This window comes from Bradyrhizobium sp. P3_C3, assembly GCF_056402655.1.
Genome location: NZ_JBFUGY010000009.1, coordinates 115,343 through 213,187, shown reverse-complemented (window position 1 = coordinate 213,187; position 97,845 = coordinate 115,343). Strand labels below are relative to the sequence as shown.

The 97,845-nt window shown below is 63.1% G+C and carries 99 protein-coding genes (1 of these 99 running past the window's edge); 50 read left to right on the top strand and 49 right to left on the bottom strand.

From position 1 onward, the window contains the following. The first annotated feature begins 181 nt into the window (after window positions 1–181). The gene (locus AC1DW2_RS13340) at window positions 182–622 is read left to right on the top strand and encodes a DUF1489 family protein (protein ID WP_028155001.1); all 441 of its coding nucleotides are present in this window, start codon (window positions 182–184) and stop codon (window positions 620–622) included. A 9-nt stretch (window positions 623–631) separates the two neighbouring features. On the opposite strand, the gene AC1DW2_RS13335 is transcribed toward AC1DW2_RS13340, so the two are convergent. Further along, window positions 632–1,381 carry a COG3904 family protein gene (locus tag AC1DW2_RS13335; protein ID WP_084795098.1) on the bottom strand — a complete coding sequence of 250 codons (750 nt, stop codon included), beginning with the start codon at window positions 1,379–1,381 and terminating at the stop codon, window positions 632–634. 76 nt (window positions 1,382–1,457) lie between these two features. Then, window positions 1,458–2,309 (bottom strand): pantoate--beta-alanine ligase, encoded by an 852-nt coding sequence (gene panC, locus AC1DW2_RS13330; RefSeq protein WP_354099976.1) that lies wholly within the window; start codon window positions 2,307–2,309, stop codon window positions 1,458–1,460. A gap of 280 nt (window positions 2,310–2,589) precedes the next feature. Here panC and AC1DW2_RS13325 point away from each other — a divergent pair, with 280 nt between their 5' ends. The 4 genes from AC1DW2_RS13325 to AC1DW2_RS13310 all read left to right on the top strand — a co-directional run bounded on the left by AC1DW2_RS13325 (window position 2,590) and on the right by AC1DW2_RS13310 (window position 6,390). Then, entirely contained in the window at window positions 2,590–3,513 is a 924-nt protein-coding gene (locus tag AC1DW2_RS13325; RefSeq protein WP_063982760.1) for a division plane positioning ATPase MipZ, read from the top strand. A gap of 342 nt (window positions 3,514–3,855) precedes the next feature. Next, complete coding sequence (locus AC1DW2_RS13320; protein WP_071913021.1) at window positions 3,856–4,716, top strand: alpha/beta fold hydrolase; 861 nt, start codon at window positions 3,856–3,858, stop codon at window positions 4,714–4,716. Between the two features lie 145 nt (window positions 4,717–4,861). Beyond that, a complete protein-coding gene (locus AC1DW2_RS13315; RefSeq protein ID WP_477006265.1) occupies window positions 4,862–5,605 on the top strand; it encodes a vWA domain-containing protein in 744 nt (247 codons plus the stop codon). 59 nt (window positions 5,606–5,664) lie between these two features. Then, complete coding sequence (locus AC1DW2_RS13310) at window positions 5,665–6,390, top strand: DnaJ domain-containing protein (protein ID WP_477006264.1); 726 nt, start codon at window positions 5,665–5,667, stop codon at window positions 6,388–6,390. Window positions 6,391–6,608: 218 nt separating this feature from the next. Here the strand turns inward: AC1DW2_RS13310 and AC1DW2_RS13305 are convergent, their stop codons facing one another. Next, window positions 6,609–8,450 (bottom strand): serine hydrolase, encoded by a 1,842-nt coding sequence (locus tag AC1DW2_RS13305; RefSeq protein ID WP_477006263.1) that lies wholly within the window; start codon window positions 8,448–8,450, stop codon window positions 6,609–6,611. Between the two features lie 389 nt (window positions 8,451–8,839). Here AC1DW2_RS13305 and AC1DW2_RS13300 point away from each other — a divergent pair, with 389 nt between their 5' ends. Continuing rightward, window positions 8,840–9,178, top strand: a complete 339-nt coding sequence (locus AC1DW2_RS13300; protein WP_014494653.1) for a phasin family protein — start codon at window positions 8,840–8,842, stop codon at window positions 9,176–9,178. A 146-nt stretch (window positions 9,179–9,324) separates the two neighbouring features. Here AC1DW2_RS13300 and AC1DW2_RS13295 read toward each other — a convergent pair whose 3' ends face one another. Further along, complete coding sequence (locus AC1DW2_RS13295; protein ID WP_477006262.1) at window positions 9,325–9,564, bottom strand: hypothetical protein; 240 nt, start codon at window positions 9,562–9,564, stop codon at window positions 9,325–9,327. A 468-nt stretch (window positions 9,565–10,032) separates the two neighbouring features. Here AC1DW2_RS13295 and clpS point away from each other — a divergent pair, with 468 nt between their 5' ends. Together clpS and clpA are read left to right on the top strand one after the other, a co-directional pair. Beyond that, complete coding sequence (gene clpS, locus AC1DW2_RS13290) at window positions 10,033–10,365, top strand: ATP-dependent Clp protease adapter ClpS (protein WP_014494655.1); 333 nt, start codon at window positions 10,033–10,035, stop codon at window positions 10,363–10,365. A 291-nt stretch (window positions 10,366–10,656) separates the two neighbouring features. Continuing rightward, on the top strand, window positions 10,657–13,071 hold the full coding sequence (clpA, locus tag AC1DW2_RS13285) for an ATP-dependent Clp protease ATP-binding subunit ClpA (RefSeq protein WP_208087306.1): 2,415 nt from the start codon (window positions 10,657–10,659) through the stop codon (window positions 13,069–13,071). A gap of 71 nt (window positions 13,072–13,142) precedes the next feature. Here the strand turns inward: clpA and AC1DW2_RS13280 are convergent, their stop codons facing one another. From AC1DW2_RS13280 to AC1DW2_RS13260, 5 genes are all read right to left on the bottom strand, one after another. Then, window positions 13,143–13,601 carry a PEGA domain-containing protein gene (locus tag AC1DW2_RS13280; protein ID WP_092193127.1) on the bottom strand — a complete coding sequence of 153 codons (459 nt, stop codon included), beginning with the start codon at window positions 13,599–13,601 and terminating at the stop codon, window positions 13,143–13,145. 122 nt (window positions 13,602–13,723) lie between these two features. After that, complete coding sequence (locus tag AC1DW2_RS13275) at window positions 13,724–15,145, bottom strand: MFS transporter (RefSeq protein WP_477006261.1); 1,422 nt, start codon at window positions 15,143–15,145, stop codon at window positions 13,724–13,726. Window positions 15,146–15,328: 183 nt separating this feature from the next. Continuing rightward, complete coding sequence (locus tag AC1DW2_RS13270) at window positions 15,329–16,354, bottom strand: aldo/keto reductase (RefSeq protein ID WP_071913034.1); 1,026 nt, start codon at window positions 16,352–16,354, stop codon at window positions 15,329–15,331. A 116-nt stretch (window positions 16,355–16,470) separates the two neighbouring features. After that, window positions 16,471–16,707: a hypothetical protein gene (locus tag AC1DW2_RS13265; RefSeq protein ID WP_354095843.1), complete on the bottom strand. Its 237-nt coding sequence runs from the start codon at window positions 16,705–16,707 to the stop codon at window positions 16,471–16,473. Between the two features lie 99 nt (window positions 16,708–16,806). Further along, on the bottom strand, window positions 16,807–17,763 hold the full coding sequence (locus tag AC1DW2_RS13260; protein WP_071913039.1) for an AraC-like ligand-binding domain-containing protein: 957 nt from the start codon (window positions 17,761–17,763) through the stop codon (window positions 16,807–16,809). 196 nt (window positions 17,764–17,959) lie between these two features. Between AC1DW2_RS13260 and AC1DW2_RS13255 the strand changes: the two genes are divergently transcribed. Together AC1DW2_RS13255 and AC1DW2_RS13250 are read left to right on the top strand one after the other, a co-directional pair. Beyond that, the gene (locus AC1DW2_RS13255; protein ID WP_063982771.1) at window positions 17,960–18,976 is read left to right on the top strand and encodes a carbon-nitrogen hydrolase family protein; all 1,017 of its coding nucleotides are present in this window, start codon (window positions 17,960–17,962) and stop codon (window positions 18,974–18,976) included. Between the two features lie 28 nt (window positions 18,977–19,004). After that, the gene (locus AC1DW2_RS13250) at window positions 19,005–20,045 is read left to right on the top strand and encodes a phenylacetaldoxime dehydratase family protein (RefSeq protein WP_354095841.1); all 1,041 of its coding nucleotides are present in this window, start codon (window positions 19,005–19,007) and stop codon (window positions 20,043–20,045) included. A 61-nt stretch (window positions 20,046–20,106) separates the two neighbouring features. On the opposite strand, the gene AC1DW2_RS13245 is transcribed toward AC1DW2_RS13250, so the two are convergent. Beyond that, window positions 20,107–20,745 carry an HAD family hydrolase gene (locus tag AC1DW2_RS13245; RefSeq protein WP_354095840.1) on the bottom strand — a complete coding sequence of 213 codons (639 nt, stop codon included), beginning with the start codon at window positions 20,743–20,745 and terminating at the stop codon, window positions 20,107–20,109. 292 nt (window positions 20,746–21,037) lie between these two features. Here AC1DW2_RS13245 and AC1DW2_RS13240 point away from each other — a divergent pair, with 292 nt between their 5' ends. The 5 genes from AC1DW2_RS13240 to AC1DW2_RS13220 all read left to right on the top strand — a co-directional run bounded on the left by AC1DW2_RS13240 (window position 21,038) and on the right by AC1DW2_RS13220 (window position 25,803). Continuing rightward, entirely contained in the window at window positions 21,038–21,232 is a 195-nt protein-coding gene (locus tag AC1DW2_RS13240) for a hypothetical protein (RefSeq protein ID WP_063982774.1), read from the top strand. A gap of 413 nt (window positions 21,233–21,645) precedes the next feature. Further along, window positions 21,646–23,931, top strand: a complete 2,286-nt coding sequence (locus AC1DW2_RS13235; protein WP_477006260.1) for a glycosyltransferase family 4 protein — start codon at window positions 21,646–21,648, stop codon at window positions 23,929–23,931. A 34-nt stretch (window positions 23,932–23,965) separates the two neighbouring features. After that, window positions 23,966–25,264: a glycoside hydrolase family 130 protein gene (locus tag AC1DW2_RS13230; RefSeq protein ID WP_085405552.1), complete on the top strand. Its 1,299-nt coding sequence runs from the start codon at window positions 23,966–23,968 to the stop codon at window positions 25,262–25,264. A gap of 59 nt (window positions 25,265–25,323) precedes the next feature. Further along, on the top strand, window positions 25,324–25,566 hold the full coding sequence (locus tag AC1DW2_RS13225; protein ID WP_063982778.1) for a hypothetical protein: 243 nt from the start codon (window positions 25,324–25,326) through the stop codon (window positions 25,564–25,566). 42 nt (window positions 25,567–25,608) lie between these two features. Then, complete coding sequence (locus AC1DW2_RS13220; protein ID WP_063982779.1) at window positions 25,609–25,803, top strand: hypothetical protein; 195 nt, start codon at window positions 25,609–25,611, stop codon at window positions 25,801–25,803. A gap of 82 nt (window positions 25,804–25,885) precedes the next feature. Here the strand turns inward: AC1DW2_RS13220 and AC1DW2_RS13215 are convergent, their stop codons facing one another. Continuing rightward, window positions 25,886–26,902, bottom strand: a complete 1,017-nt coding sequence (locus AC1DW2_RS13215) for a TRAP transporter substrate-binding protein (RefSeq protein ID WP_354095929.1) — start codon at window positions 26,900–26,902, stop codon at window positions 25,886–25,888. 39 nt (window positions 26,903–26,941) lie between these two features. Here AC1DW2_RS13215 and AC1DW2_RS13210 point away from each other — a divergent pair, with 39 nt between their 5' ends. The 4 genes from AC1DW2_RS13210 to tsaA all read left to right on the top strand — a co-directional run bounded on the left by AC1DW2_RS13210 (window position 26,942) and on the right by tsaA (window position 29,683). After that, complete coding sequence (locus AC1DW2_RS13210) at window positions 26,942–27,964, top strand: lytic transglycosylase domain-containing protein (RefSeq protein WP_244623456.1); 1,023 nt, start codon at window positions 26,942–26,944, stop codon at window positions 27,962–27,964. Window positions 27,965–28,072: 108 nt separating this feature from the next. Then, complete coding sequence (locus tag AC1DW2_RS13205) at window positions 28,073–28,813, top strand: AzlC family ABC transporter permease (RefSeq protein ID WP_063982781.1); 741 nt, start codon at window positions 28,073–28,075, stop codon at window positions 28,811–28,813. Further along, a complete protein-coding gene (locus tag AC1DW2_RS13200) occupies window positions 28,810–29,160 on the top strand; it encodes an AzlD domain-containing protein (protein WP_063982782.1) in 351 nt (116 codons plus the stop codon). Before AC1DW2_RS13205 ends, AC1DW2_RS13200 begins: the two co-directional genes overlap by 4 nt. A gap of 31 nt (window positions 29,161–29,191) precedes the next feature. Continuing rightward, window positions 29,192–29,683 carry a tRNA (N6-threonylcarbamoyladenosine(37)-N6)-methyltransferase TrmO gene (gene tsaA / locus AC1DW2_RS13195; RefSeq protein ID WP_014494668.1) on the top strand — a complete coding sequence of 164 codons (492 nt, stop codon included), beginning with the start codon at window positions 29,192–29,194 and terminating at the stop codon, window positions 29,681–29,683. A 90-nt stretch (window positions 29,684–29,773) separates the two neighbouring features. On the opposite strand, the gene AC1DW2_RS13190 is transcribed toward tsaA, so the two are convergent. Genes AC1DW2_RS13190 through AC1DW2_RS13175 form a run of 4 tightly spaced genes read right to left on the bottom strand, consistent with a single transcriptional unit; the run spans window position 29,774 to window position 32,781 of the window. After that, window positions 29,774–30,202, bottom strand: coding sequence for an HIT domain-containing protein (locus AC1DW2_RS13190; RefSeq protein ID WP_063982784.1), 429 nt, complete (start codon window positions 30,200–30,202; stop codon window positions 29,774–29,776). Between the two features lie 51 nt (window positions 30,203–30,253). Next, a complete protein-coding gene (locus AC1DW2_RS13185) occupies window positions 30,254–31,495 on the bottom strand; it encodes a GNAT family N-acetyltransferase (RefSeq protein WP_354095837.1) in 1,242 nt (413 codons plus the stop codon). A 55-nt stretch (window positions 31,496–31,550) separates the two neighbouring features. Then, a complete protein-coding gene (locus tag AC1DW2_RS13180) occupies window positions 31,551–32,297 on the bottom strand; it encodes a glycerophosphodiester phosphodiesterase (protein WP_354095836.1) in 747 nt (248 codons plus the stop codon). Between the two features lie 16 nt (window positions 32,298–32,313). Beyond that, the gene (locus AC1DW2_RS13175; RefSeq protein ID WP_014494672.1) at window positions 32,314–32,781 is read right to left on the bottom strand and encodes a RidA family protein; all 468 of its coding nucleotides are present in this window, start codon (window positions 32,779–32,781) and stop codon (window positions 32,314–32,316) included. 232 nt (window positions 32,782–33,013) lie between these two features. On the opposite strand from AC1DW2_RS13175, the gene AC1DW2_RS13170 reads away from it, so the two are divergent. Together AC1DW2_RS13170 and AC1DW2_RS13165 are read left to right on the top strand one after the other, a co-directional pair. Beyond that, a complete protein-coding gene (locus AC1DW2_RS13170) occupies window positions 33,014–33,859 on the top strand; it encodes a cell envelope integrity EipB family protein (RefSeq protein WP_247341615.1) in 846 nt (281 codons plus the stop codon). A 72-nt stretch (window positions 33,860–33,931) separates the two neighbouring features. Then, entirely contained in the window at window positions 33,932–34,333 is a 402-nt protein-coding gene (locus AC1DW2_RS13165) for a RidA family protein (protein ID WP_014494674.1), read from the top strand. 88 nt (window positions 34,334–34,421) lie between these two features. On the opposite strand, the gene AC1DW2_RS13160 is transcribed toward AC1DW2_RS13165, so the two are convergent. Then, window positions 34,422–34,823 carry an ACT domain-containing protein gene (locus AC1DW2_RS13160; RefSeq protein ID WP_354095834.1) on the bottom strand — a complete coding sequence of 134 codons (402 nt, stop codon included), beginning with the start codon at window positions 34,821–34,823 and terminating at the stop codon, window positions 34,422–34,424. A 202-nt stretch (window positions 34,824–35,025) separates the two neighbouring features. On the opposite strand from AC1DW2_RS13160, the gene AC1DW2_RS13155 reads away from it, so the two are divergent. Further along, window positions 35,026–35,181: a hypothetical protein gene (locus AC1DW2_RS13155; protein ID WP_166097113.1), complete on the top strand. Its 156-nt coding sequence runs from the start codon at window positions 35,026–35,028 to the stop codon at window positions 35,179–35,181. Between the two features lie 16 nt (window positions 35,182–35,197). Here the strand turns inward: AC1DW2_RS13155 and AC1DW2_RS13150 are convergent, their stop codons facing one another. Further along, the gene (locus tag AC1DW2_RS13150) at window positions 35,198–36,490 is read right to left on the bottom strand and encodes a DNA polymerase IV (protein ID WP_354095833.1); all 1,293 of its coding nucleotides are present in this window, start codon (window positions 36,488–36,490) and stop codon (window positions 35,198–35,200) included. After that, window positions 36,487–36,798 (bottom strand): DUF3572 domain-containing protein, encoded by a 312-nt coding sequence (locus AC1DW2_RS13145; protein WP_354095832.1) that lies wholly within the window; start codon window positions 36,796–36,798, stop codon window positions 36,487–36,489. Before AC1DW2_RS13145 ends, AC1DW2_RS13150 begins: the two co-directional genes overlap by 4 nt. 228 nt (window positions 36,799–37,026) lie before the next feature. Here AC1DW2_RS13145 and AC1DW2_RS13140 point away from each other — a divergent pair, with 228 nt between their 5' ends. Both AC1DW2_RS13140 and AC1DW2_RS13135 read left to right on the top strand, forming a co-directional pair. Beyond that, entirely contained in the window at window positions 37,027–37,392 is a 366-nt protein-coding gene (locus tag AC1DW2_RS13140; protein ID WP_008566616.1) for a response regulator, read from the top strand. Window positions 37,393–37,406: 14 nt separating this feature from the next. Continuing rightward, window positions 37,407–38,780 carry a PleD family two-component system response regulator gene (locus AC1DW2_RS13135; protein WP_028150565.1) on the top strand — a complete coding sequence of 458 codons (1,374 nt, stop codon included), beginning with the start codon at window positions 37,407–37,409 and terminating at the stop codon, window positions 38,778–38,780. Between the two features lie 338 nt (window positions 38,781–39,118). Here the strand turns inward: AC1DW2_RS13135 and AC1DW2_RS13130 are convergent, their stop codons facing one another. Next, window positions 39,119–39,727, bottom strand: coding sequence for a TetR/AcrR family transcriptional regulator (locus tag AC1DW2_RS13130; protein WP_477006259.1), 609 nt, complete (start codon window positions 39,725–39,727; stop codon window positions 39,119–39,121). A gap of 129 nt (window positions 39,728–39,856) precedes the next feature. Between AC1DW2_RS13130 and AC1DW2_RS13125 the strand changes: the two genes are divergently transcribed. Further along, on the top strand, window positions 39,857–41,095 hold the full coding sequence (locus tag AC1DW2_RS13125; protein ID WP_247315994.1) for an MFS transporter: 1,239 nt from the start codon (window positions 39,857–39,859) through the stop codon (window positions 41,093–41,095). On the opposite strand, the gene AC1DW2_RS13120 is transcribed toward AC1DW2_RS13125, so the two are convergent. After that, window positions 41,028–41,693, bottom strand: coding sequence for a hypothetical protein (locus AC1DW2_RS13120; protein ID WP_477006258.1), 666 nt, complete (start codon window positions 41,691–41,693; stop codon window positions 41,028–41,030). The two genes, AC1DW2_RS13125 and AC1DW2_RS13120, sit on opposite strands and share 68 nt — an antisense overlap. 815 nt (window positions 41,694–42,508) lie before the next feature. On the opposite strand from AC1DW2_RS13120, the gene AC1DW2_RS13115 reads away from it, so the two are divergent. Next, window positions 42,509–42,865 carry a hypothetical protein gene (locus tag AC1DW2_RS13115; protein ID WP_223154002.1) on the top strand — a complete coding sequence of 119 codons (357 nt, stop codon included), beginning with the start codon at window positions 42,509–42,511 and terminating at the stop codon, window positions 42,863–42,865. 41 nt (window positions 42,866–42,906) lie between these two features. Here AC1DW2_RS13115 and AC1DW2_RS13110 read toward each other — a convergent pair whose 3' ends face one another. Next, window positions 42,907–44,037: a L,D-transpeptidase family protein gene (locus AC1DW2_RS13110; protein WP_477006257.1), complete on the bottom strand. Its 1,131-nt coding sequence runs from the start codon at window positions 44,035–44,037 to the stop codon at window positions 42,907–42,909. Window positions 44,038–44,232: 195 nt separating this feature from the next. Continuing rightward, the gene (locus tag AC1DW2_RS13105) at window positions 44,233–44,502 is read right to left on the bottom strand and encodes a hypothetical protein (RefSeq protein WP_477006256.1); all 270 of its coding nucleotides are present in this window, start codon (window positions 44,500–44,502) and stop codon (window positions 44,233–44,235) included. Between the two features lie 267 nt (window positions 44,503–44,769). Here AC1DW2_RS13105 and AC1DW2_RS13100 point away from each other — a divergent pair, with 267 nt between their 5' ends. After that, window positions 44,770–45,999 carry a cupin domain-containing protein gene (locus tag AC1DW2_RS13100; RefSeq protein WP_477006255.1) on the top strand — a complete coding sequence of 410 codons (1,230 nt, stop codon included), beginning with the start codon at window positions 44,770–44,772 and terminating at the stop codon, window positions 45,997–45,999. A 208-nt stretch (window positions 46,000–46,207) separates the two neighbouring features. Here AC1DW2_RS13100 and AC1DW2_RS13095 read toward each other — a convergent pair whose 3' ends face one another. The 3 genes from AC1DW2_RS13095 to pdxR form a co-directional block, all read right to left on the bottom strand. Continuing rightward, window positions 46,208–46,528, bottom strand: a complete 321-nt coding sequence (locus AC1DW2_RS13095; RefSeq protein WP_477006254.1) for a DMT family transporter — start codon at window positions 46,526–46,528, stop codon at window positions 46,208–46,210. A 106-nt stretch (window positions 46,529–46,634) separates the two neighbouring features. Continuing rightward, window positions 46,635–47,090, bottom strand: a complete 456-nt coding sequence (locus AC1DW2_RS13090; protein WP_477006253.1) for a carboxymuconolactone decarboxylase family protein — start codon at window positions 47,088–47,090, stop codon at window positions 46,635–46,637. A gap of 127 nt (window positions 47,091–47,217) precedes the next feature. After that, the gene (pdxR, locus tag AC1DW2_RS13085; RefSeq protein WP_477006252.1) at window positions 47,218–48,639 is read right to left on the bottom strand and encodes a MocR-like pyridoxine biosynthesis transcription factor PdxR; all 1,422 of its coding nucleotides are present in this window, start codon (window positions 48,637–48,639) and stop codon (window positions 47,218–47,220) included. Window positions 48,640–48,842: 203 nt separating this feature from the next. Between pdxR and AC1DW2_RS13080 the strand changes: the two genes are divergently transcribed. Next, window positions 48,843–49,493 carry an FMN-dependent NADH-azoreductase gene (locus AC1DW2_RS13080; protein WP_477006251.1) on the top strand — a complete coding sequence of 217 codons (651 nt, stop codon included), beginning with the start codon at window positions 48,843–48,845 and terminating at the stop codon, window positions 49,491–49,493. A gap of 223 nt (window positions 49,494–49,716) precedes the next feature. On the opposite strand, the gene AC1DW2_RS13075 is transcribed toward AC1DW2_RS13080, so the two are convergent. Further along, on the bottom strand, window positions 49,717–52,584 hold the full coding sequence (locus tag AC1DW2_RS13075; RefSeq protein ID WP_477006250.1) for an ATP-binding protein: 2,868 nt from the start codon (window positions 52,582–52,584) through the stop codon (window positions 49,717–49,719). 317 nt (window positions 52,585–52,901) lie between these two features. Here AC1DW2_RS13075 and AC1DW2_RS13070 point away from each other — a divergent pair, with 317 nt between their 5' ends. Then, complete coding sequence (locus AC1DW2_RS13070) at window positions 52,902–53,789, top strand: haloalkane dehalogenase (protein WP_477006249.1); 888 nt, start codon at window positions 52,902–52,904, stop codon at window positions 53,787–53,789. Between the two features lie 162 nt (window positions 53,790–53,951). Here the strand turns inward: AC1DW2_RS13070 and AC1DW2_RS13065 are convergent, their stop codons facing one another. Further along, window positions 53,952–54,710, bottom strand: coding sequence for a ThuA domain-containing protein (locus AC1DW2_RS13065; protein ID WP_477006248.1), 759 nt, complete (start codon window positions 54,708–54,710; stop codon window positions 53,952–53,954). Window positions 54,711–54,955: 245 nt separating this feature from the next. On the opposite strand from AC1DW2_RS13065, the gene AC1DW2_RS13060 reads away from it, so the two are divergent. After that, window positions 54,956–55,378 carry a DUF805 domain-containing protein gene (locus AC1DW2_RS13060; RefSeq protein ID WP_477006247.1) on the top strand — a complete coding sequence of 141 codons (423 nt, stop codon included), beginning with the start codon at window positions 54,956–54,958 and terminating at the stop codon, window positions 55,376–55,378. A 187-nt stretch (window positions 55,379–55,565) separates the two neighbouring features. On the opposite strand, the gene AC1DW2_RS13055 is transcribed toward AC1DW2_RS13060, so the two are convergent. The 4 genes from AC1DW2_RS13055 to AC1DW2_RS13040 form a co-directional block, all read right to left on the bottom strand. Then, on the bottom strand, window positions 55,566–56,645 hold the full coding sequence (locus AC1DW2_RS13055; protein WP_477006270.1) for an NAD(P)H-dependent flavin oxidoreductase: 1,080 nt from the start codon (window positions 56,643–56,645) through the stop codon (window positions 55,566–55,568). Window positions 56,646–56,655: 10 nt separating this feature from the next. Next, window positions 56,656–57,369, bottom strand: coding sequence for an SDR family NAD(P)-dependent oxidoreductase (locus AC1DW2_RS13050; RefSeq protein WP_477006269.1), 714 nt, complete (start codon window positions 57,367–57,369; stop codon window positions 56,656–56,658). A 137-nt stretch (window positions 57,370–57,506) separates the two neighbouring features. Next, window positions 57,507–58,445 carry a helix-turn-helix domain-containing protein gene (locus tag AC1DW2_RS13045; RefSeq protein WP_477006246.1) on the bottom strand — a complete coding sequence of 313 codons (939 nt, stop codon included), beginning with the start codon at window positions 58,443–58,445 and terminating at the stop codon, window positions 57,507–57,509. Window positions 58,446–58,646: 201 nt separating this feature from the next. Continuing rightward, entirely contained in the window at window positions 58,647–59,456 is an 810-nt protein-coding gene (locus tag AC1DW2_RS13040; protein WP_477006245.1) for a LytTR family DNA-binding domain-containing protein, read from the bottom strand. A gap of 120 nt (window positions 59,457–59,576) precedes the next feature. On the opposite strand from AC1DW2_RS13040, the gene AC1DW2_RS13035 reads away from it, so the two are divergent. From AC1DW2_RS13035 to AC1DW2_RS13025, 3 genes are all read left to right on the top strand, one after another. Further along, window positions 59,577–60,548: an alpha/beta hydrolase family protein gene (locus tag AC1DW2_RS13035; RefSeq protein WP_477006244.1), complete on the top strand. Its 972-nt coding sequence runs from the start codon at window positions 59,577–59,579 to the stop codon at window positions 60,546–60,548. A 165-nt stretch (window positions 60,549–60,713) separates the two neighbouring features. Next, window positions 60,714–61,082: a hypothetical protein gene (locus AC1DW2_RS13030; RefSeq protein WP_201266186.1), complete on the top strand. Its 369-nt coding sequence runs from the start codon at window positions 60,714–60,716 to the stop codon at window positions 61,080–61,082. 27 nt (window positions 61,083–61,109) lie between these two features. After that, window positions 61,110–61,676: a hypothetical protein gene (locus AC1DW2_RS13025; RefSeq protein ID WP_063984233.1), complete on the top strand. Its 567-nt coding sequence runs from the start codon at window positions 61,110–61,112 to the stop codon at window positions 61,674–61,676. A 404-nt stretch (window positions 61,677–62,080) separates the two neighbouring features. On the opposite strand, the gene AC1DW2_RS13020 is transcribed toward AC1DW2_RS13025, so the two are convergent. Further along, the gene (locus tag AC1DW2_RS13020) at window positions 62,081–62,494 is read right to left on the bottom strand and encodes a hypothetical protein (RefSeq protein WP_477006243.1); all 414 of its coding nucleotides are present in this window, start codon (window positions 62,492–62,494) and stop codon (window positions 62,081–62,083) included. Window positions 62,495–62,991: 497 nt separating this feature from the next. Here AC1DW2_RS13020 and AC1DW2_RS13015 point away from each other — a divergent pair, with 497 nt between their 5' ends. Then, a complete protein-coding gene (locus AC1DW2_RS13015) occupies window positions 62,992–64,746 on the top strand; it encodes an arylsulfatase (protein WP_477006242.1) in 1,755 nt (584 codons plus the stop codon). 211 nt (window positions 64,747–64,957) lie between these two features. Here AC1DW2_RS13015 and AC1DW2_RS13010 read toward each other — a convergent pair whose 3' ends face one another. The 6 genes from AC1DW2_RS13010 to AC1DW2_RS12985 form a co-directional block, all read right to left on the bottom strand. After that, a complete protein-coding gene (locus AC1DW2_RS13010; RefSeq protein ID WP_477006241.1) occupies window positions 64,958–66,748 on the bottom strand; it encodes a tetratricopeptide repeat protein in 1,791 nt (596 codons plus the stop codon). A gap of 286 nt (window positions 66,749–67,034) precedes the next feature. Next, entirely contained in the window at window positions 67,035–67,364 is a 330-nt protein-coding gene (locus tag AC1DW2_RS13005; protein WP_085401706.1) for a GcrA family cell cycle regulator, read from the bottom strand. An 82-nt stretch (window positions 67,365–67,446) separates the two neighbouring features. After that, window positions 67,447–68,088, bottom strand: coding sequence for a glutathione S-transferase family protein (locus tag AC1DW2_RS13000; RefSeq protein ID WP_477006240.1), 642 nt, complete (start codon window positions 68,086–68,088; stop codon window positions 67,447–67,449). A 151-nt stretch (window positions 68,089–68,239) separates the two neighbouring features. Further along, window positions 68,240–68,419 (bottom strand): hypothetical protein, encoded by a 180-nt coding sequence (locus AC1DW2_RS12995; RefSeq protein WP_477006239.1) that lies wholly within the window; start codon window positions 68,417–68,419, stop codon window positions 68,240–68,242. Between the two features lie 152 nt (window positions 68,420–68,571). Then, window positions 68,572–68,877 carry a hypothetical protein gene (locus AC1DW2_RS12990; RefSeq protein WP_071917568.1) on the bottom strand — a complete coding sequence of 102 codons (306 nt, stop codon included), beginning with the start codon at window positions 68,875–68,877 and terminating at the stop codon, window positions 68,572–68,574. A gap of 144 nt (window positions 68,878–69,021) precedes the next feature. Beyond that, window positions 69,022–69,237, bottom strand: a complete 216-nt coding sequence (locus tag AC1DW2_RS12985) for a dodecin family protein (protein ID WP_063986511.1) — start codon at window positions 69,235–69,237, stop codon at window positions 69,022–69,024. A gap of 272 nt (window positions 69,238–69,509) precedes the next feature. On the opposite strand from AC1DW2_RS12985, the gene AC1DW2_RS12980 reads away from it, so the two are divergent. Beyond that, window positions 69,510–69,902: a cupin domain-containing protein gene (locus tag AC1DW2_RS12980; protein WP_477006238.1), complete on the top strand. Its 393-nt coding sequence runs from the start codon at window positions 69,510–69,512 to the stop codon at window positions 69,900–69,902. Window positions 69,903–70,788: 886 nt separating this feature from the next. Here AC1DW2_RS12980 and AC1DW2_RS12975 read toward each other — a convergent pair. The 5 genes from AC1DW2_RS12975 to AC1DW2_RS12955 all read right to left on the bottom strand — a co-directional run bounded on the left by AC1DW2_RS12975 (window position 70,789) and on the right by AC1DW2_RS12955 (window position 75,223). Further along, window positions 70,789–71,496: a hypothetical protein gene (locus AC1DW2_RS12975; RefSeq protein WP_477006237.1), complete on the bottom strand. Its 708-nt coding sequence runs from the start codon at window positions 71,494–71,496 to the stop codon at window positions 70,789–70,791. Beyond that, window positions 71,493–71,930, bottom strand: coding sequence for an acyl-CoA thioesterase (locus AC1DW2_RS12970; RefSeq protein ID WP_477006236.1), 438 nt, complete (start codon window positions 71,928–71,930; stop codon window positions 71,493–71,495). Before AC1DW2_RS12970 ends, AC1DW2_RS12975 begins: the two co-directional genes overlap by 4 nt. Then, window positions 71,930–72,838 carry a fumarylacetoacetate hydrolase family protein gene (locus AC1DW2_RS12965; RefSeq protein ID WP_477006235.1) on the bottom strand — a complete coding sequence of 303 codons (909 nt, stop codon included), beginning with the start codon at window positions 72,836–72,838 and terminating at the stop codon, window positions 71,930–71,932. The genes AC1DW2_RS12970 and AC1DW2_RS12965 overlap by 1 nt, the downstream gene beginning before the upstream one ends. Window positions 72,839–72,879: 41 nt before the next feature. After that, on the bottom strand, window positions 72,880–73,986 hold the full coding sequence (locus tag AC1DW2_RS12960; protein WP_477006234.1) for a cupin domain-containing protein: 1,107 nt from the start codon (window positions 73,984–73,986) through the stop codon (window positions 72,880–72,882). Window positions 73,987–74,209: 223 nt separating this feature from the next. Next, on the bottom strand, window positions 74,210–75,223 hold the full coding sequence (locus AC1DW2_RS12955; protein ID WP_477006233.1) for a carbon-nitrogen hydrolase family protein: 1,014 nt from the start codon (window positions 75,221–75,223) through the stop codon (window positions 74,210–74,212). A gap of 127 nt (window positions 75,224–75,350) precedes the next feature. Here AC1DW2_RS12955 and AC1DW2_RS12950 point away from each other — a divergent pair, with 127 nt between their 5' ends. The 4 genes from AC1DW2_RS12950 to AC1DW2_RS12935 all read left to right on the top strand — a co-directional run bounded on the left by AC1DW2_RS12950 (window position 75,351) and on the right by AC1DW2_RS12935 (window position 80,204). Then, window positions 75,351–77,510 carry a thiamine pyrophosphate-dependent enzyme gene (locus AC1DW2_RS12950; RefSeq protein ID WP_477006232.1) on the top strand — a complete coding sequence of 720 codons (2,160 nt, stop codon included), beginning with the start codon at window positions 75,351–75,353 and terminating at the stop codon, window positions 77,508–77,510. Next, window positions 77,507–79,072: an indolepyruvate oxidoreductase subunit beta family protein gene (locus AC1DW2_RS12945; protein WP_477006231.1), complete on the top strand. Its 1,566-nt coding sequence runs from the start codon at window positions 77,507–77,509 to the stop codon at window positions 79,070–79,072. Before AC1DW2_RS12950 ends, AC1DW2_RS12945 begins: the two co-directional genes overlap by 4 nt. Before the next feature lie 155 nt (window positions 79,073–79,227). Next, window positions 79,228–79,722, top strand: coding sequence for a MarR family winged helix-turn-helix transcriptional regulator (locus AC1DW2_RS12940; protein ID WP_477006230.1), 495 nt, complete (start codon window positions 79,228–79,230; stop codon window positions 79,720–79,722). Beyond that, a complete protein-coding gene (locus tag AC1DW2_RS12935) occupies window positions 79,722–80,204 on the top strand; it encodes a MarR family winged helix-turn-helix transcriptional regulator (RefSeq protein WP_014496304.1) in 483 nt (160 codons plus the stop codon). Before AC1DW2_RS12940 ends, AC1DW2_RS12935 begins: the two co-directional genes overlap by 1 nt. A gap of 80 nt (window positions 80,205–80,284) precedes the next feature. Here AC1DW2_RS12935 and AC1DW2_RS12930 read toward each other — a convergent pair whose 3' ends face one another. The 5 genes from AC1DW2_RS12930 to AC1DW2_RS12910 are packed head-to-tail and all read right to left on the bottom strand — an operon-like array spanning window position 80,285 to window position 85,421. Next, the gene (locus AC1DW2_RS12930; RefSeq protein WP_477006229.1) at window positions 80,285–81,013 is read right to left on the bottom strand and encodes an SDR family NAD(P)-dependent oxidoreductase; all 729 of its coding nucleotides are present in this window, start codon (window positions 81,011–81,013) and stop codon (window positions 80,285–80,287) included. A 2-nt stretch (window positions 81,014–81,015) separates the two neighbouring features. After that, the gene (locus tag AC1DW2_RS12925) at window positions 81,016–82,632 is read right to left on the bottom strand and encodes an ATP-dependent acyl-CoA ligase (protein ID WP_477006228.1); all 1,617 of its coding nucleotides are present in this window, start codon (window positions 82,630–82,632) and stop codon (window positions 81,016–81,018) included. A gap of 7 nt (window positions 82,633–82,639) precedes the next feature. Further along, complete coding sequence (locus AC1DW2_RS12920) at window positions 82,640–83,116, bottom strand: aromatic-ring-hydroxylating dioxygenase subunit beta (protein WP_477006227.1); 477 nt, start codon at window positions 83,114–83,116, stop codon at window positions 82,640–82,642. Further along, on the bottom strand, window positions 83,113–84,453 hold the full coding sequence (locus tag AC1DW2_RS12915; protein ID WP_477006226.1) for an aromatic ring-hydroxylating dioxygenase subunit alpha: 1,341 nt from the start codon (window positions 84,451–84,453) through the stop codon (window positions 83,113–83,115). Before AC1DW2_RS12915 ends, AC1DW2_RS12920 begins: the two co-directional genes overlap by 4 nt. A gap of 17 nt (window positions 84,454–84,470) precedes the next feature. Beyond that, entirely contained in the window at window positions 84,471–85,421 is a 951-nt protein-coding gene (locus tag AC1DW2_RS12910; protein WP_477006225.1) for a PDR/VanB family oxidoreductase, read from the bottom strand. Window positions 85,422–85,873: 452 nt separating this feature from the next. On the opposite strand from AC1DW2_RS12910, the gene AC1DW2_RS12905 reads away from it, so the two are divergent. Further along, on the top strand, window positions 85,874–86,797 hold the full coding sequence (locus AC1DW2_RS12905) for a catalase (protein WP_477006224.1): 924 nt from the start codon (window positions 85,874–85,876) through the stop codon (window positions 86,795–86,797). Window positions 86,798–86,805: 8 nt separating this feature from the next. On the opposite strand, the gene AC1DW2_RS12900 is transcribed toward AC1DW2_RS12905, so the two are convergent. Then, complete coding sequence (locus tag AC1DW2_RS12900) at window positions 86,806–87,735, bottom strand: helix-turn-helix domain-containing protein (protein WP_477006223.1); 930 nt, start codon at window positions 87,733–87,735, stop codon at window positions 86,806–86,808. Window positions 87,736–88,104: 369 nt separating this feature from the next. Between AC1DW2_RS12900 and AC1DW2_RS12895 the strand changes: the two genes are divergently transcribed. The 10 genes from AC1DW2_RS12895 to AC1DW2_RS12850 all read left to right on the top strand — a co-directional run. After that, window positions 88,105–89,058 (top strand): helix-turn-helix domain-containing protein, encoded by a 954-nt coding sequence (locus AC1DW2_RS12895; protein ID WP_477006222.1) that lies wholly within the window; start codon window positions 88,105–88,107, stop codon window positions 89,056–89,058. A 52-nt stretch (window positions 89,059–89,110) separates the two neighbouring features. Then, window positions 89,111–90,061, top strand: coding sequence for a helix-turn-helix transcriptional regulator (locus AC1DW2_RS12890; protein ID WP_477006221.1), 951 nt, complete (start codon window positions 89,111–89,113; stop codon window positions 90,059–90,061). Window positions 90,062–90,162: 101 nt separating this feature from the next. After that, a complete protein-coding gene (locus AC1DW2_RS12885; RefSeq protein WP_477006220.1) occupies window positions 90,163–90,456 on the top strand; it encodes a hypothetical protein in 294 nt (97 codons plus the stop codon). Window positions 90,457–90,572: 116 nt separating this feature from the next. Beyond that, window positions 90,573–91,778 carry an NAD(P)/FAD-dependent oxidoreductase gene (locus tag AC1DW2_RS12880; RefSeq protein WP_477006219.1) on the top strand — a complete coding sequence of 402 codons (1,206 nt, stop codon included), beginning with the start codon at window positions 90,573–90,575 and terminating at the stop codon, window positions 91,776–91,778. Window positions 91,779–91,857: 79 nt separating this feature from the next. Continuing rightward, the gene (locus AC1DW2_RS12875) at window positions 91,858–92,655 is read left to right on the top strand and encodes an acetoacetate decarboxylase (RefSeq protein ID WP_477006268.1); all 798 of its coding nucleotides are present in this window, start codon (window positions 91,858–91,860) and stop codon (window positions 92,653–92,655) included. Window positions 92,656–92,688: 33 nt separating this feature from the next. Continuing rightward, complete coding sequence (locus AC1DW2_RS12870; protein ID WP_477006218.1) at window positions 92,689–93,864, top strand: DUF3734 domain-containing protein; 1,176 nt, start codon at window positions 92,689–92,691, stop codon at window positions 93,862–93,864. Between the two features lie 32 nt (window positions 93,865–93,896). Beyond that, window positions 93,897–95,045 carry an HlyD family secretion protein gene (locus AC1DW2_RS12865; protein ID WP_477006217.1) on the top strand — a complete coding sequence of 383 codons (1,149 nt, stop codon included), beginning with the start codon at window positions 93,897–93,899 and terminating at the stop codon, window positions 95,043–95,045. An 83-nt stretch (window positions 95,046–95,128) separates the two neighbouring features. Then, complete coding sequence (locus AC1DW2_RS12860) at window positions 95,129–96,748, top strand: MDR family MFS transporter (protein WP_477006216.1); 1,620 nt, start codon at window positions 95,129–95,131, stop codon at window positions 96,746–96,748. A 34-nt stretch (window positions 96,749–96,782) separates the two neighbouring features. Then, complete coding sequence (locus tag AC1DW2_RS12855) at window positions 96,783–97,565, top strand: 3-hydroxybutyrate dehydrogenase (RefSeq protein WP_477006215.1); 783 nt, start codon at window positions 96,783–96,785, stop codon at window positions 97,563–97,565. A 52-nt stretch (window positions 97,566–97,617) separates the two neighbouring features. After that, window positions 97,618–97,845, top strand: the beginning of a protein-coding gene (locus AC1DW2_RS12850; RefSeq protein WP_084795221.1) for a YoaK family protein. It continues 504 nt past the right edge of the window; the window shows 228 of its 732 coding nt (coding positions 1–228); its start codon is at window positions 97,618–97,620; the stop codon falls past the right edge of the window.

Genomic DNA, 97,845 nt, shown 5'->3' with positions numbered 1-97,845 from the left:
GCGCAGGCTGCTGCTCCTGCGGCGCCGGCTGCGAAGAAGCCGCCGGCGCCGAAGGCCGCGCGTGCGCCGGCCGCAGCACCGGTTCCGCTCGCCCCGCCGGCCCCAGCCGCGGCTCCTGCGGCTGCGGATAACGAATAGTTCGGCATTCCAAATGCGTGGCGGCCCGGCTAATGCTGGGGCCATGCCGCTACATCTGATCAAGCTCGCCGTCGGCTGCGACTCCGTCAAGGAATTGAAGGGGTGGGTCGCCGAACGGATGCAGACCGCCAAGAAGAAGGGTCTGCCGCAACATCACATCCACATCACCCGCATGGTGCCCAAGCGCGACGCCGAGATCCTGGCGGGCGGATCGCTCTACTGGGTGATCAAGGGCGAGATCGCCGCGCGTGAAAAGATCATCGGCATCGAGCCGTTCCGCGACAAGGACGGCATCGGCCGTTGCCGGATCGTGATGCAGCCGAAGGTGATCTCGGTATCGCCGCGGCCGATGCGGCCGTTCCAGGGCTGGCGCTACCTCAGCGACGATTCCGTGCCGCCCGATCTCGGCAAGTCGGCCGCGGGCTCGATCGCGGCGATGCCGGAGCCGATGCGACGCGAGCTGCGCGATCTCGGACTGCTCTGACGCGGCCGCTCATGGCGGCGTGACGATGTGCAGCCGCGCCCAGTCGGAGGACGGCATCACGACCGGACGTCCGCCTTCGCCGATGGCGTCGATGATGTCGACCAGCTCGGGCTCGACGCCCATCTCGTGCAGGTACTTGCGATACTGCTCGCCAAAGATCGCCGTCAGGCTCTCGCGCTGTTCGGGCGCCACGTTGGGCGCGCGGCGATTGCGGATGGAGCGGCCGGCCAGCACCACCGTCGCACCTTGCGGGAGGCTGCGATGCACCCCGCCGGCGAGCATGAGGACGCACGCGAAATCGCACGCCGGATCCGGCAAGGATACCTTGGCGTCGAGCGGCCCGCCCGGGCGCTTCAGCGCAAAACAATCCGCCTCCGGTTTGCCGGCGCAGGCCTCGACCTCGGTCGCGCCGGCGGTGGCATCCAGGCCGCGGTCGCGCAGGATGCGGCCCATGCTGACCGCAACATTGAGGTTGGAGCCGCCCCGGCTATGGATGACGAGCGGCAGCTTGTGTCCCGCCTGGCGATCGAGAATTGCGATCAGCCGCTTGTAGCTGTCCCATTGCACCGTGCCCTCGGCGGCGATCCAGTCGGAGCAGCCCGGTCCGCAGGCCCCGGCGGCGCCATGGGCGACGTAGAAGATCATCGCATCCGGCGGCGACCCGTAGAGGCCGATCGGCGGGCGCTGTTGTGCCTGGGCGGCAGTCGCGGCGACAAGCGCCAGCACGCCGTTCACGATCATCGTGCGGATGAATGACATGCCCCTGCCGGTCGGCTCGTTTCCTCGCCCCGATCATCCATCCGGGCGAGGCAACGCGCAAGATCGACCCTGGCGGTTACACCGCGATATTGTCGATCAGCCGGGTCGTGCCGAGCTTGGCCGCCACCAGGATCCGCAACGGGCCGTCCTTGCGCGAGGTGACCTGCGCCAGCGTCTCGGCATGGCGCGCCTCGAAATAGTCGAGCGCAAAGCCGGCCGCCGTGATCATCCCGGCGCCGCGCGCCATCGCGGATGCGATCGCTTCGCCGGCGCGGATGCGCCCGGCGCTGTCCTTCATGGCGCGGTACAACGTGGTCGCGGTCTGCCGCTCCTCCGGCGAGAGATAGACGTTGCGCGAAGACATCGCGAGCCCGTCGCGCTCGCGCACGGTGCGGGAGCCGGTCACCTTGACGCCGAGGTCGAGGTCGCGCGCCATCTGCGTCACCACCCGCAGTTGCTGAAAGTCCTTCTCGCCGAAGATTGCGACATCCGGCCGGCATTGCGTGAACAGCTTGCCGACGACGGTGGCGACGCCGCCGAAGAAGTGCGGCCTGAAGCGGTCCTCGAGGCCGGCCAGCGCCGGCCCCTCCGGCACGATGCGGGTCGCAAAGCCGTCCGGATACATCGCCTCGGCGCCGGGGTGCCAGACGATGTCGACGTCCTCGGCGGCGAGCTTGGCGAGATCGGACTTCCAGGTGCGCGGATAGGCACCAAAGTCCTCGGTCGGCGCGAACTGGGTCGGGTTGACGAAGATCGACACCACGACGCGACTCGCGCGCCGCCTGGCGAGGCGCACCAGCGACACATGTCCGTCATGGAGCGCCCCCATGGTCGGGACCAGCGCGATCGTGGCCTTTCGCTTGCGAAGATTGTCGACGGCGCGTCGCAAGGCGGGGACCGTGCGGGCGATCAAGGGGCTTCGTGACATCAGGACTCGACGGGGTTGGGAATGGGAAGCGGGCGCGTCCCGGCGCCCGGCCGGCTAACCTTAACAAGCGCCGATCGTGGACGCCATGCATTCGGATGCGGCACAGCATCCCGCGCGAGGCCGCGCACGATGTCGCGACATGGCTGAATCACAAGCGAGAGATGGTGCCGTGATTCATTTCGAACACGGCGCGCTGCGATTTGCATTTACTGTCACGCATTTCACTTGACCGCAGACGCGGCCAACTCGAAGATATTCATCAGGGGTGTTGAGGATCGCTATGCTTGTGCAGGCTAGCCAAGGCCAATCCGGCTCGGCGCATGTCGTCGTGCTCGGCAACGAAAAAGGCGGCTCCGGCAAGTCGACCACCGCCCTGCACATCGCGGTCGCGCTGCTGAAGGCCGGCCAGCGCGTCGCCACGATCGACCTCGACTGCCGTCAGCAGAGCTTTACCCGCTACATCGGCAACCGTTCCGCCTGGGCGCGCCGCACCGGCCTCGGCCTCGAGCTGCCGGTGCATCGCTGCATCAAGCTCGGCGAGACCATGCAGATCGCCGAGAACGAGAATTCCGAGTTCCAGCAGTTCATGGAGGCGGTCTCGGCGGTCGAAAGCAATTTCGACTTCATCGTCATCGATACGCCGGGCACCGACAGCTATCTGATGCGCTTGGCGCACTCGATGGCCGACACGCTGGTCACGCCGATCAACGACAGCTTCCTCGATTTCGACGTGCTCGGCACCGTCGATCCCGCCAACTACGCAGTGACGGGCGAGAGCCACTATGCCGAGATGGTGCGGGATGTCAGGCGCAAGCGGCGCCAGCTCGACGGCTCCAGCACCGATTGGATCGTCGTGCGCAACCGCCTGTCGATGCTCGGCTCCCGCAACAAGCAGCTCGTCGCCGAGGGCCTCAAGGATTTGTCGCTACGGCTCGGCTTCCGCTACGTCGACGGCTTCGCCGAGCGCGTCGTCTATCGCGAATTTTTTCCGCGCGGCCTGACCGCGCTCGATGAGATCGACGAGGCCACGCTCGGCATGCGGCCCAACCTTGGCCATCTCACCGCGCGGGAAGAGGTGACGGGCCTGCTCCGCCAGCTCAAGCTGCCGCTCGACGAACGCGGCCGCCGCCGTGCGGCAAATCGCGCCGAGTGGTTCAGCCAGGTCGACAAGCCGCTCGAGGTCCACGACATCCTCGGCGCCTGAGGTGGCGGTATATCGCTACTTCCAGCCGATTGAAGCTGCCGGTTCCCGCCGGAACTGAGTGCGGACTTCGCGGTTTCACCCTGTGTTTACCGTGAAATTGAAGCCAATCGAGACCGGTTGCGTCGGATGGTAGCCTGCACCTGACGTAGCCGCCTGAGAACGGGATGCCCAAGAAACGCGTGCGCCGCACAATGAAAGGGCTGAAGGTTCACAATATTTAAGCTTCCTGTCACGCGGCTGTGACATATATTAGGGAATAGGCGACCAGGGGCCGAAGAGCCCCGGAAGAACACGATTTTCAACAGGGATTCAGGCCGCAAGAGCCTGAGGCTGAGGACGAAAATGAAGCGTGGAATTGCCGTTCTGGTTTCGGTTAGTGCCCTCTTTGGCGTCGCCTATGTCACGGCGAGCAAGTGGGCCATCAAGCACGAGACCGTCACCTTCTACGACGCCTCGCGCGACAACCGTCCCGTGCCTGTCGATATCGCGGTCCGCCGCGACAAGGAAATGCAGGCCAATGCCGGCATGATCACGCTGCCGGTTGCCGTGATCAATCACGGCAACACCGTCAAGAATACCGAGTACGGCTTCCTCGCCAACATCTTCGCGGCGCGCGGCTATATGGTCGTAAGCCCGCAGCATGATTTGCCGACCGATCCTCCCATGGTGACGAAGCCCGGTGAGCTCTATGTCGGCCGGCTGCCGCAGATCCTGCGCGGCGTTGCCAACATCCATCTCGCCATGCAGGAGATGAAGAAGGTTCAGCCCAACGCCGATTACGACAGGGTGACGATGGTCGGCCACTCCATGGGCGGCGACATCACGATGTATTTCGCCAAGCAGTATCCCGATGAGGTCAAGAAGGTCGTCACGCTCGACAATCTGCGCGTGCCCTTCGTCACTGCCGGCAAGTTCAAGATCCTTTCGTTCCGTTCGCAGGATCCGCAGTTCAAGACCGACGCGGGTGTCATCCCGACCGATGAGGAATGCGAGAAGGCCGGCATCCAGGTCGTGAAGACCGAATTCCAGCACAACGACATGCGCGACACCGGTCCGGATGCGGCGAAGAACTCGATCCAGAGCATGCTCGACAAGTTCCTGAGCGACGGCGACAGCGCCGTCGCGCCCGTCGATACGCGCTCGGCCCCGCCCAATATCCTGGAGCCTGGTCCGGTCGCTCTGATGGCGCCTGCCAAGAGCTGACACCGACACAGGCTGACACCGACACCGCTCCGATCGTCTGCACGACCTGCAAAGCCTCCGCCGGCATCCGCCAGCGGAGGCTTTGCACATTGACCGGGCCGCAGGCGCTATCCACATTAGCCGCTCACGCAAGAAGCGAGCAGGGATGCCCGGCGAACCCGTCAAACCGCGTGGCCGTGATGCCGTATCGAGCCAAACCGGCGGCACGCTGCCTCAAGCCAGCACCGCGGAGGACATCGCCGCGTTCGTCGCCAAGGCGCGTGCGCTGTCGCCGCATGCCCCCGGCGCGAAGGGGCGGCTGATTTTCGCGCTGGATGCGACGATGAGCCGGCAGCCGACCTGGGACATGGCCTGCGCGCTCCAGGCGGACATGTTCCGCGAGGCCGCAGCGATCGGCAGCCTCGACATCCGGCTTGTCTATTATCGCGGCTTGAACGAGTGTCGCGCCACGGGCTGGATCTCCGACAGCGCCAGGCTGGCGACGCTGATGAGCAAGATCGACTGTCGCGGCGGCGACACCCAGATCGGCAAGGTGCTGAGCGACGTGCGGCGCGAGGCGGTCGCTTCGGGCGTGCGTGCGGTCGTCTTCGTCGGCGATGCCATGGAGGAGAAGGTCGACGAGCTCTGCGCAAAAGCCGGCGAGCTCGGCATGCTCAAGGTGCCCGTGTTCGTGTTTCAGGAAGGCGCCGACGCCGTGGCCGAGCAGGCCTTTCGCGAGATCGCGCGGCTGACCGGAGGGGCCTGGTGCCGGTTCGATCCCGGCGCGGCGGCGCAGCTTCGCGAGCTGCTGCGCGCGGCCGCGGCTTATGCCGCCGGCGGCCGCGAGGCGCTGTTGAAACTCGCCAAGAGTGCGAGCGGTGCGGCCAAGCTGATCGGGCAGATGAAGTAGCGGCCCGCGTCGGAGACGGACGCCATGCATTTTGCCGTGAGGGCGACTATATTCCGGCCATGACCCTGATCGCCGGCGCCATCGCCGTTATCACGCTTTATCTGCTGCTCCAGATGTTCCGCTCCGCCAATCCGGCGGTGCTGGCGCGCACCATCAAGTTCGGTGGCGGCGTGGTGGCGCTCGCGGTCGCAGCGTTCACTGGCCTGCGGGGCGAGCTGGCGGTGGCGATCCCGCTCGGGATTTTCGGCGCCGGGCTCCTGGGCTGGACGCCGCTGGCCAATGCCGGCTTCGGCAATATCGGCGGGCTGTTCGGCGGTGGCGCAACGCGGCCGGCCGGACAGGCCTCGCGCGTACGCTCGCAATTCCTGGACATGCGGCTCGACCACGATTCGGGGCAGCTCGCCGGCCAGATCGTCGCCGGTCCTCACGCCGGGCGCGATCTCCAGGAGTTCGATCTCGCTGGCCTGCTGGCGATGGCTCCGGCGTTCGACGCCGAGAGCGTGGCCCTACTTGAAAGCTATCTGGACCGCCGGTTTCCCGCTTGGCGTCAGAACGCGGAGGGCGATGCGGCAGGGCGGCAACGCCGCACGGCGCCGAGCGGCAAAATGACGGCGGAGGAAGCCTATCAGATCCTTGGCCTGCAGCCGGGCGCGGGGCGCGACGACATCAGCCGGGCGCACAAGTCCCTGATGAAGAAACTCCATCCCGACCAAGGGGGCTCGACGTATCTCGCTGCCCGTGTGAACGAGGCCAAGGATACTCTGCTTCGCACGCATAACGGCTAACTCCGGCACTACGCTACAAACGCCCGTACCGCGTAAGCTCCGCTTGCTCTGTCTGCCGTCGCCCCGATGCCCGCCTTTGTCGGCGTGGTCGATCCCTTGAGTAAAGTTTTAACCGTAAATCCTTGACGAGAGGTTGTCGCGGAACTGGCATCGCCGCATCCCCCAAACAAAAATGCCCGCGCAAGGCGCGGGCATTTTGATTGGAGCGGTACGACAGATCAGTTGCGGACGGTGATGCAGGAGATGTCGGCGCGCTTCAGGGCGCGGCAGACGGCTTCGGCCTGGTCCCGCTCGAGCCCGGCGAAACGGGCCCGGTAAAGCTTGCGATTGTCCTTGGCGAGGACCGGCTCGGTGAACGGGTCGGCCTTGCTGAGCAGGCCGCGAGCAGAGCTGCGGGCGGCGTCGATGCGCTGCTGGGCTTCGTTCTCGCTCTCGAGTGCGCCGACCTGGACGATCCAGCCGCTATGGGTGACGACCGGCTTGGTGGTGGCGCTCAGCTGGATCGGCTGCGGCACAGGATCGGCCGAAGCGAGCTTCGCAGCAGCCGGAGCGGGCGCGGCGGCCGGCAGCACGCCGAGGATGCCGTTGCCGGTGCCGAAGCCCGCCGGCTGACGGGGCATCTCGGTGCGGGCGAGCTCGGCCTTCGGCGCTTCGGGCTGGCTCGCCATCTCGGGCTTGTTGATGAGATCGGCGCGGGCGACGACGGCGCCGGAGGTCTCCGCGACGTCGGAGCGGGCCGCAATCGTGCTCGTGACCTGCGGTGCGACCTGAGCCGGGGCGGCGGAGGCGACCTTCACGGTGCCGGCCTTGACCTGAACAGTCTTCACCCGGACCGGCTTCATCGGCTCGGACGAGCCGGGGATGATGGAGAGCGGCTGGCTGGAGATCACGCCATTGGTGAGCGGCGCGGGCTCGATCCTGGATTCAGTCGGCCGAACCTCGGGCTTGCCGGTGTCCGGCCTGGCTTGAGCCGGCGGCATCGCGGCGGTCGCTGCCGCCAGCGCTGAGAGGCGCGAGGCGAGGCGCTGAGGGGCCGTTTCGGGGGCAGGGGCGGCCGCGGCCTGCTGGACCTGCGGAGCGGGGCGGGCCGGGGTCTCCGATGCATCGGCGACGTCGGTATTGGCATCTGCGCCGTTGCGCTCGGTGACAGCGACGACGGTGTGGGTGGTGGCGCCCTTCTCGAGGTTCTCCGCGAGCAGGTTGCGCATGGTGGCGTCGCGCGAGCCGCCGCTGCGGCCGCCGAGCACCACGCCGATCAGGTGGCGGTTGCCGCGACGCATCGAGGTCACGAGGTTGAAGCCGGAGGCGCGGGTGTAGCCGGTCTTGATGCCGTCCACGCCCTCGACGCTGCCGAGCAGGTGGTTGTGGTTGCGGATCGACTGTCCGCGCCAATTGAACGTCGAGGTCGCGAAATAGCGATAGTAGCGCGGGAAGCGCTCCTGGATGGCGCGGCCGAGCGTGGCCTGGTCGCGCGCGGTCGTGACCTGCTCGTCGTTGGGAAGGCCGTTGGCGTTGCGGTAGACCGTCTTGGACATGCCGAGCGAGCGCGCCTTGCGCGTCATCATCTGGGCGAAGTCGTCCTCGTCGCCGCCGATCGCTTCCGCGATCACGACGGCCGCATCGTTGGCGGAGCGGGTGACGAGGCCCTTGATCGCGTCCTCGACGCGGATGGTCTGGCCGGCACGCAGGTTCAGCTTGGTCGGATCCTGATCGGCGGCGTGCTGCGAAACCGGCATCTCGGTGTCGAGCTTCATCCTGCCGGACTCGAGGCGCTCGAACAGCAGATAGAGCGTCATGATCTTGGTGAGCGAGGCGGGGTGGCGGATTCCGTCTGGGCTCGTTGCCTGGAGCACGGAGCCGGAATTGCCGTCGACGATGATCGATGCGAATTTCGGGCTGGAGCTGTCGGACACATCGCGCTGCACCCGGTGGTGCGCGTAATTGCGCCGGTGACGCCGTGCCTCGGCAGCATCGGTGAAGATGACTACGGCGGTGACCGTAAGAAGCCCGAAAACGCCAACCCGCGCCAAGCGCGAGGAAGACAAGTTTTTACGAAGCATGAAACCCCGTCCCCGTTTCTGACTTGATCACCGGCCCGTGAGGCGAAATTGTGCCCACTCGACCCGGGATCATTACCTGCTCAGGCTGTCTCTCCGCTGGTGTTCGCTGCGGGAAACGTTGGGCCTGAGCCGCTGTTCTGGCTAAGGTGATGTTCTCGAACGGCTTTTGACCGTTCGCGGAAGCTGAACACGTCCAGGGAATCAGGGTAGGGGTCCGCGGTTTCCAAAAGCTTAAGGAACCATTGCAGGGAACCCCGGGAATCTCAGCGATTTGCATCCAATTTTGTGCGTCGCACAAGATTCTTGACTTTTTTGTGCGTTGCACTATTTTTGGGCGGAGTCAGGGAGCCGGGGCTTCCGGACCAGAGCCAGGGAAAAAGGATTCCGAAATGTTCAAGGTTGAAGACTTTCAGAGCTACGGGAAAGAGCAGTTCGAGCAGTGCGTTGCTTCCGCGACCTCGATGCAGCATGGCCTCCAGGCGATCGCCAGCGCGTATGGCGACTACACCAAGAAGTCGTTTGAAGACACCAAGTCCTTCGTCGAGAAGCTTTCCGGCGTGAAGTCGCTGGACAAGGCCGTGGAAGCGCAGACTGACTTCGCCCGTTCCAGCTACGAGACCTTCGTTGCGGAATCGCAGAAGATCGCCGGCCTCTACAGCGACCTCGCCAAGCAGGCGTTCAAACCGGTCGAGACCATCGTTTCGAAGTTCACCCCGGCTGCCAACTAACGTCCTCTGGAACTCCTGGAATCGAAAAGCCCGGCTGGTTCAGCCGGGTTTTTTTGTTGTCGCGACAGAGATCAGGTTCAGCGCGCCACGCGCAGCTTCGACAGCGACATACCGACGTCAACCCCACACGGTCTGACTCGCCGACATCACCGGACAGAACGCGTCGATGCCGCTCGTGCAATGCTCGCCGCCTTGGCGTCGTCGCGCAGGTTCTTTCGTCGCGTGTCGATCTGCGAGGCATTGCTGTACCACCAGCGATTCTGCGCATCGAGACCGCCGGCGAGGAGCACGAGCCCACTGAGCTGATCGACCAGGTTCTTCGCGGCCGTCTGCATCGTCGACATCTTGCCGTCCTGGGCCATCGAGCCGGCCTTGTCGAGCAGCATGGCGACGCGCATGCGCACCAGGGGCCACGCGATTGAACGGCAGCTCGATTGGACCGTAGAAAACCGGAGGTTTCCCGCGAAATCGCCGCTGCCGCTTAACGGCCGGATTCCTGGTGAAGATGTTCTAAACGGTGCCGGCCGAAACTTTTGTCAAATCGGTCCGGATTGACTAACCTTGGTCAGGATCGCCGGACCGGGAATCGGGACTGCCTCGACCATTTTGGCCGGACCGTTGCACGCTTGCGGCGAGCCGGGGGCGGGCCCATATTCCCTACAATCGAGCCGGGCTTGACCGGACCGGTTGGAAGCGGTGATCCAACAAGGCGGCGCGCCCGTGCAAAGCTCCGAAGGGCGGGGCCGCGCGGCTGACCGTCACTCGCTTCCGTGGGGAATTTGAACGCCTGAGCCATGCCGCACCTGACTTTCAGACTAGACCTGTCCGCGCAAGCCGCTGCCCACGCTCCTCGTATGAGCAATGACGAGAACCGTTCGGGCGGACCGACGGGGCCGAATACGTCTGTCATCACCAAGGTCAAGCCGAAGACCAAACGGCCGAACCTGTATCGTGTGCTGATCCTGAACGACGACTACACGCCGATGGAATTCGTCGTCCATGTGCTGGAGAAGTTCTTCCAGAAGGACATCGAGGCCGCGACCAAGATCATGCTGCATGTCCATCATCACGGCATCGGCGAGTGCGGCGTATTCACCTACGAGATCGCCGAGACCAAGGTGACGCAGGTGATGGACTTCGCCCGCAAGCACCAGCATCCGCTGCAATGCGTGATGGAAAAGAAATAACTGCGCGTTCACATCCAGAGTTATTTAGATCGGTTCTGGTTGCGCGGTATGTGACGGCAGCACATCCTGCTGCGTGATCCCGCGAAAATCAGCGGCGTCAATCCTGCCCAAATGGGTAGTTCTGCCCAAATCGGAACGGGTTTTGCATCGAGCGTGCCGTGGGCGCGTAATGCCCATTTGAGTCGCGGAACCGGTCTTTCGCCGCGGTCTTGTATAACTATATGTGACAAAGGTTGTTGTTGCCTGACCGGGCGATGGCGATCATGATGGTGGGGGCCATAGAGGACGCGAATGCCGACTTTTTCCCAAAGCCTTGAACAATCCCTGCATCGTGCGCTGGCGATCGCAAACGAGCGTCATCACCAATACGCGACGCTCGAGCATCTCTTGCTCTCCCTGATCGACGATTCCGATGCAGCCGCCGTCATGCGCGCCTGTAGCGTCGATCTCGACAAGCTCCGCACGAGCCTCGTCAATTACCTTGAAACCGAATTCGAGAATCTGGTGACGGATGGCGCCGACGACGCCAAGCCGACCGCCGGTTTCCAGCGCGTGATCCAGCGCGCGGTGATCCATGTGCAGTCGTCCGGTCGCGAAGAGGTGACCGGCGCCAACGTGCTGATCGCGATCTTCGCCGAGCGCGAGAGCCATGCCGCGTACTTCCTGCAGGAGCAGGACATGACGCGCTATGACGCCGTCAACTACATCAGCCACGGCATCGCCAAGCGGCCGGGCGTCTCCGAGGCGCGGCCGGTGCGCGGCGTCGACGAAGAGACCGAGGCAAAGGGTACCGAGGACGCCAAGAAGAAGGGCGAAGCGCTCGATACCTATTGCGTCAACCTCAACAAGAAGGCGCGCGACGGCAAGATCGATCCGGTGATCGGACGCAATTCCGAGATCAACCGCGCGATCCAGGTGCTGTGCCGCCGGCAGAAGAACAATCCGCTGTTCGTGGGCGAGGCCGGTGTCGGCAAGACCGCGATCGCGGAGGGCCTCGCCAAGCGCATCGTCGACAGCGAGGTGCCGGAGGTTCTTGCGGCTGCGACCGTGTTCTCGCTCGACATGGGCACGCTGCTTGCGGGCACGCGCTATCGCGGCGACTTCGAGGAGCGCCTGAAGCAGGTGCTGAAGGAGCTCGAAGCGCATCCCAACGCCATCCTGTTCATCGACGAGATCCACACCGTGATCGGTGCGGGCGCGACGTCGGGCGGGGCGATGGATGCGTCGAACCTGCTCAAGCCGGCGCTTGCCTCGGGCACGATCCGCTGCATGGGCTCGACCACCTACAAGGAATACCGCCAGCACTTCGAGAAGGACCGCGCGCTGGTGCGGCGCTTCCAGAAGATCGACATCAACGAGCCGACGGTCGAGGACGCGATCGCGATCCTCAAGGGTCTCAAGCCTTACTTCGAGGACTACCATCGGCTGAAGTACACCAATGAGGCGATCGAGGCCGCGGTGCAGCTCTCCTCGCGCTACATCCACGACCGCAAGCTGCCCGACAAGGCGATCGACGTGATCGACGAGTCAGGCGCGGCGCAGATGCTGGTGGCCGAGAACAAGCGCAAGAAGACCATCGGCATCAAGGAGATCGAGACCACGATCGCGTCGATGGCGCGGATCCCGCCGAAGAGCGTGTCGAAGGACGATGCCGAGGTGCTCAAGCATCTCGAGCAGACCCTGAAGCGCACCGTGTTCGGCCAGGACAAGGCGATCGAGTCGCTCGCCGCTTCGATCAAGCTGGCGCGTGCCGGCCTGCGCGAGCCGGAGAAGCCGATCGGCTGCTATTTGTTCTCGGGTCCGACCGGCGTCGGCAAGACCGAAGTCGCGAAGCAGCTGGCGGCGTCGCTCGGCGTCGAGCTGTTGCGCTTCGACATGTCCGAATACATGGAGCGGCACACCGTGTCGCGCCTGATCGGCGCACCTCCCGGCTATGTCGGCTTCGACCAGGGCGGCCTGCTCACCGACGGCGTCGACCAGCATCCGCATTGCGTCGTTCTGCTCGACGAAATCGAGAAGGCGCATCCCGACCTCTACAACGTGCTGCTCCAGATCATGGATCACGGCCGGCTCACCGACCACAACGGCAAGCAGGTCAACTTCCGCAACGTGATCCTGATCATGACCACGAATGCGGGTGCTTCGGATCTCGCCAAGCAGGCGTTCGGCTTCACCCGCTCGAAGCGAGAAGGCGACGACCACGAGGCGATCAACCGGCAGTTCGCGCCGGAATTCCGCAACCGTCTCGATGCCATCGTCTCGTTCGGCCATCTCAGCGTCGAGGTGATCGGCACGGTCGTGGAGAAGTTCGTGCTTCAGCTCGAGGCTCAGCTCGGCGATCGCGACGTCACGATCGAACTGTCCGAGCCCGCCAAGACCTGGCTGGTCCAGCATGGTTACGACGAGCAGATGGGCGCACGGCCCATGGCCCGCGTCATCCAGGAGCACATCAAGAAGCCGCTGGCTGACGAGGTGCTGTTCGGCAAGCTCAAGGGTGGCGGCCACGTCCGCGTCGTCCTGGTCAAGGACGAGGCCGACGAGACCAAGGACAAGATCGGGTTCGAGTTCCTCGACGGTCCGATCACGCCGAAGCAGGAGAAGCTGCCCGGCGCCCGCAAGCGTCCGCCGGGCAAGTCCAAGCCGGGCGGTGGTGGCTCCGGCGGCTCGAAGGGGCCGACCTCGAAGGGCCCGCTGGTCAAGGCTTGATTGCGAGCGATATGAATTGAAAAGGCCGGCTGAAAAGCCGGCCTTTTTGTTTGCGTGGCGGTCGCGAGGCGCTAGGTGCCGGTGTCAGGCGCAGGCGCCGCCGGCGGCCGCGGCTTCTTCGGCGCGGGTGGCCGTGCGCGGGCAGGGGCTGACGGCTGCATGGTCACGATGACAGGATTCGGCTTGTGATCGGTTGCCGCCCCGGTGGCAGCATCGACGCCCATGCCGACGACACCTCCGAGCAAAAGATTTCCCGCGAAGCCGGCGGCCCCGGAGGTCGGTATGTCCCGGCTGAGCGGCACGATCTGCGGTTCATAGCCTTCCTTCTGGAAGGTGATCGAAATGTCGGCATTCCGCTTGACGACCACGGAGCACGGCGTCGTGCAGGTGGTCGGAACTTCCATACCGCTGACGACGGCTTCCACGCCCGACGGTGTCGATGAGATGCTGATATTTTCGGTCGTGCCCCGCGTGACAGACGCGCAGCCGCCCAGCATGACGCTGAGCGCCACAATTCCAAATGAACGCATGAAATGCCCCTTATTCCCCGCGTCAATGAAGCGCAACCGGAGCGGGAGGGCAATACGTCATTGGTCCAGATAGTTAAGCCACGCACAAGTTGCGCGCGAGAGCAGCAGAACCTGGACGTGAGCTATTCGCCGCGCAGGCGCTGGTCGTCCTGCACCCGGACGTGCTCGGCGCCGCGCGCGCCCGCGGGCGACAGCCGCAGCATGCTCAGCACGGCACCGCACAGCGCAAATCCGACGCCGACAAGGAGCGCGATCCTGGTTCCCTCGGTCGGATAGCGGCCGAGCAGCAGCGCCACCAGCGCCGCGCCGGTGGTCTGGCCGAGCAGGCGCGCCGTGCCCAGCATGCCGCTGGCGCCGCCGGCGCGCTCGCGCGGGGCGGCCGCGATCATGGTGCGGTTGTTGGGTGTCTGGAACAGGCCGAAGCCGGCCCCCGCCAGCGCCATCCGCCAGATCACGTCGACCGGTGTCGGGCTTGCAGGCAGGAAGGCGAGTGCGCCGAGGCCGCAGGCAAACAGCGTGAGCCCGATGCCGCCGAGCAGGCCGGCCGGATAATGCTCGACCAGGCGGCCGGCGAGCGGGGCTGCGAACGCCACCGCGATCGGCCATGGCGTGATCAGGAGCCCCATATGCACCGCCGAATAGCCGAAGCGGCTCTGGAGGTAGAAGGGGATCGCGACGAAGGCCAGCATCTGTCCGCAGAACGAGGCGATCGAGGTCGCAATCGACAGCGCGAACACCGGGATGCGCAACAGGTCGACCGGCAGCAGCGGCGAGGTCATGTGGGTTTCGCGGTAGATCAGCAGCGCGCCTGCGACGATTGCGATGGCGAATTGAACGAGACAGGTGATGGCGGCTTCGCCATGACCGACGCTGTCGACGGCCGCGATGCCGACGCCGAAGGTGATCGCGGATAGTCCTGCGCTCTGCCAGTCGAAGGAACGGCTGGCGGGTTTTGTGTGCGGCAGGCTGCGCAGGCCGAGCACCAGCGTCACCGCACCCAGCGGGACGTTGATGGCGAACAGCCAGGGCCAGGTTCCGACCGCCAGGATGCCCGCGGCGAGCGTCGGGCCGACCGCGGCCGAGAAGGCGACGACGAGCGCGTTGATCCCGATGCCGCGGCCGAGCTGGCTGCGCGGGTAGGTGAAGCGCACCAATGCCGCGTTGACGCTCATGATGCCGGCGGCGCCAAAACCCTGGATGATGCGCGCGATCGTCAGCAGCGGTAGCGTATGCGCCAGCGCGCAGAAGGCAGATGCGAGCGTGAACAGTACGAGCCCCGCCAGATAGACGCGGCGATAGCCGACGATCTCGCCGAGCGACGCCAGCGGCAAGAGCGAGATCGTGATCGCGAGCTGGTAGCCATTGACGATCCAGATCGAGAAGGCCGGGCTCGCATCGAGGTCGGCTGCGATCGTCGGCAGCGCCACGTTGGCGATGGCGCTGTCGACGACCGCCATGATGATGCCGAGCGCAATCGTCAGCACCGCCTGGTTGCGCTGCGGCTGCGGCAGGCCATCGGCATGCTCGATCGGGGCAGACGACATGATGGAGGCGCGCCTGATTGGAGCCGTGATTCATCCCCGGATTAGGAAATTGCAGGATGGATCGCAACCCGGCAGGACCCGGACGGTTCCTGCGCCGGAAGCAGGCCTTCCGGCGCAGGAAAACGGGTCGGGACCGCTTTCGCGAGGGCTCGGGGAGCCGAGCGATCGGGCAGTTGGCCGTCTCTACACCGCCGGCGGATTGCGGTCGGTGAAGGTGGTGCGCTGGTGCCAGTAGGGATAGGGCAAGGTCACCTTGCTCGCGGCATCGAGCTTTGCGATCTGGTCCTTGGTCAACGTCCAGCCGACCGCGCCGAGATTTTCGCGCAGCTGCGTCTCGTTGCGCGCGCCGATGATCAGCGTCGAGACCGTCGGACGCTGGAGCAGCCAGTTCAGCGCGATCTGAGAGACGCTCTTGCCCGTCTCCTTGGCGACCTCGTCGATCGCCTCGACGACGCGATAGACGTGCTCATCGGGCACGGGTGGGCCGAAATCGGCGGTCTTGGGCAGGCGACTGACCTCGGGCTTCGGCTGGCCGCGGCGGATTTTTCCGGTGAGGCGTCCCCATCCGAGCGGTGACCAGACCACGGCGCCCAGCCCTTGGTCGAGACCGAGCGGCATCAGCTCCCATTCGTAGTCGCGCCCGATCAGTGAATAGTAGGTCTGGTTGGCGACATAGCGTGGGAAGCCATGCTTGTCGGCAACCGAGAGCGACTTCATCAGGTGCCAGCCCGAAAAGTTGGAGACGCCGACATAGCGGATCTTGCCGGCGCGCACGAGCACGTCGAGAGTCGCAAGCACCTCTTCAGGCGGGGTGAAGGCGTCGAAGCCGTGAAGCTGGAACAGGTCGATGTAATCGGTGCCGAGCCGGCTCAGCGAACCGTCGATGGCCGCGAGCAGATGCTGCCGTGACGAGCCGATGTCGTTGGGCCCATCGCCGAAGCGGAAGGTGGCCTTGGTCGAGATCAGAACCTTGTCGCGGCGGCCCTTGACGGCCTCGCCGAGGACGCGCTCGGATTCGCCGAGCGAATAGACGTTGGCGGTGTCGAACATCGACACCCCGGCATCGAGGCAGATATCCAGAAGGCGCCGCGCCTCGGCCGCGTCCGTCGTGCCCCATGCAGCAAGGCGGCCGACGCCGCCGAAGGTGCCCGTTCCCAGGCTCAAAGCGGGCACCATGAGGCCGGATCGGCCCAAGCGTCGGTATTCCATCGATATGCTCCTCGGCTGGCCGCTGGTTGATCGGTGCGGCCTTGGGGTGCGATGGTAATGCAAGCCCGGGCCGCGTCCTATCACGCGCTCACATACCGGCCTTGCTCGGGAATGGCCTAGTCGTGCAGGCGCATGTCATCGAATGCTGCATCGGCAACGCGTGCGCCGGGCGACTTCACCGATGACTGAACCTCGACCCTGGTTGCGGGCGAGGGGAAGCAGGCGGCTTCGCCGTCACGCGCCTGCCGCGGCAGCAGCGTCAGGCCCCAGCCCACCAGGACCAGCACCGCGAGCCGGATCGCGATCACACCCAGCAACAGCTCCGATCCGCTTATGGTGGCGTGAGTCCTCATGCACGCCAGCCTGATGCGCGCAGCCGGACAAGGCAATCTGGAATTGACGAGCCTTGCCTTCGCCTGCAGCGAAGGCTCAAGGTGATAGCTGGCTGGATGTCAGTGCCGCAACTGGCTCTGCCTGAAGTCGCGCGGCGACATTCCGAAATGCTCGCGGAAAACGCGGCCGAAATGCGAGAGGTCGTTGAAGCCCCAGGCGAAGGCGATCTCGCTGACATGGCGATGGGCCAGCACGGGCGAGGCGAGGTCACGCCGGCATTGGGCGAGACGCTCGGCAAGCACATGGCGCTGGAACGAGGTATCCTCGTCGGCGAGGAGATCGTTCACATAGCGCGGCGAGATGCCGAGTGCAGCCGCGGCCTCCGACAGCGAGAGGTCGGGATCCGCTAGGTGAGTGCGGATGTGGGCCTTCAAGCGATAGAGCAGGGCGGAGCGATGGGTGGAGGACGGCAGCGATGTCTTGCCAAGCCGTTCGCTCAGCGCCATCGCGAGCAGATCGACGGCCTGCTCTGACAACGCCGCAGCGTTGTCCGGGGCAAGTCGGTCCGCGCTCTGGCAAAGCCTGAAGATGAAATCATAGGCGAGCCGTTCGAGCGGCACATCGGCGCCGAACGACATCGCGGTGAGCGTCTCGGTGGCGCCGAGCCGGCGCTGCAGCATTTCGCGCGGCACCTTGAAGATCGTTTGCGTGAAGGCGTGGTTGAACTTCAGCTCATAGGGACGCGTCGTGTCGTAGAGCGCGAACTCGCCGGGATGGATCACGGTCTCGCGGCCGTCCTGCACCACGCCTCCGTCGCCGCGATTGCCGAGCGCAACCAGGACAAAATCCTGATCCGAACGCGCGATGCGGGACGGCGTCCGGAACACGTGCTGGCGGTCGGAGCAGACCTCGGAGCACACGGCCTTGCCGAGCGGGGCCTGCGTGACCGAGCCGCGAAAGGCGCTGCCGAGGTCGGACTTGCAGTCGAGCCCGACGAAGACGTCGCAGACGATGTCCTGCCACAGCGCCAGCCGCCGGTAGCCGGGGCTGCCGTCTGTCGTGAACTGGATTGGCATCGGCAAGCCTCCCTGTCACATCCAGCAAAACCGCATGTTGGCGCAGATCCAGCCAGACCGAAGGCAAGTCCCGTACCCGTCGGGGATCCCGGCCAGTCGAGTTTTTGTTCCACTGCGGTCGAGCGCCCGGCCGGGTGGCTTGGCCAAATAGACTGCATCGGACGTGGCTTCCGATCAACCGGCAATGGAGGCGGGAATGGGCATCGAACATCCGAAATACAAGGTCGCGGTGGTGCAGGCGGCGCCCGCCTGGCTGGATCTCGACGCCTCGATCGACAAGTCGATCGCGCTGATCGGGGACGCCGCCGAGAAGGGCGCCAAGCTGATCGCCTTTCCAGAGGCCTTCATCCCCGGCTACCCCTGGCATATCTGGATGGACTCGCCGGCCTGGGCGATCGGCCGCGGCTTCGTGCAGCGCTACTTCGACAACTCGCTGTCCTATGACAGTCCCCAGGCCGAGCGGCTGCGCGACGCCGTACGCAAGGCAAAGCTCACCGCCGTGCTCGGCCTGTCCGAGCGCGACGGCGGCAGTCTCTATCTGGCGCAATGGCTGATCGGGCCTGACGGCGAGACCATCGCAAAGCGCCGCAAGCTGCGGCCGACCCATGCCGAGCGCACGGTCTATGGCGAGGGTGACGGCAGCGATCTCGCCGTGCACGCAAGATCGGACATCGGCCGCATCGGCGCATTGTGCTGCTGGGAGCATCTCCAGCCACTGTCGAAATACGCGATGTACGCCCAGAACGAGCAGGTGCATGTCGCGGCCTGGCCGAGCTTCTCGCTCTACGATCCCTTTGCGCCGGCACTCGGCGCCGAGGTCAACAATGCCGCCTCGCGCGTCTATGCGGTGGAAGGCTCCTGCTTCGTGCTCGCGCCATGCGCGACGGTCTCGCAGGCCATGATCGACGAGCTCTGCGACCGGCCCGACAAGAACGCGCTACTGCATGTCGGCGGCGGATTCGCCGCGATCTACGGTCCCGACGGCAGCCAGATCGGCGACAAGCTGGCGCCGGACCAGGAAGGGCTGCTGATTGCCGAGATCGATCTCGGTGCCATCGGGGTTGCCAAGAACGCTGCCGATCCTGCCGGGCATTATTCGCGGCCCGACGTGACGCGGCTCCTGCTCAACAAGAAGCGATACCAGCGCGTCGAGCAGTTCGCGCTGCCGGTCGACACCATTGAGCCCACGGATATCGCGGCGGCGGCGAGCTGATCGCCGGGATCAAGGGGAGGGTACGATCATGGAATCCGCAATTCCTCTGCATCTCGAGACCCAGCGCACGCGCCACAAGCGCGTGCCGGACGATTACCAGCCGCCATATCCGTCGTTCGTGGCGCGCTACAAGCCCGCCGTGAGCCGCGTCGTGATGGCCTATTTCGGTGTGCAGTATCGCGACGCGGCGCCGTCGGCTGCGACGGCGGCACTCGCCGAGATCGCGGCGCGGTTTGCTGCCGAGGGCGGGCCTTCGCATTGGGACCGCGCCCGCTACGTCGATCGCGCCGGTTATGAGACCGCCGTGTCGGTTGCCTATTGGGACGACATCGCGCGCTTCGACGCATGGTTCGCGCCGGCACGCGAGGCGTGGACTGTGAAGGCGCGCGAGGGCATTGGCACCTTCATCGAGGTGCTGCGTCCCACGGTCGCCCGGCACGAGACGCTGTTCTCCTCGCTCGACCGGCCCGAGGGCGTGGCCGCAATCGCCGACGGCATGAGCGGCGAGGTGCAGGAGCACGCCTATTGGGGCGGCATGCGCGATCGCATTCCGCTGTCGCAGACCGATCCGATGACGCCGGGCGGCGCGCCGGAATTGATCCGCGACGGCGCGCGGCTGCAGGTTAAGGCGCACGACAATCTCTGCCTGATCCGCTCCGGGCAGGACTGGAGCGATACGGAGGCATCGGAACGAAAGCTCTACCTCGACGACGTCGAGCCGGTGCTACGCGAGGGCATGGATTTCCTGCGCGACGACGGGCTAGCCATCGGATGCTACGCCAACCGTTACATGCAGGTGCTTTCGGCCGACGGCAAAGTGAGCGAAAAGTCCTACGGCCAGAGCTGGTGGAAGAGCCTTGCCGCACTGGAGCGCTGGGCGGAGTCACATCCGACCCACGTCAAGATATTCGGCGCGGCGATGAAATACCTGTCGACGCTCGGGCCGTCGGCAAAGCTACGGCTCTATCACGAGGTCACGGTGGCCGCCGCGGACGAGCAGCTCTTCGAATATCTGAACTGCCATTCGAAGACCGGCATGCTGGCGGCGGTCGAGACCGTCAGCGCGTAAGACTCGTTGTTTTGAGCATGATCTTGTCGGAAAACCGCTGCGCACTTTTCCGGATCATGCTCTAGGCTGCGCAGTGACCGAGCAGTTCGGGATGCGCGGCGCAGATGTGATGTGCGCCGGCATCCCGCAGCTCGGCCTCGCTGCCATAACCATAGAGCACGCCGATCGCGGTCATGCCGTTGGTGCGGGCGCCGATCACGTCGTGGCTGCGGTCGCCGATCATGATCGCGCTGCCGGGATCGACCTTGGTTTCGTCGAGCGCATAGCGCAGCAGGTCGCGCTTGTCGACACGCGTGCCGTCGAGCTCGGAGCCGAACACGCGCTCGAAATACGGTTTCAGGCCGAAATGATCGACGATGCGGATGGCGTAGACCGCGGGCTTGCTGGTGGCGACGAACATGCGCTGGCCGGTTGCGGCGATCGTCGTCAGCGTGTCGATGATGCCGGCATAGGCCTCGTTCTCGAACAGGCCGATATCGGCAAATCGCTCGCGATAAAGCAGTAGCGCGCGGTCGGCGAGCTCGTCGCTTCCGGTGAGCTTCTTCAGGCTGGCGTGCAGGGGCGGCCCGATGCACCAGGTCAGCTCGTCCTCGCTCGGCACTGCAAGGTCGAGCCGCTCCAGCGCGTATTGGATCGAGCGCGTGATCCCGGGCTTCGGGTTGGTCAGCGTACCGTCGAGATCGAAGAAGATTGTAGCCATGCCAGCCGTGCCCGTGTTGATACCGCCGTTGTTTGACCTAACCGACGCCGCTGCTCAAGGCAACGCCGCCGCGTCGCGCGACGTTTTAAAGCTCGCTATTAGCAGGGCATAAGCGTAAAGTCCTGCGATCACCGCCCTTCCCATGGCATCCATCGGTGACTGAGGGTCACTAGCGCTCCCGCCGAACGAGGAGGAGCGCCCATGCCTCGCTTTAATCTGGCCGACTGGATCGTGCCGCCGATGATCGTCCCGCTGTTTCTGTTGCTCCTGGTGGCCGCCGCGGCTTTTCTGCATGGATAGGACGCCGCTCCAATATCTGGTGAGCGGACGCGATCAAAGCGGCTATGTCAGCCTGGCCCGCACCACGACGGCCGCCGCTCTGAAGAAGGCGAGGGAGCTGTTGCAGGAAGGCTATGTCGACGTGCGGATATGCACGCCGCAGGGCCGGGTTCTGCTGTCTGACGAGTTCGACCAGTTCGAGGCATGAGGAGCGCAGGGGCGTCAAACGGCGCGCCCGGATCCTCCGCGAGGAACGATACCCGTATGAAAATCCTTATTGTCGCATTGGCGCTTGGCACATTCGTGCAAAGTGCAGTCGCCAGAGAGCCGGACTGCCGCGCGATCGAAAGCACGAGCGGCCGGCTCGCCTGTTACGACGCCGCGTTTCCGCCGAGAGCGAAGCAACCCACTGCTGCCGAACAAGACGCCGCGCGGGCTGCCTACAAGGACCCCTTCATTGCGGAAGAGGCCAGAACCGCAGCGAAGCTGAAGAATATCTGTCGCGGCTGTTGAGGTTTGCAATCAAGCAGCGCGTGGCAGAGGTGACGGACGACAGAATTCGCCGGCGCGTCCGCCCGCCGTGCACGCTCCGACATCAAGCGAAATCATAGAGGTGCCGACATGACGCCGCTCCGCCGTATCGCCGTGATCGGCAACTCGCTGCCTCGACGATGCGGAATTGCGACCTATACGACCGACCTGAAGAACGCGATATCGATTTCGCGCCAGGATCTGGAGACCTGCATCGTGGCAATGACCGATCGCGGTCAAGCCTATGATTATCCTCCGGCGGTCGCGTTCCAGATCAAGGACGGCAATATCGAAGACTACATGCGGGCCGCGGATTTCCTCAATGCCGGCCGGTTCGATGCCGTGTGTTTGCAGCACGAGTTCGGGATTTTCGGTGGTGAGGCCGGGGCCCATATCCTCGTGCTGTTGTCCCGCCTTGCCATGCCGGTGGTGACGACGTTCCATACCGTGCTCGCCGATCCGACATCTGCGCAGCGGACGGTCATGGAGCGCATCGTCGAGGCGTCGTCGAAGGTCGTGGTGATGGCCAATAAGGGCCGCGAACTGCTGCGCGACGTCTACCGGGTGGCCGATGACAAGATCGAGGTCATCGCCCACGGCATTCCGGACGTCGCCTTCGTCGAGCCCGATGCAGCGAAGGCCAAGCTTGGATTTGAGCAAAAATCGGTCATCCTGACATTCGGCCTGTTGTCACCGAACAAGGGCATCGAAATCATGATCGACGCCATGCCGTCGATTCTGAAGCGCTGCGCGAATGCGGTGTATGTCGTGCTTGGCGCAACGCACCCCAACCTGGTCCGAAACCAGGGCGAGGCCTATCGCGAGAGCCTGATGGCGCGGGTGCGCGAACTCGGAATTGACGACCACGTGGTGTTCTTCGACCGGTTCGCGGATCTCGCCACGCTGCTCGAATTCATCTCGATGTGCGACGTCTATGTCACGCCCTATCTCAACGAGGCCCAGATGACCTCGGGAACCCTGGCCTACAGCTTCGGATTGGGGAAGCCGGTCGTCTCGACGCCTTACTGGCACGCCCGCGAGCTGCTTGCCGACGGGTGCGGCGTGCTGGTGCCTTTCAGCGACGCCGCGGCGATCGGCAACGAGATCGCAGGCCTGCTGACCGACGACGCCCGCCGGCAGGCGATGTCGCGGCGCGCCTATGCGGCGAGCCGGATGATGACATGGGAACGGGTGGCCGAGCGCTACGTGTCCGTCTTCGAGAATGTACGGCAAGGCCATCGGCTTAAACTCTTCGCGTGCTCGGACATGAATGTGCCGGAGCCACGTAGCCCCGCATCGCCCGATATGCAGATCGGCCATTTCCTGTCGATGTGCGATGATGTCGGCCTGTTCCAGCATGCGGTCCATTCGGTGCCGGATCGCGCGCACGGCTATTGCGTCGACGACAATGCCCGAGCGCTGCTGCTGGCCTGCGCCCTCAATGGTCCAGGCGAACAGCCGCTGTCCGAAATTCTAACGAGCCGGTTTGCGGCATTCGTGCAGCACGCCTGGAATCCCGACACCGGGCAATTTCGCAACTTCATGGGGTTCAATCGAACCTGGCTTGAGGACAGAGGGTCGGAAGACAGTCACGGGCGGACGCTATGGGCTTTGGGCGAGGCTGCACGCAGAGACGCGAGCCCGGCCCGGCGCCTGTGGGCCGCTGCCTTGTTCGCCCAGGCATTGTCGATCGCGGCGAGCTTTCGTTCGCCCCGCGCATGGGCATTCATGCTGCTGGGCTTGGACGCCTATTGCGCTGTGGCTCCGGACGATCTCCACGCCAGGGACGTCCGGCATTCCCTTGCCGGCAGGTTGATGGCGTGTCTGGCGTCGGTCGAGACGTCGGACTGGGTGTGGTTCGAGGAAGGGCTGGCCTACGACAACGCGCGGCTGCCGCAGGCGTTGATCCTCACAGGCATGGCGACGCAGGCGCCCCAATATCTCGATGCCGGATTGAGGTCTCTGCGCTGGCTCATGACGCAGCAGACGACCGCGGCAGGGCATTTCCGGCCGGTCGGCACCGCCGGCTTCGGCGAGCGGCGGCAACATCCCCGTGCATTTGATCAGCAGCCCGTGGAGGCAACGGCAACGATCGCCGCCTGCCTAGCCGCGTGGCGTGCCGACGGCGATGCCGAATGGAAAGCCATGGCAACTCGGGCCTTCGCCTGGTTCCTGGGCAGCAACGATCTCTCAGTGGCGCTGGTCGATCCGCTCACTGGCAGTTGCCGGGATGGTTTGCACGCTGATCGCGCCAACGAAAACCGCGGGGGCGAGTCCGTTGTTTGCTATCTCCTCGGGCTTGCTGAGATGCGCCAGCTTGCGCGCGTCAACCCGAGCTTGACGAGGCCCACAGCCTTGCGCGCCGTGAGCGCCTGAACTTCATCTTTTCATTCAGCACGCCGAGGATACCGTGTCACAAGCTTCTTTCCTGAACCGGCAGGGGCTTAATCTGCGCCCCGATCCAGCGCGGGTCATCGTGCGGCCCTTCAAGCCGGCAACCGAACCCCGCGACCTGAACCCGACCGACAAGATGCGTGCAAATCATATCGTCGACCGGGTTCTTGCGCTCAGTTCGGAGGCCGTTGCAGTTCAGCTTGCGGATGTGCTCGACAATTTCCAGGGGCGACATCGTAACCTCCTGGAGCGGTTCGAGACCCGAGCGGATGAAATGGAGGACGCTTTCGCCACGCATGGCGTCTTCTCGAAGACGCAGCGCCAGCTGATTGGTGCCTATTTTCTCAGTGAGTATTCGTTCGAAGCCTCTGCCTTGTTCAACCCCAGCATCGTCCCGCACCCCGATCAATCGGGAGCACCGAACGGAGGTTCGCGATTCATCGTCAGCCTCCGGGCCATCGGCGAGGGGCATGTGTCGTCACTGACGTTTCGAACCGGAACGATTGCGGCTGACGGAAGCCTGGCCGTCGATCCGACGGCGCGCCTTGCCTCGGTCCCCCGGATCAGCCATCGCGTATCCGGATCGGACGGCGACCGCGTGGAATTGGTGTTCAGGCCCGAGGAAGACCTCAGCGAGCGGGTCATCTTTCCCGTGACCGAATCCCAATCTAACGGCATCGAGGATGCGCGCTTCGTCAAATTCAACGACGGTGATCGGGCGATCTACTACGCGACCTATACAGCCTATAGCGGACGTGCGATCCGGTCTGAATTGATCGAGACCAGCGACTTCATGTCGTTTCGGCTAACGCCTTTGCGGGGGGCTGCAGCACACAACAAGGGCATGGCGCTGTTCCCACGCAAGATCGACGGCCGCTATGCCATGATCGCGCGACAGGACAATGAGAACCTGTATCTGGTCTATTCGGACGACCTCTACACATGGGAGGGCGGCCGGGTGCTTTTGAAACCGCAATTTCCCTGGGAGTTCGTCCAGATCGGCAATTGCGGGGCACCCATCGAACTTGACGAAGGTTGGCTGCTGCTGACGCACGGTGTCGGCCCGATCCGGAAATACTCGATCGGAGCGGCTCTGCTCGACAAGCGCGACCCGTCCAGGGTGCTGGCTCGCTCGGCCGAGCCGCTGCTGCGGCCTGAACCGTCCGAACGCGAAGGGTATGTCCCCAACGTCGTCTATACCTGCGGTGCGATGAGGCACAATGATCAGATCATCCTGCCATATGCCGTGTCGGACACCTTCTCAAGCTTTGCAACGATCAGGATTTCCGCGCTCATCGAAGCGATGCGAGGCTGAGCGCGGTTGTCGCGGTCGTTGACGACAACTCCGTGTGTCAACAGGTCAGAGGTGCCGTCATGGTCCGCGAAACAACCTACGTGGTGCAGGCGTTCAACGCCGGCAAGGGTGGAAATCTGAAGGCCGACTCTCCCATCGTCTGCAAGTCGGAAAGCGGCGCGCTGCGTACGGCGGAGAGATTGGCCTTGAGCAAACTCGGCGTCGTCGCGTTCTCGTCCAGCGGCGATCCCGAAATGGGTGACTATGACGATGAGCCTACGGTGTTCTTCCGAAAGGGCGAGCTTCCGGCTGGTTTCGACTGAGGCCCTGATCGTGGTCGAGCAGATATTGGCGGAGAGGCACAGATGAACGAGCGACTGGACATATTGAAGAAGGCCCGCGATCGAATGATCGAGGACAGGGACACGCATGCGAAGGTGCTGGCCGCTCCTTTTGATCGCGACAATGCCGAGCGAGCACGGAACAAGTTTGTCGAGCTTCAAACGCTGATCGATGCCCTGGACCGCGCAATCAGCGCAGAAAAGCCGGCCTCGGCATAGGACCGAAGCGAGTGAAGGGCGGGACTGGCGGACGTTTCAAGACAGCACCGCAGTCGCATGCYGGCGGCCGCCACGGCTCGCTCTATTGCTGTCTTGCCCATTCGACGATCGCCGCGGCATCGGCGCCTGCCTGCGTCTCCCAGGTGGCGATAGCAGGCGTTGCCGCTTTCCGGAGCGCGGCGACGAGGGATGCCGGCGCCGGCTCGGCGATGCGGACGCCGTTGTCGCGCATGCGCGCATAGTTTTCGATGGTGCGATGGGTCAATAGCGCGAATTGGCTTTGCTCGGTCTCGGCCGCCGCGGCCAGCACCTCGCGCTGCATCGGCTCGGACAGTTCGGCAAATGCGTCGCTGCGGACGAAGGCGATCGAGACCGGCATCGCGTAGTTGATCGCTGTAAAGTAGGGCAGGAAGTCCCAGAGCTTGCGTCCCGCGCCGCCGTCGCCGGAGGTGAGGAACGCATTCAGCCGGTGTTCCCTGAGGCCAGCGAGTGCCGCGTCCATAGGCAGGAACTGTGCATTCGCGCCGGCTGCGCGCATGACCTCGCCGGAGTTGGCGTCGTAGGCCCGCAAATTCAGTTTCGGCAGGGCGTCGGCGCCTTCCAGCGCATGGTCCGACCAGAGGCCCGTGGCCGGCCAGATCGTGACATAGAGCAGCTTCAGGCCGCGCGCCGCGAGCGCCTTCTCGTAGAGCGGGCGCGCCCGCAGATTGGTGGCGCGGGCGAGGTCGACGGACTGCACCAGAAAGGGCAGGGTGGACAATCCGAGCACCGGGTCGAGGCCCGAAAGCGCGCCCGCGAAGGCGTCGCCGCCGGCGATGCGACCATCCAGCGCGGCGCGCGGCATTTCGCCCGAGTTGATCTTGAGCTCGTTGTCGAAAGCGCTAGCTACGGTCACGAAACCGTTTGTGCGCGCCGCGACGCGATCGGCGAAACTGGTGAGCCCGATCCCGGAAATGTTGTTTTGCGGGTATTCCGTGGTCATCCGCCAGTTGACTTGCGCCATGGCCGGCGCGGCGGACAGGACGAGGGCTAGGAGGACGAGGATCGCGCGGATCCCTGGGGCAGGGCAGCGCATTGGGAGAAGCGGGTCAAACAGCATATATTGGCAACTCGTCGAACCATGGCACGATGCCACAACATGGCAGATCATCTTGTTGCATGCCGCGCCGGAGCGCGCCACAGCGCTGCTTGGGCACGGCTGACGCGAATTGCATCACTCATCATCGCCGCACTGCTCGTCTCGGCGACACGGGTGGTGGCGTGGGACAGCTCGCCCGCGAAGACCAATATCGCCGTCCCCAGCGTCGAGGAGCTTGCGATGCCACCGGCGAATCCGGCCACTGCGCGCGAGAGCGATACGCGGGAATCGATCTGCCTGATCGTCGAGGCCGCCGCACGGGATGCCAATCTGCCGCTGGAATTCTTCGCCCGCGTGATCTGGCAGGAAAGCCGATTCCAGGCCGATGCCGTGGGACCCATGACGCGCAGCGGCGAGCATGCGCAGGGGATCGCGCAGTTCATGCCGGGCACTGCGAGCGAGCGCGGGCTGCTCAATCCCTTCAACCCGGTGCAGGCGCTGCCGAAGTCGGCGGAGTTCTTGAACGAGCTGCGCAACCAGTTCGGCAATCTCGGTCTTGCGGCTGCTGCCTACAACGCCGGGCCGCGCCGGGTGCAGGAATGGCTCGCCGGCACCGGCGGCATGCCGGAGCAGACCCGCAACTACGTCTATGCCATCACCGGCACGAGCGTTGACGCGTGGGCCAAGGCGGGAGCGACCGGCAAGGGACCGCCGAGTTCGCCGCCGACGAGCTGCCGCGATCTCATGGCGCTTCTGAAGCGCGCGCCAAATGCCTTTGTGGCCGAGCTCGAACAGCATGTCGAGCTCGCCGCCGCAAAGGTCTGGGGCGTACAGCTCGCTGCCGGTTTCGACCGCAACAGGGCGCTCGCGATGTATTCCCGCGCCGTCACGCGGCTGACCGCGGTGATCGGCGAGCGCGATCCGAGCCTGCTAAGCTCGGTGATGCGCAGCCGCGGTACGCGCGCGTTCTACCAGGTGCGCATCGGCGCGGACACGCGCAGCGAGGCGGATGATCTGTGCAACCGTATCCGCAAGGCCGGCGGTGCCTGCTTCGTGCTGAAGAACCGGGGTGTGAACGGGTAGGCGCGTCTGCCCACGCGCGCATGCCAGCCCCGCCGCGCGCTTCCTTGACGCCAGCCACAGCATTGCCCGTTATGCGGGCACGATTCCGCAATCCGGCCAAAGACTCCCGTGGCGCTTCCTCCGCTCGATTCCCCTCAATGGCAAAGTTCCTGGCGCGCGTTTGCGTGGGGACTGCGTTCGATCACGCAGACGATCCTCACGCTTGTCCTGTTCGCGACCTATCTCGGCATCGGCGCCCTCGCTCATGACACCCATTTCAGCCTGCTCTGGGCGCTCTGCTCGACGCTGTTCGTCTGGGCGGGCCCCGCGCAGATCATTCTGATCACCACGCTCGGCTCCGGCGCGACCATCATCCAATCGGCGATCGCGGTCACCGTCAGCGCGATCCGGCTGTTTCCGATGGTGGTCTCGGTGCTGCCCCTGATGCGCACGCCGACGACCAAGCGGCGCGAGCTGTTCTTCGCCGCGCATCTTACGGCGGTGACACTGTGGGTCGAATGCCATCGCTTCCTGCCGCAGGTGCCGCGCGAGCGGCGCATCGCCTTCGTCAACGGACTTGGTTTTGGTCTGGTCTCCGTGTGTCTCACCGCCAACACGGTCGGCTATTTCCTTGCCGCCAACCTGACGCAGACGCTCGGCGCCGCGATCCTGATGCTGACGCCGCTGTCGTTCCTGTTCTCGACCGCGCGCAACAGTCGCGAGGTCGCCGACGTCGTCGCGCTGACGCTCGGGGTTCTGCTCTATCCGCTGGCCGCGAAGATGAACTCCGGGCTCGACATTCTCGTCAGCGGTTTGGTGGCCGGCACGATCGCTTATGGCGTGCATTGGTGGCGGGAGGTGCGCGCATGAGCTTTGCGCAGCTCATCGGCGACTGGCACGCACTCGTCGTGCTGTTCGTTGCGGGCGTTGTTCCCAACCAGATATGGCGCATGCTGGGCCTGTGGTTCGGCGGCGGCATCGACGAGGGCTCGGAGCTGCTGGTCTGGGTGAGGGCGGTCGCCACCGCCATCCTGGCCGGCGTCATCGCCCAGATCGTGGTGGAGCCGCCGGGGGCGCTCGCCAGCGTGCCGGACGTCTTGCGCTATGGCGCGGTCGGCGCAGGCCTCGTCGCCTTCCTGCTGACCCGCCGCTCGATCTTCGCAGGCGTGGTGACAGGCGAAGTCTTCATGCTGGCCGGAAAGTGGTGGTTAGGCTAAAACCACCGGCGAACAGCAAGGAACGGGAAATATGGTTCGCGAAAACGAGCTCCGCGAGGGCGAGGTCGCCATCGAGCTGCCGTCGACGGAGGATGCCGGCCTCGTCTTCATCGGCCGCATCCGCACGCCCTGGACCTCGCGGATGGAGACGCCGCGACAGGGGCGTCAGGACGGCCCGGTGTGCCGGCTCGAGATCTTCGAGCCGTTCGTGCCGGCCATCAAGGGCGTCGATTTCTACAGCAATCTCGAGGTGCTCTACTGGCTCGACAAGTCGCGCCGCGACATCGTCCTGCAAAGCCCGAAGAACAACGAGAAGACCCGCGGCACGTTTTCGCTGCGCTCACCGGTCCGGCCCAACCCGATCGGCACCTCGATCGTCAAGCTCGTCGGCATCGAGGGCAATGCCATTCTGGTGCGCGGGCTCGACTGCATCGACAACACGCCGCTGATCGACATCAAGCCAGATCGTTGCGAATTCACGCCGCTGGCCGCCCCGCAGGCAGGGGATTTTCAGACGGAGTGAGGGGCGGCGATCGTAGCCCGCATGGAGCGAAGCGGAATGCGGGGAGGTCCCGGATTACGCTTCGCTCCATCCGGGCTACAGGGCTGATATCTATCCCGCCTTCAGCGCCGCGATCAGCTTGGCCGCGTTCTCTTCCAGGACCTTGACGTCTTCCTTGCGGCTGGCGGGCGGCAGCATGGCCACGCCGTCGTGGCGCGGCATCACGTGCATGTGGAGATGAAACACCACCTGGCCGCCGGCGGGCTCGTTGAACTGCTGCACGGTGATGCCGTCGGCCTCGAACGCCTTCATCGCAGCGGCCGCGATCTTGTGCGCGCCGCGGGCGACGTGGGCATAGTCATCAGGCTTGATGTCGAGGATGTTGCGGGCAGGGGCCTTCGGGATCACCAGCGTATGGCCCGATACCCGTGGCATGATGTCGAGGAAGGCAAACACATGCTCGTCCTCATAGACCTTGTGGCAGGAAAACTCGCCGCGCAGGATCTTCGCGAAGATGTTGTTGGGGTCGTAGGCGGTCATGGCGGCGGCTCCTCGAATTTTGCGCTTACTGTCATCAGCCGTGGCAAACCGTCAAGGCGCCTCGTCGACGCCTTTGCGGAACGGGCCGAGCTCGGCCAGCTCCCGTCCGGCCTCGGCGACATAGGCGCGCTCGCGCTTGAGGTAATCGTCGATGGCGCGGCGCAGGCCGGGATCGGCGATGAAGTGGGCGGAATGGGTCGTCCGCGGCAGGTAGCCGCGCGCGATCTTGTGCTCGCCCTGCGCGCCGGCCTCGACGTTGTCGAGGCCGTGTTTGATCGCGAAATCGATCGCCTGATAGTAGCAAACCTCGAAATGCAGGAACGGATGATGCTCGACCGCGCCCCAGTTGCGGCCGAACAGCGTATCCGAGCCGATGAAGTTGATCGCGCCCGCGATCCAGCGGCCGTTGCGGCGGGCCATCACCAGCAGCACGTCCTGGCTCATGGTCTCGCCGATCAGCGAGAAGAATTCGCGCGTGAGATAAGGCCGGCCCCATTTGCGCGACCCGGTCTCCATGTAGAATTCGAAGAAGGCGTCCCAGGCATCCTCGGTGATGTCGCTGCCGGTGAGCCAGTGGATGGTGATGCCGCCGGCAAGCGCATCGCGCCGCTCGCGCTTGATCGATTTGCGGTGGCGCGAATTGAGCGTGGTGAGGAAATCGTCGAAGGTCGCAAATCCCTCGTTGCGCCAGTGGAACTGCTGATCGGTGCGCTGGAGGAATCCGTGCCGGGCGAGCCGTTTCCACTCCGCCTCACGCGCGAAGGTCACGTGCACCGAGGAGGCCTTGCTGACGCCGCACAGCGCCACCAGCCCGCTTGCAAGCGCTTCAGCGATGCGCTCGTGATCGACGCCGTCGCGGACCAGCAGCCGGGGCCCTGTGGCCGGGGTGAAGGGAACCGAGACCTGGAGCTTCGGATAGTACCGTCCACCGGCGCGCTCATAGGCGTCCGCCCAGCCTCGGTCGAAGACGTATTCGCCTTGGGAATGCGATTTCAGATAGCAGGGCACGACCCCGGCGACGCGGCCATCGACCTTGGCCACCAGATGCCGCGGCCCCCAGCCGGTGCGGATGGTTGCTGAACCCGATTTCTCAATTGCGGATAAAAACGCGTGCGAGACGAAAGGGTTATAGGCGGGTTTTGAGAGGCCGAGGGAATCGCCTGGAAGCCCGGATGAAGTTCCCGCGCCATGCCCGTTGCAAGCCTTGTCGGGATTGGCACAGGCGTCCCAATCCTCGGCAGATACCTCGCCAATCGAGGGTACAGCCTCGAGTGTGATTTCAGATGATGCCATCGTGCCCAAGATCGTGCATTGCAGCAGCGACTTCAAGAGTGAGGAACATCAAGCCCTACGGGACGAACCCCTCAAAGATCATCTGATCCGCATATTGTCCGACCCGCGTCCGCTGCTCCGGGGTGCGCACGGTCCAGCCGAGCAGGGCGCAGCCGAGGACGTTGCGGGCGATCCAGGGGGCGGGGGCCGGCAGGTGGTCGACCTTGAAGGCGACGAAATGCGGCTGGGTCTGAAAGCCGTGGCGCAGGTACAGCATGCTGTCGCGCTGTGCCTGCGTCAGCTTCGCCCAATACTCGTCCTCGTAGGTCCGCTGCGCAACGATGCCGCGCGGGCGGGACGGCAACAGCTCACGCAGCGCTAGCACCTGGTCGGGATCGAACGACATGCCGACGGCGGGCCCTTGATAGGACGCCAGCACCTCGGCCAGCCGCTTCACCAGCTTGCGGTCGCCGCCAAAATGGCTCTTCACCTCGATCACCAGCGGCACGCGGCCAGCGACCATGGCGCAGAGGTCGGACAGCGACATCATCCGCTCGTCCGTGTCCTTGAACTTGACCGCCTTCAGCTCGGCCGCGGTCTTCTCGACCACCTCGCCGGCGGCCTCGGTGAGACGGCCGAGAGCGTGGTCATGGTGCACCATGGCCTCGCCGTCGGCGGAGAGCTGGATGTCGACCTCGATCGAGAAATTGCCTGCGATCGCAGCCTGCACCGCCCCCGGCATGTTCTCGACGACACCGCGGGAAATGTCATGCAGGCCGCGATGGGCGACCGGCCGGGCTGTCAGCCAATCAGGAGCGCGCAACGCCGTCAGCTCCGTGTCAGGCGACCTCGAACACGCCTTCAACCTCGACCGCCGCGTCCGCGGGCAGCGAGGCGACGCCGACGGTGGTGCGGGCGTGGCGGCCCTTGTCACCGAAAGCGGCTACCATCAGGTCGGAGGCGCCGTTGAGCACCTTCGGCCCGTCCAGGAAGTCGGGTGCCGAGTTGATGAAGCCGCCGAGGCGCACCACGCGCACGACCTTGTCGAGGTCGCCAAGCGCCGCCTTGACCTGGGCCAGCAGGTTGACGGCGCAGCCGCGCGCCGCCGCGGCACCGTCCTCGATCGAAACGCCGGCACCGAGCTTGCCCTTGGCGATCAGCTTGCCGGCGGGGTCGAAACAGACCTGGCCGGAGACGAACAGCAGGTTACCGGTGCGCACGAACGGCACGTAATTGGCGACAGGGGTAGGGGCCTCGTGCAGCTTGATGCCCTGTTCCGCCAGTTTCTGCTCGACCGTGCCCGCCATGTTCGACCTCGTTGTCCAAATTTCATCCGCCCGGCTGCGTCCATTTGGAGGCCGGGCGCGCCCTGTTTCGCCCATCGTGCCGTCACATGCAAGCAACCGGAGCGACTGCATTTTGTTGTGGCCAGGCAGCAGGTTCAAGGCGGGGCCGCAACTTTACGTGAAACGGCCTCAGTTGCGACGCAATGGAACGGTCATTAAAATGTCGAATCTGCGCTTTCCCCAGGGATGACACATGGTGCACCTTTTCCGGACTTCGCTCGGTGTGATGGCGCTCGCGGCGGCTGCTTTCGGCGCAGGCGGTGGAGCGCAGGCGGCCAGCGGTCCGTTCCTTGCGCACCAAGCGCTCTATGACCTCAGCCTCGTCAAATCGCGCTCCAATTCGATCAACAGCGCGCGCGGCCGCATCCTCTACAATTTCACGGGGAGTTCGTGCGAGGGCTACACCTCCGAATTCCGCCAGGTCTCCGAGCTCGACAGCGGCGAGGGCAAGATCACGCTGAGCGACCTCCGCTCGAACTCCTGGGAGGACGCCGCGGGAAAAAGCTACCGCTTCAAGATCGAGACGCGGATGAACGAGGCCGATGCCGGCCGGGTCGACGGTTCGGCCGAGCGCGACGGCGACCACATCAACGTCAAGCTGAAGCTGCCGGCGCCGAAGAGCTTCACCCTCGACGGCAAGATCGTGTTCCCGACCGAGCAGATCCAGCGCATCATTGCCGCCGCCAAGGATGGCAAGTCGCTGCTCGAGCTGTCGGTGTATGACGGCTCCGACGACGGCCAGAAGGTCTACAACACGCTGACCGTGATCGGTCAGCCGATTCCCGCCGACCGCACTGCTTCGCCCGATGCATCGACCACGGACGAGCACATGAAGTCGCTCAAGCGCTGGCCGGTTACCGTCAGCTATTTCGACCGCGAGTCCCAGCAGAAGGAAGGCGAGCAGACGCCGGTCTACGCGATGGCGTTCGAGCTCTACGAAAACGGCGTTTCGCGCCAGCTCGTGCTCGATTACAACGATTTCGTGATTTCCGGTGCGATGGGCAAGTTCGACGCGAAGGACAGCAAGCCCTGCAATTGAGGGGCGAGGCTAGCCCTCCGCTCGCTCTCCAGCTACGCTCCCTCCCAACCACAAACCCGGGAGGCAAGCACCATGCCCAAGCTCGACCATCTCCGCCCCAGCGGCCTGCATCACAATCCGGCCTATTCCCACGTCGTGACCGCTTCAGGTGCGCGCACCATCTACATCTCCGGCCAGGTGTCGGTGGACGAGGAAGGGCGGATCGTCGGCGAGGGCGATATTGCCGCGCAGACGACGCAGGTGATGCAGAATCTCGGCCATGCGCTGAAAGCGGCCGGTGCGACCTACGCCAACATCGTCAAGATCACGACCTTCGTCGTGAACTACAAGCCGGAGCTGCGCCCGATCATCGGCAAGGCCCGCTCGGCCTTCTTCGAGGGCATGGAGCCGCCGGCCAGCACCCTCGTCGGCGTCTCCGCGCTCGCCGCGCCGGAATGGCTGATCGAGATCGAGGCGGTGGCGGTCGCGGATTGAAATGACCGTGGGATGGGTAGAGCGAAGCGAAACCCATCACCTTGTTGCGCGGGAAGAGCTCGATGGGTTTCGCTTCGCTCTACCCATCCTACTTTGCTGCGGACATAGCTCGCAAAACAGCCATCGCTTCATCGGTCCCGTCAGCAGGTACGAAAAGATGATCGTGGTGGAAGGCCGACACCGCATTCACGCTGATGCCGGCTTCGGCCAGGCGGGCCGTGACCGCAGCCAGAAAGCCCACCGCGTCGAGTGCGGAGTGAACCGTCAGGGTGATCAGGCGCGAGGCGAACGCGTAGCGTAAGCCTGACGCCTCGGCTTCTTCGCGCAGGATCACCAGCGTGGTTCCTTCCTGCTCGCGGAACGTCAGCAGCGGGTTGACCGCTGCGGGAACGGGCTCGCTGGGTGGGATCGTGCAAAACACGAAGATGCCGTCCAGCAGTTCCGGCTTCATGTTTCTCAACAGCGCGTCGAGGTCGCGTTCGCCTGTCACGATGGTCAGCCTCTCAGCGCGTTCGGATGCGTACAGCCCTTGCGAAACCCATCAACGCCGGAACCTGACAGGGGCCTCGCCAACATACCTTTGTATATCCCTTCCAATCCTTCTCATACGCTGACCTTACGCTGGTACAATTGAGCGACGGCCGGAGATTCTTACAATTTGAGTCTACTCGGGTCACTGCGAGGAAGCTCAAATGAACGTCATGATTGGAAAGCTCAACGGCCTGTGGCACCTCATCGTCGGGTCTTGTCAGATCCGAACGCCGTTTCTGGCGAGTCAGGATCGGCAGTTGGTCATTCAGTATGCCCGGCGTGTCTATCCGGGTGCACGGATCTTCGAACGCGACTGAATTGAGCAGGACTCGATCACTCCTGCTGTCCTGTTTCAGGGCCATCATACGCGATGCCGCGAATGACGGCGGAGTTGCCGAACTTCTTGCGCAGGCTGTCCACCGCGCGCTCGGCATGCGCAGCACGGCGGTCAAGCATATCGGTGTCGTCGGCGGGCGAGCCTTCGCGCAGCGCGCTGACGCCGGCGCCCATCAGACGGAACGCGGTGCCGTCGATCTCCTTCGCCAGCATCTCGCGGCAGATCGAGAAGATCTTGGCGGCAAGCTGCGTCGGGCCTGCGATCGATTGCGAGCGGGTGCGCTGGCGGAAATCGGCAGTCTTCAGTTTCAGCGTCACGGTAGAGCCGGCAAGCTCGCTGCTCTTCAGCCGCGACGACGTCTTCTCGCAGAGCCGCCACAGGATCTTCTCCAGCGTCGCGAAATCGCGGATGTCGGTCTCGAAGGTGGTTTCGCTCGAAATCGTCTTGGCGCCCCGATCGGGCTCGACGCGGCGGTCGTCGATGCCACGGGCAAGCCGCCACAGCCTGCGGCCGTCGCTCGGAAACTGCCGCATCATCTCGATCTCGTCGGCCTTTTGCAGGTCGGCGATGATGCGGAAGCCGCGCTGCACCAGGCGCTCCTGCGTGGCCGGGCCGACGCCGAAGATGAAGCCGACCGGCTTCTCCGCCAACATCAAACGTGCTTCCTCCTGATCGAGCGCGGCAAAGCCGCGCGGCTTGTCGAGGTCGGAGGCGATCTTGGCCAGAAACTTGTTGCAGGAGAGGCCGACCGAGACGGAGATGCCGATGTCGCGCTCGATGTTGCGCGCGAACCGCGCCAGCACCTTGGCCGGAACCATGCCGTGCACCCGTTCGGTGCCGGAGAGATCGAGAAAGGCCTCGTCGATCGAGAGCGGCTCGATCAGCGGCGTCAGCGCCTGCATGGCCTGGCGCACCTCGCGGCCGACACGGACGTACTTGGCCATGTCGGGCGGGATCACGGTCGCATGCGGGCAGGCCTCGAGCGCCCTATACATCGGCATGGCCGAGCGGACGCCATAGGTCCGCGCGATGTAGCAGGCGGCCGACACCACGCCGCGCTTGCCCCCGCCGATGATGACGGGCTTGTCGGCGATGTCAGGATTGTCGCGCTTTTCGACCGTCGCATAGAAGGCGTCGCAGTCGATATGGGCGATGGTCAGGCCTGCGAGCGCGCGGTGGCGGACGAGGCGAGGGGAACCGCAGGCGGAGCAGCGCCGCACGCCCATATCCAGATCGGCCAGACAATCCCGGCAGAAGCAGCGGGGTCCGGCCGTATCAGGGACGGTCACGGCACGTCGCGCTCCCAGGAGGGGTCGCCGAGCGCGTCGCCCAGCACCTGCCGCGCCGCAGCAACGTTGGTCGGATGCAGCTCCGCGGTCGAGGCAAAGGCCTTTACGGTGGCGTCATCGCGCATCACGAAATCGAGTACGCTGAGGAGGAAATTCGGGTCCGAGGCGGCATTGCGCAGGGTCTCAGGACCGACGCCTGTCTCAGCCAGGAACAGGCCAAGCCGCTCCGGATCGGCGGCCACGAAGGAGAGCGCCTGAATCGCAACGATTTCAGCGACTTCGCGAGGGTTGTGAACAGGCTTTTTCAAGGGTTCGGTTTGCCTTTCCGTTAACTTTCGGTGTCTACTTTGAAACCATCATGCCCGAGTCTCAAGACCGCCGACAAGCAACCGGAAACCACATCGCAGAAAGTCGGCCCTCGGGTTTAACGAAACTCAAGCGAATCTGAGGCTAGTTTGAATCCAGTTTTCGAAGCGCCGGCGAGCGGCGCCTGAGGCGTCACATGTATAGGGCTTCGTGCCAATCAGGAGGGCGGGATGGCTAAGACCGTCCTGATCGTGGAAGACAACGAGCTCAACATGAAGCTCTTCCGCGACCTGTTGGAGGCACACGGTTACCAGACCTCCGGCACCAGCAACGGCTACGAGGCGCTCGACCTCGTTCGCAAGATGCGACCCGACCTCGTGCTGATGGATATCCAATTGCCGCAGGTCTCGGGCCTCGAGGTCACGCGGTGGATCAAGGACGATCCGGAGCTGCGCGCCATTCCCGTCGTCGCGGTCACGGCGTTCGCGATGAAGGGCGACGAAGAGCGCATCCGCGAGGGCGGCTGCGAGGCCTATTTGTCCAAGCCGATCTCGGTCGGCAAATTCATTGAGACGGTCCGGCGTTTTATCGGATAGGAAGTGAGTTCAAAGTGTCCGCGCGTATCCTGGTTGTCGATGACGTTCCCGCCAACGTCAAACTCCTCGAAGCTCGCCTGTCCGCCGAATATTTCGACGTGATGACCGCCTCGAACGGCACCGAAGCGCTGGCGCTGGCCAGCCGCGCCGAATGCGACATCATCCTGCTCGACGTGATGATGCCCGACATGGACGGCTTTGAAGTCTGCCGCCGTCTCAAGACCGATCCGGCGACGCACCACATCCCCGTCGTGATGGTCACCGCGCTCGACAGTCCCGCCGACCGCAATCGCGGGCTGGAAGCCGGCGCCGATGATTTCCTCACAAAACCCGTCTCCGACGTCGTGCTGATCGCGCGCGTGCGCTCGCTGACGCGGCTCAAGATGATGACCGATGAGCTGCGGATGCGCGCCATCACCTCGCTCGAGATCGGCATGCAGGCGCCCGAGCGCAGCGCCGTGGCCGACACCGGCAGGGGCGGCCGCATTCTGCTGGTCGACGACCGTCAGTCCTCCTATGAGCGGCTGGCGACGATCCTCGCCGCGGAGCACACCATCGACGTCGAGCCGAACCCGACCGAAGCGCTGTTCCACGCCGCCGAGGGCAATTACGACCTGCTGATCGTCTCGCTCGACCTCAACAATTTCGACGGGCTGCGGCTGTGTAGCCAGGCGCGCTCGCTGGAGCGCACGCGCCACGTGCCGATCCTGGCGATCGCGGACCCCGAGAACTCGACGCGGCTGCTCCGCGGCCTCGAGATCGGCGTCAACGACTACCTGCTGCGCCCGATCGACAAGACCGAGCTGCTGGCGCGCGCCCGCACGCAGATCCGCCGCCGCCGCTACACCGATCATTTGCGCGACAACGTGCAGAACTCGATCGAGATGGCGATCACCGACGCGCTCACCGGCCTGCACAATCGCCGCTACATGGAGAGCCATCTGGCGACGCTCGCTGACCAAGCCTCGACCCGCGGCAAGCCCCTGGCGCTGATGATTCTGGACATCGACTATTTCAAGTCGATCAACGACAATTACGGCCACGACGCCGGCGACGACGTGCTGCGCGAGTTCGCGGTACGCGTGCGCAAGTCGATCCGCGGCATCGACCTGGCCTGCCGCTACGGCGGCGAGGAGTTCGTCATCGTGATGCCGGAGACCGATCTGCACGTCGCCGGCATGGTCGCCGAGCGCCTGCGCCGCTCGATCGCGGGCGAGCCGTTCGCCGTCCACAAGGGCACCAAGCGCATCGAGGTCACGATCTCGATCGGGCTTACCACGCTGGAGCAGAAGGGCGAGGCGGTCGCCGACGTCCTCAAGCGCGCCGACACCGCGCTCTACCGCGCCAAGCACGACGGCCGCAATCGCGTGGTGTCGCAGGCGGCGTGAGGCTGCCTGCGCATAAAAATGCGAAAACAACCCCATGCACAGTAGCCGGCGCTAGCCGGATCAATGGCTTATGCCGGTAGCTAGGCGGGCCTATGCCGATTGCCCGGGCGTTTGACACGTCGGGCAAAACAGGAGCATTTTGATAGGATCGGGCAGGGCGCGGTTGTTGCGCGAAGTCCTCTCCCCAAACTCCGCTGTTCCACAAGCTCCGCTGTCATTCCCTGCGAAAGCGGGGAATCCAGTACGCCGCGGCCTCTCGGTTCAAATCACAACCGCCTCTGGAATACTGGATCACCCGCTTTCGCGGGTGATGACACCGAACGATACGGCCATGCTGATTAGTGCGGCGTGCGCTTGCTATGCGTCACGGCCGGCTTCTCATCACCCCCCACATCCACCCCCGCATTCCGCAGCAGCACCTTCGCCGCTTCCTTTGCCGCGCGGGCCATCGCGGGGTCGTCGCGCACGAGGTCCTGCGCGATCGAGCCATCGACCAGGAGCACGAGCTGGGTGGCGAGCGCATCCGCCTCCGTGACGCCGAGCTCATTGAGCCGCTCGCGAAACCAGACGCGGCGGCTTTCCTTGAAGGCGATTGCGATCTTCTTCACGGCGCGGTCCTTTGGGCCGAGCTCGGCGACCGCATTGACGAACGGGCAGCCGCGAAAATCCTTGGCCGCAAAGCGCCGCTCCAGCGAATCGAAGGTGCCAAGAATCTGCTCGGCCGGGGGCTTGTCGGAGGGGCGCGGCTTGACGAAGCGGCGCTCCAGATAGGCCGCGATCAGCGCGTCCTTGGAGGGGAAGTGGTTGTAGAGCGTGCGCTTGGAGATCCCGATCTCGGCCGCGATGGTGTCGACGCCGATGGCGCGAATGCCTTGCAGATAGAACAGCTTGTCGGCGGTTTCGAGGATCCGCTCCTTCATCGTCTGTGGTGTGGGCAGGGGAGCCATGCGGCAGCGTGCGTCCTGTTCGCTTGACAGCGTGCACCTTTCATAGCCTAAGTACACAGGTCTGTGTAACTAAAAACATCGAGAATTGCAGACGCCGGCGCGCGCGTCGCGCCGACGAGGGAGAAAAATATGCCCCTTTTGCAGGTTCTGCGTCCGACATTACCCATCCTGATCGGCGCCTCGATCATGCTGACGCTGAGCATGGGGCTGCGGCAGAGCCTCGGCATCTTCATGCAGCCGCTGACGCACGACATCCACATTTCGATCTCGGATTTCACGCTGGCGCTGGCCGTGCAGAACCTCGCCTGGGGCTTTCTCCAGCCACTCGCCGGCGCGCTGACCGTGCGCTACGGCTTCCGCCCGATCATGATCGTGGGCGCGCTGATGTACATCGCGGGCCTCATCCTGATGGCGACCGCGAACGGGCTCGTCAGCATCATGATCGGCGCCGGCGTGCTGATCGGCACCTCGCTCGCCTGCACCGCGGCGGCGATCGCGATGTCGGTGGCCGCGCGCGCTGTGCCCGAGACCGTCCGCTCCACCGTGCTCGGCATCGTCTCCGGCGCGGGCTCGCTCGGCGCGCTGCTGTCTGCGCCGATCGGGCAGTTGCTCAACGAAGGATTTGGCTGGCGCGTCGGGCTCGCCGGTTTCGTGATCATGTCGGTGCTGATGATCCCTGCGGCCTGGTATGCCGGCCGCATCGACGCGATTCCGCTGCCGAAGCCTGCCGCCGACGACATCGGGGATGCCACCGCCGCGACGGCAGCGAAGACGGCGTTCGGCAACGCGTCCTTCGTCGTGATGACCTGCGCCTATCTCGTCTGCGGCATGCAGCTCGTGTTTCTCACCACGCATCTGCCGTCCTATCTGGCGATCTGCGGCCTCGATCCGATGCTGAGCGCGCAGACGCTCGGCATGATCGGCGGCTTCAACGTGCTGGGCTCGCTGTTCTTCGGCTGGGCCGGCCAGCGCTGGAACAAGCTGGCGCTGCTGGGCGGCATCTACATCCTGCGCTCGCTCGCGCTTGCCTGGTACTTCACGCTGCCGGCGACGTCGTTCTCGACGCTGCTGTTCGGCGCGATCATGGGCTTCCTCTGGATGGGCGTCGGCCCGCTGGTCGCCGGCGCGGTCGCCGAGATGTTCGGCCTGCGCTGGCAGGCGATGATCCAGGGCCTCGCCTTCATGAGCCACCAGATCGGCAGCTTCCTCGGCGCCTACGGAGGAGGGGTGCTCTACGACACGCTCGGCTCCTACACCATGGCCTGGCGCATCGGCGTGGCGCTGGGCCTGGCCGGCGGCATCATCCAGGTCGCGTTCGCGCTGATCCGGCCGTCGCAGCCGCCGTCGCCGGTGCTGCGGACGGCGTAGCGGGGCGGTGCTCGCGAACGTCAGAGGGAGCTTGCAGGGGACGCCGTGCTGTTTCGTCGTGATGGCAGCGTGTGACCCGAAGCTTGGCGCGCGGACGAACTTTTCTCCGGCTGTGACGTTGCAACAATTCATGATCCTGCAGGCGGATGGCGCGTCGTCGCGTGCGCCATCCGCTCCTCCACATGGGCCCTAAGCTTTCAGGTCCGTGATCCGCATAATCGCGTACCACATTCCCGTCGTTGTACGCCTGTTCTTTTGTTTCCTTGTTGCAGGTCCAGACAAAATTCTTCTTGCCCGTAAAGGTCTTTCCGTCCTGCTCAAGCCGAAGCTCCCCTTCGGTGATATGGCAGATCATGGCATTCATCATCGGGGGCCCCATGGTCTTCGCCCCCGGCTGCATGATGACATCGCGCATTGAGACGGTCTTAAAACCTGGGATCAGGGATGGTGTCTCGCCTTCATATTCACGCACCACGACACCTGGCCAAGGCGTCATATCCTTGTAGCCTGTGGTTTGAGCGGCGGCTGGCCTGACCATGGCAGCCGAGGCCGCTGCCAACGCGATTCCCAGTGCGGACCTTCGATCGATCTTGCTCATCGCTTTCTCCCGACGTTACCGAACGAGCCGCCGCATAAGCAGCGCGCAAAGTTCGTGGTGAACGGTGGTCGAAACCGAAAAAAGAACGGCTTCTAAGAGAGCGTGCTTGCCGATGGCACCAGTGCTGCTCGTTTGCCCAGACGGTGATTTCGGCACATCCCACTTTAAGGGCAACGACATTCTACGTCACCTGACGAGTCTGGGGAACATGTGAAACGAAGTCTCTGCCTGGCCCACGGGAAGGTCCGGATTTGGCCCCAAGCGGTCGACCCGGCATGTCCGCTAGATGTCCGCTCCTTGGGGCTGAAGCAGACTTGATATGCTCAGCCCGAGTTCTTCGGGGGGGGGGACCCGAAGCGGACGTGCGTCGTGGTCGCCGCGATATCCGCCTACTGTGCCGACATCGAAATTAATAGCGGGTTGACGATCGGAGCAGGCGGATTTGTCATCTCGGACGGAGATACTGCTGCGTCGTTGAGATTGCGGACCGGGCGCTGCGATGCGGAGGGCGTGCTTAGGGCCAAACTCAACTTCTTCAGCATGCGCCGGAACTCGTGATCATACGACGCGTCGACATCGCGCATCGTTGAAAACGATGTGACGAAATATTCCTTTAATTGGTCGATCGATTCTCCATCTCCAGAGAGAATACAAGCACTGTTGGCCTTTCATATCCGGTGGTGAGTGAGCAAGCTTAAACTCTGCGGTACCGGGGCGGCGATGTGTGTGGCCCTGGAGTGGCTACTACGGGCCCAAGTTTGGCGTGCCTTGACGTGTTCGGCGTGTGGGACTTCCACTGCGGGATTAGGAGTAAGATGAACAATCACCTTCGGCATGCAGCGCTTGCTGTATTCACTGTCATGCTGCCGATCTTTACAATCGGTCACGCTCGCGCCCACGATTATCAGCACCCCGAGTTGAACAGCTGGTATGAGAGCTTGCACAGTGGCAAAGGGCCTTGCTGCGATGGCAGTGATGCGAAGCGCGTTGATGACGCCGATTGGGAAACTAAGGACGGTCACTATCGCGTACGCCTTGATGGCGAGTGGGTTGATGTTCCGAACGAAGCTGTCGTGGATGGACCGAACCGCGCTGGCCGTACGATGGTCTGGCCTTACTACCTAGATGGTCATCCGAAGCCGCGCTGCTTCATGCCGGGAAGCATGGGCTGATAGCGAGCGCGGGGATGCAAGCCTGAAGTAGACCGGGCGCTCTAGCACCCGTCGTCTCCTTCCACGACGGTCGACAGGAAGCTGGAACGAGCCAGATCACATGCAATCGGTTTCGAGAACGAGGTGCCAAACCATCTACTCGTCAACGAACCATCGTTGGTGACCCAGGGGATTGGCGGCAGTTGCGGCAGATAAGATGCATACGGCATCACTTTCGCAAGCGTCACTCTGACCAGATACTTTGCAAGAAAMGCCTCGTTCATTCCGCCGTCCAGTCCGCTATAGATCGGGGCTGCCGGCACGTYGTCATTGAGCAATCGCGCGAATTCGAGTTCGTCGGTACGTTGCTTCTCAAGCGCCCGCCGCGCAATTTTGGAATCCACRACAAACGCGGGGCATTTATCGGTGGGACTGAACACGAGAGGATACGGCGAATTTGGTGGAGCTTGCGCATYGAACACATAGCGTCGATTGCACACGTCCACCTTAGGTTCGAGATGCGTCGTCTCGAAGTGATCGTTGCCGACTTTGAGCATTTTCCAGAAGGAGAGGTTCGGGCTATTTCGATGCTGCGCCAGGTTTGCCGGCGTSAGGCGGAATGGATAAGCCTGGACYTGAAAGGACGGTCGGCCGCCGAGGGAGTCCCGCGCTAGCGAATAGATCTCGCTTATCTGTTCGTCGGTCATGGCATAGCAACCGCTCGATGAGCAGTCGCCATGGATCATGAGTAAGCTGCCGTCGCGATTGTTTGCCTTGTCGAAGCTGTTGGGAAAGCCGACGTTGATCGCGAGATGGTAATCGGAGTTGGGATTCATCAGCTCGGGAGTAATCGTATAGAACCCCTCTGGAGCCTGACGGTCACCCTCCTTCAGTTTCGGCCCGAGATCCCCCGACCACCGACAGATCGGGTACACCTTGAGGATTTTGAAGAGGCCGGTGGTGTCCTGTTTCCAGACTTCGAGCTCCGCCTCTTGCTTGAAGACGCGCACAAGGATAGGCGAGTATTTTGGCATCTTCTTTTGTCGGAGCAGCGAGAGCAACTCGGGTGGTAGCTCCTGTGTAGCCTTGGCCGGCAAGCGGTTGCTGTTTTCGCCAAGGCAGGTGGCCGGCGACAACACCGCGAAAAACGCTGCAGTCAGCACAAGCGCACGGAGTGCCGTGGCGCCGATCATGACCTTACCTCGGGCGTGGAATCTGCTCATTTGGGTAGCGTGTAGTCAGTGGGTTCGTAAGGCAAGCCCAGATGGACGCAGCCACCGGAGAAGTTCGAGCTTATCGTTGGCCTTGGGGATGCAAAGACGCTCGGTCTCGTCGTCCGCTTCTGGCCCATAGCTGACCTGCCCGATCGGTTCAGCCGAGGACTTCTTTTAACCCAAAGCTGACCTCAAGCAGTTCCGGAGACAATTAGGCAAAAAGCCCGCATTGGTTATGACAGCATTCTTGGCGGCGCTCGCGACATCGGCCAAGTCGGAGTTCATCAATGTGCCGACGGAGTGATCGCCACCGATAGCCAAGACCGGCATCGGCAATTTTCCGGTCTTTGCGAACAGCGTTTTGTTGTCCTCGCCGTCCTTAGTGAAGTCAGCAAACTGTCCGCTAAAGGCATCGTGGATGGCACCCGCATGAGCATAGAGCACCGCATCGTGATCCCGGGTCTTTCGTCGATCGCAGCGGGGGTATGGGTTCACGGCCTGGTTCGAAAACCGATACGGCTATCGAAGCATCGAGGCGGACAGTGCCAATGTTAGCGCTCGCCCTGCCGGAAGCCGCTGGAACTCGTGCTAACGAGAAATATCGAAGTGTACTGCTTTGATAGTGTGAACCGCTTCCAACGGACGACGCTCGGAGACGTCAGGCGCAGGTGTCGTGCGCAGAAGTAGCCTGGAATCATGGGAGAACCGCGCATGGATTCCATTTCTCGTCGCCATATGTTGGCAGCGACTGCTACCGGAGGTCTTCTAACGAGCGTTGGGCTGGCGCACGCGCAAACCGCGGGCGGCGCGATTCCTCAGCCACAGCGACCGGGTCACGGCGGCACCGATCCCGGTCCGCGCAATCTCATGCGGGATCAGCAGAACCCGGATCTGCTGGTACCGCCGTCGACCGATCATGGCACCTTGCCGAACCTGCGCTTCTCGTTCTCGGACGCCCATATGCGGCTTGAGCCGGGCGGCTGGACCCGCCAGGTCACGCAGCGTGAGCTGGGCATTGCCAAGTCCATGGCCGGCGTGAATATGCGCCTGAACGCGGGCGGTGTGCGTGAGCTGCATTGGCATAAGGCGTCAGAATGGGCCTACATGCTCTATGGCAAGGCTCGCGTGACGGCGGTCGATTCCGAGGGGCGCTATTTCGTCGATGACGTCGGCGTCGGAGATCTCTGGTTCTTCCCGGGCGGAACCCCGCACTCGATCCAGGGCCTCGGCCCCGACGGCTGCGAATTTCTTCTCGTGTTCGACGATGGCGATTTCGACGAAGACAACACCTTCCTGCTCAACGACTGGTTCAAGCGCATACCGACCGATGTGCTGGGCAAGAATTTCGGAGTTCCTGCCTCGCTGTTCGGCCACACCCCCGATGAAAGCGAGCGCTATATTTTCCTGGCTCCGTTGCCGGGGCCGCTCGGATCGGAAGCCATATCGGGCGCAAAGGCGTCGGAGACGAGCTACACGTGGCGGATGATGGAGCAGGTGCCCATCAAGACGAAGGGCGGAACGGTGCGGATCACTGATTCCCGTTTGTTTCCAATCAGCACCACGACCGCAGCGGCCTTGGTTGAACTCGAACCTGGCGGATTGCGCGAGGTGCACTGGCACCCTAACGGAGACGAGTGGCTCTACGTCATCGAGGGACAGGCGCGCATGGGTGTGTTTGCCGGCCAGGGGCAGGCGCGCACATTTGATCTGCTGGCCGGCGACGTTGGTTACGTCCCGGTGGCGATGGGCCACTATCTCGAGAATACCGGCTCGACCAACTTTCGATTTCTCGAGACGTTCAAGAGTGACCGCTTTATCGATTTCTCGCTCGATACCTGGATGGCGGCAACACCGCCGGGACTGGTGCAAGCCCATCTCAAACTCGATCCGAAGGTGATGAGCGCGCTGCGCACGAACAAGGCTCTGGTCGTGCCGGAATAACCGCCCAAGTCGGAGTGAATCGCGGCACACTCGTCCGGCGCCCGGTGGGCAGGCCGCTGGCGGACCGCCGGCAAGATCGCCCTCTCCGGCTGCAGAAGGAGAACGCCATGAATGTTCTGACCTGGGCCGCCCTGCGTTGGTGGTCGCCGGATCCGCCTTAGCATCAAACGGTCAGGCCGAAACGGGCACCCGAGCGTCAGTGGCATCCTCAGTTTGCAGAGACAAGCTTTAGTCCAATCACGCCGGCCACAATCAAAGCAATGCAAAGTATCCGCGCAGGCGACGCAGAGTCGCCCAGCACTGCGATACCCAGAACGGCGGTACCCGCGGCACCGATACCGGTCCAGACCGCGTACCCCGTTCCTACGGGAAGTGTGCGGAGCGCCAGCGAGAGAAGAAAGACACTTGAAAAACCGGTGACAGCCGTAAACAGCGCGGGTATCAGAAGCGTGAAGCCTGCGGACCACTTCATACCGAAGGCGAATCCGATCTCGAGAAGGCCGGCGGAGGCCAATATCATCCATGCCATGTGGGTCAATCCATTCGCTGGTCACCGGGCGTTACGGCCGGGCCGCTTGTGAGGGGCTGGACGCGCATGGAGGATTCCATGCGCGACATGCTTGCTGATGGGCGCCTCAAGCCTTACTGGCGGCAGCGGGAATCGTGCGGAACGAAATTCCCAATCGATTGAACGCGCTCATCAAGCCGATGGCATAGGTGAGGTCAGCGAGTTCCTTGTCGCTGAATTCGCCGGCGGCGGCCTCGTAGTCGGCATCGGGAACGCCGGTTTCGGCCACCCTCGTCACGGTTTCGGTCCAGGCCAGCGCAGAGCGTTCGCGCTCACTAAAGACTTCCCCCGCGTCTCGCCACACAGGCACCAGCACGAGCTTGTCCGCGGCGACACCAGACTTGAGCAGGTCGCGGGAGTGCATATCGATGCAGTAGGCACAGCCATTGATCTGCGAAACCCGCAGATACACGAGATCGACAAGTTGCTTTGAAAGGCCGCTTTTTTGAAGATAGACGTAGACCCCTCCAAAAGCCTTGAAGCCTTCCGGTGAAGCCTTGGCGTAATCGATGCGCTTGTTCATGATTGAATCCTCATCTGGTTGAAGGATTCCATCGTTTCGCATCTTGGCCTATTCAAGAAGGTCCATGATAGGCGTTTGTAGCTGGGCCATGATTTCCATAATCCAGCAGGTCACGCTCGAACTTCAGTCACATCAATCCCAAAATGCGCCGTCCGAAATTTTCGGCCGTGCGCCGCGAGGCGATATTCGTGAAGTTCAAAAGAAGGGCGGAAGCCCCATCATTGCGCCTCGTCCAATCCGTAAGTGCCTCCGCGTACAGGCCTTGTTCCCGCATGCTCGCAGCGAGCCGGCGATCTGAACGGTTGCCTCGCAGACGCAAGATCAGGTGCATGCCCCCCGGCTGTAAATCTATTCGCACATTTTTTCCCAGCACGCTTTCCAGCCCCGCCGCGGTTGCCGCGCGGCGCTCGGCATAGAGCCTCCGCATCCGCTGGATATGGCGCGCAAAATGTCCTTCGGCGATGAATGAAGTGACGATGGTTTGCGTAAGCCCCGGAGAGCCAGTTGAGAGGCTTTCGGTGACCTCCTCAAACCGCTCGACCTGCGCTTCCGGCACGACGAGATAGGCCAGCCGCATGCCTGGAAAAAGTACCTTGCTGAAGGTACCCGCATAGAGCACCCGCCCGTCACGATCGAGGCTTTTCAATGCAGGGAGGGGGCGGCTGACATAGCGGTATTCGCCATCGTAGTCGTCTTCGATGATCCATGCCTTGTTTCGCGCGGCCCAGTCCAACAGCGCCAGACGCCGAGGTAACGACAGGGACATGCAGAGCGGGCTCTGATGCGCAGGCGTGACCACCGCTGCGCGCGCCCGGGACGCGAGCTTGATGGCATCAGAAACGACCATGCCTTCCGCATCGACCGGCACCGAGATGCCTTCGATATGCATATATTCGAAAATTTCTCGCGTGGGCGGATATCCCGGGTCTTCGAGCCAGACGCGATCACCCGCCTTCAGCAGGGCATGACCGATTAGCTCCACGGTTTGGCGGTATCCCGAGGTCACGAACACCTGAGATGGGGAGCAGTTTATCCCACGCGAAACCTGGAGATATCTCGCGATTTCAGCACGCAGCGAAGGCAAGCCGGACACAGGGGGATGGATCATATCGGAAGGCTGCATGGCCCGCGCACTGCGCGCGCCAAGGCGTGCCCAGATCTTCCGGGGAAACGCATCCAGGGCGGGCAAACCCATCTGGAATGGCAGGATGGAATCCGGACGAAAACTGACTGCATCCATCCGGGGATCCGCTCGCGGCGTCGTGTTCGCAATGGATATTCGCGGCGTAAGGTCTGGGCTTACAATGGTTCCTGCCTGCCCGCGCGCCTCGACATACCCTTCAGCGGCCAGCAAGGAATAAGCCGTGTCGATGGTACCTCTGGCCAGCCCCAATTCCTTGGTCAACGCCCGTGCCGACKGAATGCGGTCACCAGGCTTCAACATTCCAGTGGCGATAGCGTCGCGAAACCGATCGTAAATCTGCCGGTAGAACGGTGCTGCCGCCTTCGGATCGAGCGGCGGGAGCTTTCGGGGATTCGCGGCAGGCATGGCCCGATCCGATCTTTCGATGAACGAAAAACCCACTATGCCATAACGGTTCGGATTGGTCTCCACTCCTCGCACGCTGCAGCGGTCAAGCCTGCGCCGGCAAATCATGGACCAGTCGCAAAGCTTATTCATGGTCCTTGGATGCAGGCCGAAATTGCTCTTTGCTGATGATCAGAGTTCGGACAGCAGAGATTGGAAAGCAGATGACGAAAATACTGCATTTGACTTGCAGCCCCCGCGGGCAAGCCTCGGAGAGTTACAGGCTATCTCAGAAAATCGTCGGCTACTTGCTGGATAGCGAGCCGACGGCAACCGTCATAATCCGACCGATCAGCGGCGTCCCCGATATCGATGAAAGCTACGCAACTGCTCTTGGCGCGACCGAGCGATCGTACCTGGAAATGTTTGTCGAGGGTTCCATGTCCCGGTCCGAAGAACTGATCCAGGAACTGGAGAGCGCGGACTTCGTCGTCATCGCAACTCCGATGCATAACTTCACCGTGCCTGCCGCTCTCAAAGCTTGGATAGATCACGTCGTTCGAGTCCGTCGAACGTTCGACGTGACTGCCCAAGGAAAACTGGGGGCGTTGCGCGACCGCCCGGTTTTTGTCGCAGTGTCCTCGGGCGGAAGATTTTCCGGCGATCGCGCGCATCAGCCCGATTTTCTCACGCCGTATCTAAAAGCTATCCTCGCTACCATCGGGCTGCATGATTTGACGTTCTTCTCCGTTGAAGGATCGGCCCTTGGTCCTGATGCATTGGTCGCAGCCCGAACCAAGGCGGATCAGGCAATGCAGAGGTTCTTCCTCCGTTTCGCGCGCCATTCAACGGGGGTGTTTCAGCAAGCAGTATGAACGGGCAACGGCCTTCCCGCGTTCAGTTCGGCCACCGATACGTCCGTTCCTGGTCCTGAGCAGACGCTGCCGCTTCGCGCAGAAGCTGGGGACGCCTGCACCTCGCGGGATTCCCTACCAGCGAGACCAGTACAGCGCCCGGGAAGCTGAGGTACTTGCCTCCTCAATTGCGCAAGAAAAACTTCCCCCAAACATCAGAGCCTCGCTAAGAACGGAGATTGGCTTAACTGAGATCACGCAAGAGACCTCTTGCTCGCCTAAGGTCGGCGGTGTTGAGACCTTCGGTAAACCGGTCGTAAATCGGTTGCAGCAGCGCCTTCGCGTCAGCCGGTCGGCCCCGATCGCGAAACAACTGTCCCAAGCTTGTGGCGGCGCGTAGTTCCCAGGACAGAGCGCCCTGCAGGCTCGCCCACTTCATCGCCTGGTAAAACTGATCCTCGGCCGTTGCCGCAGCGCCGGGCGCACCTTGCAACAGCAGCAGTTCGCCCTTGATGCGCAGCAGCTCGGCGATGCTCAAGCGTTCTTCGGTCTCCTCTGCGCGCGCGATCGCATCGTGTACCACCGAAAGTCCTTCGCCCACTTGCCCGACGCGCCCCAAGCCTTCCGCCATCTCACCAACGAACAGGAAATAGCGATGCGATGCGTTGACTTCGTCGCCGAGTTCGTCGATGCCTGACCGCAGCAGCGGCAATCCGCCGGCGGTATCTCCGCGCTTGATCGCAAGCAGTCCTTGATGGCTGCGGGCAAAGGCAACATAGCGCATCAGCGAATGCCTGGTCGAAAGGTCGATCAGCCTTGCCACGTAATGGTCTGCGACATCCATATGGCCGCTCCACAGCGCGATCGGGCATGCTGCGTTGGCGACGATGTAGCACACCGAGTTGACGTGTCTGCTGGCAGATGCCTCATGCAGGTATGTTTCGGTGACGTGCATTGCGCGATCCGGAAATCCCTGCAGCCATAGGGTCCGGCCCAGAAAGGCGCCGGCGGTCACCCGCTGGTTGCTCCGGAAACGGCTGATCCGCGACTTTTGGACTGGAGGAACATAGTGCGCGAGCATGCGTTCGAGGTGATACCGCGCGCTCGCTTGATCGCCGAGGCATTGCTGCGAGATGCCGATCAATCGCTCACCGATCAGCCGATCGTTGGAATTCGACCGGCTTGCCGCAAGGGCGCTGAATCGTTGCGCGGCGGTCAAGGAGGCGCGAAGGCGGCCGGCAACCCGGTGAAAGAACCACAAGCCTAACAGCGACCGCAATTGGTGCTCGACATCGTCAAGCCTCTCTGCAAGCTCCAGCGCCTTTGTCCAGGCTTCGCCGAGCGCGGGAATTTTCGCGTCGGTGACAAATATCAGGGTCGTACCGAGCGCGGTATACAGCTTCATCTCGAGGCGCGCGTCGCCATTGACGGCAGCCCCAAGGGCGCCGATCGCCCGCTCCACGCGGCCGCGGCATTCCTCCAGCAACGACGAGTGGACGCATAGGGGTACTGCGGCCGCGGTCAGCCCCGCGCCAATCTGCACGTCACCGCTGGGTGAAAAGGCCCAGCCCAGCGCCGCGCGCAGGTTGTCGATGTGCCGTCCGTAGTCGCCCATCCAGTCGACCGTGGGGCGCATCTCCAGCTCCGCTTCAGCCCGCTCGAACAAGTCCCGGTAATATTCGGCATGGCGGCGCGCGAGCCGTTCCCGTTCCCCGCTCTCGCCGAGCTTTTCGAGGGCATACGTATGGGTCGTATCCAATAAGCGGTAGCGCGCCGTGGTGGCATCGATTTCCGCCACAACCAGCGACTTCGAAACCAGGCTGGAAATTCCATCGACCACGTCCGGCAAAGCGATCCCGGCGCCCGTTACCACCGCGCAGATCGCCTCCAGGTCGATGGCGCCGGCGAAGACCGCGAGCCGGCGGAGGAGCACCAGCTCAGGCTCAGTCAGTAGCTCGTAGCTCCAATCGAAGGTCGCCCGCAGAGTTTGGTGCCGCGGCAGCGCCGTCCGCCCTCCGGTCAGCAATTGAAAGCGATCGTCAAGGTGAGCGGCGAGTTCTTCGACACCGAGTGCCGTGACACGTGCCGCCGCCATTTCAATCGCGAGCGGTATGCCATCAAGACGCCGGCAGATCGCCGCGATCGTCTTTGCCTGATAGCCATCCAGAACCGCCCCTGCCTCGGTTGCTCGTGCACGTTCGATGAATAGTCTGACGGCGCCGTATTCCAGGAGATCGTCCGCGTCCTCCGTCGGAATCGAGAGCGGCTGCACCCAGTAGACCTGCTCCCCCTCGGCCCGGAGCGGCTCGCGGCTGGTTGCGATGATCTGAGCCGAGGATCCGGCTCGCAGCACGCCCTCAGCCATCCTCGCCGCGGCGTCGATCACATGCTCGCAGGTGTCCAACACCACCAACAAGCGCCGCGCTGCCAGTGCCAGCGCCACGCGCTGCGTCGAAATTTCACCTCCGCCGAACTTGAGTCCGATCGCGGCAGCGAGCGCTATGGGAACCAGACTGGGATCAGCGAGCGGCGAGAACTCGGCCAGCCACACGCCCTCTGGGAAATGCGGCAGCAGTTCACGGGCGACCGCGAGCGCGAGCCGTGTCTTGCCGATGCCCCCCGCCCCGGTCAGGGTGACGAGCCGGCCGGCACGAACAAGCTTCGAGATTTCCTCGACCTCGGCGGTGCGGCCGATCAACGCTGAAACCGGCTGCGGCAGGTTGGTCGACGCTAATGGCTGCGCCGACGCACTTTCCTTGAGGTAGAGTGGATGTCCCGGTCCGGTTGCTGGCCGCATGGTCCAGATGCCGCGCAGGTGATAGCCGCGGCCGGACACCGTCTGCAACAACTCGCGATCTGCGCCGAGCGCCTTGCGAATGGCGGATATATGAATCTGGAGCGTGTTTTCTTCGACCGTCGCAACCGGCCACACCCGATCTATAAGATCGCGCTTGGTGACAAGCTCGCCGCCCGACTGAACCAGAATCTCCAGAATCTCGAATGCACGGTTCCCGATCGGAACGGAAACACCTCGGGACCGCAGCTCACGCTGGGTAAGATCGATCTCCCACCCGTTCGACTCATAGACGGCTCGTAGGCCTTGCTCGGCCATCACGGCCTGCCCCGTCGGTTGAGTAATCCTAAGAAAATCTCAGCATCAGATCAGGGAACCGCTCCAGGAAAGCAGCTTAAACGTTGATCTGGGCAGTGGGCAAGCGCCGTCGAACTATCCGCTTAACGCGCGGCATATCAATGGCTTGATACCCAGTATCTGCTTGGGTGATCTTCTGAGCAAGATTAGCAAAGCAGCATCAATGGCGGGCAAGCGATTGATGCAAGGCCCTACTAAGATCACTCTCGAGCCCAGCGGCGCGCTGTTGCGCAGGCTTCGCGGTGTCGCTGCGCCCAAATGTAAACGGGAGAGCGAACATGATCTCTGCGGCATTTCCCTATAAGAAGCAGCGGCGGCAGGTCCTCGGCCGTGAGATGGCGTATGTGGAGGTGGGAAAGGGCGACCCCATCGTACTGCTGCACGGCAATCCCACTTCGTCGTATCTCTGGCGCAATGTGTTGCCGCACCTGAAGCCGCTGGGTCGCTGCATCGCCCCCGACCTGATCGGCATGGGCGATTCCGACAAGCTGCCTGACAGCGGTCCCAACTCGTATCGCTTCGTGGAGCACCGCCGCTATCTCGATGCCCTGCTCGAGTCCCTGGACGTGCGCGAACGGGTCACCCTCGTCATCCATGACTGGGGTTCGGCGCTCGGCTTCGACTGGGCCAACCGCCACCGCGAGGCCGTGAAGGGTATCGCGTACATGGAGGCGATCATGGGGCCGCAATACTGGGACCACTGGGACAAGTTCGAAATGCGTCACGCCTTGCAGGGGCTGCGTTCCGAGAAAGGCGAGGAAATGGTCTTGCGAGACAATTTCTTCATCGAGAAGATTCTGCCGGGAGCCATCCTTCGCAAGATGTCCGACGAGGATATGGCGGAGTACCGACGGCCGTTCGCCGAGCCCGGCGAGGGCCGGCGTCCGACGCTGACGTGGCCAAGGCAAATCCCCATCGAGGGCGAGCCCGCCGACGTGACTGCGATCGTGACCGCCTACGCTGACTGGCTTAAGACGAGCCATATACCCAAGTTGTTCCTGAGGGCGGAGCCCGGTGGGATCCTCGCCCATGGCCCGGTTCTCGATTTGGCCCGCAGCCTCCCGGCACAGACCGAGGTGACGATCTCGGGACTCCATTTTGTCCAGGAAGATTCGCCGGACGAGATCGGACGGGCCGTCGCCGGCTGGATGGAGGCGTTGGGCTGACGGCGGCCATGCAGGGCTGCGATGTCAGGATCATCAAGGCTCACTCTGAGTTCTTCGCATTTTGACCCGGAGCGGAAGTCGCAGACCAAGACGGTCCGAACCTCAGGCATGGACACCAGCCAACGAATCCGGCGGTGGCGCAAATGCGAAGTGCCGCGGCGTCTACCAGGGCGACCTCCGCATGGACCACAGGATAGCGTTCGTGAGAATTCGCTGGTAGCGGGCGTCCCGCCAAACTGACGGCTCGTGGCCTAGCGCCGAGTAAAATACTCGTCCCTCGCCATAGAATCGGGTCCAGGTGAGAGGCCAGCCATAGAATCGTTGATGTACGCCGGTCTTGCCAAGGTCCACCGAGCTTGGGTCGAGGCGCAGGAGCACGCGTGAACCACGATAGTCGAAGTCGCCGATTTGGTAGATCTCGTCCTCGACTTGCAACGAATTCCCGAGAAAAGCCACCAGGGGATCGCCGGGATCAACCACCTCGATCTTCACGGCCTGATGCCAAGGATGACCATTAAAGTAGCCGCCGACCAGATCGAGATAGTCCGGCCAAGTGTAGAATGTGTCCGTCGCCGAATGAACGCCGAGGAACCCGCGGCCCGAGCGCACAAAGTTGAGAAGAGCTCTCTTTTGCGCGTCGCTCATCGGAAGTTCTCCTGACGTATAGAACATCACCGCTGCGTAGCGCTCGAGGTTTTCGGTAGAAAATTCCGACGTGTCTTCCGTTGCAGTGACTTCAAAAACACCCGAATGGCTTCCGAGCTGGGTCAGGATAACCTTAGAAAGCGGTATGACATCATGCCGGTAGCCGGCGGAGTATGTGAAATAGAGGATGCGCTCTCGCGGACGCCCCGCATGCGCGCCGAGTGGTCGGATTGCCGCCGCGCCGCCGAGGAGCGCGATGAACTCACGTCGCCTCACAATCGCCTCCGCCAAAACCAACCATGTGTTGACGAAGCCTAGCACAGATCAGCCCAGCGCCGACCGGGGGGCATCGCCCTCTGGCGTCCTATGCGACGCTGCTGGCCTGATCCTATTGTGACCGTCGGCGATTGTCCGCCCGTGCGCACAATTTTAGGTTATCTATTCGGATAGTGTTGGGCTGAATAGCCTATGCTGCTTAAGCGTTGCACTACAGCTATCGGACAGGATGATCTCGGAGGCGCATGCATTCAGCTTTCATTTGGTATTTTTTATCCATGAAAGGCCGCATCGGTCCGCAGGAATTTCGATTGGGACTTTTGGGACTTGTGCTAGTCGACATGCTCGTCGTGCGCATTGCGAGGAAGCTCACTGATTCAGGACCCCAATACTATAGCGTCAACCCTCCGCCCGATTGGCCCATCGTCCACGCTGTCCTCTTTATCTCGCTCTGGCCGCTCGCTGCAATCCTTGTGAAGCGACTACATGACTTCAACATCTCGGGTTGGTGGGCGCTCACAATCCTCGCAATTCCTCTCCTCGTCGACGCGCTCAGCATTCCGTATTGGCTTCCTTATCTTTTATTGGCGGCAATCCTGAGTGCATTTCCCGGACGGCCTGGCGACAATCGGTTCGGCTCGACCTCGCTACCGCGCACGCGCGTCTAGCGCGTCCCCAAAGCAGACCGGCCGGGCGTTTGAACGGTGGCGCGAAAGTCAGCCGCAATGTCCGCTGATGGCCCATCCCTGCCGACAGCGCTCCTCAACGTCAGGTCGGTTTCGCAGGGTAAACCCGGCGCGCCGATGGCCTGACTTTGACCCAATTCGGACTTTGGTTGGTATCCCAAGCCGGACATCAGCGGCCTCCAGACTTGGTGGCTTCCCGCACGAGGACGTCCATCAACATTCTGGCGGGCATCTCGCGGGCAAGCGCGGCCGCCTGACCTGACCAGAGTGGCGTGAAATCGGAGTTTCCATTCTGCTCAGCCGCAGCACGCAGCGGCGACAGTTCGCCCATGGGCAGCGGAAAGTCCGGCGCCGCGTCCGACCAGGGACCGATCTCGGCGGCAAGGCGATTGACCAGAACCCTCGCCGGTCGCCCGGAGAACACGTTTGTCACGACAGTCTGGTTCAACCGCGCGTTTCGCAGGGCCTCGCGATGGAGCGGGGGCGTTGCCGACTCGGCACAAAGCAGAAAGGCGGTTCCCACCTGCACGCCGGCGGCCCCGAGTGCGAACGCCGCTGCGATCCCTCGTCCATCCCCGATCCCGCCGGCTGCGATCACGGGCACGCTGACGGCGTCAGCGACTTGTGGCACAAGGGCGAACGTGCCGGCCTGTGAGGCGATCGCGCGCTCGCTGTTAGAATCGAGGAATGAGCCTCGATGTCCTCCGGCTTCGTACCCCTGAGCGATGATCGCATCGGCACCATGCTTTTCGAGCCAGCATGCTTCGTCGACTGTCGTCGCCGATGAGATCACCTTGCAGCCGGCTGCCTTGACCCGATCGACCAATCCGGGCTCGGGCAAACCGAAATGAAAGCTTACCACCTCCGGCCGGACCTGTTCGACTGCGGCGGACGCGGCATCGCCGAACGGAGCGAGATCGAGGCGCGGTGCAGCCGTTGCGGGGGCGATGCCCAGTTCGCGATAATACGACGAAAGCTTCTCATGCCAGGCACGCTCGCGAGCGGCGTCCGCCTTTGCCGCATCGTGGCAGAAGAAGTTGAGATTGATTGGTCTCTTCGTCAGTCGCCGTAGCTCGGCAACGGTCTTTGCAATGAGCTCAGGCGTCAAGACGGCGCAGCCGATCGAGCCCATGCCGCCGGCATTCGAGACCGCGGCTGCAAGGTCTACCGTGCCCAATCCGGCCATTGGTGCCAGCACGATCGGATGCTCGATCTTGAACAATTCAACAAGACGTCGGTTAGACCACATCGCACACCTCCTACCAGTGGCCGGCGGACGCGCCGCCATCGACATGCATGATCTCGCCGGTGACGAAAGCCGCTCGTTCAAGATACATCACGGCGTCGACGACCTCCTGTATCTCGCCCATGCGGCCCATCGGCTGCAGACTTGCTAGGAAGCCATGCGCCTCCGGCGCATGCATTGGGGTCGCGATCGCACCGGGCGATATGGCATTCACGCGGATATTCCGGCTTGCATACTCGATCGCGAGCGAGCGGGTGATCGCGTTGAGCCCGCCTTTGGTTAGCGCCGCGAGCGCCGCCGCCAGGGACGCCATCGGCTGCTCGGCGATCGTGGCCGTGATATTGACGATGTGACCCGAACCCGCGAGCAGCATCCTCGCCGCCACCCGCTGCGTCAGATAAAAAAAGCCCGCGAGATTGACACCGACCATCTTGGCGAAGTCGGCCTCAGAATAATCGGTAAAGGGCTTCGCAATGAACAGGCCGGCATTGTTGATGAGCGTATCGATCCGCCCGAAGCGCTCGATGGCCAGTTCCACGATGCGATCGGCCGTCTTTGCGCTGGCGATATCGCCATCGACCGCGAGCATCGACGGATCGTCGCTCCTGCCGATCGAACGAGAACTGGCGACGACGTGGTAGCCGATATCCCGGTAGGCCTCGAGCAATCCTGCGCCAATGCCGCGCGATGCTCCGGTGATGATGGCAACCTTCCGTTCGGAAGTCATATTCGCTTCTCCTTCACGCAAAGTGTATGGATGGGCGAACAGTTACCCTGATCGAGGCAATGCCGCTTTGCATCGCCTGCTCAGCTATTGTCATTTCCTGCCGTCGGTGGATGCAGATCGTTACATCGGTAACAAAGTCAAGCCAGCCGGTTTCGCCGATATTGCGCCGGTGTCTGGCCCGTGGCTCGCCGGAATGCGCGGGTGAAATTGGCCTGGCACGAAAACCTGAGCCCGAGGGCGATATCGACCAAGGCCCGGTCCGCATTGCAGAGCAGATCCTTGGCGCGTTCGAGGCGCCTTGCACTGACATGCCGATGCGGCGATTTGCCGATGGCGGCCTTGAACGCGCGCGCGAAATAAAACTCGCTCAGGCAGGCAACCGAGGCCAGCCGCGCTACCGTCAGATCGCCCTCCAAATTGGCTTCGATATAGTCGAGCACCCGCGCCAATCTGCGTCGGTCGAGCCCTTCCCCTGCGGCCGGCATGACCAGGCCGGACCGCGGCGCAGCATGGTTCTGGATCAATCTTGCCACCAGACTCAATGCCAGGGTTTCGGCGAGCAGCCTGCCCGCGGACGTCTCGTGTTCCAGTTCGAGCATGATGGCAAAGGCCATCTCGGCAAGCAGTGGATCGCGGAAGCCGCCCTTGTGGCGGAGTGAATCGATCGCCGTCGCGTCGAACCCTTCACCCAGATCATGCGACAAGAACAAGCCGGTCGGTAGGTAAAGATGCAAGATCGCGGGCACCGGCTCGGACATGTCGATCAGGCCTTGCTGCACGCAGGCCGGACGAAACCAGATGGTTCCACGTTCGGAGATGGTCGAGTCGATGGCCCCGTCCAGCCGACGCGTGACAACGGACCGACTACCGCGCACATCAACGCAGATCTCGGCATCAGGCTGGGGGTTATTCCAGGCAACCGTACCGTGGTGGCTGCGAAGCTCTGCCGTGAGATTTGACCAACCTCGCGTGGCGGATGACGCCAGCAGCCCGGCGACGCCGTATTTATTGGAGCTCCGTTCGCCTGACGGCGTCGGCCGAGATGTCAATTCCTGGTTTCGGCCAAATAAATTCACGCGGGCGTCACCTTTGGACAGGCTGCGGGCTCGACGGCGTCAATGTGGTCGGACTCGTGGCTGACCGCAACTCTGGCCCCCGCCCTATCACGCATCTGCGATCAAGCAGTGTAGCCGCTCACTTCCGTTATTGGCCCCCAACCGACGTTGCCACGCTGCTGCCGACCACCAGCTTTTGACCCACAACGGACATGGCCTCCGTCATAGGGGCAATATTTCTGTTTCGGTGCTGCGGCCTCCCGTCGGGTCCTCGTTCGTCAACCAGCCCGCCTCCCGCACGATGGCGACGGCTGACCGGGCGACGGGGGCCGTGATTCCATTGACGAGCTGCAGTCGCAGATTGCGGCCCTCGGTAATGGCCCGCACAACCGCCCTCCTCGCGACCCACCAGGAGCGATGTACCTGCAGGCCATCGGCATTTTCGAGCGCCATCATTGCCTGGTTGAGCGTCGCCAGTACAAGGTGAGAGTTGCCGGCGGTATGGACGCGTACATAGTGGTCCTCCATCTGCAGGCAAAGCACCGCGGAAGGTGGCGCACCGAGTAGCCCGAAAGCGGTTGGCGGCGCTTCGCCGGCTTCCTTGGCCTGTTGCCGGCGATGTAACCGGGCCTGCATGAGAAGGGTGAAACCCAGCACAATCGGCAAGGCGGTGATCAGCCCCTGCAAGTACCAATCGAGTGGTCGCAAGATTTTCAGGAAAGGCCATATCGATACGGCGATCGACACGACCCAGATCTGGAATGGCGCGTTCAGGATGACGACGCCGAGGAGGATCGACATCCAGGTCATCGCCGGGTTCAGGCGGAGCCGCAGCACCACCCGGATGAGCGATCCGAAAAGGAGGATTCCGGGTAAGAAGCAGGCGAGTTGAAACACCACGCGCTGCCAGGTCGGTCCGTTCAGATAGCTACCAAACGGTCCGATCAGGCCGAAAAAGATGGCGCAGGCGCTCGCGATCGCGAGGTCAACGGCCCAATCCCGCAGAAAGTCACTCCGACGCGCTTCGCTCATAAGGCCATTATAGTGGCGGTTTGCCCGCCGGCGAACCCATTCGCCCGTTGGCGAACAAGTGCTGGCGCAGGCCTGTGCCGTTTGCTGGATCCTTGGCGTCCCACTCGCCGAGAGGTTCCCATGCGCTACACGATTGCATACTTTTTCGCCGTACTCATCACAGTCACCACCGGCCAGGCCGACGCCGCGGTCGGGTTCCGGCATTTCAGCATCGACGATCCGCAAGGCCCACCTATCGAGGTGGGCGTCTGGTATCCGACCACGATGACCCCGAAGCTGGTGGCGGTCGAGACCGATCAACAGATGGTCGCCCGCGACGCGCCGGTTGAGGGCACCGGTCTTCCGCTGGTGGTCATATCTCACGGTCACGGAGGCTCCTATGCCGGGCACCTCGACACCGCCACGGCCCTGGCCAATGCAGGGTTCGTCGTCGCCGCTCTTACGCACAATGGCGATAGCTGGCGCGACCAAAGCCGTCCTACCGCAATCTGGGAACGGCCACGGCAATTGAAGCTGCTCACAGATTACATGCTGGGCGCGTGGAGCGACCACGGCCGCCTCGATGCCAATCGCGTTGGCGCGTTCGGCTTCTCGGCTGGCGGCTTGACGGTGCTAGCGGCCGCCGGCGGCGAGCCGGACCTTCGGACCCTTCCGAGTCACTGCAAGGCGCATCCCGCCTTCGAAGACTGTCAGATCATGGAAGAGCACCCGTTACTGCCGGATACCGATGTCGTCTGGACCCACGATCCGCGAATCAAGGCGGTGGTCTCCGCCGCGCCCGCTCTCGGTTTTGCCTTCGGGACCAACGGTCTGGCGGCTGTCCTCCAGCCGGTACAGCTCTGGCGGGCCGAGGATGATCAAGTGCTACCACACCCCTATTATGCGGAAGCCGTTCGGCTCGCTTTGCCGACGCCGCCCGAGACGCACGTCGTGGCTGACGCCGGGCACTACGACTTTCTGAAGCCGTGCTCTGCGGACCTGGCAACCCGCATGCCGGCAATCTGCACAAGCAAGCCGGGTTTCGACCGCGCTGCGTTTCATGAGCGATTCGACCACGACATCGTCGCCTTCTTCAAGCGGACGCTGCAGTAGCAGGTTTTGAAGCGGGATGTCCGTTCTTGGCCGTTAGTTGAGATTCCCGCGCTCAGAGCGAACGTCCCCTCGTGACCCGAAGCGGACATTACGGATATTGGTGGCTGTGGAAATCGACGTGACTCAATGCTCACCTCCTGAGTTGCAAGCGGAACGACGCAAAGCATGAAGAGCGGCACAGAGTCGCTGCACCCATGTGCCCCGTGCTTCATCCGAACAACAGGAGAATTGCATTTTTCACAGCGCATTCGGTCAGGACAGCTGACGGTGCGCGCTGCGTATTCCGGGCATGACGCTGACGTTCGCCGCGTTCCATGCTATTATGCTAATATTCCAGGTCGTTCGGTCGAGCCTTGTATTGAGGTCAAAACCGATGATTGGAGCCACCATCCCCACATACTTCGTCAGTCCAAGGCGAAGCATCAAGAAAGCATGATCACGTTGACGCTCGGCGCCGGCGTGCAAACTCGATTTGACAGGAGAAAGCATACGCAGGTCGATTTCAACTCACGGCAGTTCACGGCGGAGACCTGAACCGCCGCTTGATCTAAGGAGGCACTCATGAACTCCATCAACGTGCGCATAGTCCCCACAGTCACCGCAGCGATGAGACTCACCAAAGCAACGGCTTTTGCTGCTGCGCTCGTGTCCTTTGCCCCCGCGGCTGTCGCGGGAGAGCCGATTGAAAAGAAGGGGACTACTCCTTATGTGACGCACTTTATTTTTCGGCCCTTGATGAGCATTGACACCGCCGAACTCGGCAAGGCCACTACGCTGGAGGCGGTCGGGACCACTCAAAACATGAAGGGAGAGAAGATGCTGGACAAGATGTCAGCACGCTGCGTGGCGCTGAACGTCGCGTCCGGAGACAAGAAATACATTGACGGCGCTTGCGTGCTCGCCGACAGCGACGGCGACAAGATTTTCTCGACCTTCGATACTCGAGACCTCGACAAAGCCCAGCCGAAGATGGATTGTGGAACGCATATCATCACCGGCGGCACCGGTAAGTATAAGGGCATCACCGGAAGCGAACCATTTGCGTGCATAGCTATGCCTGCGCTGGCTGGCTCTGGCGATTATTTTGCGATGGACATCCCGCACAATACGTCCTGGGAAATCAAATGATCCTGAACCCGATGTCGCCGTAAAGACGGTTGTTGAGGCGGCCATCAATCGCTGAACGAGAGCCTAGCCCACCACAGCTGGGCTCTTCTTCTGTTCGTAATTTGGGTCAGATGGTCCGCTTGTGGCCCCAAGCGGTCGACCCGGCATGTCCGCTAGATGTCCGCTCCTTGGGGGTGAAGCAGACTTGATATGCTCAGCCCGAGTTCTTTCGGGTGTGCCCCGAAGGCGAAGTCGCCGCTGTCCGTTTGCATGTCCGTTAATGGAGAGCTGAGCCGACTCGTTGTGCTCGCGGCGAGTCTTTCCGTTGATGAGTGCGGCCCATCGCCTAGGTTGCGGTATCCAATACGTCGCTGAGCGAGGCGCCGATCATACGTCCGGCGGCAGTGGATAGCATTGCTGCCTGATCAGTCATTCGCGCCGACCTCCGTAAAAAGGAACCCCGCGGGCGTCTTGGTAAAGACGAAGATGAGCTCGCCGCAGAAGACGAAGTAATTGTCATTGTTCTCTTGATCGCGATCGTAGACGGCCTTGCCGCGCTGGATACACGCGCGATTTTTCGCCGTGAACGAGGTCGGATAGGTCTTGGCGCGAAATTGCGCGGCGTCGCGAATTGCGCTGTCGTTCATGAACGGCAATCGTGTCATACCGGCGACGGCGGCGGAATCGTTTGTCCTCAGCGCCGCGCGAAACTTCTCGATGAAGCCATCGAATTCCTTCTGCAAGGCAGGAGAAGCGACGGCTTTCTTCGGCGCCTGGGCGACGGCTGGAGCAAGGTTCACGAGAGCGGTTACGAGCATAATTCTCAGCAAAAATCCCACGGGTCGGCTCCGTCCATCGTCCAATCAAGGTCTTCCGACCGATCCAAATCCGTGGTGTTCTGTTGCGTCAAGGACTTTCTGGCTCTCCGGCGCAGCGTTAACCCCGCCAAGGCGTGGACCAATAGCATTTGCCGGAGCATGAGCTGGCATGTTTTGCCGCGCTCGCTTATGGCCGTTAGCCGAAGGTCAATTGAGCGCGTGTCATGTCGGCTGTCAGGGGCAAACCGGACGCCGATACAGCTTGGCGCCCACTGCTGCTTTTGACCCGAAGCCGACGTTTTGGGCGTTTGCGACCTCGCCCGCCGCGTCAGTGCTACCACGCGCAGACCCATTTCTTTCAGCTGTCGCCTTGTCACAAGCCATGCAAATTCGGGACGCCAAGCAACGCGCCTTTGAGGAATGATCCGTGGCGGACCTTTGATCTAGATCAACTGAAGCCTGCGGCATTTGGTATCCGCCATTGTTTCCGATGTCTCGTCAAAAAAAGGGAGTCTCAAATGCCGCGTACCCGTGAGGAGGATAATCGGCCCAAGCGAAGAAACCGCTTACTCGACCGTCGCAACTTGCTACTCGGTGGCACCGCGCTCGCCGCCGCTTCGGCACTTAACTCCGCTACATCAATTCAAACCGTCCAAGCGCAGCAAGCGGCAGGTCAGAAGCCCAACGTCCTCGTTATCATGGGCGATGATGTCGGCTGGTTCAACATCGGCGCCTACCACCGCGGAATGATGTCGGGCAAAACGCCAAACCTCGACAAGCTGGCGTCCGATGGCATGATGTTCACCGATTACTACGCCGAAGCGAGCTGCACGGCAGGACGTGCCAACTTCATCACTGGCGAGTTGCCAATCCGCACGGGACTCACGACTGTCGGTCAGGCCGGCGCCGATGTTGGCATACCTGACCAAGCCGTGACACTTGCTACAGTGCTCAGGTCACTCGGCTACGCAACCGGACAGTTCGGTAAGAACCACCTTGGAGATCTCAACAAATATCTCCCGACGGTGCATGGCTTCGACGAATTCTTCGGTTACCTGTATCACCTCGACGCCATGTCAGACCCGTACTGGTACTCGTTCCCCGCCAACCAAGACTACTACAACAAGTACGGCCCGCGCAGCCTGATCCATAGTTACGCGACAGACAAGGACGACCCGACCGAGATGCCGCGCTGGGGTAAGATCGGCAAGCAGCGGATCGTCGACGAGGGGCCGCTGCCGCCGTTCGCCGATATGTCCAACGTGCCGAACATGCACGATCTACCGTTCCTGAAGGCGAAGTACGACATGACGACTTTCGATGAGGTGTTGGTCAAAGCCTCCAGTGACTTCATGGACAAGGCCAAGCGCGACGGCAAGCCCTTCTTCGTCTGGCACAACACGACGCGCATGCACGTCTGGACATTCCTGTCGAAGAAATACAGTGCGATGCAGAACCACGATACGAACTACGGTCTCGAGGAAGCCGGCATGGCCCAGCTCGATGACAGCGTCGGGGCCCTGCTTAAACATATCGACGACATGGGCGAAACCAACAACACCATCGTCATCTTCACAACGGATAACGGTGCCGAGGTGTTCACTTGGCCGGATGGCGGCATGACCCCGTTCAAGGCCACCAAAGGGACCAGCTATGAAGGCGGCTTCCGCGTGCCGGCCATCATTCGCTGGCCGGGCCGTATCAAGCCGGGTTCAGTGGAGAACGGTATCTTCTCCGGGCTGGATTGGTTGCCAACCCTGACCGCCGCGGCAGGAAACCCGAACATTACCGACCAGCTTCTCAAGGGCGTGACGCTGGAAGGCCGCACCTACAAGAACCATCTCGACGGTTACAATCAGATGGACCTGCTGACGGGCAAGGGACCCTCCGCTCGCCATGAGATCCTCTATTTTGCCGGTCCGCATCTCGGTGCCGTCCGCATGGATGATTTCAAGTTCCAGTTCTTCCAGCAGCCCTACGGGTGGCCGGGCGAAAAAGTTACGACCGATATGCCGACCATTATTAACATCCGCCAGGACCCGTTTGAGCGGACGCCGATAACCCGAGGTGAAAGCCTGAACAATGCCGGCGGAGGCTACATGAACGATTTCATGGGCCGCGAGTTCTGGCGGTTCGTTGTTGTTCAACAGGAAGTTGCCAAGCTGGCGCAAAGCGCCATCGATTATCCTCCTATGCAAGCACCGGCGAGCTTCAACCTTGAAGCCGTAAAGAGGGAAATTGAGGAGAAGATCAAAGCACACCAAGGGCAATAGCCGGTCCGTCTTTCAACAAGCGGGCGCTCTCCAGAGAGCGCCCGAAATCCTCCAGCTCACTCAGTTCGCCCAGACAATTCCTTGCCAAGCGCATGTCGGCTGCTGGCCCTTAGCCGAACAAGGCTGAGACCATTGTAGTGTCGGCTATCGGCGGCAGACCGGACGCGGGGCCGTCCTCACTTCGACCGCCGCTTGTGACCCATCTCCGACATCACCCCTCTGGCACCCCGGCCATGCGCATGCCCTCATAGAAGCGCTCGCGTCCAGCGAGGTAAGTCGGATTGTCGCTCGGCACGTTGGCGCGGAAGCGGGAGATGGTGAAAGTCGGGTCGAGCGCAAGCCCTGCTTGGGCCGCGGATCGCGCCTCATCAAGCTGACCGAGGTGCGCTAGCGCGGTGGCAAGATAGATATGCGCGCGTGGATGATTTCGGTTGATCTCGACCGAGCGACGTAACCGTGCGACCGCCTCCTGGTCGGCGCCGAGCTGCAGCTTGGCGAAGCCCGCGAACATCATCCAAACAAAAGCCTCCGTATCACGAGGACTGAGGCGGAGTGCCTCTTGGACATGGGCCTCAGTCTCCTCGCCGCGACCGAGAAGATACTTGGCGCGACCGATGTAGGCGTGCGCATTAGCTAGGTTTCGATCCAGCGCCAATGCCTGCTCGCATTCAGCAATGCCTTGGGCCGCGCGGTTTGTGAACATTTTGATGTTTCCTAGAAGCCAGTGGGCGCTTGCGTGCTGGGGGGCCAGGGACAGAGCCTTGATCAAGGCCGTCTCAGCCGCTGCGAGACGCGCGGCCCGCTCAACGGTCAAAGCCATGCCAACAGCTGCCGCATCAACAACTGCCAATCCGACCAGCGCTTCGACATTTTTGGGATCGAGCGCCAAGGCGCGTTGAAAAAAGCTGCGCGATTGCGCAAGATACTCGGAAGTCCTTCCCTTGTTTAAGCAAGCCATGCCCTGGAAAATCAAATCCATCGCATCGGGATGCAGCGAACGCTCCGCCCGCCGCGCCTCAGCTTCAACAAGTTGAGTATTTAGCGTGTTGGCGAGCCTCGATACGATTTCGTCCTGCATATCGAATAGATCAGCGACTGGCTTATCGAACCGTTCGGCCCACAGGTGTTTGCCAGTCTCGGCGTCGATCAGCTGAACATTCACGCGAAGCCGGTTGCCACCACGCTGCACCGAGCCCTCCAGTACGTAGCGGACGTTTAACTCGCGCCCGATCTGCTTGAGATCAAGCGCTTTGCCTTTGAACGTAAATGCGGTGTGTCGGCCAATCACGAATGAGCCATTGATGCGCGACAAGTCTGTGGTCAGGCTCTCGGTCACACCGTCAACGAAATAGTCTTGCTCGGGATCGCCACCAATATTCGCAAACGGCAGCACCACCATGGACAGACGCGGCGCTGAAAGCGAGCTTGGCGTCGTGCTGCCGACCTTTGTCACCGGGCTAAGTCCCTCTCGGGCCACGGCATAGGCTCGGATCGGACGAGCAATATTCTTGAGGTTCTGCTCGCCCAGATCGGTGAACTCAACCCCGACCTTGCCTCGGACTTGATCGTAGGCAGAAGACGAGATGCAGATGCCGCCGGGTTCTGCGATGCTCTCAAGTCTCGCCGCGACGTTGACGCCATCTCCAAAGATGTCATGGGGCTCGACAATTACGTCGCCGATATTGACGCCCACGCGCAAAGCAATGCGTCTGTCTTCCGCGTCACCAATTGTAAGTTCCTTGATGCGGGTTTGAAACTGAACAGCAGCCCGAACCGCTTGGACCGCACTCGGAAAGTCCGCCAAGAACCCGTCTCCGGTGTTCTTCACCACGCGGCCACCGTGCTCGGCGATACTCGGTTCAACAGCGTCCGCTAGGAGTGCCGTCAGTTTGGCATGCGTCGTTTCTTCGTCATGGTGCATGAGCCGCGAATAGCCAGCCACGTCGGCGGCCAATATCGCCGACAACCTGCGCTCGACCCGGACCGGCCGCTCTTCTGCCATGGCACGCTATCCAACCCACAGCACACTGTATGACGGATCAGACGGCAGTGCCAAGCACGCCTTGACGGGATGCCAGGGTTGATGTCGGCTATTGGCCCGTTTGAGACCTGGCGAGGGGTACTAAAGATGTCCGCTCACTGGGGCTGACCGGAAGTCGTCTCGGGAGAACCAAACCGACGCGATTGACCCGAAGCAGACCAAGGCTTGGAGAATGGTCACAACAGCCGAGCCGTTCGAGCTGGACCAGGGCACGGACGCGGAGCGTAACGCCCGTCGTGGTTAACGCTTAGCCCGTGTTCCTGACCGCCTCAGCTAGAATGGCGTACAGCTGCTGCTTGCTGAATTCCTTGGGCTGCTGCCTCTCTGCGGTGCTCCGCGACACCTTCTTCTCTACTCGACGTACCAGGGCGGCCGACGACGCCGGCCTTGGCTTCGGGGGCGGCCTTATCTTGGGTCTTGCTGTTGGCGGCTTGTGGCCACGCTTCAAGCCCGAACGGGTTAACATCCCGCAGACCGCGTTACGGCTACACCCGAGACGGCGCGCAATCTGTGCCGCGCTCTGTCCTGCGGCCCAGAGCCTTTTGAGCAGCGCTACGTCTTTCGCATCCCAGCCCATGAGAGATTATAGCGCGGACTGGCCGACTCTGGCTAGTCCAGCCCGCTCGTGGGAATCCCTTCTATAGATTCACGACTTGGCTCTACAAAGCTGGTGATCTCTCCGCCCAAGCCTTGGTGGCTTGGCAGATTTCCATCGCCCGGGCGTAGGCGGGGCGTGCCGTCGTGCGGGCGAGATAGGCACGCTCGACTGAACCCGGGGTATAGTTGCTGGTTCGCAGACCAAGCAGGAGAGCGTAGCTCACTGAAATGTCAGCAGCAGTGAAGCGGTCTCCGGCGAGAAATGGACGATTTGCGAGACGCTGGATGACCAATCCCAGCCGGCTATGAAAGGTCTCCAGTGCCCAGATTGTGACCCGGGCGTTTCGCTCTGCTGCGGGGGCGAATGCGCGACCGACGATGACGGCGTTCATTGGTCCAGCGAGCCCGGCCTCTCCCAAATGGAGGAATTGCAGATAGGCGGCGAAAGCCGGATCATCCGGGGCGACGGCGAGCGGGCTCGGGCCGTGGCGGGCGAGCAGGTATTCGAGGATCGCGATCGACTCGACCATGATCATCTCGCCGTCCTGCAGCGCCGGGATAAAGCCGGCGGGGTTGATCGCAAGAAAATCGGGATCATTCTCGACAGCGAACAGATCGACCGGGCGCAGCCAATAAGCCACCCCCAATTCCTCGAGCAGCCAAACGACACGGAACCCACGACCTTCGCCATAGACAGTGAGCATCCTTGAGCGTCCTTACGTTGGCTTAAGTGCCTTAATTCGCTGGAGCGAGATTTCCACACCTGCTGCTATCGCTCCGACACGATATGCACAAGGTTCGTCGAATACACGGCATCATGCAGCGCCGGTCCTCCCTACTTTATGGGTTCACGGCCTAGTCTTCATCCGGCTCGCGTACGACTGCCGGCTCGTCGGCTTCATCCTCCTCTTCGTCGTCCTCTTCGTCCTCCTCGTCTTCATCAGGATCTCGGGGCGGCATCGCGGTGCCCATAGCTACGAGCGGCGTCCAGACGGTGGCCGTGATGAAAAATGCTTCGAAATCGTGTTGCCTCATGTTGTTACTCCTCGAAAAGCATGAGCAGTCGAATATTCCTGACCGACGACATCCGGATGTCCAGGGCGCGATCGCCCCTGCGCGACGGCGATCAGATCCACAGCAGTGGCAGGGGCCGGCACCCCACACAACTGGCGGCGTTTACGAGTACTTCATGCCGAGGACGCATCAGGTTCCATATTTACCAACACTTCGCCGGCAGTGATTTCGGGATCCCCAAGATCGAGGTCATGCAGACTTGCTTGAATAAACTCCATTATCCTGGCGTTCGCTGCATTCGCGCTTTCGCGGTCCTCGAATATCATCACGGCGACACCGACGCCGTCGCCCCCATCCAGCACGTAGTAAGATCTGAATCCGGGCGATTGCCTCAGGATCTGACCGACGCCGCTCTTGGCGCGACGAGCAGCGTCCGCAACCGAACGAACCTTGGTGTACTTGCGAATGACGATGTACATGAGGTCACCGCGCGTTACAGTTCCCGCCCCGCGCATCAAAGCATACCGGGTCCCGGTTGGACCAGAGCGCTGCTTCCCGAACGGCCGCGCGCCTTTCTCCAGCGAGCCAACCTCGCCCCGCAAGCGGGGGCGAGGTGCCGAGGCTCAGGACCCCTCGAACTTGAACGAGACGTTGAGCTTGGCGCGATAGGACTCGACGTTTCCCTTCTCATCCAGTTGCATATCGAGCTTGACGACCTCTGCAATGCGAAGATCCCGGAGAGTTTTTGCAGCTTGCCCGACCGCATTGGCGGCCGCCTTCTCCCATGAGTCACTGCTGGTACCGATCAGTTCAATGACCTTGTAGACGCTATCAGGCATATCGTCCTCCTGTTCGGTCTGAAGCAGGAAGCAGGTGCTCCCCACCGTTGTGAAATCTAGCATCAGGATGTCGGCGCTGATACGACGCGATACGGTCCCGGACGTCGCCCGGGGGCCCGATAAGGACAAACCGCATTTGGCGGGGATGGCGGCTTTTGGCCCGAAGCAGGCCGTCGCCCGTAGCGGACCATCCCATCAGAGCCGTGATCACCCTCGCCGCGGTCATGGTAGGGTGGTCTTGTTCTTGCTGGCGAGCCAAAAGGTGACAGCCGATGAAGTGTCTTCGGATATACGCAACCCCGGACGGTGAATCTCACTTCGGTGAGGTGGAAATCCCCATGACGGCAAAGCTGACCGTCGCTCCCGGTGCCAAGCCGTTTCAGGTGTCCCAGCGCTATCCCGCGTCAAGCATGGAGGTTACTCAAATTCCTGCCGGTATGCGACAGGTCAATTGGCACACCGTTCCCGCGCGGGTATTGACTGTGAGGCTGACTGGTGCGGTCGAATACGAGACGAGCGACGGCGAGGTGCGGCACGTCTCTGCGGGCGAGTTCGTGTTGGTGGAGGACACACACGGAAAGGGCCATCTGTCTCGTCATTCCCCAGACGAGCAAACCGTTCTCTGGATCAGGCTACCCAACGGCCTCGATTTGCCGTCCCCATAGTTTGCAGGGATCGCCATCGCCCACGACGCCGAAAATCTGCAAATGGGCTCATCGCCGACAAGGCGGGCCGCGGCTGTTGTCAGCATCTGCCCCAAAGCGGACGTCAACCGTCGATGCCGGCAAACCCGCTCGGTGACCACGGTCGCTATGCCTCTGTTGGTGACGGCTGCAATCCTAAGGGCTCGCGTGGCGCTGAGCGGGAGGCGATGGCAAGACTCGGAATCGCGCCCCATCGTGTCGAATAGAGGCCGTGCCGAAACCGGCGTCGCTTGCGCCAAGATGTAGGATGGGTAGAGCTCTTGCGAAACCCATCGCCCCCGGCACGCCGATGCAGCGCCCGTGTCACTCTTTAGCTCGATGCCGTTGCGAGGATCAGGTTTGATGGGTTTCGCTTCGCTCTACCCATCCGACGAACTACGTCAGTGTCAGCACGCCTTAAAGGTGGGACGGCACCCCTGCCGCCATGAATAGCGGCCGTCACAACGGTTGCACTTCCATAGAAAGCCGTTGTTACACTTGATCCTGGTGATGCAGTAGTTCTTGTATGCTGCAGGCGATTGCGCTGAGGCAGAGGCGATGCTGAGCGCAAGTGCTCCGACACTCATGGTCGCAACCAGGGCGACGAGAGCAAATGGTTTCGCTATCGTAGTCATGGTCGGTCCCTCCCTGGAGGCATGACAATCGCCGCATCAGAGTCGCCCCACGTTGCGATGATAGCAGAATTCACACGAGCAGGCGCTAAGATTGCTGGGTAATTTCGTCGCAACCTTGGGGTGTCTATAAAGGCTACCGGCATAGCGAGTCCGGCGCGATCTGACGGCCAAAGCGGACATTTGGCGATCCATCTCAATTCACGGCTCACGCCATCGTTTTCACGCTCTCGGCTCTAGCGCTTCGGCCGCACCACCCGCGTCAGCATCGGAAAATGCTTGTTGCCGCCTGCGAATGGCGGGAACTGGACGAAGTCCGCGCGCATGCGCTGGATCACGCCGGAGCCGAGCGCGTGCGCGAGGGCTTGCGGGCTGTCGAACACCAGCTTGTTGCGCTGCATGTGCTCGACGCGCTCCGACGGCAGCCGGTCGATCCAATCGATCCGGGTGTAGATCTCGATCTGGCGAACGTCAGGGAAGGTTCGCATGATCGATGGATGATGCTCCAGATAATGCAGGTTCCAGGCGTTCATGTCCTCGGCCGGGCCGGGATAGTGCACGAGATAGCTGCACGGAGTGGTCGTGCCTGCCGGATGTTCGGCGACCTCGACGGGAAACGCGCGTGTCAGCATGACCTGGTGCGTGACATCCAAGCCGGTGAGGCTCGCCAGTCCGGCCCCCGTCGCGAGACCGGCAAGGATGCCACCGCGATCCATCGCTGCCTCGCAGGCGAACAGGTCGGGAAACCGGAGTTGAAGCGCAAACACCGGGCCGGAGCCATCGGCCTTGTAGGGATGATCGACCGACTGTTCGAGCGGCGTGAACAGCAGGCCCTCGGCCATATCAGGGATCGATCCGACCAGCTCCGCGACGGCGATGACCTCGTCGGGATGAATTCGCCGTTCGCCTGCCGGGTCGGAGAATGTCATGAACAGCGAGATCATGCGGGCGTTGCCTCAGCGCCCTCGCCCACGCTCACATGCGCCATCAGCGCGGCGCGAATGTCATCCGGCCACGGGATCGCATGGTGATCCACCAGCGACGTCGCCGCAAGGATCTGGCGCGCGCGCCAGCGCATGCCGTTCGCGCCGGAGACGACATGCTCCAAATGGAGCGACGATCCGCCGACCCGGCTAATGCGCAATCCGAACGTCAAGAGATCGCCGAACATCGACGGCCGGGAAAAGTCGCAGGTCAGGTGCACCGTGGGCGTCCCGATCTTCCGGACCGTGATCAGCTCCGGCCATGGAAAGCCGATTCTCGCCCAGAAGTCTTCGACGACCCCATTGAGGATGTTCAGGTAAGACGGGAAGTACGCGATCCCAGAAGGATCGCAGTCTCCGAATCTCAGCTCGCGATCGAACGAGAACGTCGTCATCAGATCGCGACGACCGGATGCCTAATGACACCGACCCCGTCGACCCCCGCTTCCACCACGTCACCCGGCCACAGCCATTCCTGGGGAGTCCTGCCGGCGCCGACGCCTTCCGGCGTTCCGGTCGCGATGATGTCGCCCGGTTCGAGTGTCATGCCCGACGAAATGTCGGAAATCAAAACCGGGATGTCGAAGATCATGTATTTGGTATTGGAGTCCTGCTTCATGACCCCGTTCTTCGTCAGCCACAGCCGGAGGTCATGCGGGTCCGGAACTTCGTCCGCGGTCACGATGCAGGGGCCGAACGGCGCGTAGGTGTCCATGCCCTTGGAGAAGATCCACTGGCCGGCGCGGCGATTGTCGCGTGCGGAAATGTCGATCATCACCGAATAGCCGAAGACGTGGTCCATCGCCTTGTCGGTCGCGATGCGGGTTGCGGTCTTGCCGATGATGACGGCGAGTTCGACTTCCCAGTCGAGCTGCTGCGTCATCTTCGCATTGTGCTGGATCGCGCCGCCGGGGCCGATCACCGACGTCGGCGGCTTGGAGAAGACGACCGGCTGCTTCGGCAGGTCCTTGTCGGTATCCAGGCTCTTGGCGGACTCAGCCACATGCGCACGGTAGTTCAGCCCGATGCCGAAAATGTTCTTGCGGGGCCGCGGGATCGGGGCCTGCAGCTTCACGTCCACGAGCGGAACGGCGGAGCCGGCCGGCAAGCGACCATCGGCATCGTCCAGACGCTCCTGCAGCGCCGGCAGCAGCGTCACGCTGTTGTCGATGAACGACAGCATGTCGCTCGGCCATGCAAAGCCCTGCGACGCACCGAGGTGCTCGACGTCCACGACCAATCCGTCAACGAGGACCCCGAGGCGGGCACCGCTGGAGCCCAAGGTGTAGGTAACAAGGCGCATGAAGCTTTATCCGGCTCTTTCGGTTGAATTCTTTGGCGACGTCAGGCGGCAACCGGCTGATGGCCGGCGTTGTCGCCATAGGCCTCTTCCCGGTAGAAGCCGAGACTCTCGATGACGGGCAGATCGTTGAAGCAGAACAGGCAGGCGTCCTCGCTGCCCGACGCATTGCCGTGCTCATGCCAGGCCCAGGAGGGAACGCAGAAGATGTCGCGCTCCTGCCACTCGAAACGCTGGCCGGCGATGATCGAATAGCCGCGCCCCTTGGCGACCTGGTAAATGAAGCTGCCGGTGTGCCGATGCGACTTCGTCTTCTCGCCCGGCCGCAGCAGTTGCATGCTCGCGCCGATCGTCTGCATCACGTGTCCGCCGGAGATCGGATTGACGTAGTTCATGAGAATCCCGTCATAGGGCGAACCGTCGGTCGCGGCGGCATATTTGCGCAAGGACTCGTAGGTCGGCTCCCACTCGTATTTGAACATGGGAGAATAGCCCTTCGACCATTTCGAATCCGCCGGCCGAAGCCCGGGATTGCCCCAGGTCTTGGTCATGTCGTCTACGGGATAGCCGGAGTCCTCCTGTTGCACCTTGGGATGGACCGCGAAAAAGTTCGCCTCCAGCGCGTTGACCAGCGGGATGTCCAGGCCGTCCTGCCAGATGCACACCGAGCCGTTGCCTTCGACGCCATGCTCGTGCCAGGTTCCGTTCGGCGTGAGCACGAAATCCCGCGCCCCCAGCGTCATCTTGTGCCCGTCGACGATGGTGTAGGCGCCCGAACCCTCCATGATGAAGCGCAGGGCTGAAGCCGAGTGCGCGTGCGCTGTTGCGACCTCGCCGGGATGCATCACCTGCAATCCCGAATAGAGCCAGCCGACCGCGGCCGACACGTCGCGGCGGCCGGGATTGTTGAGATAGATCACCCGCCGCCCCGCCTTCTCCGGCGAGACGAGTTCGACCGAGCGCAGCACGTGCTCGCGCAGATCGTCGTAGCGCCAGAGCACGGGAACCGACGCCGATTGCGGCGCCCACGGCTCGATCTTGTTGGCGACCGTCCACAGCGCGCCCGCTTCGTACTTTTCGAGGTCCTTGTAATAGGCCTTGAGCTCGGGGGTATCTTCGACATTGGCCCGGCCGACGACGTTCTCGCGCATCCTATCCTCCAAGTCCTGTCTCATGTCTTTGCCTAGGGCATGATGAATTGCGGCCGCTTCCTCACCGTCATGGCCGGGCATAGCCGTCCAAAGGACGGCGTCGCTCCGCTCGCCTATGTCCCGGCCATCCACGATCTTTCCCGCAGCACGAAGAACGTGGATGCCCGGGACAAGCCCGGGCATGACGAGTTTGTGGTGCGACCATTCCCAACAACCATCTCCATCATTCCGATTTGAGCGGTATAGACGTAAAGCTCGCCTGCTCGACGGCATCACCATCGGCCAAACCGAGCGGCGCCAGAGGGCGGCGGTTGACTCGCAAATCGAAAATATCGAACCGGTTGTAGTGTCCGACGATGTCATGCATCTGCTTCGGCTGAATGCAGCGGTCGAGATCGATGTCGGCGTAGACGATGCCTTCGTCGTCGATCAGGGGATCGCCGACCACGCGGCCGTCAGGTCCGATAATTCCGGAGAACGCGCTCGACTTCCGCTGCAGGCGCGCACGCGCGTCGGGGACGACCGTTTCCATCGCCGTGATGATCTCCTCCGACACGGTCGAGCAGGAGACGACCGTAAAAATCTTGCCTTCAAAGGAATGGGGGATCGCACGCAACTTGATCGCCTCCGCCATGTCGTAGTCGGGCGGCGCGACCGGAAGCGAGATGTAGCTGGCGACATGCACGAGCTCACCCTGACCCAACAGCGCAAAGCGCGCGAGCGTGTTGGTGTTCTCGCCGCAGGCGAGGCCGCCGAGACGCCCGATCTCGGTATCATAGACGCGCAGGCTCGATCCGTCACCGCCGGTCCAGGTCAGCTTCTCCGCCCAGGTCGGCACCAGCTTGCGGTGCTTGCCAAGCACCGCGCCGTCCGGCCCGATGAAAACCAAGGTATTGTAGATCGCGCCCAGCGACACCGGGCTGCGCTCGTTCACGCCGAGCACGACGTAGCATCCGGTGTCGCGCGCGGCCTTCCTAACGACATCGACCTCCGGACCCGGCACCAGCACCGATGCCTTGGCGAGCTTCTCGAACCATGCGCTGCCCGTGACGGGATCGGTGATCCAGTTCCAGTAGGGATAGCCGGGAACGAACACTTCGGGGAACGCGACGAGCTTCGCGCCATTGGCTGCGGCTTCACGGACCAGTGAAGCTGCCTTGTCGGCTGTCGCGCCCGGGTTGAGATAGACAGGTGAAGCCTGGACGGCGGCGGCTCTAAAGCGAGGCAGCTTCAGCATTGGCCCTACCCTGTCGCTGGCTCATGATCGCCTTGCCGGAGCAGAGGTCCGCAAGCGTGATAGCATGGCGCGGCGTTGACTTCCTTCACATGTAAACGTATGCTATCGCATATTTCTGGAGGGTGCAATGGCTGAACGGTCTTTTGCTCGCGAAGTCGAGGATCTCCGGCTCGGCGATGGCGATACGTTCCGCGGCGAAGGCATCCTCGCCATCACCAAGGCGCTGCTGCAATCCGGCGTCGCCTATGTCGGCGGCTACCAGGGCTCGCCGATCTCGCACCTGATGGACGTGCTCGCCGACGCCAAGGACGTGCTCGACGATCTCGGCGTCGTGTTCCAGAGCTCCGCCAACGAAGCGGCCGCAGCCGCAATGCTGTCGGCCTCGGTGATGTATCCCCTGCGCGGCGCGGTGGCGTGGAAGTCGACGGTCGGCACCAACGTCGCCTCCGACGCGCTCGCCAATCTCGCCTCGGGCGGCGTCACCGGCGGCACGATGATCATCGTCGGCGAGGACTATGGCGAAGGCTCCTCCATCATGCAGGAACGGACCCACGCCTTCGCGATGAAATCGCAGATCTGGCTGCTCGATCCCCGCCCCGATCATGAGTGCATCGTCAATCTGATCGAGAAGGGTTTTGAGCTCTCCGAATTCTCCAACACGCCCGTGATGCTCGAGGTTCGTGTCCGCGCCTGTCACATGCACGGCAGCTTCGCCTGCAAGGACAACGTCAAGCCGGCGCACACCATCAAGGACGCGCTCAACAACCCCAGGCGCGACGTCAACCGCATCGTGCTGCCGCCGGCGGCCTATGAGCATGAGCAGGAGAAGATCAAGACGCGGATGCCCGCCGCGATCGGCTTCATCCGGGACAACAAGCTGAATGAATGGATGGGGCCGAAGCAGGGCAAGGTCGGCATCATCATGCAAGGCGGCATGTACAACAACGTGATCCGCGCGCTGCAGTATCTCGGACTGTCGGATGCCTACGGCAACACGCAGGTTGCGCTCTACGTCATGAACGTCACCTACCCCGTGATCGACACCGAGGTCGCGGAGTTCTGCGTCGACAAGGACGCCGTCCTGATCGTCGAGGAAGGCCAGCCGGAATATCTGGAGCAGGCGATCAACACCGTGCTCCGCCGCAGGGACATCCAGGCGCGCATCCATGGCAAGGACGTGCTGCCGATGGGTGGCGACTACACCGCGCAGGTCCTGCTCGGCGGCGTCAGGGACTTCCTGGAGAAGACCGAGCCGCGGCTACTCGGCAACCGGCCGCCGGCGCCGGACGCCGTTCCCGTGCTCAATCACCCCGCGGTCGAGAAGCTGAAGCAGGTTGTGCCGGCGCGCCCTCCCGGGCTCTGCACCGGGTGCCCGGAGCGGCCGATCTTCGCCGCCATGAAGCTCGTCGAGGAAGAGCTCGGCCAGCATCATGTCTCGGCCGACATCGGCTGCCATCTGTTCTCGATCCTGCCGCCCTTCAATATCGGCGCGACCACCATGGGCTTCGGCCTTGGCCCGGCCTCGACCTCGGCCTTCAACGTCAAGGCCGACAAACGCTCGATCGCGGTGATGGGCGACGGCGGCTTCTGGCACAACGGACTGACCAGTGGCATCGGCAATGCCGTGTTCAACAAGCACGACGGCGTTTTCGTCATCGTCGACAATTTCTACACGTCGGCGACCGGCGGTCAGGACATCCTGTCGTCGCGCGCGACCAACAAGCGGCGCGACACCAATAATTCGATCGTCAAGGCCGTGAAGGGCATCGGCGGCCAGTGGGTGCGCCAGCTCGACCGCACCTATGACGTCGGCAAGATGCGCGACACGCTGAAGGAAGCGCTGACGACCAAGGAGGAAGGCCCCAAGGTCATCGTCGCGTCCTCCGAATGCATGCTCAACAAGCAGCGCCGCGTGAAGCCGCAGATCAACAAGGCCATCAAGGACGGAGTGCGCACCGTCAAGGAGCGCTTCGGTGTCGACGAGGACGTCTGCACCGGCGACCATGCCTGCATCCGGCTCTCGGGCTGCCCGTCGCTTTCGGTGAAGCAGCTGGACGATCCCTTGCGCGACGATCCGGTTGCGGCGATCGACAATTCCTGCGTCGGCTGCGGCAATTGCGGCGAGGTCTCCGAGGCCGCCGTGCTCTGCCCCTCGTTCTATCGCGCGGACGTCATTCACAATCCGACCGGCTGGGACAGGTTCAAATCCAAGGTTGCGATGGCCGTGATCGGCTGGTTGCAACGGCGGCGTGATCGCCGGCGTCCGGCGCTCGAGGCGTTGGCATGAGAGACGAGACGGTCCGGCTGGCCCTCCCCGCCGCCGGCGAGGCAACCGAGCGACCGATCTCCATCGCGATCGTCGCGATGGGTGGCCAGGGCGGCGGCGTCCTGACCGACTGGATCGTTCAGCTCGCCGAGAACCATGGCTGGGTCGCGCAATCGACCTCGGTGCCCGGCGTCGCCCAGCGCACCGGCGCCACGATCTACTATATCGAGGCGATGCCGCCGCTCGACGGCCGCAAGCCGATCCTGTCGTTGATGCCGACGCCCGGCGACGTCGACGTGGTGATGGCGGCGGAGTTCATGGAGGCCGGCCGATCGATCCTGCGCGGCCTCGTGACGCCGGATCGCACCACGTTGATCGCATCCAACCACCGGTCGTTTGCGATCGGCGAGAAGATCGCACCGGGCAACGGCATCGCCGACGGCGGCGCCGTCACCGGCGCCATCGGGGTTGCCGCCAAGTCCGAGATCATCTTCGATCTGAACGCGCTGGCGATCGCGCATGGCAGCGTCATCTCGGCCGCGATGTTCGGCGCGCTTGCGGCGACCGCTGTGCTGCCGTTCAGCCGCGACAGCTATCTCGACGTGATCCGCGCAGGTGGGAAAGGCGCCAAGGCTAGCGTGGAGACGTTTGAAGCCGCGTTTGACCGGGTCAAGACCGGCTCACCCGAGGTCGCAGCGCCAGCGCTATCAAAGCAGGCCGATCACGTCCCCTCTCCCGCAACGCCCGATCCAGATCTCGCCGGGCTCATCGCAAGACTGAAGCAGGAACTGCCCGAGCCCCCGCTCACCATGGCTCGCGCCGGCCTGAAAAAGGTGGTCGACTTCCAGGACGTCGCCTATGGCGCCGAGTATCTCGACATTCTCAAGACGTTGCACGCCGCCGACCGAAACGCGGGCGGTGGTGCGCGCGCCTATGCCTTCACGGAGACCGCGGCAAAGTACCTCGCCAACGCCATGGCCTATGACGACGTCATCCGCGTGGCCGACCTGAAGACGCGCGCCGGTCGCCGTGCGCGCATCGAGAGCGAGCTCGAGATGTCCCAGGGACAGGTGCTCCAGACCACCGAGTTCATGCATCCGCGCATGGAGGAGGTCATGGGCGTGCTGCCCGCGGGCTTCAGCCGCTGGCTCGGCGCGCGGCCGCGCCTGCTCGGCTGGCTCGATCGCCGCGTCAACCGGGGACGCCGGGTGCGGACCTACTCGCTGCCCTGGTTCCTGACGCTCTATGTCGTGGCCGGACTACGCGGCCTGCGACGCCGCTCGCTGCGTCACGCCGTCGAGACCGCGCATCGGAACGGATGGCTCAAGGCGGCAACCGATGCGGTCGCCACCAACTACCAGCTCGGTGTCGAGATCCTGCAATGCCGACGCCTCGTGAAAGGCTATTCCGATACCCACAGCCGGGGGCTGTCGAAATTCGACAGGACGCTGGCGGCGATCAAGCTGGTCGAACGACGCGAGGATGCCGCCGATTGGGCCCGCCGCCTGCGCGAGGCCGCGCTGAAGGACAGCGCCGGCAAGGAGCTCGACGGCGTGATCCAGACCATCAAGACTTTTGCATGATTCCATCGGAGGGGAACGCGGGAGTGGATTGCCGTTCGACCCCCAAGACGTCAGGATCAGGCGACTTGACTACGATTCTCAAATTGTTAATCGGAGCGAAAGACCCGCGATAATCCCTCCAATCGACGAGACATCTTGTACTCGATGGTCATGCAATGCCGGCAGCACTCAAAGAGAACATTGTTCCCGTCCCTGGGCAGATCGAAACCCGGCTCTGGCTTCAATTGCTGTCGCTGCATGGCGAGCTGTTCGCGTCGCTGAATTCGATGCTGAACGCCGAGTTCGGCCTGTCGCTCGCAAAATTCGACGTGCTGGCCCAGCTCGATCGCTACAGGGATGGCCTCGCGCTCGGGCAGCTGTCGCAAAATCTGAAAGTCACCGGCGGCAACGTCTCGGGGCTGGTGCAGCGTCTTCTCGCCGACGACCTCATCAGCAGGGAAATGTCGAGCGAGGACCGGCGGTCCTTCATCGTGCGCCTGACGCCGAAGGGCGAAGCGCTGTTCAGGAAGGCAGCCGACGTCCACAAGAAGCATCTCGGCAAACGGCTCGAGAATGTTTCGGCCCGGGAGCTGGACGGTGCGCTGTCCGTACTGAAATCCCTTTCTTCAAAACTTAATACCGAGAGCAAGAAGCAAAGTCGCAAGAGATAATGGCCAGAGAATCCAAGAGCAGATGGAAGTCGGGTCCGCCGAGGACGCGAGACCAGCTGCAAACCTACATCCCGTATCTGTTCAACCGGCTTGCCAATCGCTGGAATCTCGATCAGAACCGCGACCTGAGCGACCACGGCATCAACAATGTCGTGTTCCGGACGCTGTCGGTCCTGTTCATCTACAAGACCTTGACGGTCAACGAGGTCGCCGTTCTCGCGGTGACCGAGCAGTCGACGGCGAGCCGCATGGTCGAGTCCATGGTGTCATCGGGCCTCGTCAAGCGCGAGATCGCGGAGGAAGACCAGCGCCGCCGCGTCGTGGGTCTGACCCCGGACGGCGAGGCGCTGCTGCGCAAGATCTGGCCGATCATGGCGAGCAACTACGACAAGCTGATCGAAGGCATCGAGCCTGACGACATCGAGGTCTGTGCGCGCGTGCTGGCCAGGATGGTCGAGAATATCCGCCAGAACCAGATCTGATCTTGTTTATTGGAGCATGATCTTTTCGGAAAACCGCTTCACACTTTGCGCTAACGCGGCCCTCCGGGTCCGGATCATGCTCACGGACCAAGGCCGACAAGGCTGGTGCCGCCGCAGACATAGAGCACCTGGCCAGTGACGAAGTCCGAGCGTTCGTCGAGGAAGAAACTGATGGCGTGCGCGACATCCTCGCGCGAGCCGAGCCGCCCGACCGGCACGTTGCGCGCCATCCGCTCCTGCTGCTCGGAGCCCTTGGGAATGATGCCCCAGAAATTGTCGGTCAGGATCGGCCCTGGCGCGACGACATTCACGGTGATGCCGCTCGCGGCGAGCTCCAGCGCCCAGGTGCGCGCCATGCCGTGCACGCCGGCCTTGGTCGCCGAATAGGCCGACCGCGTCGCCGCGCCCATCGCGGCCCGCGAGCTGACGAACACGATGCGGCCGAAGCGGCGCGCACGCATCCCCTCCAGCGCCGCCTGGGTCAGCAGCATCGGCGCGCCCAGATGCAGCTGCGCCAGCATCAAAATGTCTTCCGGCTTAGCATCGGGCAGCAGGTTCGGCAGGATCACGCCGGCATTGTGCACGAGGCGATCGACGGCGTGATCGCGGCAGATCTCCTGCGCGATCGCGCGTGTCTCCTCGATATTGGAGAGATCAGCGCGATAGGCCGCGAGCAGATCATGCGTCCAGTCCGGCTTCTCCAGCCCGACCGAGACCACGCGCTGCCCGCTCTCGACGAGCTTCTTCGCCAAGGCCTCGCCGATCCCCGAATTGCCGCCGGTGATGAGTGTCGTGCGGATGTCGCTCATGATCAAACCTGCCGCCGCTTGAGGTCGCGAAGGTCGAAGAACGCACCGTCGCGCATCAGCCTGGCGACGAAATCCTTCAGGCCGCCGCGCTGGATCTTCTCGGTCGCGGTCAACGGCAGGCTGTCGACGAAACAGATCCAGCCCGGCGCCTTGTAATAGGCCATCTGCTCCAGGCTCCAGCGCACGATCTCCTCGGCGCGCGCGCGGTCAGCACCGGCCTCCTCGGCGATGATGACCGCCGCAACCTCGTCGCCGCGCACCTGATCGGGCGTCGCGGCCACCGCGGCCTGCCTGATTGCGGGATGGCGGTTGAGGACGGACTCGACCTCGACTGCGGCAATGTTCTCGCCGGAACGGCGGATCACGTTCTTCTTGCGGTCGACGAAATGGAGGTCGCCGTCCGCATCGCGCGACACGATATCGCCGGTGTGCAGCCACCCGCCGTCCCACGCCTCGGCGGTGGCGGCCTCGTTCTTCAGGTACTCGTGGAAGAAACCGTAACGCGGGTCCGCACCTGCGCGCCGCACCAGGAGCTCGCCTGGCGTCCCGACCGGCGCGTCGTTGCCGCTGTCGTCGACGATACGAACGTCGACCTCGGGGGCCGGACGTCCGAAACAGCTCGTGCCGATCTTGCGCGGCTCGACATTGGCGGCGATGACGCCGCCGCTTCCCGTCTCGGTCATCGCCCAGGCCTCCAGCAGCGGAAAGCCGAAGCGCTCCTCGAACGGCGCATGCAGGAGCTTGTCGACGCCGGCGCCGAAGCCGAAGCGCACGGCGTGCGCGCGGTCCTGCTCCGATTGCGGCGCACTCATCAGCATCGAGGGCATCACGCCGAGATAATGCAGACAGGTCGCGCGGCTGTCGCGGACGGACGCCCACCAGGTACGCGGATGGAAACGATCGAGCATGGTGAGGCTGCCGCCGACCGAGAGCATCGCCATCAGCGACACCGCCATCGCGTTCATGTGAAACAGCGGCAGCGGCGTGATCATGCGCTCACAGTCCGGCTTGAGATCGATCAGCCCGCCGACATCGCGATACCAGTTTCCGGAATGCAGGAAATATGTGTTGGTGAGCACGCAGCCCTTGGGCTGTCCCGTGGTTCCAGACGTATAAAGCAGCGCGCATTCGCTCGCGTCGCTTCCGGCGGTCGAAGGCCGCGCATCTCCGAAAGGTACGGGAACGTCGTCCTGATCGGTCACGACCGGGATCGGCCGGCCGGCCTGGCGCGCCGCGGTCTCGACCTCGTCGCGCCGCTCGGCGAGGACGAACGCTGCATTCATCTCGGAATGCGCAATGATGTATTCGAGCTCGCTGATCCGCAAATCGGGATTGATCGGCACGACGGACACGCCGAGCGCGTTGAGCGCGAACCACAGCTCGACGAACACCGGCCTGTTCTGGAGCAGCAGCCCGACCCTGTGGCCTTCGCCATAGCCCCGGCTTGCAAAAACCGAGCGCCAGCGCTCGACCCGATCGAGCATGGTGCGGTAGGAAATCTCGCCTGCCGCGATGCCATAGATATCGGCGGTCTCCGGCAGCACGTTGAGAAAGCCTGCCTCCTCCCGGCGAAGGGCGGTCTCGCGAAAGCGGGCGTAGACTGTGGTCGCAGCGGTCAAGGCGTACTCACATGAAAAGCTGGATGTTGCCGAACGGCGCGTCGAAATTGACGAGATCGACCCGCTTGAGCTTGATCTTCAGGGCATCGCCGACGTCTACGAATTCGTGCGACGCCCATCCCGAATAGCGCTCCAGCAGATCACCGCGGGTCTCGGTGTAGATATAGGACGTCCGCGCCTTGTAGACGCCCGCAGCCGGGTCGCACGCCACGATCCGCGGTGCCTGGAGAAGATGATGGCAACGGCTCTTCGGCTTCTGGCTGAAGGTCCGCTCGCCGGCGAGCCGCTCGACCCGCACCTTCAGGAGCAGCAGATCCTCGTACATCAACGAGGGCTGGAGCACCGGATCCTGCTGCTGCCATTCGAGCGGCATCCAGTAGCGCCCTTTGGGGTGAAACAGATCGAGCCAGGCCTGCCATTGCATCGTGTCGAGCAGCTCGGCTTCCAGATAGATGAAGTCCGTGATGGCCTTCTCGTCGATCATTCCGCGGCCTCGGCACGCTTGTCCATGTCCATGGTCATGAATTTCGACCAGGCGTGGAACTGGTTTCGCATCTGTCGCTCGGACGTGCCGTTGGTTACGGCCGTGACGTCCTGCTCTTCATGGCTCTCGTAGAGGCGCCGCAGATTGACCCATTGATTGCCGTTCGACTTCAGTCCTTCCTGCGCCCGCTCGTACATTTCGAGATCGTCGTGCCCGACGATCGAGGTCGGCGCGTTGATGAAGCGGTTGTACATCAGCGCCCGCTCGTAGAGCTTGTCCGGCGCGCCGACCAGGCGATAGACCCAGCTCTCGACCAGCGTCTTGTCGACCGCGATCGGGATGAAATTGCGCAGGATCTGCACGGCGCCCTTGACCATGATGTTCGGGAAATACACGGTGTTGTGCCTGACCTCGCCGAGGATCTCGTGCGCCCGCTGCTCGCCGTAGGCCGCGACCATCTGGCCGAGATAGCCTTCGATGTCCGAATAGTTGGAATGGATGGAGTTGGCGACGCCGGTATGGCCATGGCCGTTCGGCCAGATCCTGATGCCGCTCTGTTCGTAGAACTCGTACGGGCTCATGAAGGGACCGTAGAGCTGCACCGCCATCGGCGTCTCCGTGGAATCGCCCTGCTCGCGCTTCCAGACCTTGACCGCGGTACCGGCCGAGCTCTCATGCGCCACCATCGGATGGCAGGTGTCGGTCTGGTTCTCGACCAGCATCTTCCAATTGCAGGTGTGCATGTAGCGGATCGGCGTCGCCTGGACTGCGAGCTTCCCCTCCGGCGAGCGGTCGACCATGTTGTCGATGGTCGAAAGGCTCTCGCCGAAATAATCCTCGAAGGACACGCCGTCGTCGCTCAGGCGGGCGAAGATGAAATCGCGATAGATAACGACGTTCCTGACCTTCGACAGTCCCTCATTCGCTTGCGTGTCGCCAAAGCCGGTTCCCTCGTAGCCTTTCTTCAGCGGGATCGCGAGCAGCGAGCCGTCGGTCTTGAACGACCAGGCGTGATAGGGGCAGCGGAAGAACTTTCCGGTGTTGCCGCAGGGCTCGGAGGCGATCTTCACGCCCTTGTGCGGACAGCGGTTGTAGAAGACGTGGATGGAGCCGTCGGTGTGGCGGCTCGCCAGCACCGGCTGACGGCCGATATTGGCGGTGATGAAATCGCCGGGCTTTCCCAACTGGCTCGCGTGCCCGACATAGATCCAGCTGTTCGGAAACAGGTGCTCCATCTCGAGCTCGAAGATCTCGGGGTCGACATAGACGTCGCGATGCACCTCGGCCTCGCGCACCAGCGCCGCGATCGCATCGGCATTCTGTCCGTATTTCGCCATGACGTCCCTCGCCTCCCCTAGAGATCCAGCACCAGACGTTCCGACTTCGCGCGTGATACGCAGATCTGCATGACCTTGTTGGACGCCTTCTCGTCGTCGCTGAGGATGATGTCGCGATGGTCGGGTACCCCTTCGATCACGCCGCACTGGCAGATGCCGCAATCGCCGCGCTGGCAGTCGTAGAGCACGTCGAGACCCGCGGCCTCCAGCGCCTGGATGATGGTCTGACCGGCCGCGACGCTGACGACCCGCCCGGTCGATTTGAGCTCGACCTCGAACGGCAAGTCGGGCGAGGACGATTGCTCGGCCTTGAAGAGCTCGTAGTGGATGCGGTCGGCCGGAATGCCCCTGCCTAGCGCAGCCGCCTTCACCGCTTCAATCATGCCGGCCGGACCGCAGGCGTAAATGTGGGCGTTTGCGGCGGCATCGCCGAGCGCTGCTGCAATGTCCAGGCGGGACTCGTCGCTGTCGTAGTGGATGGACAGGCCCTTGGCGCATATCTCCTGCAGGTGCGGCAGGAACGCGAGCAGGCCTTGCGTGCGGCCCGCATAGTGCAAGCGATACGGGCTTCCCCGGGCCGCGAGATTCGCCGCCATCGACAGGATCGGCGTGACGCCGATGCCGCCGGCGAACAGCAGCGCGGGCGCTGCTCCCTCCTGCAGGTGAAAATTGTTGACCGGCGCCGTTGCCTTCACGACATCGCCGATCTTCAACGCGTGCATGAACTGCGAGCCGCCGGTCGAAGCCTCCTCGCGCAGCACCCCGAGCGCCAGCGTGCCCTCGGGGAGGCCCGGCAAAGCCATCAGCGAGTACGGCCGGTCGCCTCCATTCGGGAGCGCCACGCGGATATGTGCGCCCGCCTGCCATCGCGGCGCGACGCCGTCCTCCACGCCAAACACAAGGCTCCGTATGAACGGCGTCTCCGCGGCATACGATCTGACCTTGAGCTTGAGCGGATGCGTGTCCATTCAGGCATCTCACGAATTATATGAATTTGCATATTTTTAGACATGTAATAATTAGCTGTCAATCGCCGGCGCGGGCTCAGGCTCGGATTGCAGTCCCAGGCACGTCTCGTTGGTGCAGGACGGTTGGCACGGCCCCTCCGAGGTTGCCCACGCTTCAGCGGATGACGAGTCACTCCGAAGAACGGCCGGCCGCGCTTTCAATGGACTTTGCTGCCCGTGCACACGCAGCCTTTGAGCGCCCGCCCCGATCCATCATGGGTCGTGGGAAGACCTCAACTCAAGCCATTCATTTTGCTGAGGTATTTTGTCGTCGACAATCCACCGACGCCGCGTTCGGTGCCCTGGTGACCGCGCAAGATGACAGCAATCGCGCTGCAAACACAGCAATCGCTCTGGAGCGCGGAAGCAGCCCCACCGCTAACGGTTGAGGGTAGCAAATCCAAGACCAAGCCATGTCCCTGTTCCCGAGCGGCACCGCCACACCCGCCTCCATTGTCGAGGCTCAGAAAGCCGTTCTGGGCAATCCACCCAAGGCACGCGCGAGCTTTGCCAAGGGCCGCTGCGTCCGGGGGACCTACATCCCTTCGGATCGGGCCGACGAGGTCACGAAGTCGCGGAGCTTCACAACACCATCGCGCGTGCTGGCGCGCTTCTCGGTGGACGGCGGTCCCCACGAATCCGAGACCAGGGATCTCGCGCTGCGCGGCTTCAGCTTCAGGCTCGGCAACGACGAGCATCGCTCCGACATCCTCACACAGAGCGCTCCGGTTCATTATGCGAGGACGCTCGATCAAATGCTGGCATTCCTCACCTCGCGCATGCCCGGCCGCGACGGCAGGCCGGACCTGGAGAAGATCAAGGCCTTCTCCACCGCCAATCCCGAAACGCTGCGTCAGGCGAACTACATCGCCGCGCATCCGCCTCCCCCGAGCTTTGCCGGCACGACCTACTGGGCCGTCCACGCCTTCCCCGCAACGAATTCGAGGGGCGAGACGCAGTTCATCAAATTCAAGGTCGTCCCGGTCGGTAGCGAGCTTGCCGCGATCAGGGGTAAGGCCAAGAGGACGTCCGCCGACGTCCTGCACGACGATCTCAAAGGAAGGATCGCGACGCGCGATATCCGGTTCAGCCTGATGGCGCTGCTCGGTCGTCCCGATGACCCGACGCAGGACGTCACGATCCGGTGGCCGGATGAGGACAGCCGGGAAGCCGTACGGCTCGGAACGATCGTGATCACCGCGATCGAAGCGGACGAGACGTGCGATACTTCCGGCTTCGATCCGGCGAATCTTGCGGAGGGCATCGGTTATCCGCCGGATGAGATCTTCGCGGCGCGTCGCGACGCCTACGCCAATTCAGTGGCGCAGCGCCGCTGATTGGACGATCACGTCTCGCTGTCCCTGATGCCAAGCGCTTCGCGGCGCCACGCCGCCGGGCTGACGCCCACCTGTGCCGAGAATACCTTCGTGAAGTGGCTTTGATTGGCGAACCCGACCGAGATCGCAATCTCGGACAGCGGCAGGTCGCGCAGGGTCATCAACTGCTTTGCCGCCTTTACACGCTGGCGGAGCAACCACTGGTGAGGCGGAAGGCCGGTCGAGATTCGAAACGCCCGGGAAAAATGGCTAACCGAGAGATCAAACTCGGCCGCGATCTGTTGCAGTGAAAACGTCCCGCCAAGATCCGAGTCGAGCCTTTCGCAGGCTCGCCTCACCTGCCACGGAGAAAGACCGCCCCGGGCCGCATCCGCGACGCGCTGCCATCCGCCATAGGTCTGGGCAATGTGGGCCGTGAACGCGAGCATCATGTGGTCGATGAAGAGCTGGTTGGCCTCTGCCGGACGACGCAGTCCTTCCAACATCAGGGCGCCGACATGGCGCATGATCTCGTCGTCATGGCCGAAACCATACCGGCACGCGAGGTCGCCAATGGGCGGCGTGCGGGCTTCTCGCGCGATTCCGTCGAGCGTCAGACGGGGAAGATAGAAATGGACGGAATGGAACGGCTTGTCGATGACGAAGCGCGGATCGTGCCGGAGATCGTACAGATAGGTCGTACCGGCTCTGACATCCGTCTTCGTAAAGCACTTGCCGTGCTCCCAGAGCTCGCAGTCAGGATAATCCTGCAGCTTCAGGCTGACGAGATAGGCGTCGTCGGCAAGCGAGCCGGAAAGACCCTCTACCGGCTCACTGTTCAGGGTTTCGGTGACCGCAACGTCGACGCCTCGCCGCGACCGCGTGATCAGCGAAGGCGGTGCATCCGCCAGGCTCAACTGCCGCTTGACCCTCTGTCCGAAGGTGCCAGCCAGTGCCATTCGATCGACCCATCCGCGCAGTCGCGTCGCGGCGTGATTTGCGATTGCGACGGGCCGCCGCTGTCGATTGTGGCAAAGCCATTTTCAGAAGCGATTTCAATATCTAATGCGTAAATCATGAGCTTGATTCTCCGCAGTCGTCCGGGGATCGCCGATCACAAGATCTCGCGTCCGAGTGCTTTGAACAGAATCAGGACAAGCACCGCGGTTTCAGGAAAGACCCCGTAGTCCCACGTGCCTAGAAAACCACACCGAGCGCTCGCGGCGCGCTGCGGCACCCGTACGGGCGCAAAAGAAGCGATGGCTTCACGCCGGGCGCGCAAATCGCGCTCAGCCGCGAGTGCAAGGCCCCTGAGACGAGCACGTCCAATGAGCAAACCGATCTCGCACAATTCTGCGCGTGAAAATCCTCCGGCCGCATCCGAGCCAAGCCAAGGCCAGTCGTCGTCGACCGGGCGGCGTGCCGCTGATGCCGAGATGGCGCGTGTGCTCCACACCGAACCATTTCGCGTGGCATTGGACTCCTCCGGTGCCGGGATCGCCCACTGGAAACACGAACCCTTGCACGACGTCGTCGAGCCCATGAGCCACCACGTCATCATGGCCTACAACGGCGCGGTGCAGCACATGGAGCGGCGGTCAGGACGGTCGGTTGCGATTGGAACGTTTCGTCGCGGGGCTGTGATCATCATTCCCGAAGGATCGAGCTCCCGATGGGATATTCCGAAGCCCGTCGACGTCGTTCAGCTCTATCTCCCCCACGCAACGCTTAAACGCGTCGCCGACGAAGCCGCGAGCGGCACATCGAGCGAACTCCTGGAGCGAACGGCGCATCCCGATCCCATTACGTCCCGATTGATCCTGAGCGCGGTCAACACGCTGGAGAGCAATGCGGCCCTGGACACGCTGTTCAGGCATCAGTTGATCGACCTCCTGGCGATGCGTCTCCTGGTTGCCCATACCGGCTCGCAAGCCCCATTCCAGCCGACCATCGGTGGGCTTTCGCCCAAGGTCCTGGCCCGTGCCATCGAACGCTTGCGCTCGGACAGCGATACCGACGTCTCCCTCGATGCCCTCGCCTCCGATGCCGCCTTGTCGCGTTTCCACTTCTGCCGCGCATTCAAGGAAAGCACCGGGCTCTCGCCTCACGCCTGGCTACGACAATACCGGCTCGAGCAAGCCATGAACCTGCTTCGCGATACCGACGCATCGATCGCCCTGGTTGCGGCAGAGCTTGGTTATGCCTCGCAAACGGCCTTCGCCGCGGCGTTCAAGCGATTGAACGGCGAAACGCCAAGCGATTGGCGACGACGCGTGCGTTAGCAGCAATCGCTCCGCGGGTCCCGAAGTGCCTTCCGAACGCGAGACTAACTCCATGGACAAGCCAATCCTGCACGATCCTTTGGGGGCTCTGCTGGCCGCACCCGATGCGCGCCATAGCGACTCGCCGAACGTCGAGCGGCGGCCTGCCGATGTGGAGATGGCGCGCATCCTGAAGACCGCGCCGCTCCAGATGGCTTCGGACCCCTCCAATGGCGGCATCGCGCATTGGAAGCACGGCGCTCTGCACGACGTCGTCGAGCCCATGACCGACCACGTCATCATGACGTACCCCACAGGCGTTCAGCGCCTGGAGCGACGCGCCGGAAAATCGGTTGCGATTGGAACGGCCCGTTCCGGAGTCGTGACGATCATTCCGGCTGGTTCGAGCGCCAGATGGGATATTCCCGGTCCTGTCGATGTCGTCCAGCTGTATCTTCCGCACGCAACGCTCGAACGCGTCGCCCGCGAAGCCGACGCGCCCATTCCCGGTGATCTTCTGGAGCGAACCGGGCATCTCGACCCTGTCACATCCGGACTGCTGATGAGCGGGGCGGATGTGTTGGAGGGCAACGCGGTTCTGGATGCACTCTTCAGGCAGCGACTGACCGATATCATCGCCACGCGCATCCTGGCCGCGCACATCGGCGAGCCGACCGCCATCGAGCCGATCATAGGCGGGCTGGCTCCCCAAGCTCTGCGACGCGCGATCGAACGCTTGCGTTCGGACAGCGATTCCGACGTCTCTCTTGCGGCGCTCGCTTCGGACGCCGGCCTGTCTCGCTTCCACTTCTGTCGTGCTTTCAAGGAAAGCACCGGTCTTTCGCCGCATAGCTGGCTACGCCAGCACCGGCTCGAGCAGGCCATGAACACGCTGCGCGACACCGAAATCCCGATCGCCACGGTGGCGGCTGAGCTTGGCTATGCCTCTCAAACCGCCTTTGCCGCCGCGTTCAGGCGATTGACGGGAGAAACGCCGAGCGATTGGCGACGTCGCATGCGCTAAGCAGCAATCACTCTGCAGGCAGAGCAATCGCTCTGGCGCAACTGCAGGTCCGCTCCGCTAAATGATCAGGGTGCCCTCGATCCAATAGACGGAGACGAACAATGACCTGGAAGAACTTGGTTAGTCCGGTCAAACTCGTGCCGCGACGAAGGATGGCCGCAAGCGCCATCATGTACGGACTTTCAATGGCCGTTCGCTTCACCTCGGCGACCGGCGAGGAAGTGGAAATACCGGCGCAGTCCATACATAACGCAAGTCCGGTGATGCCCATCATCGACAGGGATGGCGGCCAGCTCCCGTACGCCGATTGGCGTCCGAACGCCATCGACCCAATTTTCTTTCGTCACCGCCGGCCGCCGCCTATGGCTGCAATGCCAGGCTGCCCCTCTCCCTGAGAATTCGCGATCTCACTTCACGTCTTCGCGTCATCGGCCTCGACGATCCGCCACGAGAGTGGCGGCGGCGGTGACGCGCCCATGCCCGGAAAGCTCAATCCACAGGAGATCATCAAATGCGACTCGTCATTATCGGCGCCGGCTTTGCCGGCATGTACGCCGCACTTTCCGCCGCGCGCCTGCGGGACATTCAGGGCGCTTCGCCCAAACAACTCGAAATCGCGCTTGTTGCACCGGAGCCGACGCTCGTGGTCCGGCCCCGCCTCTACGAAAGCAAGCCGGAAACCCTGACGGCACCTCTGCAAGACGTATTGAAGGCCATCGACGTCGTCTACGTGCAAGGCAGCGTCGGGACCATCGATACCAAGTCTCGTGTGATCGAGCTCGTCACGGCCAAAGGCACGAAGCAGAATCTCTCCTACGATCGGCTGGTCGTTGCCACCGGCAGCCGGCTGTTCCGACCAAACATCCCCGGCATTGCCGAGCACGCTTTCAGCGTCGACAAGCTCGACGATGCGATTGCGCTCGAGCGGCATCTCCATGATCTGGCCGATCGGCCTGCAAGGAACGGACGCGATACGGTCGTCGTGGCCGGCGGCGGGTTCACCGGTATCGAGACGGCGACGGAGATGCTGGCGCGGCTGCGTGCGGTCCTCGGCAAGAACGCCAAGGCGCGCGTCGTCATCGTCGATCGCAACAGCACGATCGCTCACGATATGGGCGCGGATTCCCGCCCCGTCATTGAGGATGCGCTGCGCAAGCTTGGCGTGGAGACCCGCCTCCGCACCGGTGTCACCTCGCTCGACAAGTCTGGCGTCACGCTTTCCAGCGGCGAACACATCGAAGCCGAGACCGTGATCTGGGCCGCCGGCATGCGCGCCGCTCCTCTGACCGCGCAGATCCCGGCCGAGCGCGACAATCTGGGCCGCCTCCTTGTCGACCGCGACTTGCGCGTGCCTGGTGTCGCCGGCGTCTTTGCCACCGGCGATGCCGCCAAAGCAGCCTGTGATGACGTCGGCAACCACGCGCTGATGTCGTGCCAGCATGCCACGCGAATGGGCGCGTTTGCCGGCAACAATGCCGCTGCCGAACTTTTGGGTGTCGCGACCAGGCCTTATCACCAGAAGGCCTACGCCACATGCCTCTATCTGGGAGAAGCCGGCGCGATCTTCACGCGAGGCTGGGATCGGAAGCTCGAGCTCGTCGGCGACGAGGCGAAGCGGACCAAGCAGCAGATCAATACCGTCTGGATCTATCCGCCCCGACCGGAACGAGCGGCCGCGCTGGCCTCGGCCGATCCGGAGCACGTCGGCGAGGTCTAGCTGCCTCACGCGAAACCGGGCCGCGCCGACCGTGCGCGGGCCCGGCCCGATCACCCCATACCAACCGGAGCCGACCATGATGAAACACGAGACCGTGCGCGCGAGCGCGTTCGCCATGCCACTGACCAGCCCGGCTTTCCCGCCCGGCCCCTATCGCTTCATCAATCGCGAATACTTCATCATCCAGTACCGGACAGATCCCGAGGCACTGCGCCGGATCGTGCCGGCACCACTCGAAATCACCGAACCGGTGGTGAACTATGAGTTCATCCGAATGCCGGACTCGACCGGATTTGGCGACTACACTGAAAGTGGGCAGGTCGTTCCGGTGTCCTATCAGGGCAAGGCCGGCAGCTTCGTTCACCAGATGTTCCTCAACGATCATCCGCCAATTGCGGGCGGGCGCGAGCTCTGGGGCTTTCCCAAGAAGCTGGCGCAGCCGAAGCTTGAGGTCGAGACCGACACGCTGGTCGGCACCTTGAACTACGGCTCGGTCCGCATCGCGACGGGCACGATGGGCTACAAGCACCGGGCCCTCGACGCCGAGGCCGAAGCAAAAAAGCTCGCCGCACCGAATTTCCTGCTCAAGATCATTCCGCATGTCGACGGCACGCCGCGCATCTGCGAGCTGGTGCGCTTCCATCTCGAAGACATCACCGTGAAGGGCGCCTGGACCGGGCCCGCTGCGCTCGACCTGTACTCGCACGCGCTCGCCCCCGTCGCCGAGCTGCCGGTGCTCCGGGTGCTCTCGGCGAAGCATATCGTTGCCGACCTGACGCTGGGGCTCGGCACCGGGGTCCACGACTATCTGGCCTCGAGCGAAACCGTGCGGCGGCGCGGATCCTCCGAGACCCTGGTCGACGCCAATGCCGGCTAATCGACATCATCCGTACCATCGGGAGTCCTCAAGATGCTGAACGTGATGCGCGAGCAAACCAATCCTGTGCCGCAGCGGAGCAATTCGCTGCCCTACGATGTCGTCGCCCTGGTGTTGCAAGGCGGCGGCGCACTCGGCGCCTATCAGGCCGGAGTCTATGAAGGCCTGCACGAGGCCGGCATCCGGCCGAACTGGCTGGCCGGCATCTCGATCGGCGCGCTCAACGCCGCGATCATCGCAGGTTCGCCGGAAGGCGAGCGTGTTGCACGGTTGCGCGAGTTCTGGGAGACCATCTGTGCCTTTTCGATCGAGTGGCCCGCCGGCGAAGGGCTCGCCAACGCACTGCCCTTTGCGTTCGACATCAACTCGGTACGCAACGCGATGGCGGCGGCGCGGGCCTTGATCCAGGGCCAGCCTGGCTTCTTCAAGCCACGCTTCCCCTCCCCGCTCTGGTCACCGTTCTCGGGCGACTCCGCGACCAGCTTTTACGATACGGCACCCCTGCACCGGACGCTGGAAAAGCTCGTCGACTTCGACCGGCTGAACTCGGGCGACGTGCGCGTCAGCGTCGGCGCGGTCAACGTCCGCACCGGCAACCTGACCTATTTCGACACCGCCGAGCGCCGGCTGGGACCGAAGCACTTCATGGCATCGGGTGCGCTGCCGCCGGGCTTCCCCGCCGTCGAGATCGAAGGCGAGCACTATTGGGATGGCGGCGTGGTTTCGAACACGCCTTTATCCCGCGTGCTGTCCGGCGAGCCGTGTGACACGCTGACGTTCCAGATCGATCTCTGGTCGGCCAAGGGCCACGTTCCCCACGACATGATGGAAGTGTCGAGCCGGCAGAAGGACATCCAGTATTCGAGCCGCACACGCGCCGTGACCGACCAGGTGCTGCGGATGCAGAAGATGCGTCGGGCCTTGCAGCGCACGATCGCGAAATTGCCGGACGCCGCCAGGCACGATCCCGAGATCCGCGCCATCGCGGAGATGGCGCGCCATCGTTGCTACAACATCGTGCACCTGATCTATCAGACCAAGATCCACGAGGGCCATTCGAGGGATTATGAGTTCGGGCTGAGCGCGATGCGCGCTCACTGGCAGAGCGGACTGGACGATATCCGCCGCACGCTGGCCGATCCGCGACGCCTGGACCCGCCGGCTCCCGAGCTCGGCATCGTCACCCACGACGTCCATCGCCGCGACTGAATCTCACCGCCCACCTCGTTTCGGAGAATACCATGTCTTCCATTTCCTATGCTCCCGGGCAGGACGCCAAAACCAACCTTCGGCCATCCGGGCAGGCGATCAAGCGGGCCGCCCTCGCCTTGGCACTGGCCCTGGGCGTCGTCGCCGCAGCCGAGTTCGGCCACCACTATCTCACCATCGGCCGCTATCTGGAGACCACGGACGACGCCTATGTGAAGGCGGATTCCACGATCATCTCGCCGAAAGTGTCGGGCTATATCGCGCAGGTCCTGGTCGGCGACAACGAAACGGTGAAGGCCGGCCAGTTGCTGGCAAAGATCGACGATCGCGATTTCCGCGCCGCGCTCGATCAGGCCGGCGCCGACGTCGCCGCATCCGACGCCGCTGTCCGCAATCTTGATGCACAGCTTGCCTTGCAGCAGCCGATCATCGAGCAAGGCACGGCCGATGTCGCTGCCGCCACGGCCAATCTGAAATTCGCGCAGGAAGAGCAGGTCCGATACGACGGGCTGATGAAGACGGGCTCCGGCACGGTGCAGCGCGCGCAGCAGACCGATGCGGCACTGCGCGCCGCCGCCGCGCAATTGCAGCACGCCAAGTCGGGCCTGCTCGCGGCCGAGCGCAAGGTCGACGTGCTCTCCACCGAACGCGCCAAGGCAGTCGCGCAGCGCGACCGCACCCGTGCGGTCGAGCAGCAGGCGGCACTGAACCTGTCCTACACCGGCATCATCGCGCCGGTCGACGGCACCGTCGGTGCGCGCTCACTCCGGGTCGGGCAGTTCGTCCAGGCCGGTACGCAGCTGATGGCCGTCGTCCCGCTCGATGCCGTGTACATCGTCGCCAATTTCAAGGAAACCCAGCTCACCCATGTGCGCGGCGGCCAGCCCGTCGAGCTGACCATCGACAGCTTCCGCGGCACCAGACTGCACGGCCATGTCGACAGCCTGTCCCCGGCCAGCGGTCTGGAGTTCGCGCTGCTGCCGCCCGACAACGCGACCGGCAACTTCACCAAGATCGTACAGCGCATGCCGGTGAAAATCGTCCTCGACGACCGCAGCCTGACCGGCCTGCTCCGTCCCGGCATGTCGGCCGAGCCGACCATCAACACCAAATCGGCGGCCATCGCCGAACGCGAAAGCAAAAAGCGCCTCGCATCGCGCCGCCCCGAGCCCCGCAGTTGAATGAACACGCGTCCCTGGCGGTTGTCTCCTCCCGGACAATCCGTTCGGACAATGCTTCTCTCGCAAGCGACGAGCAGACAACCATGACCACACTGCAACCGGCCATCGATGCCGTGCCCGCCGGCGAAGGCGAGCGGTCCGTCACCACACCGGCCCCGGCGGTCTCCGCCAAGACCTGGATCGCCATCGCTGGCGCCACGCTCGGCGGCGCCTTCATGGCGGTGCTCAACATCCAGATCGTCAACGCTTCGCTCGCCGACATCCAGGGCGCGATCGGGGCCGGTATCGATGACGGCGGCTGGATCTCGACCTCCTACCTGATTGCCGAGATTGTGGTGATTCCGCTGTCCGGCTGGCTGGCGCAGGCGTTCTCGATCCGCATCTATCTCCTGACCAATGCGACGTTGTTCCTGGTGTTCTCGGCGGCCTGCGCGCTGGCACAAGACCTGTCGCAGATGATCGTGTTGCGCGCCGTGCAGGGCTTTACCGGTGGCGTGCTGATCCCGATGGCGTTCACGTTCATCATCACGCTGTTGCCAAAGGCGAAGCAGCCGATCGGGCTGGCGCTGTTTGCGATCACCGCGACTTTTGCGCCCGCGATCGGGCCGACCATCGGCGGCTATCTCACCGAGAACTGGGGCTGGCAGTACATCTTCTACGTCAACCTGGTGCCGGGCGCGGTCATGATCGGCTTGCTATTCGTCTCGCTCGAGCCGCAACCGATGAAGCTGTCGCTGCTGCGCGAGGGCGATTGGGCCGGGATCGCCACCATGGCGATCGGCCTCGCCGCGCTGCAGACCGTGCTCGAGGAAGGCAACAAGGACGACTGGTTCGGCTCGCCGTTCATCGTCAAGCTGTCGATTGTCGCGGCGATCGCGCTGTCGGCCTTCCTGTGGATCGAGCTGGCGGCGAGGAAGCCGCTGCTGAACCTCCGCCTCCTGGCGCGTCGCAATTTCGGTTTCGGTATCCTCGCCAATTTCCTGCTCGGCATCGCGCTCTACGGCTCGGTCTTCATCCTGCCGGTCTATCTATCGCGCATCCAGGGCTACAACGCCGAGCAGATCGGCATGGTGCTGGCGTGGACCGGGCTGCCGCAGCTGTTGCTGATCCCGCTGGTGCCGCAGCTGTTACAGCGCTTCGACGCGCGGCTCATCATCGGTGTCGGCTTTGCGCTGTTCGCAGCCTCCAACTTCATGAACATCTCGATGACCAACGACTACGCCACCGACCAGCTCTTCTGGCCGAACGTCGTCCGCGCCTTCGGTCAGGCACTGGTGTTCGCTCCGCTGTCGGCTGTCGCGACATCGGGCATCGAGGCGGAGAACGCGGGTTCGGCCTCGGGCCTGTTCAACATGATGCGCAACCTCGGCGGCGCCGTCGGAATCGCGCTGCTGCAGACGCTGCTCACCAAGCGCGAGCAATATCACTCCAACGTGCTGACGCAGTCGGTCTCGCTGCTGGAGCAGGCCACGCAAGCCAGGCTCGAGAAGCTGACGCAGTATTTCATGAACCACGGCGTGACCGATCGCATCGACGCCGCTCACCGCGCCTATGTCGCGATTGGCAAGATCGTGCAGAAGCAGGCCTTCATCCTGGCATTCGGCGACATGTTCTACCTGCTCGGTGTCGCGCTGATCGTCGCACTCGCCGCGTCCATGATGCTGAAGAAACCCGGCCAGATCGAGGCCGGCGGCACCCACTAGTCCCCCACCCCACCTGACCTCGAAAGGAACTCCCATGTTGAAGGATAAGGTCGCTATCGTCACCGGATCGACCAGCGGTATCGGGCTCGGAATCGCCAGAGAGTTGGCCAGGCTCCGCGTCAACCTCGTGTTGAACGGCTTCGGCGACCCCGGCGAGATCGAAGCCATCCGCAGCGGGATCGAACGCGAGCACGGCGTGCGCGTGGTCTACGACGGCGCCGATATGTCGAAGGGCGATGCCGTGCGCCGATTGATCGCCGCGACAATCGAGACGTTCGGACGCCTCGACATCCTCGTGAACAATGCCGGCATCCAGTTCACCGCGCCGGTGGAAGAATTTCCGTCGGCCAAGTGGCATGCGATCCTGGACATCAATCTGTCGGCCGCGTTTCACGGCATCGCGGCGGCGGTGCCCCAGATGAAGAAGCAGTGCTGGGGCCGGATCGTCAACATCGCCTCCACCCACGGCCTCGTCGCATCGACGCACAAGGCGGCCTACGTCGCCGCCAAGCACGGGTTGATCGGCCTGACCAAGGTGGTTGGCGTGGAGACCGCCGGCAGCGGCGTGACCTGCAACGCAGTCTGTCCCGGCTGGGTGCGGACGCCCTTGGTCGAAAAGCAGATCAGCGACATCGCCGCACAGAAGAACATCAGCCAAAAGGACGCCGCCCCGACACTCCTGGGCGAAAAACAACCGTCGTCCGAGTTCGTCTCTCCGGAGCAGCTTGGAGGCACCGTGGCCTTCCTGTGCTCGCCCGCGGCGGACCAGATCACGGGCACCGCGATCGCGGTCGATGGCGGATGGACGGCACAGTAGCCGGCGGTCAGTGAGCGGCCCATGCGAACGGCCAGCATCGGAGTAGCCAAAGATGTCCCTGCTCGCCAGAGACCTCCTCATGCTGCAAAGGTCCGCGGATTCAGCGGATGACGCAACGGAGCTGTCGCGCCTGGAGGCGCGACTGCCACCGTTGCTCAGCGTCATCGCCGGAATGGTCGACTTCACCGGCTTCTTCACGCTGGGTCATATCTTCACGGCTCACGTGACCGGCAACATCGTGCTGGCCGCCGTCGTTGCCGTCGATGGCGGCTCGTTTCAT

Coding starts and splice junctions, on each gene's coding strand:
- AC1DW2_RS13050 (WP_477006269.1), bottom strand. CDS start 57,369: ATGACTTCCGAACGGAAGGTTGCCATCATCACCGGAGCATCGCGCGGC.
- AC1DW2_RS12915 (WP_477006226.1), bottom strand. CDS start 84,453: ATGGCGAAATACGGACAGAATGCCGATGCGATCGCGGCGCTGGTGCGC.
- AC1DW2_RS13265 (WP_354095843.1), bottom strand. CDS start 16,707: ATGAGGACTCACGCCACCATAAGCGGATCGGAGCTGTTGCTGGGTGTG.
- AC1DW2_RS13080 (WP_477006251.1), top strand. CDS start 48,843: ATGACGAAAATACTGCATTTGACTTGCAGCCCCCGCGGGCAAGCCTCG.
- AC1DW2_RS13010 (WP_477006241.1), bottom strand. CDS start 66,748: ATGGCAGAAGAGCGGCCGGTCCGGGTCGAGCGCAGGTTGTCGGCGATA.
- AC1DW2_RS13300 (WP_014494653.1), top strand. CDS start 8,840: ATGTTCAAGGTTGAAGACTTTCAGAGCTACGGGAAAGAGCAGTTCGAG.
- AC1DW2_RS12920 (WP_477006227.1), bottom strand. CDS start 83,116: ATGATCGACGAGAAGGCCATCACGGACTTCATCTATCTGGAAGCCGAG.
- AC1DW2_RS12895 (WP_477006222.1), top strand. CDS start 88,105: ATGAGCAAACCGATCTCGCACAATTCTGCGCGTGAAAATCCTCCGGCC.
- AC1DW2_RS12890 (WP_477006221.1), top strand. CDS start 89,111: ATGGACAAGCCAATCCTGCACGATCCTTTGGGGGCTCTGCTGGCCGCA.
- AC1DW2_RS13120 (WP_477006258.1), bottom strand. CDS start 41,693: ATGAGCAAGATCGATCGAAGGTCCGCACTGGGAATCGCGTTGGCAGCG.
- AC1DW2_RS13055 (WP_477006270.1), bottom strand. CDS start 56,645: ATGTGGTCTAACCGACGTCTTGTTGAATTGTTCAAGATCGAGCATCCG.
- AC1DW2_RS12880 (WP_477006219.1), top strand. CDS start 90,573: ATGCGACTCGTCATTATCGGCGCCGGCTTTGCCGGCATGTACGCCGCA.
- AC1DW2_RS13225 (WP_063982778.1), top strand. CDS start 25,324: ATGGTCCGCGAAACAACCTACGTGGTGCAGGCGTTCAACGCCGGCAAG.
- AC1DW2_RS13175 (WP_014494672.1), bottom strand. CDS start 32,781: ATGGCGGGCACGGTCGAGCAGAAACTGGCGGAACAGGGCATCAAGCTG.
- AC1DW2_RS13315 (WP_477006265.1), top strand. CDS start 4,862: ATGCCCGGCGAACCCGTCAAACCGCGTGGCCGTGATGCCGTATCGAGC.
- AC1DW2_RS12885 (WP_477006220.1), top strand. CDS start 90,163: ATGACCTGGAAGAACTTGGTTAGTCCGGTCAAACTCGTGCCGCGACGA.
- AC1DW2_RS13115 (WP_223154002.1), top strand. CDS start 42,509: ATGAACAATCACCTTCGGCATGCAGCGCTTGCTGTATTCACTGTCATG.
- AC1DW2_RS13090 (WP_477006253.1), bottom strand. CDS start 47,090: ATGAACAAGCGCATCGATTACGCCAAGGCTTCACCGGAAGGCTTCAAG.
- AC1DW2_RS13165 (WP_014494674.1), top strand. CDS start 33,932: ATGCCCAAGCTCGACCATCTCCGCCCCAGCGGCCTGCATCACAATCCG.
- AC1DW2_RS13015 (WP_477006242.1), top strand. CDS start 62,992: ATGCCGCGTACCCGTGAGGAGGATAATCGGCCCAAGCGAAGAAACCGC.
- AC1DW2_RS13035 (WP_477006244.1), top strand. CDS start 59,577: ATGCGCTACACGATTGCATACTTTTTCGCCGTACTCATCACAGTCACC.
- AC1DW2_RS12995 (WP_477006239.1), bottom strand. CDS start 68,419: ATGAGGCAACACGATTTCGAAGCATTTTTCATCACGGCCACCGTCTGG.
- panC (WP_354099976.1), bottom strand. CDS start 2,309: ATGTCACGAAGCCCCTTGATCGCCCGCACGGTCCCCGCCTTGCGACGC.
- AC1DW2_RS13185 (WP_354095837.1), bottom strand. CDS start 31,495: ATGGCATCATCTGAAATCACACTCGAGGCTGTACCCTCGATTGGCGAG.
- AC1DW2_RS13025 (WP_063984233.1), top strand. CDS start 61,110: ATGAACTCCATCAACGTGCGCATAGTCCCCACAGTCACCGCAGCGATG.
- tsaA (WP_014494668.1), top strand. CDS start 29,192: ATGGTTCGCGAAAACGAGCTCCGCGAGGGCGAGGTCGCCATCGAGCTG.
- AC1DW2_RS13060 (WP_477006247.1), top strand. CDS start 54,956: ATGCATTCAGCTTTCATTTGGTATTTTTTATCCATGAAAGGCCGCATC.
- AC1DW2_RS13100 (WP_477006255.1), top strand. CDS start 44,770: ATGGATTCCATTTCTCGTCGCCATATGTTGGCAGCGACTGCTACCGGA.
- AC1DW2_RS12945 (WP_477006231.1), top strand. CDS start 77,507: ATGAGAGACGAGACGGTCCGGCTGGCCCTCCCCGCCGCCGGCGAGGCA.
- AC1DW2_RS13200 (WP_063982782.1), top strand. CDS start 28,810: ATGAGCTTTGCGCAGCTCATCGGCGACTGGCACGCACTCGTCGTGCTG.
- AC1DW2_RS13040 (WP_477006245.1), bottom strand. CDS start 59,456: ATGAGCGAAGCGCGTCGGAGTGACTTTCTGCGGGATTGGGCCGTTGAC.
- AC1DW2_RS12985 (WP_063986511.1), bottom strand. CDS start 69,237: ATGCCTGATAGCGTCTACAAGGTCATTGAACTGATCGGTACCAGCAGT.
- AC1DW2_RS12905 (WP_477006224.1), top strand. CDS start 85,874: ATGTCCCTGTTCCCGAGCGGCACCGCCACACCCGCCTCCATTGTCGAG.
- AC1DW2_RS13075 (WP_477006250.1), bottom strand. CDS start 52,584: ATGGCCGAGCAAGGCCTACGAGCCGTCTATGAGTCGAACGGGTGGGAG.
- AC1DW2_RS13260 (WP_071913039.1), bottom strand. CDS start 17,763: ATGCCAATCCAGTTCACGACAGACGGCAGCCCCGGCTACCGGCGGCTG.
- AC1DW2_RS13255 (WP_063982771.1), top strand. CDS start 17,960: ATGGGCATCGAACATCCGAAATACAAGGTCGCGGTGGTGCAGGCGGCG.
- AC1DW2_RS13270 (WP_071913034.1), bottom strand. CDS start 16,354: ATGGAATACCGACGCTTGGGCCGATCCGGCCTCATGGTGCCCGCTTTG.
- AC1DW2_RS13130 (WP_477006259.1), bottom strand. CDS start 39,727: ATGGCTCCCCTGCCCACACCACAGACGATGAAGGAGCGGATCCTCGAA.
- AC1DW2_RS12975 (WP_477006237.1), bottom strand. CDS start 71,496: ATGATCTCGCTGTTCATGACATTCTCCGACCCGGCAGGCGAACGGCGA.
- clpS (WP_014494655.1), top strand. CDS start 10,033: ATGAGCAATGACGAGAACCGTTCGGGCGGACCGACGGGGCCGAATACG.
- AC1DW2_RS13070 (WP_477006249.1), top strand. CDS start 52,902: ATGATCTCTGCGGCATTTCCCTATAAGAAGCAGCGGCGGCAGGTCCTC.
- AC1DW2_RS12955 (WP_477006233.1), bottom strand. CDS start 75,223: ATGCTGAAGCTGCCTCGCTTTAGAGCCGCCGCCGTCCAGGCTTCACCT.
- AC1DW2_RS12910 (WP_477006225.1), bottom strand. CDS start 85,421: ATGGACACGCATCCGCTCAAGCTCAAGGTCAGATCGTATGCCGCGGAG.
- AC1DW2_RS13005 (WP_085401706.1), bottom strand. CDS start 67,364: ATGGGCTGGGATGCGAAAGACGTAGCGCTGCTCAAAAGGCTCTGGGCC.
- AC1DW2_RS12870 (WP_477006218.1), top strand. CDS start 92,689: ATGCTGAACGTGATGCGCGAGCAAACCAATCCTGTGCCGCAGCGGAGC.
- AC1DW2_RS13275 (WP_477006261.1), bottom strand. CDS start 15,145: ATGTCGTCTGCCCCGATCGAGCATGCCGATGGCCTGCCGCAGCCGCAG.
- AC1DW2_RS12970 (WP_477006236.1), bottom strand. CDS start 71,930: ATGACGACGTTCTCGTTCGATCGCGAGCTGAGATTCGGAGACTGCGAT.
- AC1DW2_RS13245 (WP_354095840.1), bottom strand. CDS start 20,745: ATGGCTACAATCTTCTTCGATCTCGACGGTACGCTGACCAACCCGAAG.
- clpA (WP_208087306.1), top strand. CDS start 10,657: ATGCCGACTTTTTCCCAAAGCCTTGAACAATCCCTGCATCGTGCGCTG.
- AC1DW2_RS13220 (WP_063982779.1), top strand. CDS start 25,609: ATGAACGAGCGACTGGACATATTGAAGAAGGCCCGCGATCGAATGATC.
- AC1DW2_RS13125 (WP_247315994.1), top strand. CDS start 39,857: ATGCCCCTTTTGCAGGTTCTGCGTCCGACATTACCCATCCTGATCGGC.
- AC1DW2_RS13320 (WP_071913021.1), top strand. CDS start 3,856: ATGAAGCGTGGAATTGCCGTTCTGGTTTCGGTTAGTGCCCTCTTTGGC.
- AC1DW2_RS13335 (WP_084795098.1), bottom strand. CDS start 1,381: ATGTCATTCATCCGCACGATGATCGTGAACGGCGTGCTGGCGCTTGTC.
- AC1DW2_RS13240 (WP_063982774.1), top strand. CDS start 21,038: ATGGATAGGACGCCGCTCCAATATCTGGTGAGCGGACGCGATCAAAGC.
- AC1DW2_RS12965 (WP_477006235.1), bottom strand. CDS start 72,838: ATGCGCCTTGTTACCTACACCTTGGGCTCCAGCGGTGCCCGCCTCGGG.
- AC1DW2_RS12860 (WP_477006216.1), top strand. CDS start 95,129: ATGACCACACTGCAACCGGCCATCGATGCCGTGCCCGCCGGCGAAGGC.
- AC1DW2_RS13250 (WP_354095841.1), top strand. CDS start 19,005: ATGGAATCCGCAATTCCTCTGCATCTCGAGACCCAGCGCACGCGCCAC.
- AC1DW2_RS12865 (WP_477006217.1), top strand. CDS start 93,897: ATGTCTTCCATTTCCTATGCTCCCGGGCAGGACGCCAAAACCAACCTT.
- AC1DW2_RS12935 (WP_014496304.1), top strand. CDS start 79,722: ATGGCCAGAGAATCCAAGAGCAGATGGAAGTCGGGTCCGCCGAGGACG.
- AC1DW2_RS12990 (WP_071917568.1), bottom strand. CDS start 68,877: ATGTACATCGTCATTCGCAAGTACACCAAGGTTCGTTCGGTTGCGGAC.
- AC1DW2_RS12930 (WP_477006229.1), bottom strand. CDS start 81,013: ATGAGCGACATCCGCACGACACTCATCACCGGCGGCAATTCGGGGATC.
- AC1DW2_RS13305 (WP_477006263.1), bottom strand. CDS start 8,450: ATGCTTCGTAAAAACTTGTCTTCCTCGCGCTTGGCGCGGGTTGGCGTT.
- AC1DW2_RS13140 (WP_008566616.1), top strand. CDS start 37,027: ATGGCTAAGACCGTCCTGATCGTGGAAGACAACGAGCTCAACATGAAG.
- AC1DW2_RS13340 (WP_028155001.1), top strand. CDS start 182: ATGCCGCTACATCTGATCAAGCTCGCCGTCGGCTGCGACTCCGTCAAG.
- AC1DW2_RS13155 (WP_166097113.1), top strand. CDS start 35,026: ATGAACGTCATGATTGGAAAGCTCAACGGCCTGTGGCACCTCATCGTC.
- AC1DW2_RS13210 (WP_244623456.1), top strand. CDS start 26,942: ATGGCAGATCATCTTGTTGCATGCCGCGCCGGAGCGCGCCACAGCGCT.
- AC1DW2_RS13170 (WP_247341615.1), top strand. CDS start 33,014: ATGGTGCACCTTTTCCGGACTTCGCTCGGTGTGATGGCGCTCGCGGCG.
- AC1DW2_RS13325 (WP_063982760.1), top strand. CDS start 2,590: ATGCTTGTGCAGGCTAGCCAAGGCCAATCCGGCTCGGCGCATGTCGTC.
- AC1DW2_RS13235 (WP_477006260.1), top strand. CDS start 21,646: ATGACGCCGCTCCGCCGTATCGCCGTGATCGGCAACTCGCTGCCTCGA.
- AC1DW2_RS13310 (WP_477006264.1), top strand. CDS start 5,665: ATGACCCTGATCGCCGGCGCCATCGCCGTTATCACGCTTTATCTGCTG.
- AC1DW2_RS13215 (WP_354095929.1), bottom strand. CDS start 26,902: ATGCTGTTTGACCCGCTTCTCCCAATGCGCTGCCCTGCCCCAGGGATC.
- AC1DW2_RS13000 (WP_477006240.1), bottom strand. CDS start 68,088: ATGCTCACTGTCTATGGCGAAGGTCGTGGGTTCCGTGTCGTTTGGCTG.
- AC1DW2_RS12855 (WP_477006215.1), top strand. CDS start 96,783: ATGTTGAAGGATAAGGTCGCTATCGTCACCGGATCGACCAGCGGTATC.
- AC1DW2_RS13190 (WP_063982784.1), bottom strand. CDS start 30,202: ATGACCGCCTACGACCCCAACAACATCTTCGCGAAGATCCTGCGCGGC.
- AC1DW2_RS12950 (WP_477006232.1), top strand. CDS start 75,351: ATGGCTGAACGGTCTTTTGCTCGCGAAGTCGAGGATCTCCGGCTCGGC.
- AC1DW2_RS13280 (WP_092193127.1), bottom strand. CDS start 13,601: ATGCGTTCATTTGGAATTGTGGCGCTCAGCGTCATGCTGGGCGGCTGC.
- AC1DW2_RS12980 (WP_477006238.1), top strand. CDS start 69,510: ATGAAGTGTCTTCGGATATACGCAACCCCGGACGGTGAATCTCACTTC.
- AC1DW2_RS12960 (WP_477006234.1), bottom strand. CDS start 73,986: ATGCGCGAGAACGTCGTCGGCCGGGCCAATGTCGAAGATACCCCCGAG.
- AC1DW2_RS12940 (WP_477006230.1), top strand. CDS start 79,228: ATGCCGGCAGCACTCAAAGAGAACATTGTTCCCGTCCCTGGGCAGATC.
- AC1DW2_RS13295 (WP_477006262.1), bottom strand. CDS start 9,564: ATGCTGCTCGACAAGGCCGGCTCGATGGCCCAGGACGGCAAGATGTCG.
- AC1DW2_RS13095 (WP_477006254.1), bottom strand. CDS start 46,528: ATGGCATGGATGATATTGGCCTCCGCCGGCCTTCTCGAGATCGGATTC.
- AC1DW2_RS12900 (WP_477006223.1), bottom strand. CDS start 87,735: ATGGCACTGGCTGGCACCTTCGGACAGAGGGTCAAGCGGCAGTTGAGC.
- AC1DW2_RS12875 (WP_477006268.1), top strand. CDS start 91,858: ATGAAACACGAGACCGTGCGCGCGAGCGCGTTCGCCATGCCACTGACC.
- AC1DW2_RS13030 (WP_201266186.1), top strand. CDS start 60,714: ATGAAGAGCGGCACAGAGTCGCTGCACCCATGTGCCCCGTGCTTCATC.